Origin of the sequence: Mesorhizobium sp. LSJC285A00 (assembly GCF_000503155.1) — a bacterium.
Lineage (GTDB): Bacteria > Pseudomonadota > Alphaproteobacteria > Rhizobiales > Rhizobiaceae > Mesorhizobium.
Window position 1 is genome coordinate 1 of sequence record NZ_AYVK01000019.1, and the last position, 89997, is coordinate 89997.

Here is an 89997-nt window from a genome sequence, read left to right on the forward strand (position 1 = left end):
CAGCGTCAGCGATATTGCCGAAGGCTCGGCCTGCGCGGATGCACCGGGCTGGTTTGCCGGCTGGGGCGCGGTCGGCGCCGCCTGCCCGGCAGTTGGCGAAGCCGGCGCGACAGGCGCAGCCGGTGCGGGCTGTTCGACTACGGTTGGCGCCGACTGGGGATCTGCAGCGGGCACCGTCGTCACCCTGGGCTGCGTGTTTGGCTGCTCTTGCGCAGCAGCGCTGCCGGCCGACAGCATGACCGCGGCCAGCGCCGCCAACAAACCATTTCTGGACATGCTTCGTCCTCGCTTCGTCATTGCACGTAACCGATCGGCTGGCCGGTGACGGGATGCGGGAACACCCCCATCTCGACCCCGAAAACTCCAGCCACGGATTCTGGCTTCTCTCAAACGCGGCACCGCCGCTGGAAAACAATTCAGGCGGCCGAGTGCCCCTGCTTGACTATAAAACATGAGCTTTGTAGTCAACAAACAAGATGGCTTTTTGGCCGACGATTGTGGGCGCGATGTCTCAACGGCACATCGTCCTGGCATCGGCCTACCTGGTGTCGTCGCACCGAGGGATGGACGGCCCAGGGTTGCTGGGCCACGATGCCGAGCAGCAATTGAGGCAGGCTGCGATGATCAAGGCGATACCGTTCGATTTCCCCTATGACGGCCGGCTGGTGCCGGCAAACACCGCGCTGCTGGTCATCGACCTGCAGGAGGATTTCCTCTCGCCGACCGGCTATTTCGCCAGGAAGGGTTATGACCCCGCGCCGCTGCGCGCCATCCTGCCTACGGTCAACCGACTGATATCAGCGGCACGCGCGGCCGGCCTCACCATCATTCACACCAGGCAGGGATATCGCGGCGACATGGCCGACATGACGCCGTACGAGAGATGGCGCCGCAAGCGGGCGGGTCTAGAAGGCACCGACGTGCTGCTGCGCTCCGGCCCCGGCTTTCAGATCGTCGCCGAGATCGACGTCGCGCCGCACGACATCATCGTCGACAAGACCTGCAACAGCGCCTTCACCTATACGGATCTGGAGCTTGTACTGCGCGCACGCGGCATCACCCATCTGATCTTTTCCGGCTGCACGACCGATGTCTGCGTGCACACGACGCTGCGCGAGGCCTGCGACCTCAATTTCCAGTGCCTGACCATCGCCGACGCCTGCGCCAGCGGCGACCAATACGCGCATGACGCGGCGCTGCATATGGTGACGGTGGAGGACGGGGTGTTTGGTGCGCTGACGGAATCTGGCGCGGTGCTGGAGGCGCTGGAGCGGTCGAGTGGGAAAGCTGGTTAGATTACCAAAGCGAAGGCGTTGGGAACCATTTGACGCTGGAGGGGCAGCACCCCCCTCTGGCCTGCCGGCCATCTCCCCCGCAAGGAGGGAGATCAAGTGCTCAACCGCTTTCGCCACTCTCCAACGTCGAAGAGCTGAGCGATACCTCGAAGCTGCCAATCTCCCCCCTTGCGGGGGAGATGCCCGGCAGGGCAGAGGGGGGTGTGAAGGAACGCTACGAAATAGCTTTCATTCCACCCGCAAATTCACCCTGCGTGAATATCCGACCCGCCCCGCGAGGCAAACGCGCCGGGCTGCGGCACCTCCGCCTCCCGGCGTGCCAGCGAGTTGCGCAAGAGCGCGATCGTCTCGCGGCCGACGCTGGCGATCTCGCGCGGCCGGTCGACACCGACGATCATGAACTCGCTGATGCCCAGCGCCGCATAGGGCAGCAGCGACAGGGCGATCTGCGCCGGTGGTCCGGAAAGTTCGACCGCCTTGTGGCCGACGGTAGAGGCACCACCCTCCGAGCGGACCCGGACCGGAAGCGCAAAACGCAGCTTGCCGGCGCGGCCATGCTCGGCGGCGGCGCTGCGCGCCCGTTCCATCAGCTGGCGGATCTCGTCGAGCGAACCAGCCGTGAGTTCAAACACGTCGGCATGGCGGCCGGCGACCTTGAGCGCGGTGCCGGACTGGCCACCCATGCGGATGATCACGTCGACGCCATGCGGCCCCTTGCGCGGCACATAGCCACCCTTGATGCTGTAGAATGCACCTTCATGGTCGAAGGGCCGGTCGTTCGACCACAGGCGCTTCAGCAGCACCAGATATTCGTCGATGCGCTGCCAGACCACGGTGTGGCCGACCGGACGCGTCTCGGCATCGTCGTCATCCAGNTGACACAAGTTCCTTGAAGATAGCAGCACCAGATATTCGTCGATGCGCTGCCAGACCACGGTGTGGCCGACCGGACGCGTCTCGGCATCGTCGTCATCCAGCGGCTCGCTCAGCATCCTCAGCGCCAGCCGGCCGCCGCTCCTGGCGTCGAGCGCCGCCAGTTGCCGCGCCGCAACGGCTGGCGCGATCACGCCGGCCCAGTGCGTCAGCACCACTTCCAGCGACGAGGTGCGGTCCAGCGCCTGGGCGGCGATGTCCATATTGGTCAACAGCCCGGCCGGGTCGTCGACGACGATGTTCTGGAAGCCGGAATCCTCGATCAGCGACAGCTTGGTCGCCGTCTCGACGAAATCATAGAAGAACGGTACGGCCGAACCGGCATCGGCGGCGTGCGTTTTACCGGGAACATGCGTGAACTCGATCGGCATTGCCATCTCCTCCATCACGTTGGATGTATGTCGCCCCCGGTTTTGAGACGACGACATGCGTAAAAACAAGCATCAGCGCCAAAGCGCGTCCGCGTTCGGTTCATCAACTCCGGTCACTCACTGAAAGCGCTAGGTCGCCACCCTTTCGGACTGATCGGTCAGGGAATCAAGCCGAGCACGACTGCCCCGGTGAACACGAACGCAAGGGCAAAGACGAGATAGGCGAAAGCGCCGGCATAGGCCGGGCGGAAAGCCTGGCTATTGGCCAGCCTCTGGCTGGTGCGGTCCGTCTCGGCGTTCTGGATATAGGACATATCGACCTCCGTCTTGCGGATTAATCTATAAAATCAGTAGACTTTGTCGAGTGCTATTTTTTGGAGATATGTAGAATGATTTTCTCAGTATTCCTTATTATTTGGTTTGGCATTGCTGGGAGACCCCTGTTGGAGACAAGCGAGCGACAAGCTTGGCCGACGTCTGCATAGGCGATAGCATCGCCATTCCGGCGTAAATGCGGATTATTTCGATCGGGAACGGGGAACAGAACATGGGTACAAGACTAGCCGGCAAGATTGCAATCATCTCGGGCGGCGCGACCGGAATGGGCGGAGCGGCCTCGGAATTGTTCGCCGCCGAAGGCGCCAAGGTGGCGATCATTGACCGCAATGGTGAGGCGGCGGCAGCCACTGCGGCGGCGATACGCGCGCGGGGACATATCGCCGAACACTGGGTGGCCGACGTCTCGGACGAGGCGCAGGTCGAGGCCGCAGTGAAGGCGGCGACTGCCAGGTTCGGCCCGGCCACGGTGTTGTTCAACCATGCCGGCACCATCGTGATAAAGCCGTTCCTGGAGACGACAGTGCAGGAATGGGACTGGCTGCATGCGGTCAATGTCCGCTCGATGTTCCTGATGACGCGCGCCGTGTTGCCGGGCATGATCGCTGCCGGTGGCGGTTCGATCGTCTGCACCTCGTCGATCTCGGCTGTGGCGGCCACACCCATGGAGGTGCTCTACGACACCACCAAGGGCGCCTGCCACATGTTCGCGCGCGCCATCGCAGTCGAATTCCGCGACCGCAACATACGCTGCAACGCCGTCTGTCCCGGCTTCATCCGCACGCCGCACGGCCTGCGCGAGGTCGCCGATCTCGGCAAGCTCGGCGTCGACGTATCGGACGCCGCATTGGCCGCACAGCAGGGCCGCATCGGTGAGCCTGAGGAAGTGGCCAAGGCAGCGCTGTACCTCGCCAGCGATGAGTCCAGCTTCGTCAATGGCACGCATCTGTTTGTCGATAATGGTTTTACGGCGATGTGAGTATCCCAGGCTTGGCCTACTCGCTTACCGCTCTTCTCGTCGAAACGGCTTCAGCAGCGCCGACGGCGCAACCGCGTTGCGTGACATCACGGCCATCGCGACGATGGTGAAAATGAAGGGCAGCATCAAGAACGCCTCATAGGGAATATGCCCGAGGCCGCTCGCCTGCATGCGCAATTGTAGCGCATCGACGAAGGCGAACAGCAGCGCCGCGCCCGCAGAGCGCCACGGGTCCCAGCGGCCGAACACGACCAGCGCGATCGCCACCCAGCCACGGCCCGACACGACACCAAAGGTGAAGGCGTTGAACTGTGCCATGGTGAGGAAGGCGCCCGCAAGCCCCATCAGCGCACCGCCGAGGATGACCGCCTGGAAGCGCGTGGCGATGACGCTGACCCCAGCGGAATCAGCGGCGCGCGGGTTCTCGCCGACCATCCGCACCGACAGCCCCCAAGGCGTGCGGTAGAGCACGAAAGCAGCGACCGGGATGGCAATGATTGCCAAGTAGACCAGCGCAAACTGGTTGAAAACCGCTGACCCCAGAACCGGAATATCCGACAGCAGCGGGATCGGCACCGTCTGAAAACCCTTGATGCTGGGCGGCACCGATTGCTGGCCGAAGGTCAGACGGTAGAGGAAATAGGCAAGGCCGGACGAGAACAAAGTAACGCCGATGCCGCAGACATGCTGGCTGAGGCCGAGCGCCACCGTGAACAGCGCATGCAGCGCGCTCATCGCCATGCCGGTCAACACCGCGGCCAGCACGCCGAGCCACAGGCTGCCGCTGAGGCTGGCGGCGGTGAAGCCGGTCATCGCGCAGAGCAGCATGATGCCTTCGATACCGAGATTGAGCACGCCGGCCCGCTCGGAGAACATCTCGCCCAGCGTGGCAAATGCCAGCGGCGTGGCGATGCGGATAATGGCGGCGAGGAAGCCGACCTGAAAAATCTGTTCGAACACCGCGCTCATAAGGCGCCGACGCGGCGGATGCGATAGGCCGTGAACAGCAGCGCCACCAGCATGGCGAGCAGCGCCGTGCCCTGGATGACATCGCTGAGGAACGCCGGCACGCCGGTGGCGCGCGACATCGCTTCGGCGCCGGTCATCACGGCGGCCAGGAAGATCGCCGCCGGTACGACGCCGAGCGGATTGAGCCTGGCCAGCATGGCAACGACGATGCCGGAATAGCCATAGCCCGGCGAAATGTCGCTCATCACCTGGAAATGCACGCCGCCGACCTCGCCGACGCCGGCAAGCCCGGCCAGCGCGCCCGACAGCAGCGCCGTCGAGATCAGCACCCGCTCGACATGTATGCCGCCATAGCGGGCGGCTTCCGGGCTTTCGCCGGTGACCCTGATCCGGAAGCCGAGCGTGGTGCGCACGATCAGGAACCAGATCAACGGGGCCGCGATCAACGCGGCGATGACACCCAGATGCAGCCTTGTGCCTTCGAGCAGCACCGGGAAATTCGCCGAATCCTCGATCGGCGGCGAGATCGGATAGCCGCTGAACGAGTCCTTCCACGGCCCCTCGATCAGCGCCATCAGCGCATAGTAGATGACCGAATTGAGCAGCAGCGAACTGACGACGTCGTCCACCTTGAATTTGACCCTGAGCGTCGCGGGCACCAGCGCTACCGCGGCACCGGCAGCAGCGCCCGCCAGCGCCATCGACAGGATCGCCAGCGCGCCCGGCATTGGGATGGCGCCGACGAAGCAGCTGGCCACGGCGCCGGCCAGCAATTGGCCCTCGGCGCCGATGTTCCAGAATTTGGCCCGGAAGGCGACGGCCACAGCCAGCCCGGTGAAGATCATCGGGGCGGCGCGCACCAGCGTTTCGGTGATGGCATAGCTGTCGCCGAACGAGGCCGACAGCATCACGCCATAGGCCTCAAGCACGCCGGCGCCGGCCAGCGCGATGAGGCCGCTGCACAGGGCAAGCGTGGCGCCGATGGCCAGCAGCGGCAAAGCGAGATTGAACCAGGCGGGGGTGGAACTGCGGGCTTCGAGGCGGAACATCAGCTATGCCCCTCCGCCGCCCAGACGGTCGCGCCGCCCCTCATCCGCCTGCCGGCACCTTCTCCCCGTGTAGACACGGGGAGAAGGGATCCGGGCCCTATGGCAACTCCCCTCTTGCAGCTGTGGCGATTGGCGAAACCATGGGTGAGAGCCCCTCTCCCGTCTCTATACGGGGAGAGGATGCCGGCAGGCAGGTGAGGGGCAGCGCTGACGCTTAAAGTCAGCCAAAAGCGGGCAGTATTATTTGAGGTTTCTGCGAGGAACCGAGTGAGAAAGTCCATCTAGGCTCTGCCCTCCGCCCCGGTCATCAGCAGCCCAAGCCGCGCGATGGTCGCATCGGCGCTGCCCAGCGTGCCGGCGATGCGGCCCTCATACATCACCGCGATGCGGTCGCAGAGCACCAGCAGCTCTTCGAGATCCTCGCCGATGACGATGATCCCGCAACCCTTGGCACGCATGTCGAGGAATTTTTCGTGGATGAAGCGGGCGGCACCGATGTCGAGGCCGCGCGTCGGCTGCGAGACGATCAGCACCTTCGGGTCGAAAGCCAGTTCGCGCGCCAGCAGCGCCTTCTGCAGATTGCCGCCCGACAGCGCGCCGGCGCGGGTCATCGGCCCGGGGCACCTGATGTCATAGGCCTTGATCTGTTCTTCGGCGAAGGCGCGGATCGCATCTGGCTTGAGCAGGCCCCGGCTGCTGAAAGCCGCAGTACCAATGCGCGGCAACACCATGGAATCGGCGAGCGGCAGATTGGTGACCAGCCCGGTCGTCATACGGTCTTCCGGGATGCGGCCAAGGCCGAGCGCCTGCACCTCGCGCGGCGAGAACCGCGTAACAGGTTTGCCGGCTATCGTCATCGCGCCGGCGTCGGGCGCGTGCGTGCCGGAAATCACCTCGGCCAGTGCCCGCTGGCCATTGCCGGAGACCCCGGCAATGCCGAGGATTTCGCCCGCGCGAACGGCAAGCGATACATCGCGCAGCGGCGTCCCCGAATGCCGTGAGGTGGAAATACCGTCGAGCGTCAGCACCGCCGCGCCTGGGGTCGAAGGTCCTCTTGCCGGCGGCACGATCTCATGGCCGCACATCAGCTGCGCCATTTCTGCCGATGTCGTGTTCGCCGGATCGTCGACACGGCCGGCGACGCGGCCGTGCCGCAACACGGTGCAGCGATGGGTGAGCGCCCGCACCTCGTTCAATTTATGCGAGATGAAGATGATGCCGAGCCCCTGCGCCGCCATCGAGCGCAGCGCCGAAAACAGCCCGTCGACCTCGCTCGGCGCCAACACCGCCGTCGGCTCGTCGAGGATCAACAGCCTGGCGCCGCGAAACAGCGCCTTGACGATTTCGAGCCGCTGCTGCTCGCCGACCGACAGCGCGGAGACAGGCAGGTTGGGGTCCAGCGTCAGCCCATACTGACGGCTGATGTCGGACAACCGGTCAAGTCCGCCGGCGCGGTCGATGCGGCCGGATTTGCCGGGAATGCCAATCAGAAGGTTTTCCAGGACCGTCAGCCTTGGCGCCAAATGAAAATGCTGGTGCACCATGCCGATGCCGGCGGCCAGCGCATCGGCCGAACTGGTGATCCGCACGGTCTTGCCCTGGATAAGAATTTCGCCGGCATCGGGCGCATAGGCGCCGAACAGCACATTCATCAGCGTCGTCTTGCCGGCGCCGTTTTCGCCCAGCAGGCCGAGGATCTCACCTGGGGCGACGCTTAGATCGACAGCCTCATTCGCCTTGACGGCGCCGAAGCTCTTGGTGATGCCGCGCATTTCGATGAGAGGGGCGGACAAGGATGCTCCTGCGGAGATACCCCTCCCCCTCGAGGGGAGGGTGCCGAGCGAAGCGAGGCGGGTGGGGTCACCTCAACTGCCTCAACCCATGACTTAGCAGGATGGAGCACTTCGCGGAGGACCCCACCCGGCCCTGCGGGCCACCCTCCCCTCAAGGGGGAGGGTACGCCGAGCTAATCCGAAACCGGCGTGTTCTCATCCACATCCACCCGGAAATTGCCTTCCAGGATCTCGGCCTTCTTCTTCTCGACCAGATCCTTCACATCCGCCGGCAGCGTCTTGTCGAATTTATGGTAGGGCGCCAGGAACGACCCGCCCTTGGCCATGCGCGAGAAATCGCCATAATCCTGCGCGGTGAAGACACCGGCCTTGACCAGCTTGATCGCCTGCTCGACCGTCGGGTACATGTCCCAGACCGGCCCGGTTATGACCGTGTCGGGGCCGAGGCTCGACTGGTCGGACATGTTGGAGATGGCGAGGATCTTCTTGTCCACCGCCGCCTCGATGACGCCGAAGCGCTCGGCATAGATGACATCGACGCCGGCATCGATCTGGGCGACCGCCGCTTCCTTGGCCTTGGGCGGATCGAAGAACGAGCCAATGAAGGCGACCTTCTTCTTGATGTTGGGATTGACCTCCTTGGCGCCGGCAAAGAAGGCGTTGACCAGCCGGTTCACTTCCGGAATGCCCATGGCCGCCACCGCGCCGATCGTGCCCGACTTCGACATCTTGCCGGCGATCATGCCGGAGAGATAGGCCGGCTCGTGGATCCAGTTGTCGAAGACGCCGAAATTGGGCTCGGCCGGGCCGGCGCCCGAGCCGAACAGCCATGCCGTCTTCGGGAACTGCTTTGCCGTGCGGCGCGATTCACGCTCGGCGGCGAAGGCGTCGCCCAGCACCAGCTGATACCCGCCTTGCGCATATTCGCGCATGACGCGGCTGAAATCGGCGGTCTGCACCTTTTCCGACCATTTGTATTCGATGCCGAGTTCCTTCTCGGCCTTCTGCAGGGCGACGTGGATCTGGTTGTCCCACGGCTCCTCGATCGGCGTGGCGAAGATCGCCGCCACCTTCAGCTTCTTGTCCTTGGCGAAGGCTGCACCCGGCAGCATGGCTGCGGCCAGGCCAAGTGCGCCGAGTTCCAGCACGTCGCGCCGCGACAGGCCGGTCGATTGCGATTTGTTTTTCCGGTTTTCCATCTAGTGCCCCTCTGTTTGACAGCCGTGTCGAGCCGGCTGTTCCGAAATCAGACGCGGAACTATGGAACGGGTGCGGACTTTTGTCCACATGGTCAAATTTGGCGGTGTCGCTGGCAGGAGCCGGCGCTAGCGTACCGCCTTCTCGCCACCGGCTACGGTGATGACGCCGACGATGATCAGCCCGGTCAGCAACAGCCGAACGCCGGCACTGACGCCGAACGTGTTGAGCATGGTCAGAAGCAGCACCAGGAACAGCGCCGCGCCCCAGACACCGGGAACATTGGCCTTGCCGCCGGCGACCGAGGTGCCGCCGATGACGACGACGGCGATCGAGGCCAGCAGGTACTCGTTGCCGATATCGACATTTGCGCCGCGGAAATAGCCGGCGAGCAGCGCCCCGTCCATGCCGCCGAGCGCGCCCGACAGCGTGTAAGTGAGGAAGCGGGTGCGGCCGACATTGACGCCGGCAAGCCACGCGGCGCGGATGTTCTGGCCGATCGCCAGCACCGAGCGGCCATAGATCATGCGCTGCAAGGCGATGGCCGCACCGATGGTGAACAATACGGTAAGGATCGCCAGCACTGGAATGCCCAGGATTTGCCAGTTGGCAAAATCGGCAAAGCCGGGCGGCGGCTTGATCTGCAGGCCACGCCCATAGCTGATGTCGATCGACTGGATGATGAAACTGGCCGACAGAGTGGCGATGATCGGCGGGATCCTCAGCGCCCAGATCAGGAGATAGTTGACGGCACCGATGGCAGCGCCGCAGGCGAGCGCGGCGAGCAGCCCGACCACGATCATGGAATCGCTGCCGCCCATGACCTTCATGGCGACGGCGCTGGCGAGCCCGATATTGGCCGGCAGCGACAGGTCGACATTGCCTGGCCCGAGCGTGATGACGAACATTTGGCCGACGCCGACGATGACGGTGAACACGGCAAGCGAAAGTGCCGCCGTGATCATGCCGCCGCCGCCATAGCCGCCGGTGAAAGCGATGGTCGCCAGCCAGACGAACATCGCGCCGATAAACGACCAGATCCAGGGTTTGGCGACAAGCGATTTAACCAATGTCATCGCTACCTCTCCCTGCGGCTGATCAGGACGCGGGCTGCCAGCACGATGATCAGGATGGCGCCGTTGGCGGCGACCTGCCAATCCGGCGGAATGTGCATGAAGGTGAGCAGAGGCGATGCCGCCAGCGCCAGTGTCAGCGCGCCGAGCACGGTGCCGATCGGCGACACCCGGCCGCCGACGAACTCGCCGCCGCCGAGAATGACGCCGGCGATCGCCAGCAGCGTGTAGCCATTGCCGATATTAGCGTCGGCCGAGGTGGTGATGCCGATCAGCGCCATGCCGGACAGAACGCCGAATAGGCCGGTCAGCGCAAACAGCACGATCTTGGTTCGAAGCAGCGACCAGCCAGCGCGCCTGAGCGCCGCCGGATTGCCGCCGGATCCCCGCAGGATGACGCCATAGGAGGTGCGCATCAGCCCAAAATGCACCACCGCTGCGATCGCCAGCGCGGCGATGATAGGGAACGGAATGAAGGGCGGCTTGAAGGCCATCAGCGACAAGAGCCAGTCCGGCGCCTTGCCACCGGGCTTGGGCAGCACCAGAATGGCAAGCCCCTGCCAGACGAAGCTCATGCCCAGCGTCACCACGATCGACGGCAGATTGCGCAGATGGATCAGTGCGCCGAGCAGCGCATAAACGCCTATGGAGCCGAGCAGGATGATCACGCCGAGCAGCGGCGCGTCCTTCAGCCAGGTCGCGGTGACGCAGCCGACAAAGCCGACAAAGGTGCCGATCGACAGATCGAGCTCATTGCCGGCGATGACGAACATCTGGGCGATCGTCGCCAGCGCGATCGGAATAGCGAGGTTCAACATCAGGCTGAAGCCGAAATAGCTGATGGCGCGTGGGTTGAGCCAGGCGATGGCGATAACCACCAGCGCCAGCGACAGCGCCGGCAACAGGCTGCGCAGCAGGCGCGCGCGGGCCGCGCTGCTGCGCGGCGAGGACGTAGGGCCGAGAGCGACTGCCGTCATCTCAGGCCGCGTCGCCGAATGAGGACTGGATGATCTTTTCCTCGGTCAGCTCGTCGCGCGTGAGATTGGCGACGATGCGGCCGTTCTTGAAGACATGGATGTGGTCGCAATTGTCGAGCTCTTCGGTCTCGGTGGTGTACCAGAGGAAGGTCCGGCCCTTGGCCGCCTCCTCGCGCACGAGATCGTAGACCTCAAGCTTGGTGCCGATGTCCACGCCGCGCATCGGATCGTCCATCAGCACGATCTGCGCATCGGAACCCAGTGCGCGGGCAAACAGCGCCTTCTGCTGGTTGCCGCCGGACAGCGAGAAGATGTTGTTGGTCATGTCAGGCGTGCGGATGCCGATCTTCTGCTTCCAGAACTCGGCAAGCTCGGCCTCGCGCTGCGGCGAGATCAGCAACCCTTTGCGCAGCCGCGCCAGCGAGCGGATGCCGATGTTTTCGGCAATAGACCATTGCGGGAAAATGCCGTCCGATTGGCGGTCTCCGGCCACCAGCGCCACCGGGGCGGTCACCTCGATATCAAGCCTTCTACGCGTCGCGGCGGCAAAGATCGCCAGCAACAGGTCGGTCTGGCCATGGCCGGCAAGCCCGGCAAGCCCGATGATCTCGCCGGCGCGAGCGACAAGCTCCTTGCCATCCTGCTGCCGCTCGGGCCGCGCCCGCACCCTGAGCGGGCCCGCCGCCGGCCTGGCGGCGATCTCCGCCGCGATCTTCTCGCGCGCTTCCGCGCCGCCCATGGTGGCCACCAGCCGGTCGCGGTCGAACGCTTTTGCAACGTCCGTGGCGACCACCTTGCCGTCGCGCATGACCACGATGCGGTCGGCATTCTGCAGCACCTCGCCCAGCACATGCGAGATCAGGATGCAGCTGCCCCCGGTGGCTACGAAACGGCGCACGAAGGCAAGCAGCTGGCCCGCAGTATGCGCGTCCAGCGAAGAGGTCGGCTCGTCGAGAATGACCAGGTCGAGCGGATCGCGCGTCACCGTGAAGGCGCGCGCCACCTCGACCATCTGCCGCCGGCCGATGGAGAGATCGCCGGCAATGTCGTCTGCCGAGATGCCGTGATCCGGAAAGATTTCGTCCAGCTTGGCGGCAATGAGAGCAGCCGCCTTGCGTCGCCAGCCGAAGCCGGTGAGCGCCGGATGGTTGATGCGCGTATTCTCCGCGATACTGAGGTTAGGGCAGAGCGACAGTTCCTGGAACACGCAGCGTATGCCGAGTTTCAGCGCGCGCGCCACCGAGTAGTCGGTTTCGNAGAGCGACAGTTCCTGGAACACGCAGCGTATGCCGAGTTTCAGCGCGCGCGCCACCGAGTAGTCGGTTTCGGCATTGCCACGCACCGCGATCTCACCGCCATCGGGCTGCAGCGTACCGGCCACCATATGCATCAGCGTCGATTTGCCGGCTCCGTTGTGGCCGACCAGCCCGACGCATTCGCCTGATACAACATGGAAGTCGACGCCGTTAAGCGCCCGAACGGCGCCGAAATGTTTTTCGGCGCCGTTCAGCCTGATGATGTCCAAATGGGCGGCGCCGAAATGTTTTTCGGCGCCGCCCAGTCTGATGATGTCCGTATTGGCCTCAGGCATGCTCAACGATATCCGGTCGGTCATGCCGCTGGCAATGAATGCAATGCATCACTTGATATTGGCTTTGATCGCCGCGATTGCGTCTTCCTGGCTGTATTCGTGGGTGGCGACGCCGCCCTCCTTGATTTTCGGCAGCTCGGTCTCGAAATTGTCCTGGGTAAAGGCGAGATACGGCACCAAAAGGTCATGCGGAATGTCGGTGCGGCCGTCGAGCACCTGCTGCGCCACCCAGAAGGCCAGCGACGACACGCCGGGCGCGATCGAGGCCGACCAGGTCTGGTAGCCATCCTTGTCCTTCTGCTCCTTCCACCATTTCAGCTCGTCCTGGCGGTTGCCCATGATGATGGTCGGACGCGGCTTGCCTGCGGCGGCAAAGGCTTGTGCCGCGCCATAACCGTCACCGCCCTGGTCGACGATGCCGACGATGTCGGGCAACGAAGGCAGGATCGTCGCGACCGCCTTCTGCGCCGTCGTCTGGTCCCAGTCGCCGGTCACCGAACCGACGATCTTGAACTCGGGATGGGCGGCGACGCCTTCGAGGATGCCGGCATGGATGGCATCGTCGATCGAGGTGCCGGCAAGGCCGCGGATTTCCAGCAAATTGCCGCCCTTGGGCTGGAACTTGGCCATCTGCTCGACTTCCTGCTTGCCCATGTCCTTGAAGTCGACGACGACGCGGTAGGCGCAAGGTTCGGTGACCGTCCCGTCGAAGGAGACGACGACGATGCCGGCATCGCAGGCCTGCTTGATGGCGCCGTTCAGCGCATCCGGCGATGCGGCATTGATGACGATGGCGTCATAACCCTGCAGGATCAGGTTCTGCACCTGGGCAGCCTGGGTCGGCACTTCCTTGTCGGCGGTGGTGAAGATGTCGGCGGCGCCGACGATCTTATCCTCCACCGCCTTCTTGGTGACGATGCCGTAGCTGTCGAGCATCGCCTGGCGCCACGAATTGCCGGCGTAATTGTTGGAGAAGGCGATCTTCTTGCCGCTGGTGTCGGCAAGCGCCGTGCCCGAGGCGAGCATCGCCGCCAGAGCGCTCAGGACGAGCAGTGTCTTCATGTCATAATCCTCCCATGGATTGTCGGCCCCGCCGACTGTTGCAGATGGTTTTGGCGTTGTCTGCCTGTTTTTTATCTATTGTCAGACAAATTCAGATACGCCCGCTTGTCAACTGCGATCGATCACGCTTGGACGATCAACTTCAGGTGCGGCGGTTGAAAAGCCTTCGCGTGCTGGTCTAGGGAAGGGTCCAGGAGACCATGCATGGCAGCGATGCCGCCGACCCTTCCCCCCAGTGCACCCAAAAGAATGGGCGCCCCCGGAATTCCGGCGCGCTGGACGTCAAGCGCCAAGAGCGGCGTAGGTGCCGCGCTTTCGCCGGCGAGCCGCGTCTGGTTCACGCTCAGCCATGGCATCGTCAACGAGGTCTATTATCCCGGCCTCGACAGCGCCTGCACGCGCGACATGGGACTGCTGGTCACCGGTCCCGGCGGCTGGTTCTCCGAGGAGAAGCGTGACGCCACGCATGCCATCGAGCCGTTCGAGGACGGCGTGCCCGCCTACCGGCTGGTCAACGCGACGGCGCGTTACCGGATCGAAAAGCGCATCCTGGCGGATCCGGCGCGCCCGGCCCTGCTGCAGGAAATCAGCTTCACGGCACTCGAGGGCGTGGCCACGGACTACCGCGTCTACGCCCTGCTGGCGCCGCATCTGGTCAATGCCGGCATGGGCAACACCGCCTGGATCGGCGTGCACAAGGGCAAGCCGATGCTGTTTGCGTCCGGGCACGGCGCCTGCTTGGCGCTTGCCTCCTCGCTGCCCTGGGGCGACTGCTCGGCCGGCTATGCAGGCTTTTCCGACGGCTGGCAGCAACTCAGCCGCGCCGGCCGGCTCGATCCGACCTGCCAAAGGGCGGAGGACGGCAATGTCGCGCTGACCGGCGAGATCGGCTTTTCCTTACGCAACAGCAAAGCCTTGCTTGCGCTTGGGTTTGGGGCAACGCCGGATGAAGCGGCCGAAAACGCCGCCGCCAGCCTGAAACGCGGTTTTGAGCCGGCGGCAAAGGCCTATGTCGCGAAATGGCGGAAATGGCAGGCAGGCCTGACGCCGCTCGACCACCATGATGCATCCGGCCTCAACACCTACCGCGTCAGCACAGCGGTGCTGGCGACGCACCTGTCGCTGGCGAGGCCCGGCGCGGCCGTTGCCAGCCTGTCGATCCCGTGGGGAGCGAGCAAGGGCGACGACGACCTTGGCGGCTATCATCTGGTCTGGCCGCGCGACCTTGTGGAAACCGCGGGCGGCTTGCTCGCCGCCGGCGATCCGGCGCAGGCGCTTGAGATCCTCGCCTATCTCCGTTCCATCCAGCAGCCGGACGGCCACTGGCCACAAAATGTGTGGCTCGACGGCTCGCTCTATTGGCCGGGCATCCAGATGGACGAATGCGCCTTCCCGCTGCTGCTTGCCGATGCGCTGCACCGCGCCGGCCACCTGCCGCGCGCCAAGCTCGCCGCCTTCATGCCGATGGTCGAGAAAGCAGCGTCCTATGTCGTGCGCAATGGTCCCGTCACCGGGCAGGACCGCTGGGAAGAGGATGCCGGCTACAGCCCATTCACGCTCGCCGTCGAAATATCGGCACTGCTTGGCGCCGCCGATCTGTTCGACGTTGACGGCAAACCGGAGCCGGCTAACTATTTGCGCGAGGTCGCGGATTGCTGGAACGACCAGATCGAGCGCTGGACCTATGTCAGCGGCACACCGGCGTGCCACGAGGCTGGCGTCGACGGCTACTACATCCGCATCGCGCCGGCCGACGGTTCAGGCGCCGCATCGCCGAAGGACGGCTTCGTACCGATCAAGAACCGTCCGCCGGGCGATACCGACAAGCCGGCCGAAGCGATTGTCAGCCCGGACGCGCTGGCGCTGGTCCGCTTCGGCCTCAGGGCCGCGGACGATCCGCGCATCGTCGGCACGGTCAAGATCATCGACGCGCAACTGCGCTGCGACCTGCCGCAAGGGCCTCTATGGTACCGCTACACCAGCGACGGTTATGGCGAACACGCCGACGGCGCCCCCTTCGACGGCAACGGCCAGGGCCGACCCTGGCCGTTGCTGGCCGGCGAACGCGCCCACTACGAGCTGGCCGCCGGTAACAAGGACAAGGCGGCAAGCCTGCTCAGGACATTCGAGGCTTCGGCTGGTGTGGGCGGTCTGCTGCCGGAACAGGTCTGGGACGGCGCCGACATACCGGAGCGCGAATTGTGGCTGGGCAGGCCGTCGGGCAGCGCCATGCCGCTGGTCTGGGCGCATTCGGAACACATCAAGCTGTTGCGCTCGCTCCGCGACGGCGCCGTCTTCGACATGCCGCCGCAAGGCGTCAAGCGCTATGTCAGGGACAAGACCGGCTCGCCGCTGAGGATATGGCGCTTCAACAACAGGCTGCGCACCCTGGAAGCCGGCAAGACGCTGCGGGTTGAACTGCTGCAGCCGGCACTGATCCGCTGGAGCGGCGACCAGTGGCAGACCAGCCATGAAATCAACACGTCCGTGAATGTCTTTGGCGTCCATCTGGCGGATCTGCCGGTGGCCGATATTCCGCGAGGTAATACGATCGTCTTCACTTTTTTCTGGCCCGACGGCGACCGTTGGGAGAATGTCGACTTCACCGTCGGCATTGAGAACTAACTCGCCCACAATTTTCTTTCCTCAAGCGACTAGGACAAGACCATGCAGATCGGAATGATGGGACTGGGCAGGATGGGCGCCAACATGGTGCGCCGCCTGATGCGCGACGGCCATGAATGCGTCGTCTACGACATCAACCCGGCAAGCGTTGCCGCCCTGGTTGCCGATGGCGCCATCGGCGCCGCCTCCATGGAAGAGTTCGTCGGCAAGCTGTCCAAGCCGCGTAGCGCCTGGCTGATGCTGCCGGCGGCGATCACCGGCAGGATCGCCGACCAGATGGCAGCATTGATGGAGCCCGGCGATATCATCATCGACGGCGGCAATTCCTATTATCACGACGCTGTCGACCAGGCGGCCGAGCTCGCGGCCAAGGGCCTGCACTATGTCGATGTCGGCACCAGCGGCGGCGTCTGGGGCTTGGAGCGCGGCTATTGCCTGATGATCGGTGGCCCCGACACGGCGGTCAAACACCTCGACCCGATCTTCGCCACGCTGGCGCCCGGCGCCGATGTCGGCGCCACGCCCGACAAGGCGGGTGGAACCGCACCCTTTGGCTACCTGCATTGCGGACCGAGCGGCGCCGGCCATTTCGTCAAGATGATCCATAACGGCATCGAGTATGGCGTCATGGCCGCCTATGCCGAAGGCATGAACATTTTGAAATCGGCAAATGCCGGCAAAAGACAGCGCACGGCGGACGCCGAGACCAGCCCTTTGGAAAACCCGCAATACTATCAGTTCGACATCGACCTGCCGCAAGTGGCCGAGGTCTGGCGCCATGGCAGTGTGATCGGCTCGTGGCTGCTCGACCTCACCGCCGGCGCACTGAAGAGCGACCCGGCATTGGCCCAGTTCGGCGGCCGCGTCTCCGATTCCGGCGAAGGACGCTGGACGCTGAAGGCGGCGATCGACACCGGCGTGCCGGCGCCGGTTCTGTCCTCGGCTTTGTTCGACCGCTTCTCCTCGCAGGGCGAATCCGAATTCGCCGACAAGCTGCTGTCGGCCATGCGCTATGCCTTTGGCGGCCATGTCGAAAAGCCGAAGGCCGGCAAGTGAAGGCCGCAGGGGAGACGCGCAAGATGAGCCCGGAACGGTCCGACACGCTGGTGCTCTTCGGAGCAACCGGCGACCTTGCCCACAAGAAGATATTTCCGGCCCTCTACCAGATGGTAGCCAAGGGGACGCTGACCGAGCCGGTGATCGGGGTCGCCTTCGATGCCTGGGACATCAACCAATTGCAGGCGCGGGCCCGCGACGGCATCGTCAACGCTCTCGGCAAGATCGACGAAAAGATCTTCGCCAAATTCGCCAGTCTGCTGCGCTATGTCAGCGGCGACTACCGCGACGGCGCGACCTTCGAGAAGCTGAAGACGGCGCTCGGCTCGGCGCAGCGGCCTCTGCACTATATGGCGGTGCCGCCGACCATGTTCGAGACCGTCGTCCAGGGGCTGGAGCAATCCGGTACCGCGCATGGCGCGCGGCTGATGGTGGAAAAGCCGTTCGGCCACGATCTCCAATCGGCGCGCTGGCTGAATCGCGTGCTGCATCTGGTGTTCGAAGAGCAGTCGATCTTCCGCATCGACCACTATCTCGGCAAGGAGGCGATCCAGAACCTGCTCTATTTCCGCTTTGCCAATTCCTTTCTCGAGCCGATCTGGAACCGCAACTTCGTCGAAAGCGTACAGATCACCATGGCCGAGGACTTCGGCGTTGAAGGCCGTGGCAAATTCTATGACGATGTCGGCGCTATCCGCGACGTGATCGAGAACCATCTGCTCAACATCCTTTTGCTGCTCGCCATGGAACCGCCGGTCGGCCGCTCGGCCGACGATCTGATCGACGAGAAGGTGCAGGTGCTGCGCGCCATCCGCACGCTGACCAAGGACGACGTCGTGCGCGGCCAGTTCACCGGCTACCTCGCTGAACCCGGCGTGAAGCCGAACTCGCCGGTCGAAACCTTTGCCGCGGTGCGCTTCATGGTCGACACCTGGCGCTGGCAGGACGTGCCCTTCTTCATCCGCACCGGCAAGAACATGCCGGTGCATGTGACCGAAGTGATCGTGCGGCTGAAGCGGCCGCCGCTGGACGTCTTCGATCCGATCAAGCCCAGCGACGCCAATTACGTGCGCTTCCGCATCGACCCGCAGGTGGCGATCTCGATCGGCGCGCAACGCAAGGCACCCGGCGACGACATGGTCGGCGAGCAGGTCGAGCTCACCGCGCTCGACGATTCGAAGGGCGACATGCCGCCCTATGAGCGGCTGATCGGCGATGCCATGAACGGCAATGGCCAATTGTTCACCCGCCAGGATGCCAGCGAGCTTGCCTGGCGCATCGTCGGCCCGGTGCTGGGCGACACCACGCCGCCGCATATGTATGAGCCGAAGACCTGGGGGCCTGCCGACGCCATGGCCAGCTTCGGGCCGCCCAACGGCTGGATCAATCCGAGTTGAGCAATTCCAGGAAAAGTGCGAGCGGTCTTTCCGTCCGAAATTGGGTAAAAACAAAGAGTTGGAGCATTCCCCCGTTTCCCTGAAACGCGGGAATGCGCCAAGTGAGCGGAGGAAACGACATGGCCAAGGCAGCCAGGCCCGCGAAGGCCAAGGCCGAACCGATCGTGCTGACGATCGATGTCGGCGGCTCGCATGTGAAAATCCTCACCAGCGCAGGCGGCGAGATGCGCCGCGCCGATTCCGGACCGGACCTGACGCCGCAGCAGATGGTCGCCACGGTGAAGACGCTGGCCGAAGGGCTGGCCTATGACCTGATCTCGATGGGCTATCCCGGCCCGGTCAGGCACAACAGGCCTTCGCTCGATCCCGCCAATCTCGGCAAGGGCTGGGACGGCTACGATTTTGCTGCCGCCTTCGGCAAGCCGGTCAAGGTCGTCAACGACGCGCTGCTGCAGGCGATCGGCAGCTACGATGGCGGGCGCATGCTGTTCCTCGGCCTCGGCACCGGCCTGGGCGCGGCGATGATCCTCAACAATGTCGGCCAGCCGATGGAACTGGCGCATCTGCCGTACCGCAAGGGCGGCAGTTTCGAAGATTATGTCGGCGAGCGCGGCCTGGAGAAATACGGCAAGAAAAAATGGCGCAAATACGTTTTCGACGTCGTCGGGCGGCTGCGTGCGGCGCTGCAGCCGGATTATGTCGTCATCGGCGGCGGCAATGTCGACAGACTGGATGAATTGCCCGCCACATCCAGGCGCGGCGACAATACGCGCGCTTTCGAGGGCGGTTTTCGACTATGGCGCGACAAGGCGCTGATCGTCTGATAGTATTAAAATTCAGTATAGTTGTTCAAAATGACGTGTGGATACGAAGTCATTGCGTTACGCAGATTTGGCGATTAGATCGGTGGCACCGGATGGAATCATCTGGCGCAACCGCACATATGCGGCAAGACAAATGACTAGAGCGGATTTCCGGCTCCGCTGGGACCACTCTGGGAGTTTCCGCCACCCCCCTAGCGACGGAGAGATAAATTGGCCGACGACAGCAACGACTCTGACAAGGACATCGACCTGCTCGAGCTTACCGCCCATATCGTGTCCGCTTACGTCGAGAAGAACCGCTTGCCCGTTGCCGGCCTGAGCGATCTCATCGCCAGCGTTGCGGCGTCGATCGGCGGGCTCAGCCAGCCGCCGGCCCCAGTGGCGGCGCCGCAGATCCCGGCCGTCAATCCCAAGCGGTCGGTGACGCCGGATTACATCATCTGCCTCGAGGACGGCAAAAAATTCAAATCGCTGAAGCGCCATCTCGGCGTCCATTTCAACCTGACGCCGGAAGCCTATCGTACCAAATGGGCCCTGCCGGCCGACTATCCGATGGTTGCCCCCAACTACGCGGCGTCGCGCTCCGAGCTGGCCAAGTCGATCGGCCTCGGCCGCAAGGCCGCAGTTGCCGCGCCGGCGAAAGCCAAGGGCCGGAAGGCCAAAGTTCCGGCCTGAGTGGGATCAGCGCCTCGGCCCTGAGCCAATCGTTTGGACGACTGGAACAGAAGCCTGCCGGCGAATGAGCCTTGGCAGGCTTCGTGCTTTTATGGCTTGTACCTCTGAGTGTCAGGACTTTGGGGGAGCAGCCATGAACTACGCCAGAATGGTGATCGAGAAAGAGGCGCCGGAGGAATACGGCTACGATCGCATTCGGTTCAATCTCTCCGAAAGCTCGATCGCCGATCAGAAACTCTCCGACGTCGGCCTGTCGCTGCCGGATCTCACGCTGTTCTACGGCGAGCATCGCGGCGACAAGGAGTTGCGGGCGCTGATCGCGGCGCAGGATTCCGGCATTTCGCCTGACGATGTTCTTGTGACCGCCGGTGCGGCGGGCGCGCTCTTCATCATTTCGACCTCGCTTCTGTCGGAGCGCGACCACCTTGTCGTCGTCCGGCCGAACTACGCCACCAACATCGAGACCCCCAAGGCGATCGGCTGCGCCATCTCCTATGTCGATCTCGATTTCGACGCAGGCTTTGCCATCGATTTCGGCCGCGTCGCCGCCAGCATGCAACCGAACACCAAGCTGATCAGCGTCACCTGCCCGCACAACCCGACCGGCACGATGATGGGCCGGGCCGATCTCGACGCGCTGATTGCGCTGGCCGAAGCGAGCGGCTGCCATCTGCTGGTCGACGAGACCTATCGCGACCTCTCCTATGGACAGCGCCTGCCGGCGGCGGCTTCTCTCAGCCCCAAAGCGATCAGCGTCTCGTCGCTGTCGAAAGCCTTCGGCATTCCCGGCATCCGCATTGGCTGGCTGATCACCAGCGATGCCGAACTGCAGGAGCGCTTCCTCGCCGCCAAGGAGCAGATCGGCATTTGCGGCAGCGTCATCGACGAAGGCATTGCGCGCGGCATGCTGGGGCGCCGCGACGCTTTCTTGGGCGCGCTGCTGCCCGAGATGGCGAAACGCCGCGACATCGTGCAAGCCTGGATCGACCGCGAGCCGCTGGTCGACTGGGTGCGGCCACAAGGCGGCGTCGTCGGATTTCCAAGGCTCGTTGTCAGTCCAGACTTCGACCTCGACCGTTTCTACGTCAATCTCTTGGAAAACCACGGCACCTATGTCGGTCCCGGCCACTGGTTTGATATGCCCAAGCGCTTCTTCCGCGTCGGTTTCGGCTGGCCGAAAGAGGCGGAATTACAGGGCGGCCTCGACGCCATTTCCGCCGCGCTGAGGCAGTAACGTCCGCGTGCAATCGGGCGAGCGGCTTGAAAACCGCTTGATCCGGGCCCGATTTTCACGCATACGCGCCCCGAACTTTGATAAGTTTCATTGGCCGGAACAGCGCCCATTTCCGGGAAGTGCCCCGCCGGCCAATGCAAGCAACGGGGCCTGTATCCATGACATCCCATTCCCATACACCGCCTGACCGGCGTTACGCCGCCTTCCGCCATCGCTCCTTCCTGAGCTATTGGGCGGCGCGTTTCCTGACCACCTTCGCCACCATGATCGTGTCCGTCGCCGTCGGCTGGCAGATCTATGATCTGACGCGCGATCCCTTCGATCTCGGCATTGTCGGCATCGTCCAGTTCCTGCCGTCGCTGCTGCTGGTGCTGGTCACCGGCGTTGTCGCCGACCGTTTCGGCCGCCGCCTGATCATGGCGCTGGCGACGGTAGTCGAGGCAGGTTGTGCGCTTGTCCTGTTGTACTTCACGCTGCGCGGTCTCGTCAGCCCGCTGCCGATCTTCATCGTGCTGGCTATGTTCGGCCTGGCGCGCGCTTTTTATGGGCCGGCCTCGTCGTCGCTGTTCGCCAACCTTGTTCCGCCGGAAGATTTCGGCAATGCGATCGCCTGGAACTCGTCCGCCTGGCAAACGGCGACCATTGTCGGCCCGGTCGCCGGCGGCCTGCTCTATGGCGTCTCGGCCGAAGCCGCTTACGCCGTTGCCTCCGTGCTGATGCTGGTGGCCGGTCTGCTGATCTTCACCATTCCGAAACCGGCCCAGCAGAGCGCCACCGACAAGCCGACGATGGAGACGCTGTTTGCCGGCTTCCGATACATCTGGAGCGAGAAGATCGTCCTGGGCGCCATCTCGCTCGACCTCTTCGCCGTGCTTCTGTCCGGTGCCTCGGCGCTGCTGCCGGTCTATGCCCGCGATATTCTGGAACTCGGCCCGTGGGGCCTCGGCCTGCTGCGCTCGGCGCCCGGCATCGGCGCCATCTGTGTCGCGGTCTGGCTTGCCGGGCATCCGCTGCGCGACAGTGCCGGCAAGATCATGCTCGGCTTCGTCGCCGGGTTCGGCGCCTTCACCGTGCTGTTCGGCGTCTCGACCATCACCTGGCTGTCGATCCTGGCCCTTGCCGGCCTCGGCGCCACCGACATGTTCAGCGTCTATATCAGGGAGACGCTGATCCAGCTGTGGACACCCGACGAGGTGCGCGGCCGCGTCAACGCCGTCAACCAGGTCTTCGTCGGCGCCTCCAACGAAGTCGGCGAGTTCCGCGCCGGCACCATGGCGGCGCTGATCGGCACCGTGCCGGCGGTGGTGATCGGCGGCGTCGGTGCGATTGCCGTCGCCGGACTGTGGGCGGTGCTGTTTCCGCAACTGCGAAGGGTGCGGCATCTCAACAGCCGCAACTGATCGAGTAAGCCGCAGGATCCGGCGCTCGGTCCAAATCAGCTTGCGCCGATGACGGCTGAGATGGGCCGGAAGCGGATGGGCCGGTTCTGGGCGAACTAGCCAGAAGGCGGGGCAGCCACAGGGTGGACATTTCAGTCCATATGGAAAATGATTATGTTGCCATGCACAATACTGCAGTGCTCTGGTCTCGACGAGAAACCTTAAATATAGAAGAGAACCACCCGACCTCCGGGTCCAGCTAGCGGGGACGCAAATGGACACTTCAGGGAATCGGCAATCGCATCGCGACGCAAGCGGGCGACCCAGCCGATCGGTCGGCTGGCTGGCCCGCTCCGCCGTCCCAGTGGCATTCCTGCTCGGCATGGCTTTCAGCAGCAACGCGTTTGCGCAGGACCAGCAACTGCCGGTGGTGACGGCGGCCAAGCCGGTGGTGCGTGAAATCGTCGAAGACGACGAGTTCGTCGGGCGCTTCGAAGCCGTCGACGAGGTCGCCATCCGTTCGCGCGTCAGCGGCTATCTGGACAAGATCAGCTTCCAGGACGGCGCACTGGTCAACAAGGGCGACCTGCTCTTCACCATCGACCAGCGTCCGTACCAGGCGGCCTACGATGCCGCCAAGTCGCAAGTAGACGTCGCCAAGTCCCTGCTCGAATTCTCCAAGATGCAGCTGGATCGCGCCGATGAACTCGCCAAGACCGGCAATATCTCGGCCGCGACGGTCGACGACCGTCGGCGGGAATACCTTTCGGCGCAGGCGCAGATGCAAGGCGCGACGGCTGCGCTGACGACGGCCAACCTGAACCTGGAGTTCACCGAGATCAAGGCGCCCTTGTCCGGCCGCATCGACCGCCGGCTGGTGTCGGTCGGCAACCTCGTGCAGCCGGATTCCACCTTGCTGACGACTATCGTCACGCGCGATCCGATCGACTTCTATTTCGACGTCGATGAGCGCCTGTATTTCAGCTACGCCCGCGACGCGAAGGAGCGCGGCGGCAGCATGCAGGAAGGCGCCGGCGGGCTCGAGGTGGTGGTTCGCGTCGCCGACCGCGCGGAGGCGGTATTCAAGGGCAAGCTCGATTTTGCCGAGAACCGGATCGACAACGCGACCGGCACCATGCGGGTGCGTGCAAGGTTTGCCAACGCCGACGGCGTTCTCCAGCCAGGCATGTTCGGGCGCATCAACGTGCCGGGGTCGCTGCCGCATAGCGGCGTCCTGGTGCCCGACGAGGCGGTCGGCGCCGATCAGGATCGCCGCATCGTGTATCTGGTGGATGAGGCCGGGATGGTGTCGGCGAAGCCCGTGCGCACCGGCCCGCTTCTCGACGGCTACCGGGTGATCCGCGCGGGCCTGACCGGCGACGAGACGATCATCGTCAACGGGCTGATGCACGCCAGGCCCGGCACCAAGGTGAAAGTCGAGATGGTGACGTTGCCGCCCAAGGTCGAGACCGCCGGGTTGCAGCAATGAGTTTCGCCCATTTCTTCGTCGACCGTCCGATCTTCGCATCGGTGGTTTCGATCGTCCTCCTGATCCTCGGCGGGATTGCTTATACCCAGCTGCCGATCGCGCAATATCCCGAGATCGCGCCGCCGACCATCGTCGTTCGCGCCCAGTACCCGGGCGCCGACGCCGAGACAGTGGCAGCGACGGTGGCAACGCCGATCGAGCAGGAGATCAACGGCGTCGAGGGCATGCTTTACATGTCGTCCTATTCGTCGGGCGACGGGGCGATGGCGCTGACCATCACCTTCAAGCTGGGCACCGATCTCGACCAGGCGCAGGTGCTGGTGCAGAACCGCGTCTCGGTCGCCGAGCCGCGCCTGCCCGAAGAAGTCCGCCGCCTCGGCATCACCACCATCAAGAGCTCGCCCGACCTGATGATGGTCGTGCACATGCTGTCGCCCGACAATACCTACGACCAGCTCTACGTCTCGAACTACGCCCGCTCGCGGGTGCGCGACATACTGCTCAGGTTGGACGGCGTCGGCGACCTCATCATCTTTGGCGAACGCGAATATTCGCTGCGCATCTGGCTCGATCCGGAAAAACTGTCCGCCCTGGGGATGACCTCGGGCGATGTGGTGCAGGCGCTGCGCGACCAGAACGTCCAGGTGTCGGGCGGCTCCATCGGCGCGCCGCCGACCAATACCGGCACGGCGTTCCAGTACACGGTCACCACGCAAGGCCGCTTCAACGACGCACGCGACTTCCGATACGTGATCGTCAAATCGGCCGAAGACGGCCGCCTGATCCAGCTGCAGGACGTGGCGCGCATCGAGCTCGGCGCCAAGGATTACGTCACCAACTCCTATCTCAACGGCAAACCGGCGGTGGCGCTCGCCATCTTCCAGCGGCCAGGCACCAATGCGCTCGCCGCAGCCGCGGAGATCCAGGACAAGATGAAGGAGCTTTCCCAGGACTTCCCGAAGGGATTGAGCTACGACATCGTCTACAATCCGACCGAGTTCGTCGCCGAGTCGATCCAGGAGGTCTACAAGACGATCCTCGAGGCGATGGTGCTGGTCATCATCGTCATCATCGTCTTCCTGCAATCGTGGCGCATGGCGATCGTGCCGATCGTGGCGATCCCCGTGTCGCTGATCGGCACGCTGGCGGTGCTTTACGCCGCCGGCTTCTCGCTCAACATGCTGACGCTGTTCGGCCTCGTTCTGGCCATCGGCATCGTCGTCGACGATGCGATCGTCGTGGTCGAGAACGTCGAGCGCAATATCGCCAGCGGGCTGGCGCCCAATCCGGCGTCGCATCTGACCATGGACGAAGTCGGAACGGCGGTCATCGCGATCTCGCTGGTGCTGATAGCCGTGTTCGTGCCGACAGCCTTCATCCCCGGCATTTCCGGGCAGTTCTACCTGCAGTTTGCGATCACCATCGCGGTGTCGACGGCGATCTCGGCATTCAATTCGCTGACGCTCTCGCCGGCCTTGGCCGCGCTGCTGTTCAAGCCGCACCACACTGCTGCGGCGCCGCCGCGCTTTTTCCTGGCGCGGTTCGGACGGGCGCTCGCCAACGGCTTCAATCGCGGCTTCGACAAGGTCGCCCATTGGTATTCGAGCATCGTGCGCGTGTTGGTCGGCTCGCGGATAGCGATCGCCGCCACGCTGGCCGTTTTCGCGGCCCTCATCTACGCCACGGTCTATATGGTTCAGACGGTGCCGCGCGGTTTCATTCCGTCGCTCGACCAGGGCTATGCGATCGTCGTCGTCCAGTTGCCGGACGGCGCCTCGCTATCGCGGACCGATGCCGTCATCCAGCAGGCGTCGCAGATCATCCAGAAAACGCCGGGCGTCGACTACGCGGTCGCCTTCGCCGGCTTCTCCGGTGCCACCTTTACCAACGCCAGCAACGCGGGCGTGATCTTCGCCAGGTTCAAGCCGTTTGACGAGCGACTGGAAGCCGGCCAGTCGGCGACCCAGGTCATCGGCAATCTGTTCGGCAGCCTGCAAAGCATCAAGGAAGCCTTCATAATCGCACTGCCACCGCCGCCGATCCGCGGCGTCGGCAATGCCGGCGGCTTCAAGCTGCAGATCCAGGAGCGCAACAGCGCCGACATGCGGCAGATATTGGCGCTTGCCTATGAAATTGCCGGCAAGGCCAACAAGACGGCGGGGCTGACCGGCGTGTTCACCACTTTCTCCGCGTCCAGCCCGCAATTCTTCCTGGCGATCGATCGCGACAAGGCGCGCATCCTGAACGTGCCGATCCCCAACATCTTCGAGACGCTGTCGATCAATCTGGGCACCGCCTACGTCAACGACTTCAACGCTTTCGGGCGCGTCTACCAGGTGCGCGCGCAGGCCGACCAGGCGTTCCGCCTCGATCGCGCCGACATCTTGAAACTGAAGGTGCGCTCGGCGACCGGCGCGCTGGTTCCGCTGGGCACGTTGATCGAGATCCGCGACGTCACCGGCCCGGCGCTGGTCCAGCGCTACAACATGTACGTCTCGGTGCCGCTGCAGGGCAACGCCGCGCCCGGCGTTTCCACCGGCGATGCGCTTGCCAAGATGGAAGCGATCACGGCACAGACGTTGCCGGCCGGTACCTCCTACGAATGGACCGAACTCGCCTATCAGGAGCGTAACACCGGCAATGCCGCTGTCTATATCTTCGGACTGTCGGTGCTGTTCGTGTTCCTGGCGCTGGCGGCGCAATATGAAAGCTGGGTGCTGCCGTTCGCCATCGTGCTGGTGGTGCCGCTCGGCGTGCTCGCGGCGTTGCTCGGCGTGTCGTTCCGAGGGCTGGACAACAACATCCTCGTGCAGATCGGCCTAATCGTGCTGATCGGACTTGCCGCCAAGAACGCGATCCTCATCGTCGAATTCGCGCGGCAGGCGCAGGAACGCGGCCTGTCGGCCGCCGAGGCTGCCGTCGAAGCCTGCCGGCTCAGGCTGCGGCCGATCCTGATGACCGCCTTCTCGTTCATCCTCGGCGTCGTGCCGCTGATGATCGCGACGGGCCCGGGCGCCGAAATGCGCCAGTCGCTCGGCACCGCGGTGTTCTCCGGCATGCTCGGCGTCACCTTCGTCGGCCTGTTCCTGACGCCGGTGTTCTACGTCACGCTCAGGTCGCTGTTTTCACGGCGCAATCCGCATGCCGAGGCCGAGCCTTCGGCACCGGCAGAGGTGCCGTCCGAGACGGCCGCCGAGTAGTGTTACACGGGCAGTTCGTGGCGCTGCCGACTATTTCGTTTTGGTGTTGAATTCACGGTTTGCGGCATAGTCGATAGTGAAGGTGCCCGCAGGAGCGCGAACGCCCTGCTTTACATTGGATATGGTGACTGTCGAGGTAAGGCCCCTCTCGTCAGTCAGGGTCCATCTGCGTAGATCGAGCGATTCCCTGTCAAACACCATAGTGATATTCGAATTGCCGAAGGCCGACTTGTCGGCCAGCCTGATGATCACCTGGGCGCCATCGTCCCTGATACTTTGAGGCGATTGCCGGAAAAGTTGACCTGATTGTCGAGGAGCAGCTTGAGCGGCGTCTTCGAGAGAGCATAAAGCCGCGATGTCTTGAGCTTCTTGTTATAGACCACCAAGGATTTTCCATCTGCAATTACGCTGACCCCTGATTGGCCTGCATAGTTGAACCGGATCTTGCCCGGCCGCTGGAGGAAAAATTTCCCTTTGGTCCTTTCCGCTCTTGGGCCCGACTGGACAAAGTCCCCGGACATGGACTTTACCGATGAGAAGTGATCGGCAATCGTCTTCGCTTCTACAGGTGCGGCCAAGGCCGCGGTCGAAAGTTCGGCGTTTATCGCGACAGCGCTGACAACGGCTAACCAGAAAGCCAGCAGTCTTTTGCTGTTATATGCCATTCAGTTATCCTACCCCGAGCAGGCGCGTGATCGAAAGAGATCACGCGCCTTTGAGATCAGTAGCCGTCCGGGCACTGAGCAACGTAAACTCGACCGTTCCGACCGCGATATCTGCACTGGCCGGCTTCGCTGGCGTGCCCGATGACCGCCCCGGCCAGCGCTCCGACCGCCCCGCCAACAACCGCCCCTTTTACCGGGTCGCCGGCCACTGCTGCGCCTACAGCTGCGCCACCCAAACCACCGACGGCAGCGCCTTGTTCGGTGCGGGAGCATGCCGCGAGCGGAATGAGTAGGCTCAAAATGAGCAGCGTCTTCTTCATTGGTTCTCTCCTGGGGCCGTTATTAGCCGAAGCTTAAATGCGCCACGGAGTTTTTCGATCCATCGGAGTGTTTGGGGCGCAATCCAAATCTGCGGGAACGGGCTAAGGTCCCGGATCCATCGTACACGCCTCCCAGAGGTAAGTCGTCTTTGGGCAAGCTCGGCCGTTCAGAGTAGTTGGATTTTGCTCTATCCCTCAGTAGGCTTGCCGAAGATCAGGCTCAAAAATTCGCTCAGCCAGCGCTTGAGGTGCATATCCCAGATCAGCCGGCCGCCGAGATGGTCGCGGCCGGGCTGCGCGCCGGGCAATTCGAAACGGTGCGCGCCGCGCACCACCCAGCGCTGCATCATCAACCGGGTCAGTTCGCCATGGAACTGGATGCCCCAGGCATTGTCGCCATAGCGAAAAGCCTGGTTGGGGTAGGTTTCCGCCGTCGCCAGCAGCGTCGCATCCCTGGGCAGCGAAAAGCCTTCGCGGTGAAACTGGTAGACCATGTCGGGCCAAGGCAGCAGCTTCTTGCCGGCTTCGGTCGGCTTCAGCGGATACCAGCCGATCTCNACCAGCCCCTCGCCATGCCCCTCGACCTTGCCGCCGAGATGATTGGCCAGCATCTGCGCGCCAAGGCAGATGCCGAGGAAGGGCCGGTTCTCCTTTAGCGGAACATTGAGCCAGTTGGTCTCGCGGCGGACGAACTCATCTTCGTCATTGGCGCTCATCGGCCCGCCGAACACCACGGCGCCGGCGTGTCCCTCCAGCGTCTCCGGCAGGTTGTCGCCGAGAGGCGGCCGGCGGATGTCGAGGTCGAAACCTTCCTCGAGCAGCATGTGGCCAACCCGGCCGGGGCTCGAAGTCTCCTGATGCAGCACGATCAGGATTTTTGGTTTCGAGCTCGGTCTGGGCGGCATGGAAAGGCGGAATCCTATTCGTCGCTCGACGTTCCGCTGGCGCCGGGCGCGGCGGCCGCCGCCTTGCGGCGCGCCTCGACGCGATCCTGGCGCTCGACGCCGATTAGCTCGGCGACGCGCCAGACGGTGTTGTCCTCCAGTTCATGCAGTTCGCCGTCGGCATAGACGATTTCCCACATCAGGCCGATGAAAGCCTTGCGCGCCTCGGCGTCGAGATGGCGCTTCAAGACGCTGGTGAAGGCATAGAGGTCGATCGCCTCATTGTCGGCGCGCTCGCCGGCGGCAGCCAGTGCATCGAGCTCGTCGCCGCTGATCGAATAGCTCTGCGCCAGCACCTGCTTGAACCGCTCCCACTCGACATCCTGGCGTACGCCGTCGGCATTCATCACATGATAGAGCAAAGCCGACGCGGCGACGCGCGGATCGTCCGCATTGGCGCGAGCCCCAGCCCCCGAGGGCAGGTCTTTCAGAAAGGCCAGAACGCGTTCGAACATGGTGCTCACATCACATTATTGGAGCATGATCTTTTCCAAAAACCGGTATCCACTTTTTGGGATCATGCTTCAGGGATCAAAACAGGCGGAAGCGGCGCGGTGACTTCTCCGCTTCGTCATCGGGGTCGACGCCGGGGTCGTCGGGCAGCCGCGCCAGTTCCTCGGCAGGTTCGACGGGTTCGGCGTCGTTTGGTATTGCGGCGAAAGCGGCGGCGGTGACCGGCGTGACCTGGTCATCGCCCACAGCGGGCTTCGGCTCGATCGGCGCCTCGCTGCTCGTCCTGGCGATGGCCGGATGATCGATCACTTCGGCTTCCTTTGTCGGCTTGGCGGGTGCCGCAAGCACCGGCACATCGGCTTCGTCTTCATGGCTGTCGATGAGCTGGCCCAGCCGCTCCATCGGTGCGCGCCAGGCGAAAGCGTCGAGCTTGCCGCTGACCGGCGATACCGGCGCCCAGCGTTCGGAGACGACGCCGTCGGCGACCCAGGCCGGATCGCGCGGCGCCCTGACCGCCTTGGACAGCAATTGCCTGATCTTGCCCTGGTCGCCGGTCTCTGCCTCCTCGATATCGGCCAGCAGCAGGTAAGCGCCTTCCCGGCGATCCATGCGGATCGCGGCTTCCGCCTCGCGGCGGGCGGTGGAAAAATCCTGCGCATCGAGCGCGGCGCGCGCCACCGTCATCGACGATTCGGCATTGTTGCGCTTCAGCTCCTGCAGCTTCTTCGCCCGGTTGAGACGATCGACCACGGCATCTCCCGGCCTTGCATGGGTGTAGAGCTCGGCGATCTCGGGATGCGGCTCCGCCTTCCAGGCTGCCTCAAGGATCTTCGAGCCTTTGCGCACATCGTTCTGTTTGAACAGAAGATTGGCGGCTGCAACCGCGGCCGGCGCGAAATCGGGCGCGAGCTTGTTTGCCTCGAGTGCCGCTGCCTTGGCTGCATTGGGGTCGCTGTCGGTCAGCGCCTGCGCCTTGGCGGTCAACAGCACAGCGCGGCGGCGATTGGCGGCGTCGCGTTCGATCTGCCTGGTCGACTTCTGCGCCTCCACCAGCTTCAGCGCGCCGTCCCAGTCGCCGCGCCCGGTCAGATCTTCCAGCGTCGATTCGGCGGCCCAAGCCAGTTGCGGTGCGACGGAAGCGGCGCGCCCGGCATAGTGACGCGCCGCGTTGCGGTCGCCGAGCCGCTCGGCTTCGAGATAGAGCCCGCGCAGGCCAAGCAGCCGCATTTCGGGATCGTCGAGCATCGCCTCGAATTTTTCGCGCGCGCCCTCATGGTCGCCTTCGAGCAGCGAGGCTTGCGCTTCGAGCAGCTGGATCAGCGGCTCCTGGTCGGAGCGGATCAGTTTGGCGGCTTCCTTGGACTTCTTGCGGGCCAGCGCGCCATCGCCGGCGCCGGCTGCGATCATGCCGGTCGACAGCGCCTGATAGCCACGGTCGCGGCGGCGGACGCGGAAATAGCGCGAGATCGTGTACGGGCTGTTCCACAGCGACTTGATCAGCCACCAGACGATCATCACCGCTGCGACGACGGCAACGATCGCCACCGCCGCCACCATCAGGCTGACCTGGTAGTGGTAACCGTTGAAGGTGACGACCATCTCGCCGGGACGATCGGCCAGCCAGGCAAAGCCGAGGCCGAGCGCGAAGACGGCGGCGAGAAAGATGAGAATGCGGATCATCGTGTCGTCCTCATGCCTTCATCGCACCTGCAATCAGCGCGTCGACCTGCGTCTCGACGTCGATGCGCGCCTTCAGTTTGCCGGCAAAGTCGGCGCCAGCAGCCTTGACCGCATCCGGCAGCGTTGCGTATTCGCTGAGCGCCTTGGCGTAGTCGCCCTGATTGACCGCCACTTCGATGCGCGCCACGGTTTCCGGCGCGCCGGCGCCTTCGACGGCGCCGATCGGCCGGACCTTGACCAGCGATTCGGCGCTCGACAAAAGGTTCTGGAAGAAGCCGGCATTTTCATCGACCGGCGTCGCCGCCACGACCATCGCATTGGCCGCGGCGTCGGCCTCGCCGGCGATCTCGGTGCGGGTCGGGACGCCCTTTTCAGCGTAGGGGCGCAGCGCTGCAATCTGCGGTGCATCGGGCGAGATCGCCGCGAAGGTCTCCAACTCGGCGGCGAACGGCGCGCCGCGGTCAAGCGCCGCCTTCAAGGCCGAAGCGGCGATGGCCATCGCGATCTTTGGCTGCGAGGCCTGCGCATCGACCTTGCCGGCGAGCTGCGTCACCGACTGCTCCAGCGCGGCGATCTTGCCTTCCTGCGTCTTGGCTGCCTCACCGGCCGATTTCACCAGTGCGTCGAGGCCCGCCAGTCTTTCATTGAGCGGCGCGAGATCGACGGGCGCTGCACCACCGGCCTGGCCAAGGGCGGCGACCGCGGTCTCGATCTGCTTGACCTTGTCGCCAAGCGAGGCAAGCCCGGCATTGTCGCCGGCGCCGCCCCTTTCGACCGCCGATTTCAGCGATGCGACATCGGCCTTGACCTGATCCAGCGCCGAAGACAGCCCGTCGACCTTGGCCGTTGCGGCGCCATTGCCGCTGGCTTCCCTGAGGTCGGCGATTTCGCGCTTCAGCGAAGCGATCTCGCCATTGACGCCGTCGAGCGAGACCGTGCCCGCCCCTGAGCCCGGAGCGCCAAGCACGCCGGCAAACTGCAGCCCCCCGGCGGCAGCCAGCGCGATGATACCGCCGATGATGCCGGCGGCAATGCCGCTCGTGCGCTTCGGTTGCGCGGCCATGGGCTGGTTCCCGGCTGTCCTTGGGGTTTCCTTGGGTGCACCCGGCTTGGGCGAGGCATCCTCGAAACTGTAGTCGGAGGTTCTGGCGCGCGGTGGCGCATCCGAAGCGGTGGGGTAAGGCTGCTCCGCCTGGGTGGACGCCTTGGCATCGGCGCTTTCGGGAGCGGCCTGCGCCGCGGCATCGGAGTGCTCCCACGGCTCGAGATCGGCTTGATCGGCGTGAACGGGCTCGTCAGGCGTCTCCGGCTGCGCATTGGCCATGGCAGCGGCATCCTCAGCCGCAACCGACCCTGCCGGGGCCTCGACGTCGTCCGAGTTGGCGACATCCGTCTTGGCGGCATCCGCATCGGCAATGCGCGAGACAGCGCCGGGTTCGAGTTCGATGGTCACCGGCTCGCGGCGGCTTTTCGAATGTCGCATCTTCGGCGTCTTGACCATGCCTGGGCTCCGCAATCCTGCTTCGTCTGGGCGCCCGACGGCGCGTGATGGTTTGAAAAATGGTCTAGCACATCATCATCAGGTGAAAAGGGGCGGCGTGATGACACGGGCTCAGTCGCCGCGGTGCAACAGCTCAAGCAGCGCCTCCTCCTGCGGTTCCCGCGCCATGCGTATTTTTTTGCCGGCGGCATTGTCAAACGCCGCTGCCACGCGCTCGGAGAGCGCAAAAGCCTGCGTATTTTCAAAGAGATCGCGCAGTTCCGCCCGGCTGGCCAAGGCCTGCAACGCTGCCGCCGCCTTGGCTGAATAGAGCAGCACCGCGTCGACCGCCTGATCGGACAGGCGTGTACGGATTTCAGCATCGGAATAATCGAGCGAAATCGTGTCGTAGGTTTCGACGGTGCGGACCTCGACGCCGGCCTTTCGCAGCCGCGCCTCGAATGCCGGAAACCGCACGCGCCCTGTGAGATAGACGACCGCCTTGCCGGAAAGGCCGGCAGCAATCGCCTCGGCCAGCCGCTCGGCGTCGCCCGCCCCTTCGCTGACCGACAAGAACCCTGTCGAACGTGCCGCTTCAGCCGTCCTGCGTCCGACGGCATGGCAAGGCAAGGCGGCGAGCGCACGAATGAGTTCTTTCGGCGCATGCCGCACCGCATTTGCGCTGGTCACAGCGACGGCCACGGCATTGTCGCTCGCAGCATCGGCGCCAACCCGCAGTGTCACCGTTTCGGTCAGCGGCAGAAGGAGCGGCTCAAATCCCAATTCCTGCAGCCGCCGCATGGTTCGCGACGCCCCGGGTTGCGGCCGCGTCACCAGGACACGCATATCAGACCCAGCCGTCGAAGAAGGTTTCGCCCGCTTTGACCCGCACCATCCTGGCCGCGTCCGTGCCGATGTCAGCGGCATCCAGCGCCAAGCCTTCGGCCTTGACCTCATGCGATTGCGTGCCATCGGGCGAAATGATCAGCCCGGCGAAAACCAGCCTGCCGCCCGAGATCGTCGCATAGCCGGCGATCGGCGTGCGGCAGGAGCCGTCGAGCGCCGCCAGGAAGGCGCGCTCACAGGCCAGCGCCTGGCCTGTCGGCACATCATGGATGGCCACCAGCATCTTTTCGACCTCGCTGTCGCCGATGCGGGTTTCGATGCCGATTGCGCCTTGTCCCGGCGCCGGCGGAAAAGCATCGACCGGCATCAGATCGGTGACGACCTGGCCGAGCCCCAGCCGCTTCAGCCCGGCAAAAGCGAGGATCGTGCCTTCGGCGACGCCTTCCTCCAGCTTGCGCAGCCTGGTCTGCACATTGCCGCGGAACATGACCACGTCTAGGTCCGGCCGCATGCGCCGGATCAGCGCCTGGCGCCTGAGCGAAGACGACCCGACCTTGGCGCCTTGCGGCAAATCAACAATGCGCTTCACCGCCTTGCCGATGAAGGCGTCCCGCGCATCCTCGCGCGGCAGGAAGGCGGACAGCTCCAGCCCGTCCGGCAGCACTGTCGGCATGTCCTTGGAGGAATGCACGGCGATATCGATCGTGCCGGCCAGCAGCGCCTCTTCGATCTCCTTGGTGAACAGGCCCTTGCCGCCGGCTTCCGACAGCGGCCGGTCCTGGATGCGGTCGCCGCTGGTCGAAATGATGACGACCTCGAAGGCTTCCGCCGGCATGCCGTGCGCTGCCATCAGCCGCGCCTGCGTTTCATGCGCCTGGGCGAGCGCCAGCGGGCTGCCGCGTGTTCCGATTTTCAAAGTTTGCATGGCGCGCGGTCCGTGATAACCCCCGGCTGGCTTTGCGTTGCCGGCGCTCTCCCTAGCGAGGCCCGCCTCTACTAACTAGGAAAGTCCGGCGACACAATCTCTGGAGACAGCGACGAATTGATCCGCGTTCTGGGCATTGAGACGAGTTGCGACGAGACCGCCGCCAGCGTGGTGACGCTGGACGGCGATTCCGTGCCGGTGATTGCGTCCAACATCGTGCTCAGCCAGATCGAGGAGCACGCCGCCTTCGGCGGCGTCGTGCCGGAGATCGCCGCGCGCGCCCATGTCGAGGCGCTGGACGGCATTGTCGAGGCCGCTCTTGCGGATTCGGGCGTAGCCCTGGCCGACATCGACGCCATTGCCGCCACTGCGGGCCCCGGCCTGGTCGGCGGGCTGATCGTCGGCCTGATGACGGCCAAGGCGATTGCAGCGGCCGCCGGCAAGCCGCTGATCGCCATCAACCATCTCGAAGGCCACGCACTGACCGCAAGGCTGACCGACGGGCTCGACTTTCCCTATTTGCTGCTGCTGGTTTCCGGCGGCCACACCCAGATCGTCGCCGTGCGGGGCGTCGGCGACTACCAGCGCTGGGCGACGACCATCGACGACGCGCTCGGCGAAGCTTTCGACAAGACGGCCAAAATGCTCGGCCTGCCCTATCCCGGCGGCCCGAACGTCGAAAAGGCGGCAATGTCGGCCGATGCGACGCGCTTTGCCTTTCCGCGGCCGATGAGGGGCTCGGCGCGGCCCGATTTCTCCTTCTCCGGCCTCAAGACCGCCGTGCGCCAGGCGGCGACCGCCATCCAGCCGCTAAGCGAGCAGGATGTCGCCGACATCTGCGCCTCGTTCCAGGCGGCGGTAGCCGACGCACTTGGCGACCGCGTGGCCCGCGCGCTGGCCCGCTTCCGCGACGAATTTCCGGACAAGGCCGAGCCGGCGCTGGTCGTTGCCGGTGGCGTCGCCGCCAACAGAGCGATCAAGGCGACGCTGCAGAAGCAGTGCGCCGAGGCCGGCTTCGCCTTTGTCGCGCCGCCGCTCAAACTGTGCACCGACAACGCGGCGATGATCGCCTGGGCCGGCATCGAGCGGTTGCGGGCAGGCCTGTCTCAAGAGAACGGCTTCGATTTCGTGCCGCGTTCGCGCTGGCCGCTGGACAGCATTTCGGCCCCGATGGTCGGCTCCGGCCGGCGCGGAGCAAAAGCATGAGCGCCGGCAACACAAGCGGCAGGGACAGAACCGGCTGGCGCGTCGCCGTGCTCGGCGGCGGCGCCTGGGGCACGGCGCTAGCGCTGGCGATGCTGCGCGCCGGTCACGATGTCCGGCTCTACGCCCGCGACGAAGAGACTGTTTCCGCGATCCGCCGCGGCGAGAACCCGCGTTATCTCCCCGGCATCGCCATTGAAACAGGCATTGCGGCGACGAGCGATATCGGCACGGCCCTGACCGATGCCGATTGCGCGCTGGCCGTGGCGCCGGCGCAGGCGCTGCGCGCCATGCTGACGACGGCAAAGCCCCATATGCCGAAAGGCATCCCGCTGGTTCTCTGCGCCAAAGGCATTGAGCGCGACACCGGCGCGCTGCTGTCGGCGATCGTTGATGAGATTCTGCCCGAAACTCCGGTTTCGGCCCTGTCCGGTCCCAGCTTTGCCGCCGACGTCGCCAGGGGTCTGCCGACCGCTGTCGTGGTTGCTGCACGCGACGACGCCTTGGCGGCCGAGCTTGCCGCGCGCTTTTCGGCGCAGAATCTGCGCTGCTATTCCAGCGACGATTTGATCGGCGTCGAGATCGGCGGTGCTTTGAAGAATGTGTTCGCCATTGCCGCTGGCGCCGTCACCGGCGCTGGGCTCGGCGCCAGCGCGCAGGCCGCCATGGTGACACGCGGCTTCGTCGAACTGCGCCGCATCGGCGCGTCCTTCGGCGCCAAGCCGGAGACGCTGATGGGGCTTTCCGGCCTCGGCGACCTTTTGCTGACCTGCTCTTCCGCCCAGTCGCGCAATTTCGCCTATGGGCTGGCGGTGGGGCAAGGTAAGCCCTTGTCCGGACTGCCGCTCGCCGAAGGCGTGCCGACGGCGGCGATCGCCGCTCGCATCGCCACCGAGCGCGACATCGACGCGCCGATCATCGCAGCGGTGTCGGCGATACTGGACGGCACGATCACCATTCGGCAGGCTGTGTCCGCGCTGATGACGCGACCCCTGAAAACCGAAACCGACCTCTGATCCCCTACAAACCGGAGTTTAACATGCTGTTTGCGTTGATTTGCAAGGACAAGCCGGGCAGCCTGCAGGTGCGGGTCGATACGCGGCCGGTCCACGTCGCCTTTCTCGAAGGCCTGAACGCCGACAACAAACTGGCCTTTGCCGGCCCGTTCCTCGACGCCGAAGGCAAGCCCAACGGCAGCCTCGTCGTCGTCGAAGCGCCCGATCTCGCCGGTGCGCAGGCTCTGTCGGCTGCCGACCCCTATGCCAAGGCCGGGCTGTTCGAAAGTGTCGAAATCCGCCAGTGGAACTGGACCTTCAACAAGCCGGCGGCTAGTTAGTTCCGGCGGCGCCTAGAGCGATCCCCGGAAAAGTGTGTAACGGTTTTCCGTCCGGAATTGCGCAAAAATAGTAGTTGGAGCAAAGACATGAACTACTGGCTGTTCAAATCCGAACCTTCGGTCTTCTCCTTCGAGGCGCTGAAGGCCAAGGGCAAGGCCGGCACGCAGTGGGACGGCGTGCGCAACTATGCAGCGCGCAACAACATGAAGGCGATGCAGATCGGCGATCTCGGCTTCTTCTATCACTCCAATGAAGGGCTGAACGTCGTCGGCATTGCCGAGGTCTGCGCGCTTGCCCATCAGGATACCACCACCGACGATCCGCGCTGGGAATGCGTCGACATCCGCGCCTTCAAGGACGTGCCGAACCCGCCGACGCTGGAGCAGGTCAAGGCCAATCCGAAGCTTGCCGAGATGGCGCTGGTGCGGCTTGGACGGCTTTCCGTACAGCCGGTGACGCCGGCCGAATGGAAGGAAGTCTGCCGCATGGGCGGCCTGACGCCGGCTCCGTGACGGTCCTCACGCCGAACAGCGCGAAAAAGTTCATTCTCGACAACACGGCGCTTATGTCGCCGCCGCATGTGCCGGAGATTGTCCTCAATCTTGCCGACGAAGCGCATGACCTCTGGCAGCGCACGGAGAACGAGCTGATTGAAATCGGCCTGCCGCCGCCGTTCTGGGCCTTTGCCTGGGCCGGCGGTCAGGGCCTTGCCCGTTACGTGCTGGACAATCCGTCGGATGTGCGGGGCAAACGCGTGCTCGACTTCGCCTCCGGCTCCGGCCTTGTCGCCATCGCCGCCGCCAAGGCGGGTGCGGCGCACGTGATCGCCGCCGACATCGACCCGTTCTGCGAAACGGCGGTCCGCCTCAACGCAGAGGCCAATGGCGTTGCCATCGACTTTTGCGGCACGGACTGCATCGGCACCGACGCCGGCTGGGACGTGGTGCTGGCCGGCGACGTCTTCTACGACAAATCCTTCGCCGACACGCTGATGCCGTGGTTTTCGACACTGAAGGCGCGCGGCGCTGACATCCTCGTCGGCGATCCGGGCCGCTCCTACATGCCGAAGGCGGGACTGGAGCCGCTCGCCGTCTACGAAGTGGCGGTGACGCGGGCGCTGGAGGACGCCCTGGTCAAGCGCACCACGGTGTGGCGCTTCGCTTGACGGCATTGCCGAACAGGCGTTCCATCGCGCATTGATTTGAAGAATACGCATGTCGTTATCCCAGAACCGTCAGGCTTTGGGCTGCATGCTTGAGGGGAGGACTTTATGGATTTTTCAGTGGTGAACTGGCTGGCGGTGGTTGTCGCGGCCGTCGCGGCGTGGCTGTTTGGCGCCGTCTGGTACACGGCCCTCAGCAAGCCTTGGATGAGGGCGGCCAAGATCGATCCGTCAACGTCAAAGAAATCGATATTGCCCTTCATCATCTCCTTCATCGCCGAGCTGATCATGGCGCTGGTCTTGGCCTTGGTCGTCGGCGCGATGACCGGCGGCGAGCCGGTCCTTGTCGCAGGGCTGGTCTTCGGCTTCGTCCTCTGGCTGGGTTTCGTCGCCACGACGCTGATGGCCAACCATCGCTATGAGAATTTCGGCTGGGACCTGACCCTGATCGACGGCGGCCACTGGCTCGGCGTGCTGTTGATCATCGGCGCGGTGATCGGCTGGTTCGGGGCGCCGGTCGTCGCCAGCTGAGGCCTGCAGAAGTCGTCAGGTCTGCGTCCTGGCGACTTCGTCGAGGATCCATTCGCGGAAAGCGATGATGCGCGGATCGTTGGCAGTGCTCTCGGGATAGACCAGGAAGTAGCCGAACTCCGGCCCCACGCGCAGACCGAGTTCAAAGGGCTGCACCAGCCTTCCCTGGGAAAGGTCGTTTGCCACCATGGCGAACTCGGCGAGCGCCACGGCATTGCCGTCGAGCGCCGCCTGCACGGCATCGGTAGAGGTTCCAAACACGATAGTCCGGCTGTCGTCGAAATCGTTGATGCCGGCCGCCGCCATCCACATGCGCCAGTTCGGCCATGTCACGCCTTGGCGCGACCATTCGATATGGGCCAGCGTGTGGTTGAAGAGGTCGCGCGGTTCGCGCAGCGGCGGGCCGGAGGTCAGCAGGCTCGGGCTGCACACCGGAATGAGGATGTTGTCGAACAGGCGATGGGCGCGAAGCCCCGGATACTTGCCAACCCCGAACCGGATGCCGACATCGACATCGTCGAGTTCGAAATCGCGCACTTCGTAGCCGATGTCGAACCTCAGTTCGATATTGGGCTGAAGTTTGCGAAAATCGTCGACGCGCCGCATCAGCCATTTTGACGCGAACTGCGCGTCGAGCGTCACCTTCAGCAATGCCGTGCCGCGCGTCAGCTTGCGCGCCCGCGACACCGCCCGGTTGAGCAGGTCGAGCGCATCGATCGAGGCCTCGAACAGCACCGTACCTGCCTCGGTCAACCGGATGGTACGACTGGTTCGCGTGAACAGCACCAGCCCGAGCTGATCCTCGATTTCCTTGATCTGGTGGCTGACCGCCGCCGGCGTCAGCCCGAGCTCGTCGGCAGCGCGGGTGAAATTGAGGTGGCGGGCGGCGGCTTCCAGAGTCCTCAGCGCGCGCGTTCCGGGCAACAGACGGGACATCACCTTATCCTCAAATAAAATTTGACGATCCGAAAAGAACTACTCGTTTCTCTCATGGATTTCAATGCGGGATGATGCACCCATCGAAACACCATCAAGCCGGATTTGATATCCGGCGGACACGGAGCGCATCATGTCCATCTTCGTTTTGAACTCGCCAGCAGCTCGCTCGAACTGGTTGCATGCCGTAACGGACTGGCTTCGCCAGGCGAAAGTCGCCATCAACCTGCCGCGCCAGGACGTGGAGGACCTTTCGGATCGCCAACTGCGCGACGTCGGCGCGCAGCGCAAGGACGTGACGCGGGCCGTGGACCGGGAACTCGGCCGGCTTGGATTGCTGGACACTGGGTGGCAGAAGCCGAGAAGGCGTTAGGCAATGGTGAGTAGTGAGTAGTGAGTAGTGAGTAGTGAGTAGTGAAGGATTGAAACGACGCCGAGACCATCCTACTCCCTACTCCCTACTCCCTACTCCCTACTCCCTACTCCCTACTCCCTACTCCCTACTCCCTACTCCCTACTCCCTACTCCCTACCTCACCACCCTCACCACCGTCCGGTCCGACACCAGCGGCAACAGCCGCGCCATTGTCCGCGCTGTCACCGCCACGCAGCCTTGCGTCGGTGTGAAGCCTGGGCGGGTCAGATGAAAGAAGATGGCGCTGCCGCGGCCGCGCCGGCGCGGCGCCATGTTCCAGTCGAGCACAAGGCAGGCGTCATAGAGGCGGTCGTCGCGCCGCATTCGCTCATGGCTGGCGCCATAGGGGATTTTCACCGGCCGGTTGTAGTTGCGGTCGTCCGGCACCTCGCACCAGCCGAGATCGGCGCCGATCGGCGCCATCGCCAGCCGGGTTTTGCGGCCGGCCGCGAAATGATCGCCCCGAAAATATCCTGACAAAATCCGCATCTCGCCAAGCGGCGTCGCACCGTCGCCTTCGCGCTTATTGGCCGAGATGCCGCCGCGTCCGAGCGCACAGGCAAACACCTTGCTGCCGGCCTGCAATATCCCTTGGCTGGGGTTGCCCGGCCTCGCCCGAACCACCAGCACACGCAGCCCTTTCGGCAAAATTGCGCCGGCTGCATTGCGATCGCGTTTTTTCTTGTATGATCGTGTCACGGAACAAATCACTGTGATCGGACTGTTGCGCCGGTCAGCTTCCGCATAAATGGGGGGCGGTCAACTGAAAATTCTTTTCAAAACAATGGATTGATCCATGACATCACGTACCATTCTGATCGTTGACGACGATGACGACCTGCGCGGAACCCTCGTCGAGCAACTGGCCCTTTACGAAGAATTCGACGTCTTGCAGGAAGCGACCGCCGCCAAAGGCGTCGCCGCGGCGCGCGGCGGGCTCATCGACCTGCTCATCATGGATGTCGGGCTGCCCGACATGGATGGCCGCGAGGCGGTGAAGATCCTGCGCAAGGGCGGCTACAAGGCGCCGATCATCATGCTGACCGGCCACGATACCGATTCCGACACAATTCTGGGCCTCGAGGCCGGCGCCAACGACTATGTCACAAAGCCGTTCCGCTTCGCCGTGCTGCTCGCCCGCATACGCGCACAACTGCGCCAGCACGAGCAGAGCGAGGACGCCACCTTTTCGGTCGGGCCCTACACGTTCAAGCCCAGCCAGAAGCTTCTGATCGACCAGCGCGGCGGCAAGGTGCGGCTGACCGAGAAGGAAGCCTCGATCATCAAATATCTCTATCGAGCCGACCAGAAGGTGGTGACGCGCGACGTCCTGCTCGAGGAAGTGTGGGGCTACAATTCCGGCGTCACCACGCACACGCTGGAAACTCACGTCTACCGGCTGCGCCAGAAGATCGAGCGCGATCCTTCCAATGCTGAAATTCTTGTGACAGAAAGCGGCGGCTACAAGCTGGTTCCTTAAACTTTTCATTGTTCAATAAGCGGTCGGGGCGGGACTGTTTCGGGGAGGATCCGGCTGGGGGAGCCTGGATCGGCCCGCTGCGCAGATTGAAGTGTTAGAGCGTCCTTTGCGCGTCCAATTGGACGCGCGGCGCTCTAAGGGAGGGATTGGACTGACCGTTCGGGGACGCAGCTAGAGATGGCGCTGGATGACGACATCCGCATCCTGTCCGCCGTGAAGCTCTTTGAGGGTTTCACGCAGGAACAGCTGCGCCTGCTCGCCTTCGGCGCCGAAGCCACCCATCTGCAGGCCGACCGCAAGCTGTACCGCGAGGATGACGAAGCCGACTCAGCCTATATCGTGGTCAGTGGCCGCATCGTGCTCTACCGCGAACATGACGGCGACCGCATCCCGATCGGCACCGCCGGCCCCGGCACGATCCTCAGCGAACTGGCGCTGATCGCCGACTCAAGACGGCTGACCAGCGCCTCGGCCGAGACCGATTCGGAAGTGATAAGGTTGAGCCGCAAGATGTTTCGCCGCATCCTGGAGGAATATCCCGAAGTGGCGGTGAAACTGCACCAGCGAATCCTCGATGATTTTCAGGCCATGATCGCCCGCATCGAGAAGTTGGCCCCAAGGTTTGGCGGGTAGGTCCCCGCGACCGCGCTCACGCTTGGGTGTGTCGAGATTCAGGTCAGGCCGAGTCGAAAATGGCTGATACCGAGAACCGGAGCGGGGCGTACTCAAAGTACGCACCGGAAGCGCAGGTATCGGCCATTGCAGGCCGGCCTCACCTGAATATCGGCACGCCTAATCCAGGTCGAACCGCGCAATCACCGGCACATGGTCCGAGGGCCGCTCCCAGCCACGCGCCTCTCGCAGGATCTCATAGCCGGCAAAGCTCGGCACCAGGTTCGGTGACGACCAGACATGGTCGAGCCGGCGGCCGCGGTTCGAGGCTTCCCAGTCCCGCGCGCGATAGCTCCACCAGGTGTAGAGCTTCTGCTCTGGCGGCACGTCGAGCCGCATCAGGTCGACCCAGTCGCCGGCGATCCGCATCGCGTCGAAATTTTGCGTCTCGACCGGCGTGTGGCTGACGACGTTGAGCAATTGCTTGTGCGACCAGACATCGTGCTCCTGCGGCGCGATGTTGAGGTCGCCGACCAGGATCGAAGCCGACACCTCGTCATGCGCGGCGCGGATGGCGTTCATCTCGGCAACGAAATCGAGCTTGTGGCGGAACTTGCGGTTGATCTCCGGATCGGGCTCGTCGCCGCCGGCCGGCACGTAGAAATTGTGGACCAGGATTGCCTTGCCGCCGGCCTGCACCTTGACCGACAGATGCCGGCTGTCATCGATCTCGCAGAAGCGCCGTTTCTCGACAATCTCGATCGGCCGCCGCGCCACCGTCGCAACGCCGTGATAGCCCTTCTGGCCATGGAATGCGATGTGCTCGTAGCCGGCCTTGCGGAACGCCTTTTCCGGAAACAGCTCGTCGGGAACCTTCGTCTCCTGCAGGCAAAGCACATCGGGCGCCTGCTCCGTCAGCAGCCGCTCGACGATCGGCATGCGCAGGCGCACGGAGTTGATGTTCCAGGTGGCGATGGAGAAGGGCATGCGGCGGTCCGAACAAGGTCGCCGATCTACTGCCAGCCTAGCGCCACAAACACAAGCCAGCCTTTGCGGGCGGCGGCTCTGATTCAGGTCAGGCCGAGTCGAATGGCGGTCTCCGAGAACCGGAGCGGAGCGTACTTAAACCACGTGAGCACCGGAAGCGCAGGAGATCGCCATTGGCAGGCCGGCCTCACCGCATCTAGCGCTGGTTGGTGTTCAGCTCGCGGTTCGCCGCATAGTCGATGGCAAAGGTGTCCGCAGGGAAGCTGACGCCTTCCTTGGTGTTGTAGATCATCACCGTGGTGTCCTTGCCCTGCGCGTCGGTGATGGTCCACTGGCGCAGATCATAGGATTTCGGATCGAACATCATAGTGATCTTCGAATTGCCGAACACCGACTTGTCGGCAAGCTGGATGGTGGTGAGGTCGCTCTCTTCCTTGATCGATTTCACGCGGCCCCCCGAGAGGTCGATCTTGGTGTCGAGCAACAGCTTCAGCGGCGTCTTCGACAACGGATAGAGATCGGACGTTTTCAGCCGCTTGTTGAGGATGACCACCGACTTGCCGTCGGAAATCACCCGGAAATTCGACTTGCCGTCATAGTTGAAGCGAATCTTGCCTGGCCGCTCAAGGAAGAACTTGCCGCCGGTCTGCTGGTTGTTGGGGCCGAACTGGACGAACTCGCCGCTCATCGATTTGACCGAGGAGAAATGGTCGGCGATCTTTTGCGCCGTCGGCGGCACCGCCGCCTGCGCCGAGGCCAGGAGCTGGAACCCCGGCACGACGTTGATGGCCGCGGCGCCGGCAAGCATCAGGCCAAGGCCGAGCAACTGGCGACGGTTTGGAGCGAAATCGCTGATCGCGGAAAGATCGTTTTTCATGCCGGTCACTCTCGTGTGGTGTGTGTCTCGTTGCAGTCCGTGGACCCCCAGTTAGACTTAAGTTTGGCGGGCCGGACAGCGCTCAGTCGCTGTAACGCGCCAAAAGGTTCAAGGTTGCCGCCGGGCCGTATCGGCTGATCAGAACTTGTCGTCCTCGGTCGGCACCAGGATTTCGCGTTTGCCGGCATGGTTGGCCGGGCCGACAATGCCTTCCTTCTCCATCTTCTCGATGATCGAGGCGGCGCGGTTGTAGCCGATGCCGAGCCGGCGCTGGATATAGCTGGTCGACGCCTTGCCGTCGCGCAGCACGACCGAGACCGCCTGGTCGTAGGGATCGTCGGAATCCTCGAAATTGCTGTTGCCGCCACCGCCAGCGCCGCCCTTGCCCGACGGCTCGTCATCGTCCTCGCCGTCATCCTCGGTGATGGCGTCGAGATATTCGGGCACGCCCTGCAGCTTCAGATGGGCGACGATCTTCTCGACCTCGTCGTCGGCGACGAACGGGCCGTGCACGCGCTGGATGCGGCCGCCTCCGGCCATGTACAGCATGTCGCCCATGCCGAGCAGCTGCTCGGCGCCCTGCTCGCCCAGAATGGTGCGGCTGTCGATCTTCGACGTCACCTGGAAGGAGATACGGGTCGGGAAATTGGCCTTGATGGTGCCGGTGATGACGTCGACCGACGGACGCTGCGTCGCCATGATGACATGGATGCCGGCCGCGCGCGCCATTTGTGCCAGGCGCTGCACCGCGCCTTCGATGTCCTTGCCGGCGACCATCATCAAATCGGCCATCTCGTCGATGATGACCACTATGTAGGGCATTGGCTCGAGATCGAGGTTCTCGGTCTCGTAGATCGCCTCGCCGGTCTGGCGGTCGAAGCCGGTCTGCACGGTGCGCGAGATTTTTTCGCCCTTCTTTTCAGCCAACTGCACGCGCGCGTTGAAGCCGTCGATGTTGCGCACGCCGACCTTGGACATCTTGCGGTAGCGGTCCTCCATCTCGCGCACGGTCCATTTCAACGCCACCACCGCCTTCTTCGGGTCGGTGACCACCGGCGTCAGAAGGTGCGGGATGCCGTCATAGACCGAAAGTTCCAGCATCTTCGGGTCGATCATGATCAGCCGGCAGTCCTGCGGCGTCAGCTTGTAGAGCAGCGACAGGATCATGGTGTTGATGGCGACGGACTTGCCGGAGCCGGTGGTGCCGGCGACCAGCACATGCGGCATCTTGGCGATGTCGACGATCACCGCCTCGCCATTGATGGTCTTGCCCAGCGCCAGCGCCAGCTTGGACTTGGTCGTCTCGAAATCGCGGCTGGCCAGGATCTCCCGGAGATAGACGGTCTCGCGCTTGGCATTCGGCAATTCGATGCCGATGGCGTTGCGGCCGGGCACCACGGCGACGCGGCAGGCAATGGCGCTCATCGAGCGGGCGATGTCGTCGGACAGGCCGATGACGCGCGACGATTTGATGCCGGGCGCCGGTTCCAGTTCATAGAGCGTGACCACCGGGCCGGGCCGTACCGCGATAATCTCGCCCTTGACGCCGAAATCCTCCAGAACGCCTTCGAGCAGGCGCGCATTCTGCTCCAGCGCGTCCTTGGACAGGCTGGCGTCGCGCACCACGTTCTTCGGCTCCGACAGGAAATGCAGCGACGGCATTTCGAATGTTTCCGAGCCGATCAGCGAGGTCTGCGCCTCGCGCTGGACGCGCGCGCCGGGAGCGGGACGCGGCGCAGGTGCGGCGACGCGGGTCGCCGCATCTGACCGGAAGTTTTGCACCTTGGCGTTCGGCGCGGCACGGCGCTGGACCGGCTCGTCGTCGAGTTCGACCTCCTCGTCGCCATTGTCGAAACCGGCATCGAGGACGTCGTCATCGTCCGGATCGACGGAAACGCTGCGGTCATTGACCATGGCGGCGAAGAATTCCGGCTCGACGCGGGCGCGGCCATCCGGGCTCATCCGCGCTTCGGCGAATTCCGCCGATTCGACCCGTTCGGCGGCGCGGCGCCATGCGGTGGAGCGCTGCTCCATCTCCGGCTCGAACTCGTCGCGCTCCTGCTGGCGGCGCACAGCCCGGCGATGCATCCAGGCGCGGAAAGACAGCCACCAGTGGGTAACGGCGCCGAGCGCCAGTATCCCCTCGTCGCCCTCGTCCTCGTCTTCGTCGAAGAGCAGATCGTCCTCTCGGGGATCGGGCTCCGCGGTGCGCTCCATGACGGCAAAGCCGTTCTTGCGCGCAATCAGCGCCGAGCCATAGGCAAACAGCCACAGCGCCGGCGCAATGAGCACCATGGCAATGATGCTGGCAACGATGCCGGTCGGGTAGCCGCCAATGACCACGCCCGGAATATTGAGCACCATGTCGCCGAACACACCGCCGAGGCCGGTCGGCAACGGCCACGTCTTGGGCGGCACCACGCAGCCGGCCATCGCCGCCGCGAGCAGCGCGAAGCCGAACCACGCAAGGCCGCGCTTCGGCAGCCTGTCGACGCCGCGCGCCGAAAACAGGAGAAAGCCCCAGATCACCGCCGGCACCAGGGCGGCGACCGCGGCAAGGCCGAAGAACTGCATGGCGAGGTCGGAGAATACCGCGCCCGCATAACCCATGGCGTTGGTGACGATGTTGGCGGTGGCGTGCGAGAAGCTGGGATCGGCGACGTTCCAGGTCGCCAGCGCCGCGACGCCAAAGGCGACCAGCGCAAACAGGCCGGCGCCGACCAGCCGCCCGACCTGGCGCCGCGCGAATGCCTGGATGCCGTGCCCCGTATCGGTCAGCGCGAGCGGTGCTGAAGCCCCTGAACGCATGCTTCGTTCCCCGTCTGTCATGGACTGGCCGGGCGCATGACGCACTCCGGCAGATTCGGATGTCAGACTATCGGGGGGAAGGTTAAGGCCGCATTAACTATACGCACCCAGAGCCACGGATCTTGCTCACTCCACTGTAGGCAGTCTCAACAGTTCAGAACCAATCCGGTCGACGTCTCCCCGCCGGCGGCCATCACTAGAACGTGATTGCGCAGGGACCGAGGCCTGCCAGCACGGTTGCCAAAAAGAGAGGCCCGGAATGACCCGGGCCTCAAAGCGTGAACTCCTTTCGGGAGCGTCACGACGGGATGGGAGAATGCGGGGCGGCCGAGCCGCCCCGCAAGGCTTACGAGTGGTAGGCCGCTTCGCCATGCGAAGTCAGGTCGAGGCCTTCGCGCTCGGCGTCGGCTGTCGGACGCAGACCGATGATCAAGTCGACGACCTTGTAGAGGATTGCGCTGCCGATGCCCGACCACAGCAGGGTTACCAGGACGCCTTTGCCCTGCGCCAGGAGCTGCGTGGCCGTGCCGGCATAGCCGGCGGCGAAGTCGGCCGTCGAATAGTCGACAATGCCGGCGCCGCCGAGGGCGGGATTGACCAGAATGCCAGTGCCTAGCGCACCGATGATGCCACCGACGCAGTGGACGCCGAAGACATCGAGGCTGTCATCATAGTCGAACGTGTTCTTCACCACCGAGACGAAGAAGTAGCAGACGAAGGTGGCAACGATGCCAAGCACGATAGCGCCCATCGGGCCGGCAAAACCTGCAGCCGGCGTAATCGCGACGAGGCCGGTGACCGCGCCCGAAACAGCGCCGAGCATGGAGGCTTTGCCGCGCAGCAGCGATTCAAGCACGATCCAGGCCACTGCCGCCGCCGCCGTGGCGACGAAGGTGTTGATCATCGCCAGCACCGCATAGGCGTTCGCTTCGAGGTTCGAACCGGCGTTGAAGCCGAACCAGCCGACCCACAGCAATGAAGCGCCGACCATGGTCAGCGTCATCGAGTGCGGCGCCATGATGTCCTTCTTGTAGCCGATGCGCTTGCCGATCATCAGCGCGCCGACGAGACCGGCAATGCCCGCATTGATGTGAACGACCGTGCCGCCGGCGAAGTCGATGGCGCCGAAGCTGAAGATCAGGCCGGACGGGTCGGCATAGGCGCTCGGGCCGCCCCAGAACCAGACCATGTGCGCGATCGGGAAGTAGATTAACGTCACCCATAGGATAACGAAAAGGATCAAGGCGGAGAATTTGACGCGTTCGGCGAATGCGCCGACGATCAGGGCGGGCGTGATGCAGGCGAAGGTCATCTGGAAGACGACGAACACCAGTTCAGGAATGGCGACGCCCTTGCTGAAGGTTTCCGAAAGCGTTGATACGTTGACGCCGGAGAGAAACATCTTCGAAAGGCCGCCGACGAAGGCGTTGCCCGGGGTGAAGGCGAGGCTGTAGCCGTAGAAGACCCAGATGATCATGACCACGCTGGTGATGGTGAAGACCTGCATCAGCACCGACAGCATGTTCTTGGTACGAACCAGGCCGCCGTAGAAAAGCGCAAGGCCGGGAATGGTCATCAACAGCACCAGCACGGTGGAAATCATCATCCACGTGGTGTCGCCCTTGTCGACGGTAAAAGCCGGCGCTGCTGGCGCTGCCGCCGCGACGGCGGGAGCCGCCTCCTGCGCGAAGGCAGCAACCGTGCCCAATGCTCCGAGCGCTAAGGAGCCCAGCAGCGCGGAGCGCGCCACTGACTTCAAGGTGGAAGGTATATTCATTGAACTCTCCATTGGAATACGTGTTCGCCGCTCAAAGTGCGTCGGTGTCTGTTTCGCCGGTACGGATGCGCACCGCCTGATCGATGCCGAAGACGAAGATCTTGCCGTCGCCGATCTGGCCGGTCTTGGCCGCCGCCGTGATGGCTTCGACGGCCTTGTCGACCAGGTCTGTGCTAACCGCGACTTCGATCTTGATTTTCGGCAGGAAACTGACCGCGTATTCCGCCCCGCGATAGATTTCCGTGTGTCCCTTCTGACGCCCGTAGCCTTTGACTTCGGTGACGGTCAGGCCCTGGATGCCGACGGCGGTGAGCGCTTCGCGCACCTCGTCGAGCTTGAACGGCTTGATGATTGCCATCACGATTTTCATAAGGTTTCACCCTTTGCTGTTGCGGTCCCCCGCGTTTGCACACCTTCACCGATCCCAAAAAGCCCGGAGAGTGCCCAACAGGATTCAAGCTCCGTGCCAGTTGCGGAAGCAGGGTGTTAACTCATTGTAAATAAACGGATCGCTCGAGTCCCGGCGCCACGGTGCGCACTGTCAACGGACAGTCACTGATTAAAAAGTAGGCAATTTTTCGAAAATGCCTATTCCGCAGGCGGCCGGTTCAGCCGGATCAGGCCTTCCTGGGCAACCGAGGCGATCAGGGTGCCGTCGCGGGCAAACAGCGAGCCGCGGGTGAAGCCGCGCGACCCCTGCGTCGACGGGCTGTCCTGCGTGTACAGGATCCAGTCATCGAGAAGATGGCTGCGATGGAACCACATCGCATGGTCGAGGCTCGCCGCCTGGATGTCGCGGTCGAAAATGGCGCGGCCGTGCGCAAAGGTCGAGGTGTCGAGCAGCGTCATGTCGGAGAGGTAAGCAAGCACCGCCGCCTGGATGCCGCGGTCGGCCGGCACCGGGCCGGTGGTGCGGATCCAGATGTTCTGCTGCGGCTCCAGCTTTTCGCGGCTGGTGTAATGCTTCAGCATCACCGGCTTCATCTCGATCGGCCGGTCACGCTCCCAGTAGCGCTTGATGCCGTCCGGCACCGCCTCGCCGAACTTGCCCAGCAATTCGCGCTGCGACAACAGGCTGTCGGGCGGCGGCACGTCGCGCGGCATCGGCAGCTGATGCTCAAGGCCAACCTCGTCCTGCTGGAACGAGGCTTCCAGCGAAAAGATCGCCTGGCCGTGCTGGATCGCCACCACGCGCCGCGTGGTGAAGGAGCCGCCATCGCGGATGCGGTCGACCTCGTAGACGATCGGCACCTTGGTGTCGCCGGGCCGCATGAAATAGCCGTGCAGCGAATGCACGTGGCGCTCGGGCTCGACGGTGCGCTGCGCGGCGACCAGCGCCTGGGCGATGGTCTGGCCGCCGAAAACGCGCTGCCAGTCGAGCTTGGGGCTGCGACCACGGTACAGATTGTGTTCCAGCTGCTCGAGGTCGAGAATGCTGAGAAGCTCGTCCATGGCCGCCGTCATGCTTCGTGACCTCGCCGTAAGATGCTATGGCGGTTTCCGACAGGAATGGCGGGCAGTCAAGGCCGGAATGCCCCAGTGGGCGGGGATGGTCGAGACTTCGAAAGGAATTGACATGGCGAACCGCAACCCGGACGCAAAAACCCCGCTCGACGTGCTGGTCGCTGGCGCCGGCTATGTCGGCCTCGCCGCCGCCGTGTCGCTGAAACAGGCGCGGCCGGGCCTCGCCGTGGCGGTCGTTGATGCTGCCCCCGCCGGCGTCTGGCAGAAGGACCGCCGCGCCTCGGCGATCGCCGCCGCCGCCTGCCGCATGCTCGACCAGCTCGGCGTCTGGCAGGAAATCGTCGGGCAATCGCAGGCGATCACCGAGATGATCGTCACCGATTCGCGCACCGCCGATCCGGTGCGTCCGGTGTTTCTCACCTTCGATGGCGAGGTCGCGCCGGGCGAACCGTTCGCCCACATGGTCGCCAACAAGGACCTGAACAGCGCCTTGCGCCGCCGCGCGCAAAAGCTCGGCATCGACATCATCGAAGGTGTCGCGGTCGCATCGTTCGACGGCAATGGCGCCGGCATCACCGTGCATCTGGCCGACGGCGCGGCGATTGAGGCGCGGCTGCTGGTCGCCGCCGACGGCGTCAATTCCAAATTGCGCGACATGGCCGGCATCAAGACGGTGAAATGGGAATATGGCCAGTCCGGCATCGTCTGCACGGTGGCGCATGAGCGCCCGCACAATGGCCGCGCCGAAGAGCATTTTCTGCCGGCCGGCCCGTTTGCAACGCTGCCGCTCAAGCCGACCGAGGACGGCACCAACCGTTCGTCGCTGGTCTGGGTCGAACGTTCCGAGGATGCCGAAAAGCTGGTCTCGGGCGACGACCTCGTCTTCGAGCAGGAGCTTGAATTGCGCTTCGGCCTGAAGCTCGGCGAAATCCGCGTCACCGACAAGCCGCGCGCCTGGCCGCTCGGCCTGACCATCGCGCGCGCCTTTGTCGCCCCGCGCATCGCGCTTGCCGGCGACGCCGCGCACGGCATCCACCCGATCGCCGGCCAGGGCCTCAATCTCGGCTTCAAGGATGTGGCGGCCCTTGCTGAAGTGGTGGTCGAGGCCGATCGCTTGGGACAGGATATCGGCGCGCTCGACGTGCTCGAGCGCTACCAGCAATGGCGCCGCTTCGACACGGTGCAGATGGGCGTCACCACAGATGTGCTGAACCGGCTGTTTTCCAACGACATCGGCCCGCTGCGCCAGCTCCGCGACATAGGCCTCGGCCTTGTCGAACGGATGCCCAGGCTGAAGGAGTTCTTCATCCGCCAGGCGTCGGGGTTGTCCAACGGCACACCACGGCTGCTCAAGGGTGAGGCGATTTAGGCCGGGAATGAGTGCCGCTTTGTCATAGACGCGGCTCGGCTCCTGACATCAGCCGCGCAATGTTGGCGCGGTGGCGCACGATCACGTAGATGCCGCCGGCGATGACCAGCAACCGGTAGGGCAATGGTTGTTCCATGCCGCCGACGAGGGCGATCGCGGTGAGCGCCGCCAGCATCGAACTCAGGGACACAATTCGGGAAACTGCCAACACCACGGCAAATGCCGTCGCCGCGCCTAGACCCACAGGCCAGGACATCGCCAACAAAACACCCAACCCCGTCGCAGCCGATTTGCCGCCGGTGAAATTCAGCCAGATCGAACGGCTATGCCCAAGCAAAACAGCGAGTCCGGCCAGGCATACAACCCAAGGAGCCCAAACGGGCATATCAGATATTGCCGACGGCGGCGTTGCGGAAGACCAGAAACAAAACCAACGGGCAAAGATGACCGCTGCCGCCCCTTTCAGCACGTCCACCAGAAGCACCACCAATGCTGGCCATTTCCCGAGTGTGCGCAATACATTTGTCGCACCGGTGGACTTGGAGCCGTGCTCCCGGATATCGATGCCCTTAAGCAGTTTCCCCGCCAGGTAGCCGGCAGGCGTAGAGCCGATAAGGTAAGCGGCAGCCGATCCTACCACGCTCGCTATCCAGAATGACATGCGCCCGGGCTGTTTCTCAGTTGACCTCAAACCCCAGCTTCTGCCGCAGTCGCAGCATGCGTTGGTCGGCGACCTTGAAACTCTGCTCGCCGCTCTTGGCAACACGATCCAGCATCTGCAGCAGGTCTTCGCGCTCATGCGGATCGAGGCGCTCGCGCAGGAAGGGCGCCAGCTTGTCGATGACGATCGTCGTGTCGTCGATCTGCGCCGCGGCCCATTTGGCGTAGACGACGGCTTCATCGGTCTTCTTCTGGTTGTCCGCAATCTGCGAGATCACCTCGCGGATGACCGTTTCACGCTTCGGCAGGATCGGGCCGTGCTCCGCTGCCAGTGCGGTGATCAGCGTTGCCGCCGCCACCACCGGATCGTCGATCGCCGTCAGCGGCGACAGCGCCGCCTGCTTGCGCAGCTTCTTGCGCCTTATGTTGCCCTGGACGCGGCCGACGACGTCGGCGACCTCGCGCGCGGCTTCGTTCATGGCCTTCATGCGATACCACCAGAACGCCCCGGCTCCCAGCACGCCGAGAATAGCAATCAGGAAAGGCATGTCGAATTCCCCCGAAAATTGCGGCGACGATAGGAGAACTCCGGCGTTGCTTCAACACGCAAGAATTGTATCTGATGAGAAAACAGAGCTGGCCCCCTAATCATCCAGACGCCGAGATCGGACGTCCTGGGTTCAGGTCGCTCGTCACGGGCATCTGATGGTGCAACCGCTTGGCGATAACGCCGACTTCGCATCGAGCGCGGTGCCCATTATGACGATCCGTTCGGCCACTGCAACGCGGCTGTCGGCGCGGTGACGCCAACCTGGGACGATCCGATGTTCCACCCGTTTCTCTACGGGTCGGGACAAGGGGCGGAGTTCCGCGCCGGCTTCTACGGCCTCGCCGGTTGGCATAGGGAAGGCCATATGCTGCGCGCGCTGTTCGAGGGCGTGATGTTCGAGCACCGGCGCCACATCAATGTCCTGAAGGACGCCGGTGTCAGCTTCGACAAAGCGGTGCTGTCCGGCGGCGGTTCGCGCAGCGAGCACTGGCCGCAAATCTTCGCCGACGGGCTTGGCGTGCCGATCACCGTCCCTGAAGCACGCGAGACCGGCGCACTTGGTGCGGCGATCGGCGCCGGGGTCGCGGCCGGCCTGTTCGCCGACTATGAGGCCGGCGTCGACGCCATGACCCGGTCAAGCGCCGCCTACCGTCCGAACCCGGCCATGCAGGACCATTACAACAGGCGTTATCGCGCCTATTGCGGCCTTGCCGATACGCTGCGATCGTTCTGGGCCGAACACGCCGCAGAACCGAGTAGAACACCGCCGAGTAAACCACCGCAATGACCCAACGGCTCGATGGCGACTACGACTACATCATTGTCGGCGCAGGCACCGCCGGCTGCGTGCTGGCCAATCGCCTGAGCGAAAACCCGGCGACGCGCGTGCTGCTGCTCGAGGCCGGCGGCAGCGACAATTATCACTGGGTGCATATCCCGGTCGGCTATCTCTATTGCATCGGCAATCCGCGCACCGACTGGATGATGAAGACTGCCCCCGAAGCCGGCCTGAACGGCCGCTCGCTGGTCTATCCCCGCGGCAAGGTGCTGGGCGGCTGCACCTCGGTCAACGGCATGATCTACATGCGCGGCCAGGCGGCGGACTACGATGGCTGGCGGCAGATGGGCAATGTCGGCTGGGGCTGGGACGATGTGCTGCCCTACTTCCTCAAATCCGAGGACCATCATGGCGGCAAGACCGAGCTGCATGGCTCCCGCGGCGAATGGAAAGTGGCGCGGCAACGCCTGTCGTGGCCGATCCTGAACACCGTGCAGGAGGCGGCCAAGGAATTCGGCATCATGCCGCGCGAGGATTTTAACGACGGCGACAATGAGGGGTCCGGCTTCTTCGAAGTCAACCAGAGCAAGGGCGTGCGCTGGAACACAGCCAAGGCATTCTTGCGCCCGGCGCTGCGACGGCCGAACCTCAGGCTGGTCGTCAACGCGCATGTCGAGACGGTGTTGTTCGAGGGCAAGCGTGCTATCGGCGTTTGTTATCGCGTCGGCGGCCAAACCATCGAGGCAAAGGCCAGGAGCGAGGTGCTGCTGACCGCCGGCTCGATCAACACGCCGAAACTGCTGGAGCTTTCCGGGGTCGGCGAGCCGGATCGCCTCGCCGCGCTCGGCATCGATGTGGTTCACGCCAGCCCCGATGTCGGCGAGAACCTTCAGGACCATCTGCAGATCCGCACTGTCTACAAAGTGTCGTCGGCGCTGACGCTCAACACGCTAGCCAACAGCCTGAGCGGCAAGGCGAAGATCGCGCTGCAATATGCCTTTGGCCGCTCGGGACCGATGTCGATGGCGCCGAGCCAGTTCGGCATGTTCTCGAAATCCGATCCGTCGATGGCGACGCCGGACCTGGAGTACCACGTCCAGCCCTTGTCTACCGACCGGCTGGGCGACCCGCTGCACCCGTTCCCGGCAATCACCATGTCGGTCTGCAATCTGCGGCCCGAGAGCGTCGGCTCGGTGCATACCACGACGCGCGAGCTGGCCGTGCAGCCGGAGATCCGGCTGAACTACCTCTCTACGGCGCGCGACCGCGAGATCGCGCTGCGTTCGGTGCGCCAGGCGCGCAGCATCATGACCGCCAAGGCTCTTGCCGGCTTCCATCCGGAAGAAATCCTGCCTGGTCTCGCCCACCAGTCGGACGAGGACCTGCTGCACCAGATCGGCTCGATCGCGACGACCATCTTCCACCCGGTCGGCACCTGTAGGATGGGTGTCGACGGCCGCGCCGTCGTCAGCCCGGACCTGCGCGTGACCGGTGTCGAGGGCCTGCGCGTCGTCGACGCCTCGATCATGCCGCGCATCGTCTCCGGCAACACCGCCTCGCCAGTGGTGATGATCGCCGAGAAGGCGGCGGATATGATCCGCCGGCCTGCATGACCTCGCCGCTGCTGCCTTACGACCCCGGCACGTCGTAGATCGCCCTGACTTCGACGGTGCCGATTTCGGCCAGCGGAATTTTGCCGGCGATCTCCAGCGCCTGTTCGAGAGTGTCGGCTTCGATCATGACGAAACCAAGCAACTGCTCCTTGGTTTCGGCAAACGGACCGTCAGTGATCAGCCGCTTGCCTTGGCGCCGCCGCACCGTCTTCGACGTCTTCACCGATTGCAGCGCCTGCGCGATGATCAGCTTGCCTTGCTGGTCCAATGATCGGTCATAGGCCATCGAATCGGCGTCGAGCTTGGCCAGACGCTCCGGCGTCATGGCATGGAGGTCCTTTTCCTCGCCGTAGACCAGACAGACATATTTCATTTCCAGCTCCCTTGCTGTGACGACCCATAGGTGATCACGGCGCCGGCGGCATCCTTGCCGGCAGCAGCGTGGTCGAGCACGCAGACCGCAATGCAGATCACGGCGACCGCAGCAAGCAGCCGGCCGAAGCCGGAAGATCGCGAGCACTCGATCTCGCGTAGACGCGCGCTTTTGTCGGCGTCGTTCCAATGGGCAGAAAACAGATTGTTCATCTTGGATCTCCATCCGCCACGAGAATCCGTGGACGCTCGCAGGACGGCCGGCGCCGATGCAAGTCGACATTTTTGCACGCACATTTTTCAGAAAAGATTTGCAGGGCTCGCCGGCGTCGCATCCGGCCGAAACAGCGCGGTGGTCTTCCCCTGCCGCCGCGCTATAGTTGGAGGGAACGCCGCGTGGCCGGCGCTGTCGCTGTAATCAAGGAGAATCTTATGGACCGCACCGCAAACGCCGTCTGGAAAGGCAATCTGAAGGAGGGCACGGGCACGCTCGACAGCCAGAGCGGCACCTTGAAGGGCACGCCCTATTCGTTCAAGGCTCGCTTCGAGGACGAGAGCGGCAAATCCGGCACCAATCCCGAAGAGTTGATCGCGGCGGCACACGCCGGCTGCTACGCCATGCAGCTGTCGCATTTCCTGGCCGAGAACGGCACGCCCGCCACCGAGCTCGACGCCAAGGCGGTGGTGACGCTGGTGCCCGGCACCGGCATCACCGGCAGCGCCATCACCCTGATCGGCAAGGTGCCGGGCATTGATGCGGCGAAGTTCAAGGAACTGGCCGAGAAGGCCAAGGCGGAGTGCCCGGTTTCGAAGGCACTCGGCGCCATCAAAGTATCGCTCGACGCGAAGCTGGGGTGAAACGAAGGGATTCGAAGTGAGAAACGCCGGCTTGACGCCGGCGTTTGCATTTTCAGAGGCCAGCGATCCGTCGCGCCAACGCTCCGGTGATAGTTAAGCCCCCAGCGCATCAAGCCGGGCGCGAAGCGCTGCGACTTCCTGCTCCAGCGATTCAATCCTTGCTTCCAGGTCAGAGGCCGGCAGGACCGGCGAACTCCGTTGTGCAGAGAGGGCAGCAACGTCCACGGGGCCGGCGAGCAGATGCACAAAACGGTCCTCGCGCTGCCCCGGCCCGCGCGGTATTTCCTGGACGAGCGGCGGTCGGCGGCCGATCAGCATGTCGAGTTCAGCGCGCAGGTCTTCGATCGACGAAAACCGCGCCATGCGCTCAGCTCGCGCCAGCAACTCATGCGCCGTCTGCGGCCCGCGCAGCAAAAGCAGGCCGATCACCGCAGTCTGCGGCCTCGTCAGCGAGAAGCGCTGCGCCATCTGATGCTCATAGCGCTCGACGCGCGAGCCGAACATCTGACGCACCAGCCCCTTCTGCTCGAGCAGCTTCAGCGTCCGATGCACCTCTGTCGGCTCGAGCGCCATCACAGGCTCGCGCGCCGTCTTCTGGTTGGCGGCTGCAAGTGCTGCATTCAGCGTCAGCGGATAGACATCCGGCGTCAGCTCCTTCTTCTCGATCAGGCAGCCGAGCACACGGGCTTCGACCGGATTAAGGATTGGAAGCTCTTCGCTCATTGGGTTGAGTATCCTTTCTAGCGCCGGCGAGACAGCGCCCCCCTCTCTGTCCTACCGGATATCTCCCCACGCGGGGGGAGATCGGCAGCTTCGCCGACAGCGCGCCATCCTTCAACCTTGGAGATTGGCGAAAGCCGCGATGACGGCCAATCTCCCCACCCGTGGGGGAGATGTCCGGCAGGACAGAGGGGGGCGCGAAGGATCGCCGCGTCCGAGATTGCCGCGAGCGAACTCGCCTCAACTAAACCCGCCGCTCCACCATCATCTTTTTGATTTCGGCAATCGCCTTGGCCGGGTTGAGCCCCTTCGGGCAGGTCTGGGCGCAGTTCATGATGGTGTGGCAGCGGTAGAGCCGGAATGGGTCTTCGAGATCGTCGAGCCGTTCGCCCGTGGCTTCGTCGCGGCTGTCGATCAGCCAGCGATAGGCCTGCAGCAGCGTCGCCGGGCCGAGATAGCGGTCGCCGTTCCACCAATAGCTCGGGCACGAGGTCGAGCAGCAGGCGCACAGGATGCACTCGTAGAGCCCGTCGAGCTTTTCGCGATCCTCATGGCTCTGCAGCCATTCCTTGGCCGGCTCTGGCGACACTGTCTTCAGCCATGGCTGGATCGAGGCGTGCTGGGCGTAGAAATTGGTGAGGTCGGGCACCAGGTCCTTGACCACCTGCATATGCGGCAGCGGGTAGACCTTGACGGCGCCGGAAATGTCGTCGCAGCCCTTGGTGCAGGCCAGCGTGTTGGAGCCATCGATGTTCATGGCGCAGGAGCCGCAAATGCCTTCGCGGCATGAGCGGCGCAAGGCAAGCGTCGGATCGATCTTGTTCTTGATCCAGAGCAGCGCGTCGAGCACCATCGGCCCGCAATCGTCCATGTCGACGAAATAGGTGTCGATGCGCGGGTTCTCGTCATCGTCGGGCGACCAGCGGTAGATGCGGTATTCCCGCAGGTTGGTGGCGCCCTCCGGCTTCGGCCAGGTCTTGCCCGGCTGCACCTTGGAGTTCTTGGGAAGCGTGAGTTCGACCATTACCTCAGATCCTTTCGGATGACGGGCTTCGGCACCATGGTCAGTATACCCTGGCCTTCGGCGCGATCTTGGCAAGACTGATGCCGCCGTCCTTTTCCGCCACCAGCGGCTCGGTGTGCACGGGACGATAGCTGAGGCTCACCTGGCCGTCCTCGCTTAGCCGGGCCAGCGTATGCTTGCGCCAGATAATGTCGTCTCGGGCCGAAAAATCTTCGCGCGCATGCGCGCCGCGGCTCTCCTTGCGCGCCTCGGCGCCGTAGACCGTGGTGATGGCGTTGGCCATCAGATTTTCCAGCTCCAGCGTCTCGACCAGGTCGGAATTCCAGATCGTCGAGCGGTCGGAGACTTTCAGGTCCTTGAGCTCGGTCCATATCTGCGAAATGCGCTTGCAGCCGTTTTCGAGCGACTCCTGTGTGCGGAACACGGCGGCGTCTTCCTGCATCGCCTTCTGCATTTTCTCACGCAGAACGGCGGTTGGCGTCGAGCCATTGGCGTGGCGCAGCCGGTCGAAGCGGTCCATGATGTTTTCGACCGAGGCTTCGTTGGGCGAAGGGATCGCCGAATTGCGGTCGATGACCTGGCCGGCGCGGATTGCGGCGGCGCGGCCGAACACCACCAGATCGATCAGCGAGTTCGAGCCCAGCCGGTTGGCGCCGTGCACGGAGGCACAGCCGGCCTCGCCGACCGCCATCAGCCCGGGTGACACCCGGTCAGGATTCTCGACAGTCGGGTTCAGCACCTCGCCCCAGTAATTGGTCGGCACGCCGCCCATATTGTAGTGCACCGTCGGCAGCACGGGGATCGGCTCCTTGGTCAGGTCGACGCCGGCGAAAATCCTGGCCGATTCCGAAATGCCCGGCAGCCGCTCATGCAGCACGGCCGGATCGAGATGGTCGAGATGCAGGAAGATATGGTCCTTGTTCTTGCCGACCCCGCGGCCTTCGCGGATCTCCAGCGTCATGCAACGCGAGACGACGTCGCGCGAGGCCAGGTCCTTGGCCGACGGCGCGTAGCGCTCCATGAAGCGCTCGCCCTCGGAATTGACGAGATAGCCGCCCTCGCCGCGCGCGCCTTCGGTGATCAGGCAGCCGGCGCCGTAGATGCCGGTCGGATGAAACTGCACGAACTCCATATCCTGCAACGGGAAGCCGGCCCGTGCCGCCATGCCGCCGCCGTCGCCTGTACAGGTGTGCGCCGACGTCGCCGAGAAATAGGCGCGGCCATATCCGCCGGTCGCCAGCACCACCACCTTGGCGGAGAAGCGATGGATGGTGCCGTCGTCGAGGTTCCAGGCGACGACGCCGGTGCAGGTGCCGTCCGGTTCCATGATCAGGTCGAGCGCAAAATACTCGATGAAGAACTGTGCATTGTTCTTCAGCGACTGGCCGTAGAGCGTGTGCAGGATGGCGTGACCGGTGCGGTCGGCGGCAGCACAGGTGCGCTGCACCGGCGGGCCGTCGCCATAATTCATCATGTGTCCGCCGAACGGCCGCTGGTAGATCTTGCCCTCTTCGGTGCGCGAGAACGGCACGCCGTAATGCTCGAGCTCGTAGACCGCCGCCGGTGCCTCGCGCACCAGATATTCCATGGCGTCGACGTCGCCCAGCCAGTCCGAACCCTTGACGGTGTCGTACATGTGCCACTGCCAGGAGTCCGGACCCATGTTGGACAGCGACGCGGCAATGCCGCCTTGTGCCGCCACCGTGTGCGAGCGGGTCGGGAACACTTTGGTGATGCAGGCCGTGCGCAGGCCCTGCTCGGCCATGCCGAGCGTGGCGCGCAGGCCGGCGCCGCCGGCGCCGACGACCACCACGTCGAACTTGTGGTCGACAAAGGTATAGCCGGTGGCCGATTTCGCGTCCTTGGCCAAATCAGCCTCCGAATGCCAGTTTGAGCAGGGCGAAGATCGAGGCGACGCCGACCGCTATGGTGAAAAACGTGCTGAGTGCGATCAGCGCCAGCTTCATGCCTTCGGCATGCACGTAATCCTCGATAATGACCTGCATGCCGACACGCATATGGGTGAGACCGGAAACGAGCACCAGCACCAACACCAGCGCCACGAACGGACTGGCGAGCGCCGCCCGCACCTCGGCGAAGCCGGCGCCATTGAGCGCGATCAGGAACCCGACGAAGAACAGTATCAGCGGGATGTTGGCAATGGCCGTCAGCCGCTGTCGCCAGAAATGCCCGGTGCCTTCGCGGGCCGAGCCCAGACCGCGGACCTTGGCCAGCGGCGTGCGCATATCGTTGTTGTTCGTGCCGCTCATCACAAGGTTCCCCGCGCCATGTAGCCGGCGACCCAGATCAGCAGCGTGAGCAGGATGGAACCGGCGAGCGTCGCCCAGGCGATCTTCGATGCCGTGTTTTTCTCCAGCCCGGCGCCGGTGTCCCAGACGAGATGGCGCACGCCGCCCAGCATGTGGTGCATCAGCGCCCAGGTGTAGCCGAACAGGATGAGCCGGCCGAGCCAGGTGCCGAAGGCCCAGTTGATCCAATCGAAAGCGCCTTGCGAACTCGCCGCCGCCATCAGCCACGCGGCGACCAGCAGCGTGCCGAAATACAGCGCCCCGCCAGTGATGCGGTGAATGATCGACATCGTCATGGTGATCGGTGGGCGGTAAATCGTCAGGTGCGGCGAGAGCGGCCGTTCACGTCTGGCGGTTCGGGTGGCTGGTGATTTGCTCATGGCTGCCCCAGTTCGATGTCCGGAGCCGCGGTGGAAAGCGGCACTTACCGCCTCGATATATGACTTCAGACAGCCGGTTTCTAATGCTCTTTTTGCACCGCGTCAAAGCCGGAAAATCGTTTTGAAAACGTCATTTAGTCTGACAAAAGGCTGCTGTTTCGCTTCAATCGATTTGGCCACCGTCGAAAGCCGGCGCACCGTTCGCTGCAGTGCGGCATTTCCTTTGCAATCGACGCCAGGCTATCGTTTGCAGGTCTGTGGTGTCGAGCCCCTCTTCATCACCAGCGCCTCGCGCGCGTCGATCACGATTGCGTCATGCGACGCGGCTTCCTGGTAGCGGCTGGACTGGTTGGCGGGTGATGCGGCAAACTCCTCGGTCGTGCCATCGGGCCTGACAACACGCAACGCCGTGCCGAGGTTCTGGATGGTGATCATGCCGCCTTGCCGCATCTGTAAGTTGCCGTGCCGACAGCAGACCGCGGCGCGGTAAGATCGGTGACGATCTTGGCTGAAGGTGCGGCAGGTGCTGTCGGAGCCGTTGCGGAAGCCGGGGGCGCCACAGGTGCGGCGGACTGCTGAGCCGGCGCGGGCGCGACAGTGGGTGGTACGGTATTCACCGCCGTCGGCGCGCCGTTCTGCGGCACGCAGGCTGCGGCAGTCAGCAAGGGGATCGACAACAGCGTCACCCGAAACGTCCGGCGTAACGCCATATGCTGTCCTCCTGCGCGGCTAACTAGCCGCGATGTTCCGCCAAGATCAAGCTCACCCGACGTCAGCGTAGTTGTGTGCGTCGCAGCCGATGGTGCGGGCAAGCATGGCCGAATGATGACGCCCGGGTTTTCCATCCCGTCGGATATTAACCATGTTTGGCGAGAGATCGCCGCCGGATGCGCCTGCCCTCTTAACAAAGGTTAAGAAAAGGTTAATTTCCGATTCGATCGGGTCCACATCAGAGAGGACACCATGCTTTCGAATTCAGGAAGAGAGCGCCTTGCGGCGCTTGTGCTGGCTGCGGCCAGTCTCGGCTTCGCCGCCCCGGCTATGGCCTGGTCGCGTCATCATGACCGTGTCTATGCCGATTCCCTGGGCAATCTCGTCATCGACAGCGCCGCCGGCTACAAGCGCATCATTGTCGGCCAAGGCAGGCTGGCCAAGAAATTGTCCGACTATACCAGCGCCGGTCAGCCGGAAGCGGAACCGGAAGTCCTTTATGAAGACGAGGCGGATCACATCTCCAGGCGTGGCTGCTACCAGCCGCCGGTGTTCGTGAAGGGCCGCTCCTATATGTACGGCCTCTCCGACGGCGAAATGCCCAACCTCAGCCCTTGCCGCTGATGATCCGGCACGGCCGAGAGGCCGTTTAAGCGAGACGCTAACCGACGCTGCCTGTATCCGGGATGAACACCGTTTCGGCCCGCTCATAGGAAAGCCGCACGCTGTCGCGGCCGTTCTTCTTGGCCTTGTAGAGCGCTTCGTCGGCGCGCCGCATCAGCGGCTCCAGCCCTTCGTCGCCGGTGCGCGCCGCGACGCCGAAGCTCGCGGTCACCCTGGTGCCCGGCGGCAACCCGTCGACACTGCCGGCCGAATAGTGCGTGCGCACGGCTTCGGCAAACAGCCGCGCCGTGGCAAGATCGCTCAGCGACAGAAGCACGGCGAACTCCTCGCCGCCGATGCGGCCGGCAACCGCACGCGTGCCGGCGGCCGCGCGAAGCTTGGCGGCGAAGTCGGCGATCACCTGGTCGCCCGCGGCATGCCCGTATTTGTCGTTGAGCGCCTTGAAGTGATCGAGATCGGCCAGCACCAGCGCGACCGGCACCTTGGTAACAGCGCAATGCTGCAGCACCAGCAAGGCGCGCTCCTCGAAACCCCTGCGGTTGAGCAGGCCAGACAGCGGATCGGTGTGCGTCTCGGTCTTCAGCGCCTTCATCACGTCGAGCGCAGCTGCCGAGAACAGGCAGAGCGCGATCAGCAACGACAGCAGCGCGTGCGTCAAAAGCGCCGTCGTCCAGTAGGACGAGCCATAAAACCCGTCATAGCTGGTGAACGGCCCGTGCGAGATGACGACGAGCAGCGTGCGGCCGATGAAGTTCAGCCCGGACAGCAGCGACAGTACGAACAGGATTTTTTCCGTCGGGCCGTTCTTGCGCACGGCGCGCAGCTCGGCGGCGACCAGCAGGCTGAGGCCGCCAAAGCCGAAATTGATCGACAGGATGCGCCAAGTCAAGTCCGGCTGGACGAACAGGAACCAGCAGAATGCGACCATCCCGCCACCCGCCAGAATGCCGATCGCGATATAGGGCACGCGCCTGCCGTAGCGCGAGATGATCGCACCGACGAGGCAGCAGGCGGCGAGCGTGAAGCAGAGGTTGGAGACCAGCTTGGTCAGCACGATGCCGCCGGGCAGCGTGAAATACTGCAGCAGGAAGCCGGGCGCGGACACGCAATAGCTCGTGCCGAGCACAGCCAGATAGGGCCGGTGGCGCTGGTAGAACCACAGCACGAGGAACGCCGCGCCGAGCGCCAGCGCGATCGTCGGATTGAGCAGCGCTATGAACAGGCCGGTGTCCAAAGGACGGTGACTTCCCCGCTTGACGTCAGGGAAGACCTTAGAGCGCAAGCCCCAACAAGCGGTTAAGCCGGGACGAATATGCAAGTCGCCACTGATGAAGCTGCTGCACGGAACCGGGACCTGAGGCAGGCGTTTCGTGACAGCAATCAAGGAGAAGTTATTCATGGCCGACACGATCACGCTGACCGACCACGAAGCAATTCGCTCATGGGCCGCAGGGCGCGCCGGATTTCCGGCGATCGTCGATGTATCGCCCGAAACCGGAACGCAGCCGTTGCTGAGGCTCGTCTTCGGCCAGCACGCCTATCAGGACCAGGATCAGCCTGAACGCCCGGTCAACGCAGGCGGCTACGAGCTGGTCGAATGGGACGAGTGGTTCAAGATCTTCGACGAGCGCGAACTGGCGCTGGTGGTCGCGGCCGACGAACCCGGCAGCCGGGAGGAATTTCATGAAATCATCCGGCGTGCCGGCTAGGGCATATACCCCAAGGGTCTTAGAGCGGCGCGCTTTAAACAAAACCCCGAACGGTTTTGCCGTTCGGGGTTTTGCATACGCTCAGATCAGGCTTGAACCAGTCTGCGCTATTTCCAGTCGCGGATGTCGACGAAATGGCCGGCGATCGCCGCCGCTGCCGCCATCGCCGGCGATACCAGATGGGTGCGGCCCTTGAAGCCCTGCCGGCCTTCGAAATTGCGGTTCGAGGTCGAGGCGCAGCGCTCATGCGGCTTCAGCCGGTCGTCGTTCATGGCCAGGCACATCGAGCAGCCCGGCTCGCGCCAGTCGAAACCGGCGGCAATGAAGATCTTGTCGAGACCCTCGGCCTCCGCCTGTTCCTTGACCAGACCGGAGCCCGGCACGATCATCGCATCGACATGCGCACTCACCGTCTTGCCTTCGACCACCTTGGCCACCGCACGCAGATCCTCGATGCGGCCATTGGTGCAGGAGCCGATGAAGACGCGGTCGAGCGTGATGTCGGTGATCTTCGTGCCCGGCGTCAGTCCCATGTAGTCGAGCGCGCGGATCTTTGACGTCCGCTTGTTCTCGTCCGTGATCTCTTCCGGATTGGGAACGACGCCCTGCACCGAAACGACGTCCTCGGGCGAGGAACCCCAGGAGACGATCGGCGGCAGCTTGGCCGCGTCGAGCACGATCACCTTGTCGAAATGCGCGCCCTCGTCGGACTGCAGCGTCTTCCAGTATTCGAGCGCGGCGTCCCACGACGCGCCCTTCGGCGCGCGCGGCTTGCCCTTGACATAGGCGAAGGTGGTTTCGTCGGCCGCGATCAGGCCGGCGCGCGCGCCGCCCTCGATCGACATGTTGCAGATCGTCATGCGGCCTTCCATCGACAGCGCGCGGATCGCCTCACCGGCATATTCGATGACATAGCCGGTGCCGCCGGCGGTGCCGATCTCGCCGATGATGGCGAGGATAATGTCCTTGGCGGTGACGCCTTCCGGTAACTGGCCATCGACACGCACCAGCATGTTCTTGGCCTTGCGCTGGATCAGCGTCTGGGTCGCCAGCACATGCTCGACCTCGGAGGTGCCGATGCCATGTGCCAATGCGCCGAAGGCGCCATGCGTCGAGGTGTGGCTGTCGCCGCAGACGATGGTCATGCCGGGCAGCGTGAAGCCCTGCTCCGGCCCGATGATGTGGACGATGCCCTGGCGGATATCGTTTTCGGAGTAATATTCGACGCCGAAATCCCTAGCGTTCTTGGCCAAGGCCTCGACCTGGATGCGGCTTTCCTCGTTCTTGATGCCGAACTTGCGCTCGGGCGAGGTTGAGACATTGTGATCGACCACGGCTAGCGTCTTTTCCGGATGCCGGACTTTTCTGCCGGTCATGCGCAGGCCTTCGAAGGCCTGCGGGCTGGTCACTTCGTGAACGAGATGGCGATCGATGTAGAGCAGGCAGGTGCCATCATCCTGGCGGTCGACGACATGGTCGTCGAAAATCTTGTCGTAGAGGGTGCGCGGTGCGCTCATGTGCGTAAGTCCGTCGATTTGCAAAAAGGGGAAGGGCAGACGCGCCGAAGCCTTCGGCCCGGCGAAAGCGGCTTAGCTAAGTCGGCTGGTGAGCGCGCCGGAAATGCGCGAAGAGAAACGCGACGGCAGGCGTTTTCGGTCCTGCAGCACGAAACCCTTATAGGCCGGATCGCCAAAAAGCTCTTCCATGGCGTGGCTCATACCAATGTTTTCGGTTTTCGGCAATTGCGGCGTGTTTTCGCTTCTCCCCTTGTGAGAGAAGGCGAAGAGGGCGGCGCTCAAAGCACCTCGAACACAAAAGTCTTTACCAACGCATCCGGCTCGGCGATCGCATAGCAGCGGAACCATGGGCTTTGCTCGACCGGCTGCCATTTCCCGGCCCGTTCCAACTCATCGAACACGTCCTGGAAGCCGCCGCTTTCGAAAACCTGGTCGCGCACGGTGAAGATGGCGTGGCCGCCTTTTCTGGTGATGCGGACAAGCTCGTGCAGGCCGGACGCCGGCGCATGGCTGATGGTGAACACGCCAGTCGAGAAGAAGGCGCGGAAATGCCCGTCTGGCCAGGGCAGCGGCCCGCCGAGCATTGCCTGCTTCAGATCGCCATAGGCATTGCGGCTGCCGGCGATCTTCAGCATGTCGTCGGAGAGGTCGAGCCCGGCAATGTCGTGATAACCCAGCGCCTTCAATGACGGGCCCGACAGGCCGGTGCCGCAGCCGGCGTCGAGCAGCGGTCCTTCGCCCACCTGCACATGGCGCGCCACCCAGGCGGTGATCAGGAACGGCAGCAGATAGCCTAGCGAAGCGGTTTCGCTGTCATAGGTCGCGGCCCAGTCCGCATAGGCCTTGGCCAGCCCTTCCGGCGTGTCGGCCGAATAGACGGTGCCCAGCGCCGCATTGGCCTTGTCGATCGTCATCGCCTGCATCCTCCGGAATCCTGTCCTCCGCGATCGTAGCCGTGCCCGCGTCGGACTTCTATTCCTGCTGCGCCCGCCGCAGTCGTTGCTCCAGCCCCCGCAGTGCCAGCGACAGGCTGACAGTGAGGATGAGATAGATATAGGCGACGATCGAATAGGTCTCGAAGAAGCGGAACGAGCCGGCGGCGTAGATCTTGCCCATCTGCGTGATGTCGGCGACGCCGAGCACCGAGACCAGCGAGGAATCCTTGACCATGGCGACGAAGTCATTGCCGAGCGGCGGCAGGATGGTGCGGATCGCCTGTGGGAACACGATCAGCCGGAAGCGCTGCGTGCGCGTCAGCCCGAGCGCCTTGGCAGCCTCGATCTGGCCTTTCTCGACCGACTGGATGCCCGCGCGGAAGACCTCGGAGATGAAGGCGGAATAACCGATGGTCAGCGCCATGATTGCACGCCACAACAGCGACACGTCGCGCACCAAAAGCTCGCCGAGATAGCCGGCGTTTTGCAGCGGCGCGGTCAGCGCATTCCACGCAGCCACGAAGGCCGGCGCGCCGGCGAAGGCGATCCAGAACAACAGCACCAGGATCGGCACGCCGCGGATGATCTCGACATAGAAACGAGCGATCTGCTTGAGCCAACGCGACCCCGACAGCCCCATCAGCGCAATGCCGAGCCCGGTGGCGGAAGCCAGCGCGAAGGCGACCACGGTGACAAGAATGGTGATGCCGATGCCTTTGGCGACGGTGGCAAAAACCTGGGCGTAGAGATCGCTGGCGGCAATGCAGAGCGCAGCCACGATGGCGAGCGCGATCGCAGCGGCAAGCCACCAGGGGAAATCGGATTTTGGGGTTGAGGCGAGCATCAATGCCCAACGCTGGTGAACAGCTGCGCTCGCAAGATCTGCCGATCTCCCCCCTTGCGGGGGAGATGTCCGGCAGGACAGAGGGGGGTGCTGTCCCTCCAACCTGTCAAACGGTTACAGTCACAACCTTTGGCCTCTTTGGAAAAGCTCAAAACAAAAGGGAGGCGATCCTTCACACCCCCCTCTGCCCTGCCGGGCATCTCCCCCGCAAGGGGGGTCAGCGGCCGTCGCGCCAAGACGGCCTATTGCCCCATCTTGTAGTCGAGAAACCACTTCTTGTTCAGCGCCTCGATCGTGCCGTCGGCCTTCAGCGCCGCGATCGCCGCGTTGACCGGCTTCACCAGGTCCGAGCCCTTCGGGAAGATGAAGCCAAAATCCTCGGTGCCGAGCGGGCCGCCGATCAGCTTGAGCTTGCCGCCGGAGGCATCGACATAGCCTTTGCCGGCGGTGCCGTCGGTCAGGACGACATCGACGTCGCCGGATTTCAGTGCCTGCACCGAAGCGCCGAAGGTCTCGAACTGCTTGATGCGCGGGTTCTGCTCATTGCCGTCGAGCACGCTGTAGACGGCGGTGTAGAACGGCGTCGTTCCGGCCTGCGCGCCGATCAACCCGTCCTTGAAGGCGGCGAAGGTCTTGGCGTCGGTGAAGCGGCTTTCATCGGCGCGCACCAGCATGAACTGCTCCGAACGCATATAGGGGTCGGAGAAATCGACCTTCTCCTTTCGGTCGTCCTTGATGGTGATGCCGGTCATGCCAATGTTGTACTGGTTGTCGGAAACCGCCTGGATCATCGCGTCCCAGGAGGTGTTCTGGTACTCCACCTTGAAGTTCAGCCGCTTGGCGATTTCGTCCATCGCGTCATATTCCCAGCCGATCTGCTTGCCGGTCTTGGCGTCGATGAACTGCAGCGGCGGATAGGCGTTTTCCGTCACCACCACGACCTTCTTGCCGCCGAGATCGGGCAGCGCATCGGCCGCCCATGCAGCGACGGGCGCGAGGAAACAGGCCGCGAGGGCGGCCAGCAGCAGCTTCGATTTGGTCATGACACGCTCCAGGATGAGAAGCCCGCTTGCAGCCGGGCTCGCATGAAAATCCAGGCGCGACTTTAGCCGTCCGCAGACGGCTTGCAAGCCGGTCCGGTGCTCAGCGTCCGGTGAAAGCGGATTCCAATGCCTTCAACCAACGCGGTTTTAGAACGCCCCGTGGTCGGAATTTATTCCGTGATTGCGCCGCCGGCAAACCAGGCCCCTCCTGGACACGGGAACCCGTCAGATGACGGATCAGGATGGTGACGTAGCCTCACGCAGCTTGGCGACAAATCCGGTCAAGGTCCGGTGCAGCGACTTCAGCTCCTCGACTTCCAGCGGCATGGCGCAGGCAAGGCCTGCGGATACGTCCTTGATGCGGGCGCGCAGCGCCTGGCCCTTGGCAGTCGGTTCGACCAGCACGCGGCGCTCGTCGGCCGGATCGCGACGGCGAGTGACGAGACCAGCCGCTTCCATCCGCTTGAGCAGAGGCGTCAATGTCGCCGAATCCAGCCCCAGCGCCTCGCCGAGTCCGCCGACCGTGCTCGGCGCATGCTGCCACAGCGCCAGCATCGCCAAATATTGCGGATAGGTCAGGCCGAGCGGGTCAAGCAGCGGCCGATAGAGCTTGGTCATCAGCCCGCTCGCCGAATAGAGCGCGAAGCAGAGCTGCTGGTCGAGGCGCGGAACGGCGATCCTCCCGGCGGTGTCCGCCGGGACTTCGCTGGCCCTGGTTTCGGTCTTCGTCGTCATGCTGCCTTTGCCGGAAGCGCCACGGTCGAAAGCGCCACCTCGACATTGCCTTTGATCGCATTGGAATAGGGGCAAATCTGATGCGCGGCCGATACAAGCGCTTCCGCCGCCGCCTGATCAAGGCCTTTGGTCTCGGCGGCCAGTGCGACACCAAGTTTGAAGCCTTCACCATTGGGAAGCAGGCTGACGGTGGCGCTCACCGCCGCATCGTCCAGCGGCAGCTTCTGCTTGCGCGCGACGAAGCGGATGGCGCTTTCGAAGCAGGCGGCATAGCCGACCGCGAACAGCTGCTCGGGATTGGTGGCGCCACCCTGTCCGCCGAGCTCCTTCGGCAAAGCGAGGTCGACCTTCAGCAGGCCGTCGCTGGTCTCGCCGTGGCCGGCGCGGCCGCCGGTGACGCGAGCCTGTGTGGTGTAGAGTGCCATGTCAGTTCTCCATTTTATTTGTACGCTATCATTTAGTGTACAAGATAATTCGAGTCAACAGCCATGGCCAAACTCTCGGCCGGCAATCGTTCACAGTCTGGTGAAACGAAAAAAGGCGGCCGAAGCCGCCTTTTCAAAATCCTTGGACCAGGTCTATTCGGCCGGGGTCGCTTCCGCCGCCTTTGCAGCCTCGTCGGCGGCCTTGGCGGCTTCGTCGGCGGCCTTCTTCTCGGCGGCTTCCTGCGCGGCCTTCTCGGCTGCCAGCGCCTGCACGGCGGCGATCTTCTCGGCCTCGATGCGGGCCTTCTCAGCGTTCAGCGCGTCGCGCTCCTCATCGTTCAGCTTGCGGGCGCGCACGCCGGTGTTTTCCGAAATACGGGCCGACTTGCCGCGACGGTCGCGCAAATAATAGAGCTTGGCGCGGCGCACCTTGCCGCGGCGCACGATCTCGACGCCTTCGACCATCGGCGAGTAGACCGGGAAAACGCGCTCGACGCCTTCGCCGTAGGAGATCTTGCGGACGGTGAAATTTTCCTGGAAGCCGGCGCCGGCGCGGGCGATGACGACGCCCTCATAGGCCTGGACGCGGGTGCGGGTGCCTTCGGTCACGCGGACCTGCACGCGCACGGTGTCGCCGGGCTGAAACTCGGGAAGCTTGCGCTTGGCTTCGATCTTGGCGGCCTGTTCGGCCTCGAGCTGACGGATGATATCCATCTCAATAGTCCACTTCTTGTTCTTCCGACAGTCAGAGCGTCCGACACTCGCCTTGCAGTTCCATTGACCGCTCGGCTATGCCCTTTGTCCCCGAGACATCTTGTCTTCGAAACATTGGGCAGGGGCGACTACACCGTCATTGTTGACGGGTCCGGGAGATTTTTCTCGCCAGTACGGGCGGGCACATACAGCTATTTCACTGACTTGTCACGCCTTGGCCCTGTCTTTTTTGGTCGCATGCCACCACGCAATCGTCCAGTGCAGGGTTGCGCCGGCCCTTCAAGCTTCCTAATCCGGGAGCAGCACACTTGTCCGGCGGCCTCACAATGTCTGTTTTCGACGCAGTCCTGCTCTTCCTCGCGGGTTTTCTGTCAGGCGCCGTCAACGCCGTTGCCGGCGGCGGCACCTTCATAACCTTCGGCGCCATGACGCTGGCCGGCCTGCCGCCGATCGTCGCCAACGCCACGTCCTCGGTAACGCAGTTTCCCGGTTACATCACCTCGACGCTGGCTTACTGGACCGACATCAAGCATTTCTGGCGCGGCGCGCTGCTGCTTTGCCTGATCTCGGCTTTGGGCGCGCTGGCTGGTGCGCTCATCCTGCTGGCGCTCTCAAATCCGTCGTTCCGCGCCCTCGTGCCGTGGCTGCTGCTGGCCGCAACCGCCTTGTTCGCCGCCGGGCCGTGGCTGAAACCAACGCCGAAGCCTGGGCATGAAGCCACGGTCGGCTCTCTGGCCGGTTCGCTGGCGCAGTTCGCTACCGCCATCTATGGCGGCTTCTTCGGCGCCGGCATGGGCGTCATGATGCTGGCGACGCTCGGCCTGACGCAATCCGGCGACTATCACCGGCTGAACGCGCTGAAGAACATGCTGGCCGTGGTCATCGCCGCCGTTGCCATACTGGTCTTCGTTTCCGGCGGCGTTGTTGCCTGGCCTCAGGCAATCGTCATGATCCCCGGCGGCGCGCTCGGCGGCTATGCCGGCGTCTGGATCGCCAAGCGCGTGCCGCAAAACGCAGTACGCGGCTTCGTCATCGCCGTCGGCCTGTTTCTCGCCGTCTACTATTTTGCCAAGGGCTGAGCGGCGAGCAAATCCGGCCGCCGCTCCTTCGTCAGCCTCTCGGACTCTGCGCGGCGCCAGGCGGCGATCTTCTTGTGATTGCCGGAAACCAGCACGTCGGGGATTGGCCTGCCTTCGAACTCCTGCGGTCGCGTGTAATGCGGATGTTCGAGCAGACCGTTCTCAAAACTTTCTTCCTCGCCTGATACCGCATTGCCCATCACACCGGGCAACAGCCGGACCACGGCATCGAGCAGCACCAGGGCTGCCGGCTCGCCACCGGAGAGGATGAAATCGCCGATCGAGACTTCCTCCAGCCCACGCGCCTCGATCAATCGCTGGTCTACACCCTCGAAGCGGCCGCAGACGATGACGGCGCCCGGCCCGGCGGCCAGCTCGCGCACCCGCGCCTGCGTCAACGGCTTGCCGCGCGGGCTCATCAGCAATTTTGGCCGCGGATCGCCGGACGGCGAGGTGTGGTCGATCGCCTTGGCCAGCACATCGGCGCGCATCACCATGCCGGCGCCACCGCCGGCCGGCGTGTCGTCGACGGTGTGATGGCGATCGCTGGCGAAGTCGCGGATCTGGATAGCTTCCAGCGACCATGTCCCGACTTCGAGCGCCCGTCCGGCCAGCGACAGGCCTAGCCCGCCCGGAAACATCTCGGGATAGAGCGTCAGCACCGAAGCCTTGAACGTCACCGGTTGCCCCCGGCGTCGCGTGGCCCGCGCGGCCGGCCCTTCGCGTCGAAGTCTTCTTCGCGCGGCGCCTCGCCATCCTCGTCCTCGACCAGCCCGGCCGCCGCCGGATCGACACGGACAAAACCTTCGGCAACCACCACCTGCGGCACGGCGGCCTGCGTGAACGGGATCAGCACGCCTTTGCGCCCGCCAAGCGTGACATCGAGAATGTCGCCGCCGCCGAAATTGTGTACCGCGACCACCTTGCCGACAACCGCATCCGTGTCGTCGCGGACTTCCAGCCCGACGAGATCGGCGTGGTAGAACTCGTCCTCTTCGCCATCGTCCGGCAGCATCGAGCGGTCGACGAACAGCTCCGTGCCGGCCAGCGCCTCGGCGGCGTTGCGGTCGGCAATGCCCTTGAAACGCACCACGACGACAGTGTTTGCCGGCCTTATGTCGATGATCTGGAAGGCGCGGCCGTCCTTGGCATAGAGCGGGCCATAATCCGCCAGCGCCAGCGGCTCGCCGGTGAAGGTTTTCACCCGCAATTCGCCCTTGATGCCGTGGGCGGCGCCGATCACGGCCATTTGCACGGGGTTCTGGGGCTTCGACATGGCTGATATCCTTTGCCCTGCTCTAACGCCCTACCGGCGTCATTTCAATGATCGCCCGTGGCCATTTCAATGACAGGTTCTTCACCGCTTCCTAACCCGGCTGCCTGACAATGGCGGCATGCAGGAATTTCTCATCCCGGCAAAACCCGACCTCCAGGCAGCGCGCGAAAGCTGGCTGAAGATGCTGGCGCGCGAGCGTCGGCTGTCACCGGCGACTGTCGAGGCCTACGAGCGCGACACGCGCCAGTTCCTGCATTTCCTGACCGGACATTGCGGCGGCTCGCCCGGCATTTCCGACATCGCAACCTTACGCCCGGCCGATCTGCGCGGCTTTCTTGCCGCGCGGCGCAACGCTGGCGCTGGCGCCCGCACGCTCGGCCGGGGTCTTGCCGGCATCCGTTCGCTGCTGCGTTTCCTCGAACGGCGCGGCCTCGCCAACGCCGCGGGTGCAGCAGCTTTGCGCGCGCCGCGCCAGCCGAAATCGCTGCCCAAGCCGCTGACCGCCAGCGATGCCAAACATGTCGTGTCGGTGGAAGGCCAGCTGGCTGAAGAGCCCTGGATCGCCGCCCGCAACGCCGCCGTGCTGACGCTGCTTTATGGATCGGGCCTGCGCATTTCCGAAGCGCTGGGCCTCAGCGCCGCCGACCTGGCATCGGAAGCCGACACCGTGCTGCGCGTCACCGGCAAGGGTGGCAAGACACGGCTGGTGCCGGTGCTGCCGGTGGCGCTCAGGGCAATCGCCGAATACCGAAAACTGTGTCCCTACCATCTCGATCCCAAGGGCCTGCTATTTCGCGGCGCCCGCGGCGGGCCGCTCAACCCGGCCATCGTCCAGCGCGACATGGCCAGGCTGCGCTCGGCGTTGAACCTGCCCGACACCGCGACGCCGCACGCGTTGCGCCATTCCTTCGCCACCCATCTGCTCGGGCGCGGCGGCGACCTGCGCACCATCCAGGAACTGCTCGGCCACGCCAGCCTGTCGACGACGCAGGTCTATACCGGCGTCGACACGGCAAGGCTGCTCGAGATCTACGAATCTGCCCATCCCCGCGCGTGACACTGTATAAGTCCAGGACAATTTCCCCACGCCGGTTAACCGTTTCGCCGCTTTTCAGTCCTAGAACCGCACCATGAAACGCGCCCTTGCCATCGCCGACCGCGCCGCCCTTGTGTCGCTGAAGCTGCTCGTCGCGCTCAACGCCCTGTTTTTCCTGTCTTTCCTCATCGTGCTGCTGCTTGCCATGGGCAGGGCGCATGCCGAAGCCCCGGCCTGCGCCGGCGCCGATCTGCTGTCGGCTCTGCAGAAGGAAGACCCCGCCACCTATTCTAGGATCGAGACGGAAGCAGCAGCGACGCTGAACGGCAAGGGCCTGTTGTGGAAGCTGGAGAAATCAGGCGAAAAGCCATCCTTCCTGTTCGGCACCATGCACATGACCGACCCGCGCGTGACCACTCTGCCGCCGGCAGCCAGGAAAGCCTATGGCGCTGCCGGCACCATCATCATCGAGACCACCGACGTGCTCGACAAGCAGAAGATGATGGAGGCCATGCTCAAGGAACCCGAGCTGATGATGTTCACCGACAACACGACGTTGTCGTCGCTGTTGTCGCCGGAGGATGCGGCGGTGGTGAACAAAGGGCTCGATGCGCGCGGCATTCCGCCGGCGAGCGTCTCCAAGATGAAGCCGTGGCTGCTGTCGGCCATGGTCGCGCTGCCGGTCTGTGAGGTCGCCCGTCAGGCAGGCGGCGCACCGGTTCTCGACGTCAAGCTGGCGCAGGACGCCAAGGCTAATGGCAAGCCGGTGGAAGGGTTGGAGACCGCAGCCAGCCAGCTGCGCGCCATGGCCTCGCTGCCGCTTGCGTTCCACATCAAGGGGCTGGTCGAGACCCTGAAGCTCGGCAACAAGATAAACGACATCAACGAAACCATGATCGTGCTTTACCAGCGCGGCGACACCGGCACCTTCTGGCCGCTGTTGCGTTCGATCTCGCCCGACGAAGACGACGCAGGTTACGCCGAATTCGACCGGACGATGATCACCGGCCGCAACAAGGTCATGGCCGACCATGCCGCACCGATCCTGGCCAAGGGCAATGCCTTCATGGCCGTCGGCGCCATGCATCTTCCCGGCCCCGAAGGCCTGGTCGAGGATTTTCGCAAGGCCGGCTATACCGTCACCGCCGTCGACTGAGCAGCGCCCGTCTTGAATGCCGAATCACGTAAGCCCGGCTCTGTGCGGTGCGCAACTGATTCGCAAAGCGGAGGCGGTTGGCCCTATTTTTGGCGGAAAAGGCCAGCTAAGCTCGTTCTACCTCTTTCGTGATTGATTTTGCGGGGGAAATACAGGCCAACAAGCGGTTGCGAATCAGAATTTTCCTGCGTTCGTCAATTTGAAGGCCTAGTATGAACCCGTTCAACGGTTGCGCGTTGAGGGGTGTTGATTGATGCTTTTCATCCACGGAGGACACTTTTATGGCGAACCCTAACGATCCAGCGCCCAGGTCGGGTGGTGGCAGCGGCTGGCTGATTGCGCTGGTCGTCGTCATCCTTGCGATTGTCGCGTACTATGTTTTCGGCAGAAGCGGCGAACATCCTGCGCCCGCAGAGCCGCCGGCAGCCAGCACACCGGCGCCCGCACCTGCACCGGCTGAGCCGATGAAGCCCGCCGAACCGGCTCCCGCACCAGCCCCTGCGCCCGCACCGGCTCCTGCGCCAGCCCCGGCGCCCGCGCCTGCTCCGGCGCCGAGCCCGTAATCTGGCCAACTGATCTGGCATCTTGCTTCCAACCCAAGAACGGCCCGCTGAAAAGCGGGCCGTTTTGTTTGGGGCACCTATCGGCGAGCGTCGCGATTCTTCACCGCCCCTCTGTGCTGCCGGACATCTCTCCTCAAGGGGGAGATCGGCTGTCTCACGAACAGCCCAGGTTAGAAACGTGAGAAACTTGAAGGCTCGCGACGCGGCGGTGAAGTCCAATCTCCCCCGTTGAGGGGGAGATGGCCGGCAGGCCAGAGGGGGGGTGCTGTCCCTCCATCGTTTCCTTAAATATGGATCGGCTTGAAGAACGTCGCCAGCGCCGCTTCCTTGACCGCTTCCGACATCGTCGGATGCGCGTGGCAGGTGCGGGCGAGGTCTTCCGAGGAGCCGCCGAACTCCATCAGCACCGCCGCCTCATGGATCATCTCGCCGGCGCCGAAGCCGACAATGTGGACGCCGAGCACGCGGTCGCTGGCTTTGTCGGCGAGGATTTTCACGAAGCCGTCTGTGTGCAGCATGGCGCGCGCGCGGCCGTTGGCGGTGAACGGGAATTTGCCGGTTTTGTAGTCGATGCCGGCCTTCCTCAGCTCTTCCTCTGTCTTGCCGACCGAAGCGATTTCCGGGCTGGTGTAGACGACGCTCGGAATGACGTCGTAATTCACATGGCCGGCCTGGCCGGCAATGGTCTCGGCCACCGCCACGCCTTCATCCTCGGCCTTGTGCGCCAGCATCGGCCCGGCGATGACGTCGCCAATGGCGTAGATGCCGGCCACGTTGGTCCTGAGATGCCCGTCGGTCTTGACCCGGCCGCGCTCGTCGACCTCGACGCCGGCTTCTTTCAACCCGAGGCTGTCGGAATAGGCCCGGCGTCCGGTCGAGATCAGCACCGCGTCGGCCTCGATGGTCTCGGCCGCACCACCCTTGACCGGTTCGAACGCAACGGCGGCGCCCTTTTTGGCCTTGGTCACCCCTGTCACCTTGGCGCCGAGCTTGAACTCGAAACCCTGCTTGGAAAGCAGGCGCTGGAACTGCTTGGAGACCTCGCCGTCCATGCCGCCCAGGATGGTGTCGAGGAATTCGAACACGGTGACCTTGGCGCCGAGCCGTGCCCAGACCGAGCCGAGCTCCAGACCGATGACCCCACCGCCGACCACCACCAGATGTCCCGGCACTTTCTCCAGCGACAGCGCGCCGGTCGACGATACGATCACCTTCTCGTCGATGTCGACCTTGACGCCGGGAATGCCGGCGACATCGGAGCCCGTGGCAATAACGATGTTTTTCGTCTCGATCTCCTCGACCTTGCCGTCCTCAGCCGTCACCAACACCTTGCCGGCCGCAACCACCTTCCCGGTGCCACGGAAACTATCGATCTTGTTTTTCTTGAACAGGAAGGCGACGCCATTGACGTTGGCCGAAACGGTCGCGTCCTTGTGCGCCATCATCTTCTTCAGATTGAGTTTCGGCGCCGGTATCTCGACGCCCAGCGCATCGAAGGAATGGCCGGCCTCGGCGAACATCTCCGAGGCATAAAGCAGCGCCTTGGATGGGATGCAGCCGATGTTCAGGCAGGTGCCGCCGAAAGTGGCGTTCTTCTCGACCACCGCGACCTTGAGCCCGAGCTGTGCCGCCTTGATGGCACAGACATAGCCGCCCGGTCCCGACCCGATGATAACGACATCATAAGCCATGTTCGTTTCCCTTAGCTTGGGGCTCAGCGGCCGCCGCTTACATTCAGGATTGCGCCCGTCGTGTAGGACGCTTCATCCGACAAAAGATAGAGAACGGCATGCGCGACTTCATCCGCCGTGCCGGCGCGTTTCATCGGCAGCATGTCGCGGAACCGCTCGACCCGGTCCGGCTGGCCGCCCGAAGCGTGGATCTCGGTGTCGATGATGCCTGGCCGTATCGCATTGACCCGCACGCCTTCGGTCGCGACTTCGCGCGCCAGTCCGAGCGTGAAGGTGTCGATCGCCGCCTTGGACGCGGCATAGTCGACATATTCGCCTGGCGAGCCGTGTAGCGACGCAGCCGACGAGATGTTGACGATGGCGCCGCCCTGGCCGCCATGCTTGCTCGACATGCGCCGCACCGCTTCGCGGGCGCACAGAAACGAGCCGATGACATTGATGCGCATCATGCGCTCCAGCCGCGCCAGGCTCATCTCGTCGACACGCGCCTTGACGTCGACGATTCCGGCATTGTTGACCAGGGCGTCGAGCCGGCCATAGGCGCTATCGACGGCTTCGAACACGGCGACGATGTCAGCCTCGACGCCGACATCGCCCTTGACCGCTATCGCTTCACCGCCACCGGCCTCGATCTCGGCGACCAGCGCCTGGGCCGCGGCCTCGTTTGCGGCATAGTTGACCGCGACGCGGTAGCCGGCCTTCGCCGCAAGCCGGCAAGTGGCCGCACCAATACCGCGGCTGCCGCCGGTGACCAGAAGAACTTTCTTCGCCGCGCTCATTCCTGGCAACCTTTCAGCAAAAACACATCCCACGGCAGTTTCGAAAAACCATTGGAGCCAAAGGCAGACGACATCTGCAACGATGGACCAAGATCGGGGAAGATCAGGCTCTGCGGCGCGCCCGTGCTTTCGGCCGCCAGCAGCGCAATATTGCCCTTGTCGTCGGCGCTGTAGACCACGCCCTGCCACACCGTGCAGCCGGCAAGCTCGTCGCCGGTGACGTCGCCGGTCGGGCATTTGTACATCAGCGATCCATGCGGCCGCGAAACACCGGATGTCCACATGACAATGCCGTCGAGAACGATGCCCTTGTCGAGCACCATCTTGAACGAGTTGGTGACGGTGACCGCATCCGTCGTCGGCCGGAAATCAATGCCGGCCTCGCTTTCGGCATCGCCATAGACAGCAAGCGCCAGCGGGCAGGCGGCATGCGCCTCGTAACCCGCTGCGAGAACAGCCAGCCCGGCCATAAATCCGATCATTGGCGAAGCGATGTTTGTCATGAATTGCTCGGGCTGCTCTCGCGGCCGTCGGCGTTTTCGAGCACCTCGAAATCGGTCATCAAGACCAGCGGCTCGCCGGCCGCATCCAGTCCCCAGAAGGAATAATAGTTCCCATCACCGAAGCCAGTGTCGAACATGGCTATATTAAGCGGATTTCCATCAACCGGATTATCCATGCGGAACTTGTCGAACGAGCATGCAACGTCAGCAAGATAGCTGTCGAGTTCCTCCTGCTCGGACATCAGCGTCAGAACCGACTTGTCCATGAACGAAGCAACATTATCATCGACAATAAATCCAGACTTCCAGGACGATGTGCCGACGTCGCGGACGAAGGCAGCCAACTCCCACCGCACCGGCAAGCCAGTGCCAAACCGCAATACCGCTGCAGCAACACGGCCTTGCGCCTCAAGCAACGTGACTGGATAGCATCCCGGCCTGACCTTACGGCTAAACACAGGCCGTTCCAGCCCGGTAATCAGTGGATCGCAAGCGATGATTTCGCCGGTCGGTAGCTCAAGCTCACCGATCGCGGTGACGATGATCTTCCGCTCCGCCATTTCGGCTTCGCTGAGAGCGAAGACACCGAGATTGCTGCTCGCCGGCGCCGAATCCCATTCAGTCGATGTCGCCGGCGGAGAGATGGCGGCGGAAGCCGCCGGCCGGGAACGCCTCAATACGCTACCCGCTACTCGACCCAGCTTGAACCCAAACCGCGCCAGCCAGCCGCTCATGACGGATCAGCTCCGATCACAAATCAAGCACCAGCCGTTCGGGATCCTCCAGGCTATCCTTGACGCGGACCAGGAAGGTCACGGCTTCCTTGCCGTCGACGATACGGTGATCGTAGCTCAGCGCCAAGTACATCATCGGCCGGATCACGATCTGGCCGCCGACCACGACCGGCCGGTCCTGGATCTTGTGCATGCCCAAAATGCCGGACTGCGGCGCATTGAGGATCGGCGTCGACATCAGTGAGCCGTAAACGCCGCCATTGGAGATGGTGAACGTACCACCCTGCATGTCGGCGACCGACAGCTTGCCGTCCCGCGCGGCGATGCCCAGCCGGCCGATATCCTTCTCGATCTCGGCAATCGACATTTGGTCGGCATTGCGCACCACCGGCACGACGAGACCCTTTTCGGTGCCGACGGCAACGCCGATATGGGCATAGTTCTTGAAGATGATGTCGGTGCCGTCGATCTCGGCATTGACCGAGGGGATTTCCTTCAATGCGTGCGTAACCGCCTTGGTGAAGAAGCCCATGAAGCCGAGCTTCACGCCATGCTTCTTCTCGAAGATGTCCTTGTACTTGGTCCTGAGCGCCATCACCGCCGACATGTCGACCTCGTTGAAGGTGGTCAGCATGGCGGCGGTCGACTGCGCTTCCTTCAGCCGGCGCGCAATGGTCTGGCGCAGCTTGGTCATGCGCACGCGCTCCTCGCGCGACGCATCGTCGCCCGAAGACGGCGCACGCACGGCGACCGGAGCCGGTGCGGCCTTCGGAATTTCGGCCGGCTGCGACGGCGCGCCCTTGGAAATCGCGTCGAGCACATCGCCCTTCAGCACCTGGCCGCGCTTGCCCGACCCGGAAACCTGGTCGACCGACAGATTGTTCTCGGCGATCAGCTTCGCGGCAGCTGGCGCCGGCGGCATGGTGCGCGGCTCGACCGGCCCGGCGTCGCCGGCTATCTTGGCGGTCTCAGCCGCAGCCTGCCTGGTCGTGTGCGCTGCGTCCGGGCTCGAAGCCTGCGACACCGCTTGCGGCTTGGTCTCCTGCTTGGACGCCGGGGCGGCCGTGGCGACGCCTGCCGAGATCGAACCCAGCAACGCGCCGACGCCGACGGTCTCGCCTTCCTTGGCGGTGATCTCGCCCAGCGTGCCGGCGGCGGCGGCAGGCACCTCCACCGTCACCTTGTCGGTTTCGAGCTCGACCAGCGGCTCGTCGACGGCAATGGCATCGCCGACCTTCTTGAACCACTTGCCGATGGTCGCCTCGGTGACGGATTCGCCGAGAGTGGGAACGCGGATTTCGGTAGCCATTGTGCCTGTTCCGTTTCTTCTCTGTCTGTTCTATTCGCCGGGTTTGTTCTATTCGCCGAGCGCGTCTTCGAGCAGGGCGGCGAGCTGCGCCAAATGCTTCGACATCAAGCCGGTCGCCGGCGATGCCGCCGCAGGACGTCCGGTATAGCGCACCCGCTGGTGCTTGGCGTCGATATGAGCCAGCACCCATTCCAGATACGGATCGATGAACGACCAGGCGCCCATATTCTTGGGTTCCTCCTGGCACCACACCATCTCGGCATTGCGGAAGCGCGACAGTTCGGTGATCAGCGCCTTGGCCGGGAACGGATAGAGCTGTTCGACGCGCAAGAGATAGATGTCGTTGATGCCGCGCTTCTCGCGTTCCTCGTACAGGTCGTAATAGACCTTGCCCGAGCACAGCACGACGCGGCGGATTTTGGAATCCTTGGTGAGCTTGATCGCCTGGTTCTGCAACAGCTGGGCGTCGTCCCACAACAGCCGGTGGAACGAGCTTTCGCCCGAAATCTCCGGCAGCGTCGACACTGCCCGCTTGTGGCGCAGCAGCGACTTCGGCGTCATCAGGATCAGCGGCTTGCGGAAGTCGCGCTTCAGTTGCCGGCGCAATATGTGGAAGTAGTTTGCCGGCGTGGTGCAGTTGGCGACTTGCATATTGTCTTCGGCGCAGAGCTGCAGGAAACGCTCGAGCCGGGCCGAGGAATGTTCCGGCCCCTGGCCCTCATAGCCATGCGGCAGCAGGCAGACCAGGCCCGACATGCGCAGCCACTTGCGCTCGCCCGACGAGATAAACTGGTCGAACACCACCTGGGCGCCGTTGGCGAAATCGCCGAACTGCGCTTCCCAGAGCGTCAGCGCCTTAGGCTCGGCCAGGCTGTAGCCATACTCGAAGCCGAGCACCGCCTCTTCCGACAGCATCGAGTTGATGACTTCGTAGCCGGCCTGTGCGGCCGAGAGATTGTTGAGCGGGATGTAGCGGGTCTCGTCGCGCTGGTCGTAGAGCACGGAATGGCGCTGCGAGAAGGTGCCGCGTTCTGAATCCTGGCCGGAGAGCCGGATCGGATTGCCGTCGAGCAGGATGGCGCCGAAGGCCAGCGCCTCGGCCGTCGACCAGTCGATGCCTTCGCCGGAGTCGATCGCCTGGCGGCGGTTTTCGAGGAAGCGGATGATGGTCTTGTGCGCCTCGAAACCTTTCGGCACCTCGGTCAGTTTCTTGCCGATGTCCTTCAGCACCTTGACCGGCACGGCGGTCTTGCCGCGGCGCTGTTCGTCCTGGTTGTCGGCGGTGCGCAAACCAGACCAGGCGCCGTCCAGCCAGTCGGCCTTGTTGGGCTTGTAGTGCTGGCCGACTTCCCATTCGGACTCCAGATGGGCGCGCCAGTCGGCCTTCATCTTGTCGAGTTCGGCCTGGCTGATATGGCCCTCGGCGATCAGCCGGTCGCCATAGATCTGCACCGTCGTCTTGTGGTTGCGGATGTTGGCGTACATGATCGGCTGCGTGAAGGCCGGTTCGTCGCCCTCATTGTGGCCGAAGCGGCGATAGCAGAACATGTCCACCACCACCGGCTTGTGGAACTTCATGCGAAATTCGATCGCCACCTTGGTGGCATGCACCACCGCTTCCGGGTCGTCGCCATTGACGTGGAAGATCGGCGCCTCGATCATCTTGGCGACGTCGGACGGATAAGGCGACGAGCGCGAGAAGCGCGGATTGGTGGTGAAGCCGATCTGGTTGTTGATGATGAAATGCAGCGTGCCGGCGACGCGGTGGCCGCGCAGGCCCGACAGGCCGAGGATTTCGGCGATTACGCCCTGGCCAGCAAAGGCGGCGTCGCCATGCAGAAGCAGCGGCAGCACCTTGGCGCGCTCTTCCAGCGGCACGATCTCCTCGCGGCTGCGGCCGAACAGATAGTCCTGCTTGGCGCGCGCCTTGCCCATCACAACCGGATCGACGATTTCCAGATGCGAAGGATTGGCGGTCAGCGACAGATGCACCTTGTTGCCGTCGAATTCGCGGTCCGACGAGGCGCCGAGATGGTACTTGACGTCGCCCGAGCCCTCGACCTCGTCAGGAGCGGCCGAGCCGCCCTTGAATTCGTGGAAGATGGCGCGATGCGGTTTGGCCATCACCTGGGACAGCACGTTCAGCCGGCCGCGATGCGCCATGCCGAGCACGATCTCCTTCATGCCGAGCTGGCCGCCGCGCTTGATGATCTGCTCCAGCGCCGGGATCAGGCCTTCGCTGCCATCGAGGCCGAAGCGCTTGGTACCCTTGTACTTGACATCGATGAACTGCTCGAAGCCTTCGGCCTCGACCAGCTTCTGCAGGATCGCTTTTTTTCCCGTAGCGGTGAAGGAAATCTCCTTGTCGGCACCCTCGATGCGCGCCTGGATCCAGGCCTTCTCCTCGGGATCGGAAATGTGCATGAACTCGACACCGAGCGTCGAGCAATAGGTGCGGGTCAGGATCTCCAGCATCTGCCGGATGGTGCCGAATTCGAGGCCGAGCACATTGTCGAGGAAGATCGGCCGGTCGTAGTCGGCTGCGGTAAAACCGTAATTTTCCGGCGACAGCTCGTTATAGTCCTCAAGCGGCTTGGCGATGCCGAGCGGGTCGAGATTGGCGTGCAGATGGCCGCGCATGCGGAAGGCGCGGATCATCATGATGGCGCGCACCGAATCGCGCGTCGCCTGATGCACGTCGGCATCCGACAGCACGACGCCATTGGTGACCGCCTTGTCCTTGACCTTCTTTTCCAGATGCTTCTCGACGATGCCCCAATTGCCGTCCAGCGCCGACACCAGTTCGCCATTGGCCTGCAGCGGCCAGGACGGCTTTGCCCAGGAAGCGCCCTTGGCGTTCTTGCGCACATCGCCGGCGTCGTCCTTCAGCCCGGCGAAGAAGTCCTGCCATTCGGGGTTTACCGACTCTGGATCATCCTCATAGGAGGCGTACAGCGCGTCGATATAGTCGGCATTGCCGCCATACAGGAAAGAGGTGAGCGAAAATTGGTCGTTGGCCTGATCTTGTCTTGCCATTTTTGTCCGCGGAGCCTGGCTCCGTCTCCTTTTCAAAAGCGAATAGTGAGTAGCGAATAGCGAGTAGGGATTTTTCCCGGGTCGCGCCGTTACTCTCTTTTCCCTATTCGCTATTCACTACTCGCTACTCACTTGGCCTTGATCGCCTCGACCAGCGTCGTGCCCAGACGCGCCGGCGATGGCGATACTTTAATGCCGGCCGATTCCATCGCCGCGATCTTGTCTTCCGCGCCGCCCTTGCCGCCGGATATGACCGCGCCCGCATGGCCCATGGTGCGACCGGCCGGCGCGGTGCGCCCGGCGATGAAGCCGGCCATCGGTTTCCTGCGGCCGCGCTTGGCCTCGTCCTTGAGGAACTGCGCGGCGTCTTCCTCGGCCGAACCGCCGATCTCGCCGATCATGATGATCGACTTGGTCTCGTCGTCGGCGAGGAACATTTCGAGCATGTCGATGAACTCGGTGCCTTTGACGGGGTCGCCGCCGATACCGACGGCGGTGGTCTGGCCGAGGCCGACATTGGTGGTCTGGAACACTGCCTCATAGGTAAGCGTTCCCGAGCGCGAAACAACGCCGACCGAGCCCTTGCGGAAGATGTTGCCGGGCATGATACCGATCTTGCATTCGTCGGGGGTGAGCACGCCGGGGCAGTTCGGGCCGATCAGCCGCGAGGTCGAGCGGTCGAGCCGCGCCTTGACCTTAACCATGTCCATCACCGGAATGCCTTCGGTGATGCAGACGATCAGCGGGATCTCGGCTTCGATGGCTTCGAGGATGGCTTCGGCGGCGCCCGCCGGCGGCACATAGACCACCGAGGCATTGGCGCCGGTCTTTTCCTTGCCCTCGGCAACGGAACCGAAGATCGGCAGGTTTTCGCCCTTGGCGCCGGTCCAGGTCTCGCCACCCTTCTTGGGATGGATGCCGCCGACCATCCTGGTGCCGTGATAGGCCAAGGCCTGCTCGGTGTGGAACGTGCCGGTCTTGCCGGTCAGGCCCTGAACCAGCACCTTGGTGTTCTTGTCGATGAGAATGGACATCGGAGCCCTTTTCTAAAAACCGTTGATCGAGGAAGGCGAAACGCGCCGGTAGACGCCGCTCACCATGTCTTGCCAGCTGTCGCTGCCGGCAGGTTTGAAATGCAGTCGCATCCGGTAGGCATCGGGAGTGTCGAAAATATACGTCACGCGCGCTGAGCCGCGCGGCGATGACCGCTCCAGAATCAGTTCTGCGCCGTTCCATGCACCTGTGGCCGGCGAGGCCGGCATAAAACCCATGGAATCGAACTGATGCATGGTGACGAGGCTGTTTGGCTGGTGGAAGCCGAACACTGAGTGCGACCCGAACGAGACCGTGCCGTCGCGGCGCTGGCGATAGCGCTGCACCACGAACAGGCCGCCGAACTGCGCCTCCGCCAGCACCTCCGACGTCGCCGTGCCGCCATCGGCCCATTGCGTTTCCGCCACCTCTTCCTCGCCGCGCCACGCGCCGACCAGCGCCTGCAGGCGCTGGTGATCGGCCGAGAGCGAGGAAAAGGAAGCCGCGTTCATGGTCAGAGCCGCTTCAGGTCGGTGACGGTGAGGTCGCTCTTGGCATTGCCGGTGTTGAGTGTCGTTGCCGGCTCGAACATCAGCACCACGGGCTCGGCGGTCAGCGACCGCGGCCGGTGCTCGACACCCCTTGGCACGACGATGAAGTCGCCCTCGCCGAGCTCGACCGGACCGTCGCGAAAATCGATGGCGATGCGTCCGCGCAGCACGAGAAAGGCCTCGTCCTCATGCTCATGTGCATGCCAGTCGAAGGTCTCGCCGAACTTGGCGACCTTCGCCTGGCTGTCATTGACGTCGCCGGCGATATGCGGATCGAAGACCTTGGTGATCGTTCGATCCGCCGCCTCGACCAGGTTTATCTTGCGCGGAGGCATTCGCCTTCAGCCCTTCACCGCCGCCACGATCTTCTTGGCTGCGTCGTCGAGATCGTCGGCCGACACGACGTTGAGGCCGCTGTCGTTGATGATCTTCTTGCCGAGTTCGGCGTTTGTGCCTTCGAGGCGCACCACCAACGGCACTTCCAGGCCGACTTCCTTGACCGCGGCAATCACGCCCTCGGCGATGATGTCGCACTTCATGATGCCGCCGAAGATGTTGATCAAAATGCCTTTGACCGCCGGATCCCGGGTGATGATCTTGAACGCCGCCGTCACCTTCTCCTTCGACGCGCCACCGCCGACATCGAGGAAGTTGGCGGGTTCGGCGCCGTAGAGCTTGATGATGTCCATCGTCGCCATGGCAAGGCCGGCGCCGTTGACCATGCAGCCGATATTGCCGTCGAGCGCGACATAGGCGAGGTCGTATTTCGACGCCTCGATCTCCTTCTCGTCCTCTTCGGTGGTGTCGCGCAATTCCATCAGTTCGGGGTGGCGAAACAGCGCGTTGTTGTCGAACGACACCTTGGCGTCCAGCACGCGCAGGCGGCCGTTTTTCATCACGATCAGCGGGTTGACCTCGAGCAGGCTCATGTCCTTCTCGACAAAGGCCTTGTAGAGGATCGGGAACAGCGTGCCGGCATCCTTGGCGGCATCGCCGTTTAGTCCCAGCGCTTCCACCAATATGTCGACGTCGATGGTCGTCACGCCGGCCAGCGGATCGATGGCGCGGGTGATGATCTTGTCCGGTGTGTCGTGGGCGACGCCTTCAATGTCCATGCCGCCCTCGGTCGAGACGACGAAAGCGATGCGGCCGACCGAGCGGTCGACCAGGATCGACAGATAAAGCTCGCGATCGATGTCGGCGCCGTCCTCGATATAGAGGCGGTTGACCTGCTTGCCGGCGGGGCCGGTCTGCTTGGTCACCAGCGTGTGGCCGAGCATCTCATTGGCGTTGGCAACGACTTCGGCAACCGACTTAGCCAGCCGCACGCCGCCCTTTGCGTCGGGCGACAGTTCCTTGAACTTCCCCTTGCCGCGGCCGCCGGCATGGATTTGGCTCTTCACCACATAGAGCGGACCGGGAAGCGCTTGTGCCGCGGCTTCCGCTTCGCTTGCCTTGAACACCGGCACGCCTTCGGCCACCGGCGCGCCAAACGACTTCAGCAGCGCCTTGCCTTGATATTCATGGATGTTCATCTGGACGGTCTCCGGATCGGCTGCTTTGGGGGATTACTTCGAGGCGAGGTGCGGGGCGATCTTGACGCAGGCCTCGGTCAGGCCCTGCACCGTCGCCACCGAAGCGTCGAACATCTTCTGCTCGGCCTTGTTGAGGTCGATCTCGATGATGCGCTCGACGCCGCCGGCGCCGATGACAACGGGAACGCCGACATAGGTGCCCTTGACGCCATACTGGCCCGAGAGATGCGCAGCGCAAGGCAGCACGCGCTTCTTGTCCTTGAGGTAGGATTCGGCCATCGAGATGGCCGAGGCTGCCGGGGCGTAGAAGGCCGAGCCGGTCTTCAACAAGCCGACGATCTCGGCGCCGCCGTCGCGGGTGCGCTGCACGATCTGGTCGAGCTTTTCCTTCGAGGTCCAGCCCATCTTGATGAGGTCCGGCAACGGAATGCCCGAAACCGTGGAGTAGCGGATCATCGGCACCATGGAATCACCGTGGCCGCCGAGCACGAAGGCGGTGACGTCCTCGACCGAGACCTTGAACTCCTCGGCCAGGAAATAGCGGAAGCGCGCGCTGTCGAGCACGCCGGCCATGCCGACGACATGGGTCTTGGGCAGGCCGGAAAACTTCTGCAGCGCCCAGACCATGGCGTCGAGCGGGTTGGTGATGCAGATGACGAAAGCCTTGGGCGCGTATTTCTTCAGCCCTGCGCCGACCTGTTCCATGACCTTGAGGTTGATGCCCAGCAGATCGTCGCGGCTCATACCCGGCTTGCGCGGCACGCCGGCAGTGACGATGCAGACATCGGCGCCCTCGATCCCGGCATAATCATTGACGCCGGTCAGCCGGGAGTCAAAACCGTCGACCGGCGAAGACTGCGCGATATCGAGCCCCTTGCCTTGCGGAATGCCCTCGGCAATATCGAACAGCACCACGTCGCCGAGGTCCTTGAGGCCGATCATGTGAGCGAGCGTGCCGCCGATCATGCCGGAGCCGATAAGCGCTATCTTGTTGCGTGCCATGTGAGGAAATTTTCCCTTTGTCTGTGACGACGCCCAAATCTCTGGTGATCTGGTTGACGGCGTCGAGGAAGAGGCCGGAATGCTGTGGTCTCAGCGAGATTTCGCCGCATCCAGTAGCCCTGGTGGAAAATATATTCAATCGATTATTTTCGAGTGAATAATTTCAATCGGTTAGAAACATTGGGGTTTACGTAAACGTCAAAGTTTGTAGGCCGACTTGAGAGGTTTTATACAATGAACGTGGAAATCAGAAGACTCTGTCCAGGCGATGACGCCCTTGTGAAGCGCATCGCCGAAGACGTGTTCGACGAGCCGGTGCGGGCCGACAGGCTTGCCGCTTACCTCGCCTCGCCGGGTCATTTAATGATTGTCGCGCTGGCAGACGGCGTCGTCGTCGGCCAATGCGCTGCCATCATCCACCGCCATCCCGACAAGGTGACCGAACTCTACATCGACGAAGTCGGCGTCTCGCCGGCCTTCCAGCGCCATGGCATCGCGCGAAAGATGCTCGACGCCATGTTCGCGCTCGGCCGCGAGCAGGGATGCGGCGAAGCCTGGGTCGGCACCGAACCGGACAATGTTCCAGCGCGGGCGCTTTATGAATCGCGCAGGGAGGTGCATGGGCCGGCGGAGTCGTTTGAGATGTATGTGTATGAGCTTTAGGCGTCGGCGGGACAGCGCCCCCCTCTGCCTTGCCAGGCATCTCCCCCACGAGAGGGGAGACCGGACGTCACGCGACCTTTCGCCAATCTCCAATGGCCGCAGGAATGAGCGGAGCGCCGAAACCGCCGATCTCCCCCCGTGTGGGGGAGATCTCCGGCAGGACAGAGGGGGGCGAAGGATCACTACATAATGACCTCTTGGAACCCTCAGACCTGCGCTTCCGCGTTGTCCTTCTGCCGTTCCGCCCAGTCCTCCAGCCAGTCGCGGCTTTGCATCTCGATCAGCCGCGAGGCGGTGCGTTCGAATTCGAACACCTCGACGCCGCGCCTGGCCGCATAGAGCTCAGGCGGCGAGGCGTCGGCGCTTACCACCAGCCGCGTGTGATGATCGTAGAGCGTGTCTATCAGGAGGATGAAGCGCTTGGCCTCGTTGCGCTTGCCTTCGCCCAGCACCGGCACGTGATCGATGAAGACGGTCGAGAAGCGGCCGGCAATCGCCAGAAAATCGCGTGCGCCGAGCGGCTTTTCGCAGAGGTCGGCGAAGGAAAACCGCGCTGCATCCCCGGCGGCAGCCGGTATCCTCACTTGCCGCCCCTTGAGCGTCAGCGCGGTCTCGGCCGTTGCCGCCCCGTGCGTCATCGCCTGCCAGGCTTCGTCGAGCATACGATCGGCTTCGGCATCCGCCGGCGTGACATAGACAGGCGTGCGGGCGAGCTTTTCCAGCCTGTAGTCCTTGTCGGCATCAAGCGTCAGCACATGGGCGTGGCGCTCGAGAATGCTGATGAAGGGCAGGAAGAGTTGGCGGTTCAGCCCGTCGCGATAAAGGTCTTGCGGCGCGACATTCGAGGTGGCGACTAGAACCACGCCATTGGCGAACAGCGCCGAAAACAGCCGCGACAGGACCATCGCATCGGCAATGTCGGTGACCGAAAACTCATCGAAGCACAGCACCCAGGCCTGTTCGGCAAGCTGAAGCGCGACCGGCGGGATCGGGTCGTCCTCCTTGACGTCGCCGTTCTTGCGCGCCTGCCGGTGCTTCTGGATGCGGTCCTGCACATCGGCCATGAAGTCGTTGAAATGAACGCGGCGCTTGCGCCTGACCGGCAACAGCTCGAAGAACATATCCATCAGCATGGTCTTGCCGCGACCGACGCCGCCATGAATGTAGAGGCCCTTGACGACCTCGCGCGTCTCGCGCTTGCGGGCAAACAGCCAGCCGAGCGCGCTCGACTTGTGCGCCAGCCGCTTGACCGAGATCTCGTCTGTCAGCCGGTCGAGCGCGGCGGCGATGCGCTCCTGCGCCGCATCGCGCTCGATGGCGCCGGTTGCGACCAGATGGTCGTAGCGCTGCCTGACGGTCGCATGGGTCTGGAGGCCGTCACGCAGATGCATCGGTCACGTCGCTGTCTAGGGATAGGCAGCCTATCTTGTAAGCGATATCGGCAAGCCGTTGGTAGTCTGGCCGTCGAATTTCGAACCGCCCGAGGAATAGAGCCGCGCCAGCGTGCCGCCATTCTCGTCATAGAGCGTCAGCTGCTTGCCGGCGACGTTCCACGATTTGATGCCGTCGATGGGCGGCGGGCAATGCAGCGGCCCGGCGCGGAAGCCGGCGCCGAATTTGGTCTGCGGCGTCGCCACCTTGCAGCTCTGTCCGGACACGCTGGCGTTCCAAACGCCGGCAACGCTCGCAGCGGTAAGGTCGGAGGCTCCGGCCGGCGCCGATCCGTCCGGCGGCAGCGAGGCGACCTGCGCGCCTGC

92 protein-coding genes and 1 pseudogene are annotated in these 89997 nt (G+C 63.8%); 31 read left to right on the top strand and 62 right to left on the bottom strand.

Features of this window, described 5'->3' with window-relative positions; all coding sequences use genetic code 11:
* Positions 1 to 325, top strand: a 325-nt coding sequence (locus X726_RS1000000171140; RefSeq protein WP_033001859.1) for a hypothetical protein, incomplete at its 5' end; no start/stop codon positions are given.
* A gap of 295 nt (positions 326 to 620) precedes the next feature.
* Complete coding sequence (locus X726_RS152485) at positions 621 to 1295, top strand: isochorismatase family cysteine hydrolase (RefSeq protein WP_031215002.1); 675 nt, start codon at positions 621 to 623, stop codon at positions 1293 to 1295.
* Positions 1296 to 1540: 245 nt separating this feature from the next.
* Here the strand turns inward: X726_RS152485 and X726_RS1000000168100 are convergent, their stop codons facing one another.
* Both X726_RS1000000168100 and X726_RS1000000169035 read right to left on the bottom strand, forming a co-directional pair.
* A complete protein-coding gene (locus tag X726_RS1000000168100) occupies positions 1541 to 2599 on the bottom strand; it encodes an LLM class flavin-dependent oxidoreductase (RefSeq protein WP_050588544.1) in 1059 nt (352 codons plus the stop codon).
* A gap of 158 nt (positions 2600 to 2757) precedes the next feature.
* On the bottom strand, positions 2758 to 2913 hold the full coding sequence (locus X726_RS1000000169035) for a hypothetical protein (RefSeq protein WP_023670454.1): 156 nt from the start codon (positions 2911 to 2913) through the stop codon (positions 2758 to 2760).
* Between the two features lie 233 nt (positions 2914 to 3146).
* Here X726_RS1000000169035 and X726_RS152480 point away from each other — a divergent pair, with 233 nt between their 5' ends.
* Positions 3147 to 3914, top strand: coding sequence for an SDR family oxidoreductase (locus X726_RS152480; RefSeq protein WP_023670456.1), 768 nt, complete (start codon positions 3147 to 3149; stop codon positions 3912 to 3914).
* Positions 3915 to 3938: 24 nt separating this feature from the next.
* On the opposite strand, the gene X726_RS152475 is transcribed toward X726_RS152480, so the two are convergent.
* The 8 genes from X726_RS152475 to X726_RS152440 form a co-directional block, all read right to left on the bottom strand.
* Positions 3939 to 4883: an ABC transporter permease gene (locus X726_RS152475; RefSeq protein WP_023670457.1), complete on the bottom strand. Its 945-nt coding sequence runs from the start codon at positions 4881 to 4883 to the stop codon at positions 3939 to 3941.
* Positions 4880 to 5932 carry an ABC transporter permease gene (locus X726_RS152470; protein WP_023670458.1) on the bottom strand — a complete coding sequence of 351 codons (1053 nt, stop codon included), beginning with the start codon at positions 5930 to 5932 and terminating at the stop codon, positions 4880 to 4882. Before X726_RS152470 ends, X726_RS152475 begins: the two co-directional genes overlap by 4 nt.
* 281 nt (positions 5933 to 6213) lie before the next feature.
* Positions 6214 to 7725 carry an ABC transporter ATP-binding protein gene (locus X726_RS152465; protein ID WP_031215003.1) on the bottom strand — a complete coding sequence of 504 codons (1512 nt, stop codon included), beginning with the start codon at positions 7723 to 7725 and terminating at the stop codon, positions 6214 to 6216.
* Between the two features lie 173 nt (positions 7726 to 7898).
* Positions 7899 to 8924 (bottom strand): BMP family protein, encoded by a 1026-nt coding sequence (locus X726_RS152460; RefSeq protein WP_023670460.1) that lies wholly within the window; start codon positions 8922 to 8924, stop codon positions 7899 to 7901.
* Positions 8925 to 9050: 126 nt separating this feature from the next.
* Positions 9051 to 9998: an ABC transporter permease gene (locus X726_RS152455; RefSeq protein WP_023698400.1), complete on the bottom strand. Its 948-nt coding sequence runs from the start codon at positions 9996 to 9998 to the stop codon at positions 9051 to 9053.
* Between the two features lie 2 nt (positions 9999 to 10000).
* The gene (locus tag X726_RS152450) at positions 10001 to 10972 is read right to left on the bottom strand and encodes an ABC transporter permease (protein WP_023670462.1); all 972 of its coding nucleotides are present in this window, start codon (positions 10970 to 10972) and stop codon (positions 10001 to 10003) included.
* Between the two features lies 1 nt (position 10973).
* Positions 10974 to 12563, bottom strand: coding sequence for a sugar ABC transporter ATP-binding protein (locus X726_RS152445; RefSeq protein WP_031215004.1), 1590 nt, complete (start codon positions 12561 to 12563; stop codon positions 10974 to 10976).
* Positions 12564 to 12611: 48 nt separating this feature from the next.
* Positions 12612 to 13625, bottom strand: coding sequence for an ABC transporter substrate-binding protein (locus tag X726_RS152440; RefSeq protein ID WP_023670464.1), 1014 nt, complete (start codon positions 13623 to 13625; stop codon positions 12612 to 12614).
* Between the two features lie 213 nt (positions 13626 to 13838).
* Here X726_RS152440 and X726_RS152435 point away from each other — a divergent pair, with 213 nt between their 5' ends.
* The 9 genes from X726_RS152435 (at position 13839) to X726_RS152395 (ending at position 27504) form a co-directional block, all read left to right on the top strand.
* Positions 13839 to 16250, top strand: coding sequence for a glucan 1,4-alpha-glucosidase (locus X726_RS152435; RefSeq protein WP_023815309.1), 2412 nt, complete (start codon positions 13839 to 13841; stop codon positions 16248 to 16250).
* 42 nt (positions 16251 to 16292) lie between these two features.
* Positions 16293 to 17306: a phosphogluconate dehydrogenase (NAD(+)-dependent, decarboxylating) gene (gene gnd, locus X726_RS152430; protein ID WP_023670467.1), complete on the top strand. Its 1014-nt coding sequence runs from the start codon at positions 16293 to 16295 to the stop codon at positions 17304 to 17306.
* A gap of 23 nt (positions 17307 to 17329) precedes the next feature.
* Complete coding sequence (gene zwf / locus X726_RS152425) at positions 17330 to 18703, top strand: glucose-6-phosphate dehydrogenase (protein ID WP_023687745.1); 1374 nt, start codon at positions 17330 to 17332, stop codon at positions 18701 to 18703.
* A 119-nt stretch (positions 18704 to 18822) separates the two neighbouring features.
* Positions 18823 to 19527 carry an ROK family protein gene (locus tag X726_RS152420; protein ID WP_023670469.1) on the top strand — a complete coding sequence of 235 codons (705 nt, stop codon included), beginning with the start codon at positions 18823 to 18825 and terminating at the stop codon, positions 19525 to 19527.
* Positions 19528 to 19737: 210 nt separating this feature from the next.
* Positions 19738 to 20202, top strand: coding sequence for a MucR family transcriptional regulator (locus X726_RS152415; protein ID WP_023670470.1), 465 nt, complete (start codon positions 19738 to 19740; stop codon positions 20200 to 20202).
* A 133-nt stretch (positions 20203 to 20335) separates the two neighbouring features.
* Entirely contained in the window at positions 20336 to 21436 is a 1101-nt protein-coding gene (locus X726_RS152410; RefSeq protein ID WP_023670471.1) for a pyridoxal phosphate-dependent aminotransferase, read from the top strand.
* Between the two features lie 158 nt (positions 21437 to 21594).
* Positions 21595 to 22836 carry an MFS transporter gene (locus tag X726_RS152405; RefSeq protein ID WP_023670472.1) on the top strand — a complete coding sequence of 414 codons (1242 nt, stop codon included), beginning with the start codon at positions 21595 to 21597 and terminating at the stop codon, positions 22834 to 22836.
* A 361-nt stretch (positions 22837 to 23197) separates the two neighbouring features.
* Positions 23198 to 24304, top strand: coding sequence for an efflux RND transporter periplasmic adaptor subunit (locus X726_RS152400; RefSeq protein WP_023687741.1), 1107 nt, complete (start codon positions 23198 to 23200; stop codon positions 24302 to 24304).
* Positions 24301 to 27504, top strand: coding sequence for a multidrug efflux RND transporter permease subunit (locus tag X726_RS152395; RefSeq protein WP_023670474.1), 3204 nt, complete (start codon positions 24301 to 24303; stop codon positions 27502 to 27504). Before X726_RS152400 ends, X726_RS152395 begins: the two co-directional genes overlap by 4 nt.
* A 30-nt stretch (positions 27505 to 27534) precedes the next feature.
* On the opposite strand, the gene X726_RS1000000171715 is transcribed toward X726_RS152395, so the two are convergent.
* The 9 genes from X726_RS1000000171715 to hemC all read right to left on the bottom strand — a co-directional run bounded on the left by X726_RS1000000171715 (position 27535) and on the right by hemC (position 34817).
* On the bottom strand, positions 27535 to 27756 hold the full coding sequence (locus X726_RS1000000171715) for an outer-membrane lipoprotein carrier protein LolA (protein ID WP_023670475.1): 222 nt from the start codon (positions 27754 to 27756) through the stop codon (positions 27535 to 27537).
* The gene (locus X726_RS01000000167015; protein ID WP_023670476.1) at positions 27753 to 28169 is read right to left on the bottom strand and encodes an outer membrane lipoprotein carrier protein LolA; all 417 of its coding nucleotides are present in this window, start codon (positions 28167 to 28169) and stop codon (positions 27753 to 27755) included. Before X726_RS01000000167015 ends, X726_RS1000000171715 begins: the two co-directional genes overlap by 4 nt.
* Before the next feature lie 56 nt (positions 28170 to 28225).
* Positions 28226 to 28489 carry a YMGG-like glycine zipper-containing protein gene (locus X726_RS152390; protein WP_023670477.1) on the bottom strand — a complete coding sequence of 88 codons (264 nt, stop codon included), beginning with the start codon at positions 28487 to 28489 and terminating at the stop codon, positions 28226 to 28228.
* Between the two features lie 188 nt (positions 28490 to 28677).
* The gene (locus tag X726_RS152385) at positions 28678 to 29394 is read right to left on the bottom strand and encodes a glutamine amidotransferase (RefSeq protein WP_023670478.1); all 717 of its coding nucleotides are present in this window, start codon (positions 29392 to 29394) and stop codon (positions 28678 to 28680) included.
* A gap of 14 nt (positions 29395 to 29408) precedes the next feature.
* Positions 29409 to 29888 carry a TerB family tellurite resistance protein gene (locus tag X726_RS152380; RefSeq protein ID WP_023702389.1) on the bottom strand — a complete coding sequence of 160 codons (480 nt, stop codon included), beginning with the start codon at positions 29886 to 29888 and terminating at the stop codon, positions 29409 to 29411.
* Between the two features lie 76 nt (positions 29889 to 29964).
* Positions 29965 to 31566, bottom strand: a complete 1602-nt coding sequence (locus tag X726_RS152375) for a heme biosynthesis protein HemY (protein ID WP_023670480.1) — start codon at positions 31564 to 31566, stop codon at positions 29965 to 29967.
* A gap of 10 nt (positions 31567 to 31576) precedes the next feature.
* Positions 31577 to 33067, bottom strand: coding sequence for a COG4223 family protein (locus tag X726_RS152370; protein WP_023670481.1), 1491 nt, complete (start codon positions 33065 to 33067; stop codon positions 31577 to 31579).
* A 111-nt stretch (positions 33068 to 33178) separates the two neighbouring features.
* The gene (locus X726_RS152365) at positions 33179 to 33892 is read right to left on the bottom strand and encodes a uroporphyrinogen-III synthase (protein WP_023815312.1); all 714 of its coding nucleotides are present in this window, start codon (positions 33890 to 33892) and stop codon (positions 33179 to 33181) included.
* 1 nt (position 33893) lies between these two features.
* Complete coding sequence (gene hemC / locus X726_RS152360) at positions 33894 to 34817, bottom strand: hydroxymethylbilane synthase (protein ID WP_023670483.1); 924 nt, start codon at positions 34815 to 34817, stop codon at positions 33894 to 33896.
* Between the two features lie 120 nt (positions 34818 to 34937).
* Between hemC and tsaD the strand changes: the two genes are divergently transcribed.
* The 6 genes from tsaD to X726_RS152330 all read left to right on the top strand — a co-directional run bounded on the left by tsaD (position 34938) and on the right by X726_RS152330 (position 39050).
* Positions 34938 to 36023, top strand: a complete 1086-nt coding sequence (gene tsaD / locus X726_RS152355) for a tRNA (adenosine(37)-N6)-threonylcarbamoyltransferase complex transferase subunit TsaD (RefSeq protein ID WP_198037335.1) — start codon at positions 34938 to 34940, stop codon at positions 36021 to 36023.
* Positions 36020 to 37036, top strand: coding sequence for an NAD(P)H-dependent glycerol-3-phosphate dehydrogenase (locus X726_RS152350; RefSeq protein WP_023670485.1), 1017 nt, complete (start codon positions 36020 to 36022; stop codon positions 37034 to 37036). Before tsaD ends, X726_RS152350 begins: the two co-directional genes overlap by 4 nt.
* Before the next feature lie 23 nt (positions 37037 to 37059).
* Positions 37060 to 37356 (top strand): YciI-like protein, encoded by a 297-nt coding sequence (locus X726_RS152345; RefSeq protein ID WP_023670486.1) that lies wholly within the window; start codon positions 37060 to 37062, stop codon positions 37354 to 37356.
* Positions 37357 to 37443: 87 nt separating this feature from the next.
* Positions 37444 to 37869: an EVE domain-containing protein gene (locus X726_RS152340; RefSeq protein ID WP_023670487.1), complete on the top strand. Its 426-nt coding sequence runs from the start codon at positions 37444 to 37446 to the stop codon at positions 37867 to 37869.
* Positions 37824 to 38522, top strand: a complete 699-nt coding sequence (locus tag X726_RS152335) for a methyltransferase (protein ID WP_023670488.1) — start codon at positions 37824 to 37826, stop codon at positions 38520 to 38522. The genes X726_RS152340 and X726_RS152335 overlap by 46 nt, the downstream gene beginning before the upstream one ends.
* A gap of 105 nt (positions 38523 to 38627) precedes the next feature.
* Positions 38628 to 39050 (top strand): DUF1761 domain-containing protein, encoded by a 423-nt coding sequence (locus X726_RS152330; protein ID WP_023670489.1) that lies wholly within the window; start codon positions 38628 to 38630, stop codon positions 39048 to 39050.
* Positions 39051 to 39065: 15 nt separating this feature from the next.
* On the opposite strand, the gene gcvA is transcribed toward X726_RS152330, so the two are convergent.
* Positions 39066 to 39986, bottom strand: a complete 921-nt coding sequence (gcvA, locus tag X726_RS152325; protein ID WP_023670490.1) for a transcriptional regulator GcvA — start codon at positions 39984 to 39986, stop codon at positions 39066 to 39068.
* A gap of 133 nt (positions 39987 to 40119) precedes the next feature.
* Here gcvA and X726_RS152320 point away from each other — a divergent pair, with 133 nt between their 5' ends.
* A complete protein-coding gene (locus X726_RS152320) occupies positions 40120 to 40359 on the top strand; it encodes a hypothetical protein (RefSeq protein WP_023670491.1) in 240 nt (79 codons plus the stop codon).
* A gap of 155 nt (positions 40360 to 40514) precedes the next feature.
* Here X726_RS152320 and X726_RS152315 read toward each other — a convergent pair whose 3' ends face one another.
* Positions 40515 to 41051: a L,D-transpeptidase gene (locus X726_RS152315; protein ID WP_198037337.1), complete on the bottom strand. Its 537-nt coding sequence runs from the start codon at positions 41049 to 41051 to the stop codon at positions 40515 to 40517.
* A 145-nt stretch (positions 41052 to 41196) separates the two neighbouring features.
* Between X726_RS152315 and X726_RS152310 the strand changes: the two genes are divergently transcribed.
* Both X726_RS152310 and X726_RS152305 read left to right on the top strand, forming a co-directional pair.
* Positions 41197 to 41880 carry a response regulator transcription factor gene (locus X726_RS152310; protein WP_023670493.1) on the top strand — a complete coding sequence of 228 codons (684 nt, stop codon included), beginning with the start codon at positions 41197 to 41199 and terminating at the stop codon, positions 41878 to 41880.
* 177 nt (positions 41881 to 42057) lie between these two features.
* Entirely contained in the window at positions 42058 to 42513 is a 456-nt protein-coding gene (locus X726_RS152305; protein WP_023670494.1) for a cyclic nucleotide-binding domain-containing protein, read from the top strand.
* Between the two features lie 159 nt (positions 42514 to 42672).
* Here X726_RS152305 and xth read toward each other — a convergent pair whose 3' ends face one another.
* The 6 genes from xth to tesB all read right to left on the bottom strand — a co-directional run bounded on the left by xth (position 42673) and on the right by tesB (position 50405).
* Entirely contained in the window at positions 42673 to 43479 is an 807-nt protein-coding gene (gene xth / locus X726_RS152300) for an exodeoxyribonuclease III (protein WP_023670495.1), read from the bottom strand.
* A gap of 196 nt (positions 43480 to 43675) precedes the next feature.
* The gene (locus X726_RS152295) at positions 43676 to 44356 is read right to left on the bottom strand and encodes an outer membrane lipoprotein carrier protein LolA (RefSeq protein WP_023670496.1); all 681 of its coding nucleotides are present in this window, start codon (positions 44354 to 44356) and stop codon (positions 43676 to 43678) included.
* 138 nt (positions 44357 to 44494) lie between these two features.
* A complete protein-coding gene (locus tag X726_RS152290; protein WP_023670497.1) occupies positions 44495 to 47164 on the bottom strand; it encodes a DNA translocase FtsK in 2670 nt (889 codons plus the stop codon).
* Positions 47165 to 47510: 346 nt separating this feature from the next.
* Positions 47511 to 48941, bottom strand: a complete 1431-nt coding sequence (locus tag X726_RS152285) for an ammonium transporter (RefSeq protein ID WP_023670498.1) — start codon at positions 48939 to 48941, stop codon at positions 47511 to 47513.
* A 31-nt stretch (positions 48942 to 48972) separates the two neighbouring features.
* A complete protein-coding gene (locus X726_RS152280) occupies positions 48973 to 49311 on the bottom strand; it encodes a P-II family nitrogen regulator (RefSeq protein ID WP_023670499.1) in 339 nt (112 codons plus the stop codon).
* 218 nt (positions 49312 to 49529) lie between these two features.
* Positions 49530 to 50405, bottom strand: a complete 876-nt coding sequence (tesB, locus tag X726_RS152275; RefSeq protein WP_023670500.1) for an acyl-CoA thioesterase II — start codon at positions 50403 to 50405, stop codon at positions 49530 to 49532.
* A 112-nt stretch (positions 50406 to 50517) separates the two neighbouring features.
* Between tesB and X726_RS152270 the strand changes: the two genes are divergently transcribed.
* A complete protein-coding gene (locus X726_RS152270; RefSeq protein WP_023726060.1) occupies positions 50518 to 51774 on the top strand; it encodes a ubiquinone biosynthesis hydroxylase in 1257 nt (418 codons plus the stop codon).
* Positions 51775 to 51796: 22 nt separating this feature from the next.
* Here the strand turns inward: X726_RS152270 and plsY are convergent, their stop codons facing one another.
* Together plsY and X726_RS152260 are read right to left on the bottom strand one after the other, a co-directional pair.
* Complete coding sequence (gene plsY / locus X726_RS152265; RefSeq protein ID WP_023670502.1) at positions 51797 to 52435, bottom strand: glycerol-3-phosphate 1-O-acyltransferase PlsY; 639 nt, start codon at positions 52433 to 52435, stop codon at positions 51797 to 51799.
* 16 nt (positions 52436 to 52451) lie between these two features.
* The gene (locus tag X726_RS152260; protein WP_023670503.1) at positions 52452 to 52982 is read right to left on the bottom strand and encodes a hypothetical protein; all 531 of its coding nucleotides are present in this window, start codon (positions 52980 to 52982) and stop codon (positions 52452 to 52454) included.
* A gap of 231 nt (positions 52983 to 53213) precedes the next feature.
* Here X726_RS152260 and X726_RS15300 point away from each other — a divergent pair.
* A pseudogene (locus tag X726_RS15300) lies at positions 53214 to 53771 on the top strand (FGGY-family carbohydrate kinase); the annotation flags it as partial.
* Positions 53768 to 55375, top strand: a complete 1608-nt coding sequence (locus X726_RS152255; RefSeq protein WP_023670505.1) for a GMC family oxidoreductase N-terminal domain-containing protein — start codon at positions 53768 to 53770, stop codon at positions 55373 to 55375. The pseudogene X726_RS15300 and the gene X726_RS152255, both read left to right, overlap by 4 nt.
* A 16-nt stretch (positions 55376 to 55391) precedes the next feature.
* On the opposite strand, the gene X726_RS152250 is transcribed toward X726_RS152255, so the two are convergent.
* Together X726_RS152250 and X726_RS152245 are read right to left on the bottom strand one after the other, a co-directional pair.
* Positions 55392 to 55748, bottom strand: a complete 357-nt coding sequence (locus tag X726_RS152250; RefSeq protein ID WP_023670506.1) for a YciI family protein — start codon at positions 55746 to 55748, stop codon at positions 55392 to 55394.
* On the bottom strand, positions 55745 to 55960 hold the full coding sequence (locus tag X726_RS152245) for a hypothetical protein (RefSeq protein ID WP_023670507.1): 216 nt from the start codon (positions 55958 to 55960) through the stop codon (positions 55745 to 55747). Before X726_RS152245 ends, X726_RS152250 begins: the two co-directional genes overlap by 4 nt.
* 219 nt (positions 55961 to 56179) lie before the next feature.
* On the opposite strand from X726_RS152245, the gene X726_RS152240 reads away from it, so the two are divergent.
* Positions 56180 to 56605 (top strand): OsmC family protein, encoded by a 426-nt coding sequence (locus tag X726_RS152240; RefSeq protein ID WP_023670508.1) that lies wholly within the window; start codon positions 56180 to 56182, stop codon positions 56603 to 56605.
* A 93-nt stretch (positions 56606 to 56698) separates the two neighbouring features.
* On the opposite strand, the gene X726_RS152235 is transcribed toward X726_RS152240, so the two are convergent.
* From X726_RS152235 to X726_RS1000000172390, 7 genes are all read right to left on the bottom strand, one after another.
* Positions 56699 to 57328: a DUF480 domain-containing protein gene (locus X726_RS152235; protein WP_023670509.1), complete on the bottom strand. Its 630-nt coding sequence runs from the start codon at positions 57326 to 57328 to the stop codon at positions 56699 to 56701.
* A gap of 241 nt (positions 57329 to 57569) precedes the next feature.
* Positions 57570 to 58349: a succinate dehydrogenase iron-sulfur subunit gene (locus tag X726_RS152230; protein WP_023670510.1), complete on the bottom strand. Its 780-nt coding sequence runs from the start codon at positions 58347 to 58349 to the stop codon at positions 57570 to 57572.
* Between the two features lie 40 nt (positions 58350 to 58389).
* Positions 58390 to 60219, bottom strand: coding sequence for a succinate dehydrogenase flavoprotein subunit (gene sdhA, locus X726_RS152225; RefSeq protein ID WP_023670511.1), 1830 nt, complete (start codon positions 60217 to 60219; stop codon positions 58390 to 58392).
* Position 60220: 1 nt separating this feature from the next.
* Entirely contained in the window at positions 60221 to 60619 is a 399-nt protein-coding gene (gene sdhD / locus X726_RS152220; protein ID WP_023670512.1) for a succinate dehydrogenase, hydrophobic membrane anchor protein, read from the bottom strand.
* The gene (gene sdhC / locus X726_RS0135350; RefSeq protein WP_023747372.1) at positions 60619 to 61038 is read right to left on the bottom strand and encodes a succinate dehydrogenase, cytochrome b556 subunit; all 420 of its coding nucleotides are present in this window, start codon (positions 61036 to 61038) and stop codon (positions 60619 to 60621) included. The genes sdhD and sdhC overlap by 1 nt, the downstream gene beginning before the upstream one ends.
* Before the next feature lie 240 nt (positions 61039 to 61278).
* Positions 61279 to 61473, bottom strand: coding sequence for a hypothetical protein (locus X726_RS1000000172385; protein ID WP_023694497.1), 195 nt, complete (start codon positions 61471 to 61473; stop codon positions 61279 to 61281).
* Entirely contained in the window at positions 61470 to 61748 is a 279-nt protein-coding gene (locus tag X726_RS1000000172390; RefSeq protein ID WP_348626761.1) for a hypothetical protein, read from the bottom strand. The genes X726_RS1000000172385 and X726_RS1000000172390 overlap by 4 nt, the downstream gene beginning before the upstream one ends.
* Positions 61749 to 62001: 253 nt before the next feature.
* On the opposite strand from X726_RS1000000172390, the gene X726_RS152215 reads away from it, so the two are divergent.
* Entirely contained in the window at positions 62002 to 62373 is a 372-nt protein-coding gene (locus X726_RS152215) for a hypothetical protein (RefSeq protein WP_023670515.1), read from the top strand.
* A 37-nt stretch (positions 62374 to 62410) separates the two neighbouring features.
* On the opposite strand, the gene X726_RS152210 is transcribed toward X726_RS152215, so the two are convergent.
* Positions 62411 to 63607 carry a GGDEF domain-containing protein gene (locus X726_RS152210; RefSeq protein ID WP_023670516.1) on the bottom strand — a complete coding sequence of 399 codons (1197 nt, stop codon included), beginning with the start codon at positions 63605 to 63607 and terminating at the stop codon, positions 62411 to 62413.
* Between the two features lie 163 nt (positions 63608 to 63770).
* Between X726_RS152210 and X726_RS152205 the strand changes: the two genes are divergently transcribed.
* On the top strand, positions 63771 to 64082 hold the full coding sequence (locus X726_RS152205) for a hypothetical protein (RefSeq protein ID WP_023670517.1): 312 nt from the start codon (positions 63771 to 63773) through the stop codon (positions 64080 to 64082).
* Positions 64083 to 64189: 107 nt separating this feature from the next.
* On the opposite strand, the gene leuC is transcribed toward X726_RS152205, so the two are convergent.
* The 8 genes from leuC to rplS form a co-directional block, all read right to left on the bottom strand.
* Positions 64190 to 65599 carry a 3-isopropylmalate dehydratase large subunit gene (leuC, locus tag X726_RS152200; protein WP_023670518.1) on the bottom strand — a complete coding sequence of 470 codons (1410 nt, stop codon included), beginning with the start codon at positions 65597 to 65599 and terminating at the stop codon, positions 64190 to 64192.
* A 72-nt stretch (positions 65600 to 65671) separates the two neighbouring features.
* Positions 65672 to 65881: a hypothetical protein gene (locus X726_RS1000000171145; RefSeq protein WP_032996200.1), complete on the bottom strand. Its 210-nt coding sequence runs from the start codon at positions 65879 to 65881 to the stop codon at positions 65672 to 65674.
* Positions 65878 to 66513: a class I SAM-dependent methyltransferase gene (locus X726_RS152195; RefSeq protein WP_031215009.1), complete on the bottom strand. Its 636-nt coding sequence runs from the start codon at positions 66511 to 66513 to the stop codon at positions 65878 to 65880. The genes X726_RS1000000171145 and X726_RS152195 overlap by 4 nt, the downstream gene beginning before the upstream one ends.
* A gap of 58 nt (positions 66514 to 66571) precedes the next feature.
* Positions 66572 to 67378, bottom strand: coding sequence for an amino acid ABC transporter permease (locus X726_RS152190; protein ID WP_023670521.1), 807 nt, complete (start codon positions 67376 to 67378; stop codon positions 66572 to 66574).
* 242 nt (positions 67379 to 67620) lie between these two features.
* Positions 67621 to 68421 (bottom strand): transporter substrate-binding domain-containing protein, encoded by an 801-nt coding sequence (locus X726_RS152185; protein ID WP_023687705.1) that lies wholly within the window; start codon positions 68419 to 68421, stop codon positions 67621 to 67623.
* A 237-nt stretch (positions 68422 to 68658) separates the two neighbouring features.
* On the bottom strand, positions 68659 to 69156 hold the full coding sequence (locus X726_RS152180; RefSeq protein ID WP_023670523.1) for a MarR family transcriptional regulator: 498 nt from the start codon (positions 69154 to 69156) through the stop codon (positions 68659 to 68661).
* Complete coding sequence (locus X726_RS152175; protein ID WP_023670524.1) at positions 69153 to 69581, bottom strand: organic hydroperoxide resistance protein; 429 nt, start codon at positions 69579 to 69581, stop codon at positions 69153 to 69155. Before X726_RS152175 ends, X726_RS152180 begins: the two co-directional genes overlap by 4 nt.
* Before the next feature lie 153 nt (positions 69582 to 69734).
* Positions 69735 to 70295, bottom strand: a complete 561-nt coding sequence (gene rplS / locus X726_RS152170) for a 50S ribosomal protein L19 (protein WP_023670525.1) — start codon at positions 70293 to 70295, stop codon at positions 69735 to 69737.
* A 326-nt stretch (positions 70296 to 70621) separates the two neighbouring features.
* Here rplS and X726_RS152165 point away from each other — a divergent pair, with 326 nt between their 5' ends.
* The gene (locus X726_RS152165; RefSeq protein ID WP_023683874.1) at positions 70622 to 71374 is read left to right on the top strand and encodes a sulfite exporter TauE/SafE family protein; all 753 of its coding nucleotides are present in this window, start codon (positions 70622 to 70624) and stop codon (positions 71372 to 71374) included.
* On the opposite strand, the gene trmD is transcribed toward X726_RS152165, so the two are convergent.
* Positions 71356 to 72054: a tRNA (guanosine(37)-N1)-methyltransferase TrmD gene (trmD, locus tag X726_RS152160; RefSeq protein ID WP_023670527.1), complete on the bottom strand. Its 699-nt coding sequence runs from the start codon at positions 72052 to 72054 to the stop codon at positions 71356 to 71358. The two genes, X726_RS152165 and trmD, sit on opposite strands and share 19 nt — an antisense overlap.
* Positions 72051 to 72650, bottom strand: a complete 600-nt coding sequence (gene rimM / locus X726_RS152155; protein ID WP_023814767.1) for a ribosome maturation factor RimM — start codon at positions 72648 to 72650, stop codon at positions 72051 to 72053. The genes trmD and rimM overlap by 4 nt, the downstream gene beginning before the upstream one ends.
* Before the next feature lie 118 nt (positions 72651 to 72768).
* On the opposite strand from rimM, the gene X726_RS152150 reads away from it, so the two are divergent.
* Entirely contained in the window at positions 72769 to 73707 is a 939-nt protein-coding gene (locus X726_RS152150) for a tyrosine recombinase XerC (protein WP_023670529.1), read from the top strand.
* 73 nt (positions 73708 to 73780) lie between these two features.
* A complete protein-coding gene (locus X726_RS152145; RefSeq protein ID WP_023670530.1) occupies positions 73781 to 74842 on the top strand; it encodes a TraB/GumN family protein in 1062 nt (353 codons plus the stop codon).
* A gap of 847 nt (positions 74843 to 75689) precedes the next feature.
* Here X726_RS152145 and lpdA read toward each other — a convergent pair.
* The 11 genes from lpdA to mdh all read right to left on the bottom strand — a co-directional run bounded on the left by lpdA (position 75690) and on the right by mdh (position 87577).
* On the bottom strand, positions 75690 to 77096 hold the full coding sequence (gene lpdA / locus X726_RS152140; RefSeq protein ID WP_023670531.1) for a dihydrolipoyl dehydrogenase: 1407 nt from the start codon (positions 77094 to 77096) through the stop codon (positions 75690 to 75692).
* Between the two features lie 23 nt (positions 77097 to 77119).
* Complete coding sequence (locus X726_RS152135) at positions 77120 to 77875, bottom strand: SDR family oxidoreductase (RefSeq protein WP_023670532.1); 756 nt, start codon at positions 77873 to 77875, stop codon at positions 77120 to 77122.
* A complete protein-coding gene (locus X726_RS152130) occupies positions 77872 to 78378 on the bottom strand; it encodes a hypothetical protein (protein ID WP_023670533.1) in 507 nt (168 codons plus the stop codon). The genes X726_RS152135 and X726_RS152130 overlap by 4 nt, the downstream gene beginning before the upstream one ends.
* A complete protein-coding gene (locus X726_RS152125) occupies positions 78375 to 79112 on the bottom strand; it encodes a DUF4241 domain-containing protein (protein ID WP_050485860.1) in 738 nt (245 codons plus the stop codon). Before X726_RS152125 ends, X726_RS152130 begins: the two co-directional genes overlap by 4 nt.
* 16 nt (positions 79113 to 79128) lie before the next feature.
* A complete protein-coding gene (odhB, locus tag X726_RS152120) occupies positions 79129 to 80421 on the bottom strand; it encodes a 2-oxoglutarate dehydrogenase complex dihydrolipoyllysine-residue succinyltransferase (RefSeq protein ID WP_023670535.1) in 1293 nt (430 codons plus the stop codon).
* Positions 80422 to 80469: 48 nt separating this feature from the next.
* On the bottom strand, positions 80470 to 83457 hold the full coding sequence (locus X726_RS152115; RefSeq protein ID WP_023670536.1) for a 2-oxoglutarate dehydrogenase E1 component: 2988 nt from the start codon (positions 83455 to 83457) through the stop codon (positions 80470 to 80472).
* A 128-nt stretch (positions 83458 to 83585) separates the two neighbouring features.
* Positions 83586 to 84491, bottom strand: coding sequence for a succinate--CoA ligase subunit alpha (gene sucD / locus X726_RS152110; protein WP_023670537.1), 906 nt, complete (start codon positions 84489 to 84491; stop codon positions 83586 to 83588).
* A 12-nt stretch (positions 84492 to 84503) separates the two neighbouring features.
* Entirely contained in the window at positions 84504 to 85001 is a 498-nt protein-coding gene (locus X726_RS152105) for a DUF1579 family protein (RefSeq protein WP_023670538.1), read from the bottom strand.
* A 2-nt stretch (positions 85002 to 85003) separates the two neighbouring features.
* The gene (locus X726_RS152100) at positions 85004 to 85375 is read right to left on the bottom strand and encodes a cupin domain-containing protein (RefSeq protein ID WP_023670539.1); all 372 of its coding nucleotides are present in this window, start codon (positions 85373 to 85375) and stop codon (positions 85004 to 85006) included.
* Between the two features lie 6 nt (positions 85376 to 85381).
* A complete protein-coding gene (sucC, locus tag X726_RS152095; protein ID WP_023670540.1) occupies positions 85382 to 86575 on the bottom strand; it encodes an ADP-forming succinate--CoA ligase subunit beta in 1194 nt (397 codons plus the stop codon).
* Between the two features lie 33 nt (positions 86576 to 86608).
* The gene (mdh, locus tag X726_RS152090; RefSeq protein ID WP_023670541.1) at positions 86609 to 87577 is read right to left on the bottom strand and encodes a malate dehydrogenase; all 969 of its coding nucleotides are present in this window, start codon (positions 87575 to 87577) and stop codon (positions 86609 to 86611) included.
* A gap of 234 nt (positions 87578 to 87811) precedes the next feature.
* On the opposite strand from mdh, the gene X726_RS152085 reads away from it, so the two are divergent.
* Positions 87812 to 88240, top strand: a complete 429-nt coding sequence (locus X726_RS152085; protein ID WP_023670542.1) for a GNAT family N-acetyltransferase — start codon at positions 87812 to 87814, stop codon at positions 88238 to 88240.
* A gap of 206 nt (positions 88241 to 88446) precedes the next feature.
* On the opposite strand, the gene zapE is transcribed toward X726_RS152085, so the two are convergent.
* Positions 88447 to 89631 carry a cell division protein ZapE gene (zapE, locus tag X726_RS152080; RefSeq protein WP_023670543.1) on the bottom strand — a complete coding sequence of 395 codons (1185 nt, stop codon included), beginning with the start codon at positions 89629 to 89631 and terminating at the stop codon, positions 88447 to 88449.
* A 30-nt stretch (positions 89632 to 89661) separates the two neighbouring features.
* Positions 89662 to 89997 (bottom strand): AprI/Inh family metalloprotease inhibitor (locus X726_RS152075; protein WP_023670544.1); only part of this gene is annotated, 336 nt, incomplete at its 5' end.

What these genes read in the sequence shown, in the direction of transcription:
- mdh (WP_023670541.1), bottom strand. Translation starts at nt 87,577, where the DNA reads ATGGCACGCAACAAGATAGCGCTTATCGGCTCCGGCATGATCGGCGGC.
- sdhD (WP_023670512.1), bottom strand. Translation starts at nt 60,619, where the DNA reads ATGAGCGGCACGAACAACAACGATATGCGCACGCCGCTGGCCAAGGTC.
- X726_RS152290 (WP_023670497.1), bottom strand. Translation starts at nt 47,164, where the DNA reads ATGCGTTCAGGGGCTTCAGCACCGCTCGCGCTGACCGATACGGGGCAC.
- X726_RS152255 (WP_023670505.1), top strand. Translation starts at nt 53,768, where the DNA reads ATGACCCAACGGCTCGATGGCGACTACGACTACATCATTGTCGGCGCA.
- X726_RS152125 (WP_050485860.1), bottom strand. Translation starts at nt 79,112, where the DNA reads ATGAGCGGCTGGCTGGCGCGGTTTGGGTTCAAGCTGGGTCGAGTAGCG.
- X726_RS152480 (WP_023670456.1), top strand. Translation starts at nt 3,147, where the DNA reads ATGGGTACAAGACTAGCCGGCAAGATTGCAATCATCTCGGGCGGCGCG.
- X726_RS152380 (WP_023702389.1), bottom strand. Translation starts at nt 29,888, where the DNA reads ATGTTCGAACGCGTTCTGGCCTTTCTGAAAGACCTGCCCTCGGGGGCT.
- zapE (WP_023670543.1), bottom strand. Translation starts at nt 89,631, where the DNA reads ATGCATCTGCGTGACGGCCTCCAGACCCATGCGACCGTCAGGCAGCGC.
- X726_RS152330 (WP_023670489.1), top strand. Translation starts at nt 38,628, where the DNA reads ATGGATTTTTCAGTGGTGAACTGGCTGGCGGTGGTTGTCGCGGCCGTC.
- X726_RS152240 (WP_023670508.1), top strand. Translation starts at nt 56,180, where the DNA reads ATGGACCGCACCGCAAACGCCGTCTGGAAAGGCAATCTGAAGGAGGGC.
- sdhC (WP_023747372.1), bottom strand. Translation starts at nt 61,038, where the DNA reads ATGAGCAAATCACCAGCCACCCGAACCGCCAGACGTGAACGGCCGCTC.
- odhB (WP_023670535.1), bottom strand. Translation starts at nt 80,421, where the DNA reads ATGGCTACCGAAATCCGCGTTCCCACTCTCGGCGAATCCGTCACCGAG.
- X726_RS152475 (WP_023670457.1), bottom strand. Translation starts at nt 4,883, where the DNA reads ATGAGCGCGGTGTTCGAACAGATTTTTCAGGTCGGCTTCCTCGCCGCC.
- zwf (WP_023687745.1), top strand. Translation starts at nt 17,330, where the DNA reads ATGAGCCCGGAACGGTCCGACACGCTGGTGCTCTTCGGAGCAACCGGC.
- X726_RS152195 (WP_031215009.1), bottom strand. Translation starts at nt 66,513, where the DNA reads ATGACGATCGACAAGGCCAATGCGGCGCTGGGCACCGTCTATTCGGCC.
- X726_RS152100 (WP_023670539.1), bottom strand. Translation starts at nt 85,375, where the DNA reads ATGCCTCCGCGCAAGATAAACCTGGTCGAGGCGGCGGATCGAACGATC.
- xth (WP_023670495.1), bottom strand. Translation starts at nt 43,479, where the DNA reads ATGCCCTTCTCCATCGCCACCTGGAACATCAACTCCGTGCGCCTGCGC.
- X726_RS152260 (WP_023670503.1), bottom strand. Translation starts at nt 52,982, where the DNA reads ATGCCTTTCCTGATTGCTATTCTCGGCGTGCTGGGAGCCGGGGCGTTC.
- X726_RS1000000172390 (WP_348626761.1), bottom strand. Translation starts at nt 61,748, where the DNA reads ATGGCGTTACGCCGGACGTTTCGGGTGACGCTGTTGTCGATCCCCTTG.
- plsY (WP_023670502.1), bottom strand. Translation starts at nt 52,435, where the DNA reads ATGTCATTCTGGATAGCGAGCGTGGTAGGATCGGCTGCCGCTTACCTT.
- X726_RS1000000169035 (WP_023670454.1), bottom strand. Translation starts at nt 2,913, where the DNA reads ATGTCCTATATCCAGAACGCCGAGACGGACCGCACCAGCCAGAGGCTG.
- X726_RS152150 (WP_023670529.1), top strand. Translation starts at nt 72,769, where the DNA reads ATGCAGGAATTTCTCATCCCGGCAAAACCCGACCTCCAGGCAGCGCGC.
- X726_RS152375 (WP_023670480.1), bottom strand. Translation starts at nt 31,566, where the DNA reads ATGATCCGCATTCTCATCTTTCTCGCCGCCGTCTTCGCGCTCGGCCTC.
- hemC (WP_023670483.1), bottom strand. Translation starts at nt 34,817, where the DNA reads ATGCAAACTTTGAAAATCGGAACACGCGGCAGCCCGCTGGCGCTCGCC.
- leuC (WP_023670518.1), bottom strand. Translation starts at nt 65,599, where the DNA reads ATGAGCGCACCGCGCACCCTCTACGACAAGATTTTCGACGACCATGTC.
- X726_RS152390 (WP_023670477.1), bottom strand. Translation starts at nt 28,489, where the DNA reads ATGAAGAAGACGCTGCTCATTTTGAGCCTACTCATTCCGCTCGCGGCA.
- X726_RS152365 (WP_023815312.1), bottom strand. Translation starts at nt 33,892, where the DNA reads ATGCGTGTCCTGGTGACGCGGCCGCAACCCGGGGCGTCGCGAACCATG.
- X726_RS152450 (WP_023670462.1), bottom strand. Translation starts at nt 10,972, where the DNA reads ATGACGGCAGTCGCTCTCGGCCCTACGTCCTCGCCGCGCAGCAGCGCG.
- X726_RS152235 (WP_023670509.1), bottom strand. Translation starts at nt 57,328, where the DNA reads ATGAGCGAAGAGCTTCCAATCCTTAATCCGGTCGAAGCCCGTGTGCTC.
- X726_RS152230 (WP_023670510.1), bottom strand. Translation starts at nt 58,349, where the DNA reads ATGGTCGAACTCACGCTTCCCAAGAACTCCAAGGTGCAGCCGGGCAAG.
- X726_RS152145 (WP_023670530.1), top strand. Translation starts at nt 73,781, where the DNA reads ATGAAACGCGCCCTTGCCATCGCCGACCGCGCCGCCCTTGTGTCGCTG.
- gcvA (WP_023670490.1), bottom strand. Translation starts at nt 39,986, where the DNA reads ATGTCCCGTCTGTTGCCCGGAACGCGCGCGCTGAGGACTCTGGAAGCC.
- X726_RS152305 (WP_023670494.1), top strand. Translation starts at nt 42,058, where the DNA reads ATGGCGCTGGATGACGACATCCGCATCCTGTCCGCCGTGAAGCTCTTT.
- X726_RS152420 (WP_023670469.1), top strand. Translation starts at nt 18,823, where the DNA reads ATGGCCAAGGCAGCCAGGCCCGCGAAGGCCAAGGCCGAACCGATCGTG.
- X726_RS152295 (WP_023670496.1), bottom strand. Translation starts at nt 44,356, where the DNA reads ATGAAAAACGATCTTTCCGCGATCAGCGATTTCGCTCCAAACCGTCGC.
- X726_RS152320 (WP_023670491.1), top strand. Translation starts at nt 40,120, where the DNA reads ATGTCCATCTTCGTTTTGAACTCGCCAGCAGCTCGCTCGAACTGGTTG.
- X726_RS152185 (WP_023687705.1), bottom strand. Translation starts at nt 68,421, where the DNA reads ATGACCAAATCGAAGCTGCTGCTGGCCGCCCTCGCGGCCTGTTTCCTC.
- X726_RS1000000172385 (WP_023694497.1), bottom strand. Translation starts at nt 61,473, where the DNA reads ATGATCACCATCCAGAACCTCGGCACGGCGTTGCGTGTTGTCAGGCCC.
- X726_RS152410 (WP_023670471.1), top strand. Translation starts at nt 20,336, where the DNA reads ATGAACTACGCCAGAATGGTGATCGAGAAAGAGGCGCCGGAGGAATAC.
- X726_RS152460 (WP_023670460.1), bottom strand. Translation starts at nt 8,924, where the DNA reads ATGGAAAACCGGAAAAACAAATCGCAATCGACCGGCCTGTCGCGGCGC.
- X726_RS152435 (WP_023815309.1), top strand. Translation starts at nt 13,839, where the DNA reads ATGCCGCCGACCCTTCCCCCCAGTGCACCCAAAAGAATGGGCGCCCCC.
- X726_RS152165 (WP_023683874.1), top strand. Translation starts at nt 70,622, where the DNA reads ATGTCTGTTTTCGACGCAGTCCTGCTCTTCCTCGCGGGTTTTCTGTCA.
- sucD (WP_023670537.1), bottom strand. Translation starts at nt 84,491, where the DNA reads ATGTCCATTCTCATCGACAAGAACACCAAGGTGCTGGTTCAGGGCCTG.
- X726_RS152115 (WP_023670536.1), bottom strand. Translation starts at nt 83,457, where the DNA reads ATGGCAAGACAAGATCAGGCCAACGACCAATTTTCGCTCACCTCTTTC.
- gnd (WP_023670467.1), top strand. Translation starts at nt 16,293, where the DNA reads ATGCAGATCGGAATGATGGGACTGGGCAGGATGGGCGCCAACATGGTG.
- X726_RS152270 (WP_023726060.1), top strand. Translation starts at nt 50,518, where the DNA reads ATGGCGAACCGCAACCCGGACGCAAAAACCCCGCTCGACGTGCTGGTC.
- X726_RS152135 (WP_023670532.1), bottom strand. Translation starts at nt 77,875, where the DNA reads ATGAGCGCGGCGAAGAAAGTTCTTCTGGTCACCGGCGGCAGCCGCGGT.
- X726_RS152105 (WP_023670538.1), bottom strand. Translation starts at nt 85,001, where the DNA reads ATGAACGCGGCTTCCTTTTCCTCGCTCTCGGCCGATCACCAGCGCCTG.
- X726_RS152405 (WP_023670472.1), top strand. Translation starts at nt 21,595, where the DNA reads ATGACATCCCATTCCCATACACCGCCTGACCGGCGTTACGCCGCCTTC.
- X726_RS152345 (WP_023670486.1), top strand. Translation starts at nt 37,060, where the DNA reads ATGCTGTTTGCGTTGATTTGCAAGGACAAGCCGGGCAGCCTGCAGGTG.
- X726_RS152455 (WP_023698400.1), bottom strand. Translation starts at nt 9,998, where the DNA reads ATGACATTGGTTAAATCGCTTGTCGCCAAACCCTGGATCTGGTCGTTT.
- X726_RS152400 (WP_023687741.1), top strand. Translation starts at nt 23,198, where the DNA reads ATGGCTTTCAGCAGCAACGCGTTTGCGCAGGACCAGCAACTGCCGGTG.
- X726_RS152190 (WP_023670521.1), bottom strand. Translation starts at nt 67,378, where the DNA reads ATGCTCGCCTCAACCCCAAAATCCGATTTCCCCTGGTGGCTTGCCGCT.
- X726_RS152085 (WP_023670542.1), top strand. Translation starts at nt 87,812, where the DNA reads ATGAACGTGGAAATCAGAAGACTCTGTCCAGGCGATGACGCCCTTGTG.
- X726_RS152310 (WP_023670493.1), top strand. Translation starts at nt 41,197, where the DNA reads ATGACATCACGTACCATTCTGATCGTTGACGACGATGACGACCTGCGC.
- rimM (WP_023814767.1), bottom strand. Translation starts at nt 72,650, where the DNA reads ATGTCGAAGCCCCAGAACCCCGTGCAAATGGCCGTGATCGGCGCCGCC.
- X726_RS152175 (WP_023670524.1), bottom strand. Translation starts at nt 69,581, where the DNA reads ATGGCACTCTACACCACACAGGCTCGCGTCACCGGCGGCCGCGCCGGC.
- X726_RS152370 (WP_023670481.1), bottom strand. Translation starts at nt 33,067, where the DNA reads ATGGTCAAGACGCCGAAGATGCGACATTCGAAAAGCCGCCGCGAGCCG.
- X726_RS152245 (WP_023670507.1), bottom strand. Translation starts at nt 55,960, where the DNA reads ATGAACAATCTGTTTTCTGCCCATTGGAACGACGCCGACAAAAGCGCG.
- rplS (WP_023670525.1), bottom strand. Translation starts at nt 70,295, where the DNA reads ATGGATATCATCCGTCAGCTCGAGGCCGAACAGGCCGCCAAGATCGAA.
- X726_RS152470 (WP_023670458.1), bottom strand. Translation starts at nt 5,932, where the DNA reads ATGTTCCGCCTCGAAGCCCGCAGTTCCACCCCCGCCTGGTTCAATCTC.
- X726_RS152350 (WP_023670485.1), top strand. Translation starts at nt 36,020, where the DNA reads ATGAGCGCCGGCAACACAAGCGGCAGGGACAGAACCGGCTGGCGCGTC.
- lpdA (WP_023670531.1), bottom strand. Translation starts at nt 77,096, where the DNA reads ATGGCTTATGATGTCGTTATCATCGGGTCGGGACCGGGCGGCTATGTC.
- sucC (WP_023670540.1), bottom strand. Translation starts at nt 86,575, where the DNA reads ATGAACATCCATGAATATCAAGGCAAGGCGCTGCTGAAGTCGTTTGGC.
- tesB (WP_023670500.1), bottom strand. Translation starts at nt 50,405, where the DNA reads ATGACGGCGGCCATGGACGAGCTTCTCAGCATTCTCGACCTCGAGCAG.
- X726_RS152340 (WP_023670487.1), top strand. Translation starts at nt 37,444, where the DNA reads ATGAACTACTGGCTGTTCAAATCCGAACCTTCGGTCTTCTCCTTCGAG.
- X726_RS152485 (WP_031215002.1), top strand. Translation starts at nt 621, where the DNA reads ATGATCAAGGCGATACCGTTCGATTTCCCCTATGACGGCCGGCTGGTG.
- X726_RS01000000167015 (WP_023670476.1), bottom strand. Translation starts at nt 28,169, where the DNA reads ATGGCATATAACAGCAAAAGACTGCTGGCTTTCTGGTTAGCCGTTGTC.
- X726_RS152440 (WP_023670464.1), bottom strand. Translation starts at nt 13,625, where the DNA reads ATGAAGACACTGCTCGTCCTGAGCGCTCTGGCGGCGATGCTCGCCTCG.
- X726_RS152250 (WP_023670506.1), bottom strand. Translation starts at nt 55,748, where the DNA reads ATGAAATATGTCTGTCTGGTCTACGGCGAGGAAAAGGACCTCCATGCC.
- X726_RS152205 (WP_023670517.1), top strand. Translation starts at nt 63,771, where the DNA reads ATGGCCGACACGATCACGCTGACCGACCACGAAGCAATTCGCTCATGG.
- X726_RS152130 (WP_023670533.1), bottom strand. Translation starts at nt 78,378, where the DNA reads ATGACAAACATCGCTTCGCCAATGATCGGATTTATGGCCGGGCTGGCT.
- X726_RS152395 (WP_023670474.1), top strand. Translation starts at nt 24,301, where the DNA reads ATGAGTTTCGCCCATTTCTTCGTCGACCGTCCGATCTTCGCATCGGTG.
- X726_RS152335 (WP_023670488.1), top strand. Translation starts at nt 37,824, where the DNA reads ATGGAAGGAAGTCTGCCGCATGGGCGGCCTGACGCCGGCTCCGTGACG.
- X726_RS152285 (WP_023670498.1), bottom strand. Translation starts at nt 48,941, where the DNA reads ATGAATATACCTTCCACCTTGAAGTCAGTGGCGCGCTCCGCGCTGCTG.
- X726_RS152280 (WP_023670499.1), bottom strand. Translation starts at nt 49,311, where the DNA reads ATGAAAATCGTGATGGCAATCATCAAGCCGTTCAAGCTCGACGAGGTG.
- X726_RS152215 (WP_023670515.1), top strand. Translation starts at nt 62,002, where the DNA reads ATGCTTTCGAATTCAGGAAGAGAGCGCCTTGCGGCGCTTGTGCTGGCT.
- X726_RS152180 (WP_023670523.1), bottom strand. Translation starts at nt 69,156, where the DNA reads ATGACGACGAAGACCGAAACCAGGGCCAGCGAAGTCCCGGCGGACACC.